Genomic DNA, 114249 nt, shown 5'->3' with positions numbered 1-114249 from the left:
GCCGACCCGCACGGGCGGACGGTCGGCAAAGCCGGACACATAGCGCAAGCCGCCCATGGATTCGCCAATGGCGCCGAAGCCGGGCAAGTCCTTCATCGGCCCCGTCTGGCCAAAGCCGGACAGGCGCACCATGATGATGGACGGTTTGATTTGCTTGAGCTGTTCGTAGCCGAGATCCCACTTTTCCAGCACGCCGGGACGATAGTTCTCGATGATGATGTCCGCTTCCAGGGCCAGCTGGCGGGCAATCGCCCGGCCCTCGGGCGACTTCAGGTTCAGCGTTAAACTTTTCTTGTTGCGCGCCTGCACCGACCACCACAGCGAGGTGCCGTCTTTCAGCACTCTCCAGGTACGGATGGGGTCGCCGCCATCGGGCGACTCGATCTTGATCACGTCGGCGCCGAATTCGGCCAGCATGCGGGCGCAGAACGGCCCCGCGATCAGGGTGCCCAGTTCCAGCACTTTAATGCCTTGCAATGGACCAGTGGTCGCGGAGGATTCTGTCATGTTGTGCTCAGGTTGCCCTGCGGTCGAGCATCGCGCGGGCAATCGTGCCCGCGTCGACGTATTCCAGTTCGCCACCCACGGGCACGCCGCGGGCCAGGCGGCTCACGCGCAAGCCCCGCGCCTTCAGCATTTCGCTGATGTAATGGGCCGTCGCTTCGCCTTCATTCGTGAAGTTGGTGGCCAGCACCACTTCACCGACCACGCCATCGTTGGCGCGGTTTAATAGTTTTTCGAGGTGGATATCTTTCGGGCCGATACCGTCCAGCGGAGAGAGCCGTCCCATGAGGACGAAATACAGGCCCTTGTAGGTGAGCGTCTGCTCGATCATCAGCTGGTCGGCGGGCGTTTCCACCACGCACAGCAAGCGCTTGTCGCGCTCTTCGTCGAGACAGGTCTCGCACACTTCATGTTCGGTAAAGGTGTTGCACAGGCCGCAGTGATGCACGGCATCGACGGCCTGGAACAAGGCGCGCGACAGCATGGCCGCGCCTTCCCTGTCGTGCTGCAACAAATGAAACGCCATCCGCTGCGCCGACTTGGGGCCGACGCCGGGCAGGCGCCGCAGCGCCTCGGTCAGGAATTCAAGCGACTTGGACATGGATCAACCTTGCCCTGTGCCACAGATCGAGCGCATGCGGCTGTGCATCAGAATGGCATTTTGAAGCCGGCTGGCAAGTTCATGCCGCCGGTCAAGCCTGCCATTTTTTCCGCGGACGTCGCTTCCGCCTTGCGCACGGCGTCGTTGAAGGCGGCAGCCACCAGGTCTTCCAGCATGTCCTTGTCGTCGGCCAGCAAGGACGGGTCGATGGAGACGCGCTTGACGTCGTTCTTGCACGTCATGACGATTTTCACGAGGCCGGCGCCGGACTGGCCTTCCACTTCCACCAGCGCCAGTTGTTCCTGGGCCTTTTTCATGTTGTCTTGCATTGCTTGCGCCTGCTTCATCAGGCCAGCCAGTTGATTTTTCATCATAAGAATGCTCCGTTAATTCAGTTTGTGAGTGTGTTAATCATCAATGCAGGGTCGGCGCGGCGGAGCCGGCCGGTGCAGGGGTAATCGTTCCCGGCACGACAAAAGCGTCGAATGCACGCTTCATGTCGAGCACAAAGGGATCGCTGGCGATGGTTGCTTCCGCGGCAAGCTGACACGCCTCGCGGTGGGCCTGCGCTTCCGCGCTGGCCGTGTACCAGACGGCGCCCAGTTCCGTGTCGACATTGACCTTGCGGCCGAAGCGCTCGCTCAGCGCGGCCGCCAGTTTTTCCACGTTGGCCGGGCTGCGCCACGTGTCGATCGGCACGCGCAGGCGGAAAGTCGTGCTGTGGCCGTCGTGCAGGCATTCGATCAGCTCGGCCTGCACGGCCAGCTGCTGGGCCACGCCGCGCAAGGGCAGCACGGCGGCCACGGCCGGCCAGTTGCCGTCCCAGTCCAGGCCGGGAACGGGCGTGATCACATACGGCCCGCTGGGCGCGGCTTGCTTGGCGGCACGCTGCGGCATGACGACGGCGGGCTGCTCGCCGCCCTGCGCGGCGGGCGCGGACACGGCGGCCGAGGCGCTGTCGTCGGAAAATTCGGTGACCCACGGCGGCAAGTCGTCATCGGCTTGCTGCTGTGGCGGCGGGGCGGCGGGACGCGCAGGCGGCACCGGCGCGGGCGCTTCCATCACGGCCACTGGCGGCGCATCGTCCCACGGCGCCGGCGCTTGCGCGGCGGCCGGCGGCGGTGCTGCCTGGACGGGCGCGGCCGGGGCTGGCGCGGCGACTACGGCGGCCGGTGCCGGAGCGGCCGGCTTGGGCGCCGACGTTGGCGCCGACGGCGCGCTGCCAGGACGGCCTTTCGAGGCGGCGCGGGCCGCTTCCAGCGCCGCATTGATGGCGGCGCGGGCGGAACTGATCGGGGCGCCCGATGCTGCCGGGGCAGCCGCAGGAACAGGAGCGGCGGGCGGCGGCGCCGCTGGTGCGGGTGCCGGGGTTGCTGCAGGTGCGGGTGCGGGTGCCGGTGCGGGCGCAGCTGCGCGTGGCGGCGGCGCTTCGCTGCGGGCCATGCTCGCGGCGGCTGCGGCCACAACGGCGGGCGGTGTCACGGCGGCATGGCTGGCCACGCTGTTCGTGGCGGCGCGGGCGGCCGGTGCGGATGCGCCAGCCGCGGCGCGCGCGGCGGCCACGGCGGCGGGACGATTGCCAGGAGCCGACGCAGGTGCGGCAGCCGGCACGCCTTCGGCGCCGCCTATGCCGGGCCGAAAGGCCAGCATGCGCAGCAAGGTCATGGTAAAGCCTGCGTATTCATCGGGCGCCAGGCCCAGTTCATTGCGGCCATGCACGGCGATCTGGTAAAACAGCTGCACTTCTTCCGCGTCGAAGGCGGCAGCCAGACGCACGATGTCCGCGTACTCGGGCAAATCCTGCGGCAAGGCGGCGGGCACGGTTTGCGCCAGCGCAATGCGGTGCAGCAAGGTGCCCAGGTCTTGCAGGGCGCCGTTATACGACAGGCTGCGCGAGGCCATCTCATCGGCCACGGCCAGGAGATCGGCACCATCCTGCTGCGCCAGCGCGTCGAGCAGACGCACCAGGTACGACTGGTCGAGCGCGCCCAGCATGCCTTGCACGGCATCGAGCGTGACTGCGCCGGCCGCATACGCGATGGCCTGGTCCGTCAGCGACAGCGCATCGCGCATGGAACCGTGGGCGCCCTGGGCCAGCAGGCGCAAGGCCGGCTGTTCGAAGGCGATGCCTTCCTGCCCCAGGATATTGTCCAAATGGCTGATGATGTGGCCGGGCGGCATCTGCTTGAGGTTGAACTGCAGGCAGCGCGACAGCACGGTCACGGGAATCTTTTGCGGGTCCGTCGTGGCCAGGATGAACTTGACGTGCTCGGGCGGCTCTTCCAGCGTCTTCAGCATGGAATTGAAGGCGTGATTGGTCAGCATGTGCACCTCATCGATCATATAGACCTTGAAGCGCGCATTGCTGGGCGCGTAGACCGCCTGTTCCAGCAGTTGCGCCATTTCATCGACGCCGCGGTTCGACGCCGCATCCATCTCTATATAGTCGACAAAGCGTCCCGCATCGATCGCCGTGCACGCTTCGCAGACGCCGCAAGGCTGGGCCGTGATGCCGCCCGTGCCGTCGGGGCCGATGCAATTGAGCGATTTGGCCAGGATGCGCGACAGGGTCGTCTTGCCGACGCCGCGCGTGCCCGTGAACAGGTAGGCGTGATGCAATCGGCCGCTGTGCAAGGCATGCGTGAGCGCGCGCACGACGTGCTCCTGGCCGACGAGCGTCTCGAAATTCTTGGGGCGGTATTTACGGGCGAGGACTTGATAGGACATGCTGAGATTTTACCATGCGATTTTGCGGGTGATCCTGCGCGGCGGGCGCAAGCCTCATGGCCGGGCCAGGCAAACCTGGCAAACGCGGCAAAGCAGCAATTGTATAACATGGCCAGCTGGAAATATGGAAAACACGGCAAGCCCGGCAATGTCGCGACCCAGCAAGAAAATGGCGCCGCAAAAGCAAAAAAGCTGCCCATGGCAGCTTGATTGTTGATCCTGATAAAACATTCCCGAAGGAGGCGAGCCTGATCTGCGGCACTCATGGTTAATAGCCGTGGCTGCTTCGTTCCCGACCTGACCAGGTTAGCCATGCCACGATGCGCAGGGGCCCGCCGGGGACAATTATAACCGGTCTGCGCAAGATTGGGAAATTGCCGTCTCAATGCTGTGTGCGTCGGCGCAGGTCGGCGTAGGTCGGCGTAGGTCGGCTTAGGCCGCAGGCCGTAAGCCGACACTGCTAAGTACGCGGCCGGCACTGCCGAGCCGCAACGTCGGGTTACGCGCCAGCGCTAACCCGACCTACCCCGACCTACCCAATACCTACAAACCCAGCTCTTGCCATATCCCATCCACCTTGGCCTTCACTTCCGGCGTCATGGCGATCGTCGTACCCCACTCGCGCGTCGTTTCGCCCGGCCATTTATTTGTCGCATCGATACCCATTTTGCTGCCCAGGCCACTGACGGGCGAGGCGAAGTCCAGGTAATCGATGGGCGTATTGTCGACCAGGGTGGTGTCGCGAATGGGGTCGACCCGCGTGGTGATGGCCCAGATGACTTCTTTCCAGTCGCGGATATTCACGTCTTCGTCGACGACGACGATGAACTTGGTATACATGAACTGGCGCAAAAAGCTCCATACACCAAACATCACGCGCTTGGCGTGGCCCGCGTACTGTTTCTTGATCTGCACCACGGCCATGCGGTAGCTGCAGCCTTCGGGCGGCAGATAGAAATCGGTGATTTCGCTGAACTGCTTTTGCAGCAGGGGCACGAACACTTCGTTCAGGGCCAGGCCCAGCACGGCCGGCTCGTCCGGCGGTTTGCCTGTATACGTGGAGTGGTAGATCGGGTCGCGGCGCATGGTGATGCGGTCGATGGTAAACACGGGGAAACTGTCCTGCTCATTATAGTAGCCCGTATGGTCGCCATACGGCCCTTCCAGCGCGTGCTCGTAGCCGCTCGGATGGTTTTCGTCCGGGTAGATATGGCCTTCGAGCACGATTTCGGCCGAGGCGGGCACGCGCAGCTCGCTGCCGATGGCTTTCACCAGCTCCGTGCGGCTGCCGCGCAGCAAGCCGGCGAACTGGTATTCGGACAGGCTGTCCGGCACCGGCGTGACGGCCCCTAATATAGTAGCGGGATCGGCACCGAGGGCGACGGCGATCGGATACGGCTTGCCCTTGCTCTGGATCGCATGCTCGCGGAAGTCCAGCGCCCCGCCCCGGTGCGCCAGCCAGCGCATGATGACCTTGTTGCGTCCCAGCACTTGCTGGCGGTAGATGCCCAGGTTTTGCCGTTTCTTGTTCGGCCCCTTGGTGATCACCAGGCCCCAGGTGATCAGGGGAGCGACGTCGCCGGGCCAGCAATGCTGGATCGGCAGGCGCGCCAGGTCGACGTCATTGCCCTCCCAGACGATTTCCTGGCATTTGGCGCCGCGCAACTCTTTCGGCGACATGTCCCACACGGATTTCACCAAGGAACCCAGGCCCAGCAGATCCTTGAAATCCTTCGGCGGCTCCGGTTCCTTCAGGCGCGCCAGCACATGGCCGATCTTGCGCAATTCGCTGACGTCTTCCGCGCCCATGCCCAGCGCCACGCGGCGCGTGGTGCCGAACAGATTGCCCAGCACCGGCATGTCGTATCCCGTCGGATTGTTGAACAGCAAGGCCGGTCCGCCCGCGCGCAGGGTGCGGTCGCACACTTCCGTCATCTCTAAAATCGGTGAAATGGGGGTCGAAATGGGCTTAAGTTCACCCATTTGTTGCAGTTGAGAAATAAAATCTCGTAAATCTGAATATTTCATGTGTTTTTAATTTTTTTTGACGTCGGACGCCGTTGCTGAAGGATCTATGCCAAGTAATTGATTTTATTGGCTTTTGGCACAATGCAAGTCAAAAAGTAAGACATAAAAGTAATAAAGAAACGATTCGTTAGTATTGACTTGATATAAAACGGCTTCTACAATTCGCCCAACTTGAAAGAGCACGCCGGCCCAGAGCTTGATTTTAGCGTTTCTCTTTCATTCACGGAGTCGGGGCTCCACATGACATTTTAAGGAGTGTTTTCAAAAGGCGTCTGCCTTACCCCCGGTAAAAGTTGTATTGCGACTGATCCAATACCAGCATGGGACCGATCAGCTCAAGCAAGCAATGACGGCGTTTCTCGCACGCATCCATACGCGGCGGAAACGATGATATTTCTGATGCACGGCATTGGCAGTACCCACAACACCGCGACACCGCGGAGGGACCGCCTGTTGACGCGACATTTCGGGGAACTCTATGACTCATCGTAGCACTGAAGCAGCATTGCCTGCTTCAACCGTGGCTGGCCAGCCAGCGTTGGCGCGTTTGCGCGCCCGCGCACAAGCCATTTCGGCACGTGGTGTTTTGACCACCGCGCAACACACACTGACAGTCTTCGGCATTTCCGCCCTGGCACTGATCGCCCTGCTGATGTTCCGCCCAGACCTGGGCAAGCAACTGACGCACAGCCTGTTCCCGCTGCCGATGGCAGAGGCGCAAGCCGTTGAAGCGCCGGCCCTGTCGGCCCTGATGGAAGCGCCGGCATCCGTGCAAACGGCCGCCGCCAGCGAAGCACCTTTGACCAAGGAAGAAAAAGCCTTGCTGGGCACGCAAAAGCAGCAGCAATGGGTCACCAACTGGCTCTCCAAGCGCTACCGCGTGGCCAACGATGCGACCAATATGCTCGTCTCGACGGCATACCTGACGGCCCGCGAAATCAAGCTGGACCCGCTGCTGATCCTGGCCGTGATGGCCATCGAATCGGGCTTGAACCCGTTTGCGGAAAGCCCCGTCGGCGCGCAAGGCTTGATGCAAGTCATGTCGAAAGTGCACCATGAGCGCTTCCAGGAAATGGGCGGCGTGCAGGCAGCCCTGAATCCCGTCGCCAACATCCGCGTCGGCTCCCTGATCCTGAAAGACTACGTCACGCGTGGCGGTTCCGTCGAAGCGGGTTTGAAAACCTATGTGGGCGCCGCCAACTTCGCCACCGACTCGGGCTACGGCTCGCGCGTGCTGGCCGAATACCGCCGCCTGAAACAAGTATCGGCCGGCCAGCGCGTGCCGACCACGACACCGGTGATGGCATCGAACACGCCGGCGCCAGCCAAGGCGCCTGCAGCGGAAAGCGGCAACATTACCATCAAGATTGCACCGCACAACGAGATCGCCGGCCTGTGACCCTTTAAAAGCCCTCACAGGGGCATCCGAAAAGCAGCATCCAATGAAAAAGCCACCGCACGCAAGTGCCGGTGGCTTTTTTATTGCCCTGCGGCATCAGCCGCAGGATCTCCTACGCTATTACTTGCGCTTGTTGGCGTTGACTTCTTCCTCGCGGAATTTCACTGCCAATTTATCCAGCACGCCGTTCACATACTTGTGGCCGTCGATGCCGCCAAACGACTTGGCCAGCTCGACCGCTTCGTTGATGACGACGCGGTACGGAATTTCCATGTTGTTCTTCAGCTCGAACGCGCCGATCAGCAGGATGCCGTGTTCGATGGGCGACAGTTCCGCGATATTGCGGTCGATCAAGGGTGCCATGCTGTCGCGCAGCGCCAGCGAATCCTTGATGGCGCCGTACAGCAGCACCGTGAAATGATCGCCATCGGCCTTGTCGAAGCCGTGGGCCGCGCGAATATTGTTCACGACGGTGGTCGCGTCTTCATTGTTCAGCAGCCACTGGTACAAGCCCTGCAGCGCGAACTCGCGCGCGCGGTGACGCGGCGTGCGGTTCTTGCTGGGGTTGGCGAGCAAATTTTTCTCAGTCATGATTGTTACCTGTTCTTAAGTACGTGTTCACTACAAATTCCGGCGAGACAGCACGGCGCGCTTTTCAACGCGCCGCAGCCAACCGCGTGTCAGAACGTTCGAGAAAATGCTCAGAGCAAGGCGCGAGCCCGAAGACAGTACGAATGTACGGCGAGGGCTTGCAACGCAGCTATGGGCGTTTTATCGGACGTTCACTACACGGCTAGTCCTCCTCGGATTCTTGCAACTCTTCTAGCGCTTGCGCTAAATTAGCCATTTCCACTGCCACGCGTGCCGCTTCAGCCCCTTTGACCAGCATGCGCACTTCCGCCTGCTCGTCGTTTTCCGTCGTCAACACTGCGTTGGCGATGGGGATGCCGTAATCGAGACCGACGCGCGTGATGCCCGCGCCCGATTCGTTCGATACCAGCTCGAAGTGGTAGGTTTCACCGCGAATCACGGCGCCCAATGCGATCAGGGCGTCGAATTGCTCGGTTTCTGCCATTTTTTGCAGAATCAGCGGGATTTCCAGGGCGCCCGGCACGGTCACGTGCAGGATATCTTCATCGGCCACGCCCAGCTTGCTCAACTCTTCCAGGCATGCCGACAGCAAGCCACCGCCGACGATTTCATTGAATCGTGCCTGGACGATACCGACGCGCAAACCTTCGCCGGCAAAATTGGTTTCATAGGTTCCTACGGTCATCATATGCCTCTTTAATCTGGTGGTTCAGGGCGGCATGCACATGCCGCCATCGTTTACTCTCACATCGACGTCTGGCCAGGATGGCACTGAAAACCCGTGACTTCCAGGTCGAAACCGACCATCGACGGCATCTTGCGGGGGCTGGCCAGCAATTGCATCTTGCTCACGCCCAGGTCGCGCAGGATTTGCGCGCCGATACCGTAGCTGCGCAAGTCCATGCTGGCGGCGCGGCCTTTCGGCTTGGCTTGCGGCGTATCGAGCGCGGCGAACTGGGCAAACAGCTCGCTCGAGGTCTCGCCGCAGTTCAGCAAGACCATCACGCCCCGCTCGGACTGCTTGATGGCGGCCATCGAGGCAGCCACCGTCCACGAGTGGGTAGTCGCTTCGCTTTCCAGCACGTCCAGCAGGGAAACGGGCTGGTGCACGCGCACCAGCGCTTCCAGGCCGGGCGCCAGGTCGCCATGCACGAGGGCCAGGTGGGCCGAGGCGCTGGGCTTGTCGCGGAAGGCGATCAAACGGAATTCGCCATGCGCCGTGTGCAGGGTGCGCTCCGCAACGCGCTCGACCAGGGACTCCGTCTGGCTGCGGTAATGGATCAGGTCGGCAATCGTGCCGATCTTCAGGCCATGCTGCTCGGCAAACACCAGCAAGTCCGGCAGGCGCGCCATGGTGCCGTCGTCCTTCATGATTTCGCAAATCACGGACGCGGGCGTCAGGCCGGCCATGGCCGTCAGGTCGCAACCGGCTTCCGTATGGCCTGCGCGCATCAGCACGCCGCCTTTTTGCGCTTTCAGGGGGAAGATATGGCCAGGCTGAACGATATCGCTGGGCTGCGTGCCCTTGGCCACGGCTACCTGGATGGTCTTGGCGCGGTCGGCAGCGGAAATGCCCGTCGTCACGCCTTCGGCCGCTTCGATCGACACGGTGAAGTTGGTGCCATACGCGGTGCCGTTGCGCGACGTCATCATCGACAGGTTCAGCTCGTCGCAACGCTCTTCCGTCAGGGTCAGGCAGACCAGGCCACGCGCATGCGTGATCATGAAATTGATGGCTTCAGGCGTCACGAAATCGGCGGCAAGCACCAGATCGCCCTCATTTTCCCGGTCTTCTTCATCGACCAGTATCACCATGCGGCCGGCGCGCAATTCAGCGACGATCTCTTCGGTGCTCGATATAGACATCATTGATCCTCTTAGTGAGACTAAAAACTGAAACATCGCGTGCGAATATTCCTCGGATTTCCGGGAATTTTCTTATAACCCGCTATTTTAAAGGATTTAGCGCTTGCAGACCTGAAATAAGACAGGTTTGCGGCATGGGTGCCGCAGCCTGCCCCGCAAAGCGCCGATTCCGCGATCCAGCGCACATGGCGGCGGCAAGGCGCGCGCCGCCGGCCTTGCAAAGAGCATAAGATCAGCCAGTCACCGCCACGGCGCTGACACCATTCGCAGCGACACCCCACACAGGAGCGGCAATATGAAAACCAACGGATCGGCCATCTGGTCAGGCGGCATCAAGGACGGCAAGGGCGCCATCAGCACGCGCAGCGGCGCCTTGCAGGAATATCCCTACGGCTTTGCCAGCCGCTTCGAGGGCAAGCCCGGCACGAATCCCGAAGAACTGATCGGCGCCGCCCACGCGGGCTGCTTCACCATGGCCCTGTCGCTGATCCTCGGCGAAGCGGGCCTGACGGCGGAAAAGATGGAAACGACGGCCGAAGTGACCCTAGACAAGGTGGACGACGGCTTTGCCATCACGGCCGTCCACCTGATCCTGAAAGCGAAAATTCCCGGCGCCGACCAGGCGAAATTCGAGGAATTGACGGGCAAGGCCAAGGCCGGCTGTCCCGTGTCGAAGCTGCTTAAAGCCAACATCACCCTCGACGCCACCCTGCTGCCCTAGATTTTCGTCACGGGCTTGACGGGTTCCACGGGGGCCACCGGCGCCACCAGCGGCAGGCGCGAGTCGCTGGCCGGCAATGGCCGGTTCATCAAGCCGGGATTCAGGGCCGCATTGTTCAGGTTATACGCGGCGATGGCGGCCGCCACGGACGGGTCTTGCGATGACGGTGGCGGCACGGCCTGGCCCGCCGCTTGCGCCGCCATCTCTTGCGCATGCGCATTTTGCTGGGCCAGCTGGGCTTGCGCCGTCGCCAGGCCCGCATCGGCTTGTCCCTGAGCGGCGCGCGCCAGCAATCGCGCCCGGTCGCTGGCCGCCTGGGCCGCCATTTGCGCATCGCTGGCGGCCAGCTGCGCCCGCGCCGCATCGTCCGCCGCCGCTTGCGCCTGCTGCTGCAAGCCCTGCTGCTGTACTTGCCCCTGGCGCAGCTCGTCCAACCGCGCGGTTTCCTGCTGCTGTGTCTGCTGACTGGTATTAATACGTTCGCTGTCGAGGCGTTCGTCGTCAACACGCTGGGCATCCACGCGCTGGCTGTCCGTGCGCTGCACCTGCAGCAAGTCCGCGGTATTGTCGGCTTGTTGCGCCGTCGACGGGGGCCGCAATTCCTGCAAATCCACGTTCAGCTCTTGCGCTTCCAGTTGCTGCTGCAATTCCAGCTGTCGCTGTGCAATCGCGGCCGTTTGCGGCGGCGCCTCGTCGATGGCTTGCGGCTGCGCGGCCTGCGAGTCCTGCGCGGCGCTGGCCGGCAGTGCGTCGCCCGTCAAATCCGCCTCGACAGCGGCAGCCAGCGGCACGCCCTGCTGCTGGGCCAGCACGGCACCCACCTGCGCCAGCACGTCCGTTCCCTGTTGCAGGGCATCCAGGGTGGCGTTGCTGTCGGCCGCATACGCGGCCTGCAAAGTGATTGGATCGACATCTTCATTGCGCAAGTCGATGCCGATGCGGGCCAGTTGCGCTTGGGTGAGCAGGCTGCCGTCCTGCGCCAGTGCGGCCGCCGCATCCGTCGTACCGTCGCCCGACAGCAAATCGTAACGCTGCGCCAGGCTGCCCGGGGTGTCGCCGGCCGTCGCCAGCTGGCTCGCGTCGATGCCGCTCGTTTGCAGCTGGGCGAACGATTCCGTCAACTGCCGCGCCAGCGCCAGCAAGTCGTCATTGACATTCACGGGGGTATTGGCCGCCCTGGCCTCGTCCGTGGCGCCCTGCAAGGCCAGCAGTTGCCGGCGCGACAAGGCCACGCCGGACAGGAACTGGCCCAGCGGAGAGATGTCGACCTGGGTCGATGACAAAGCGGCAAGGGCCGCCGCCGCGCTGGACGGCGGCACGGGCAGCGCGGGCGCCAGCGGCGCCGTCTGATCCACGCGGGACGTGGCCGGAATGGTGTTGGGCACGGTTGCGCGCGAAATCGGGTCCATGGCTAGCCTCCACTGCGGAAAGCTTCATAGTATGCGCGTCTGAAAGAAAAGCAACACACGCTTGGCAAGGCGAGAATGTGTTGCGGTGTTCTTGTATCAGGCGGCAGCCTTGTCCAGCGACAACATGCGCTCGACATAGCGGGCGATCAGGTCGATTTCCAGGTTGACCTTGCCATCGACCGTCAAGTGTTTCAGGGTCGTCATGGCGATGGTGTGGGGAATCAAATTGATCGAGAAACGGCAGCCGTTGACGGCGCCCGCGCCCAGGTCTTCCACTCTGTTGACGGTCAGCGACACGCCATTGACGACGACGGAACCTTTGAAAGCCAGGTATTTCGCCAGTTCGTGCGGCGCTTCGATCACCAGTTCCCACGATTCGCCCACGGCTTCGAACTTGCGCACGATGCCCAGGCCATCGACGTGGCCGGACACCAGGTGGCCGCCCAGGCGCTCGGCCAGGGTCAGGGCTTTTTCCAGGTTCACTTCCGTCGTCGTATCGAGGCCCACGGTGCAATTGAGGCTTTCGCGCGAGACATCGACGGCAAAACCCGTGTCCGACTTTTCCACCACCGTCATGCAGGCGCCATTGATGGCGATCGAATCGCCGAGGGCCACATCGGCCAGCGGCAAGCCGCCCGCGTGGATGGTCAGGCGCACGCCTGCGTCGAGGCCGCCTTCGAGTGCTTGCACGGTTTCAATCTTGCCGATGGCGGCAACAATTCCTGTAAACATGAACTAACCCTATAAAATGTGAGTATTAATTATTGCGCTGGGCGAATCTTGCAAGGATACGCAAATCTTCGCCCACTTGCTGAACCTGGTGAAATTGCAAGGTGCGCTGCTGTTTAATATCCGTCAATGCGGGCAAGGCAAACATCCCTTGCGCGTCGCCCAGCAAGGTGGGCGCCAGGTAGACCAGCAACTCGTCGACGCAGCCTTCGCGGATCAGCGAGCCGTTCAGCTTGGAGCCGGCCTCGACGTGGACTTCATTGATTTGCCGGCGCCCCAGTTCCAGCATCAGCGCGGCCAGGTCGACCTTGCCGGCCGCGTTCGGCAACATGATGACTTCCGCGCCCAGGGCGCGCAGCTGCGCTTCCTTTTCCGGGTTGGCCACGGCCGCCACGATCCACGTGCCGCCGCCCTGCAAGATGCGCGCGTCGAGGCTGATGTCGAGCCGGCTGTCGACGACGATGCGGCGCGGCTGGCGCGGCGTCTCGACGGCGCGCACGTTCAATTGCGGGTCGTCCGCCTTGACGGTGCCGATACCCGTCAGGATGGCGCAGGCGCGCGCACGCCACGCATGGCCGTCGGCGCGCGCCTGCGGCCCCGTGATCCACTGGCTTTGCCCGTTGTGCAAGGCCGTCATGCCATCCAGGCTGGCCGCCGTTTTCATGCGCACCCAAGGCTTGCCGCGCTGCATGCGCGAAAAGAAGCCGATATTCATTTCATATGCCTCGTCCGCCAGCACGCCCGTCGTGACGGCGATGCCGGCCGCTTCGAGCTTGGCCAGCCCCTGCCCCGCCACCAGCGGGTTTGGGTCCGTCATGGCGGCCACGACGCGCCCCAGTCCCGCGCGCACGAGCGCATCGGAGCACGGCGGCGTGCGGCCATGGTGGTTGCACGGCTCCAGCGTGACATAGGCCGTGGCACCGCGCACGTCGTTGCCGCGCGCCGCCGCATTGGCCAGCGCTTGCACTTCGGCATGATCCTGCCCGGCCGCCTGCGTCACGCCGGCACCGATCACCTGGCCATCCCGGACAATCACGCAGCCGATGCGGGGATTGGGCGAGGTCGTGTATAAACCGCGCGCCGCCCATTCCAGCGCCAGGCGCATGCCATCAATATCGTTGAGTATTTCCACGGGCTTCTTTGAGAGTGAGTAATAGATAAGTCGGGTTACGAACTGTCAGCCACGCCGCTGCAGTTGGCCGCCTGCTGCTGCGGGTCGCACACGCGCACCCTGCCCAGCATATTGATTTTAATATGGCGCACCTGCTTTCCCAAAGCCAGGGACAAGGTCCCCCAGCGCGCCGCCAGGCTATTGGTCGCGCTGCAACTGCGTCCTGCGCCATTGTAGGCGATATAAAACGGCGCCGTGGCAGACGAAAACGCAAACTGGGCCGTGATGCCCGGTGGCAGCGGCCCCTGGCGGAACAGCAATTCGTCGCCGTCGTCAAACGCCAGGTTGGCATTACGGTCGATAAACACCAGCCAGCCCGTGCGCCAATCCGTGCCGCCAGGCCCGGCCGGCATCAACAGCACGCGCTGTCCGCGCGCCATCGCCTGCGCCCGCGTCAATTCGATGGCCGAGAACAAGTCCATGGCCGCCGCGCGCACCTGCTGGCGCGCCAGCACCTGCTGCAAGCTGGGCATGGCGGCGGCCGCCAGCAGCGCGGCAATCGTCAGCACGGCCAGCAATTCGAGCATGGTGTGCCCGAAGGCCCGCCCAAAGGTACGCCCGGTCCGCGGTGGCCGCTTGCGCGTGGCCATGGCCTAAGTAATCCTCAGGAAATTATTGTGAATTTATGACGAACAGAACCGGATGCTATGCAAGGCGCCCGCTGCGACGCAGTGCGAGCACTGCTAGCAGCGGACAACGCCGCAGAGGGCCGGTTATGGAAGTCAGAAATCACAATAATTTATTGGGGGTTACTTAGCGCCAGCAATGGCTGGCGGGGCCGCTGCTGCCGCGCTGGCCCGTGCTGCTCAAGGACAGCACGCCGCAATCGGCATCCTGGAACTGCGCATCAACCTTGGACGTGCCCGGCGTGGCGCGCAACAGCACGCATTGCCCGATCGCCAGGCCGGGACAGGCCAGCGCCTCGATTTCATACGCACTGCCGGCCGCGCCCCCTTCGCCCGACCACCATGGAAACGCTTGCGCCTGCGGCGCCGGCGAGGCCGAGGAAAACGCCAGATAATGATTGTTTTGCGAGTAATAGCGCTCCTGCTGCTGCATCAGCCGCAGCAGGGCCGCCTGCCCCTGCACCCGCTTGGCGCGCACGACATGGCCGTGATAAGCGGGCACGGCCAGCGCCAGCAGCAGGCTCATGATCGCCAGCGCGGCCAGCAGTTCGATCAGGCTGAAGCCCGGGATGGCGGCAGGGGCGCGACCGTTTGCAGCGGCCCAGTTCCGGCTTGCCAGCATTTCCATCTGACCTCCCTTCTTCTCAAAAACCGCCAGCCGATGCGCGGCGCCGGTCTGCACGCCGGTCACTTGCGACACGCCAGCCATGCCCCTCTCTTATTTCTTCTTGGCCGCCTCGTGCAATTCGCGCCAGTTCGCCACTTCGCGCCAGCTGAGGCGCCGTGCGGGCAGCGGCGCGCTGACGACCTTGAGTCCCGCCACGCTGGCCGCGCCGGGCAAGCCCGGCTGCAGCACGGCCAGCTCCTTGCGCCCCTCGGCCCGCCCTGCCGCCGTCACGGCGCCCACCGTGCTGTGCAATTCCAGCGCCAGCGGCGGCGCGCGCGCCAGGCCGTCGAACAAGCGTCCCGTCTGCTCGCCCGCCTGCACCACACCGGCGCCATCGGCGGCAAAGCCGCTGAGCACGTCGAGCACGTACAGGCGCGTGACCGGCTTGGCGCAAGCGTCGCGCCCCGGCAGGACGGTATTGAACAGCACCTTGCCGGCGGCCAGTACGGGAATGCTGATGCTGCGCTCGCCCGTCTGCGCGGTATCGAGAAAGTCGAGATACCAGCCGCGCATGGCGTCGCTACCCGTGTAGCGCAGTTCGGCGCCGTCGACGCGCACGCCGCCCGTCGTCTCGCCCAGACTGCGCTGTTCCAGGTCGGCCCGGCTGCGCGTAGGGGATGTTTCCCGCACATCGTCGTGCACGGCATAAAACGACTGCGACAGAAAGGCGGATGGCCAGGTATCGCCCGCTTCGACCAGCTTGCCCGTGCCGAACAGCAGCAGATAGCCGCCACCGGGCGCATACGCCACGCTCAGCTGCTGCGTCACGGGCTGGCGCCGGCCCTGTGCATCGCGCGCGACAAACACGAGCTTGCGCCCCTGGCCCTCCTTCCACGGCGGCCCGCCGGCCATGTCGAGGCGCCAGATATTGCCCTGCAAATCGCCTGCATAGATATACGCGAGCGCGCCGTCGCCGCCCGGCACCACGGCGGGCGGGCCCAGCGCGTGGGACATGGCGCCAATGACCGCATCAGCGTCATGGCCGCCATCGCCACCACCGTTGGCGTCGGCCACAGGCACCTTGAACCGGAAGTAATTACTTCCTATCACCCATGGCGTGCCAGGCGCCTTGTCCAGGGCCAGCAGGAAGATGGCGGCGGCCGATGCGGGCGCCGTCGTGTCCTTGCCGTCATTCACATGGTTGTTGTAGCCGCTGGCGACGATGGCAAAATCACGGTAGGCCGGCGCGCCCTCCTTGCCGCCCATATTGACGCGGGCAAAGGCGGGCGGCGCGCGCACATTGCCCATGAGCCTGTCGTCGCGGTCCGTGAATTCCCACAACGCACCGTCTTGCGCAAAACGCATCGGGTCGGTGATGTCGAGCGCAAACACGCCTTGCGCCCCGCCGCCCATGCCCGACACCAGCACCGTCTTCCAATGTCCCAGCGCCAGCACTTCCGCCGTGGCCGCCGCGCCATCGAGCAGCGGGCCGGCGCTGTAGTGAGTGCTCGCAGCGGCTGGCGCCGCGCGCAGCAGCGCCTGCGGCAGATAGGCAAACAATTCGCTGCCCGTGCGCGCATCGAACGCATGCAGCAAGCCATCGTTGGCGCCCAGGTACAGCATTTTCCGCCGCTGCAGCAGCGCCTGGCGATGCACGCCATAGCCGGCCCCCGGCATGCCCAGACCCGGCGCGCCCACGTACAGCAGGTTGCCGTGCGGCGCCGCGCCCAGGCTGCCGGACCTGCGCCGCAGGAAGCCGCCGGGCTGGCCCACCTCGTGCGTACGCTGGCCCAGCAAATATGCCAGACGCGCCTCGCCTCTGCCATCGCCGCCGTCGAATGCGCCGCGCTGTGCTGCATCGAGCGCCTTCCAGGCCAGCGGCATCAGGGCGCCCTTGGCGTCAAGCGTGTAGACGGGACGCAAGGACGTGGATGGTCCATCCGGCATGGTCTTGGACTGTCCGCCAGCAGTCCACAATGGCTTGCCGGGAAGCAGTGCGCCATCGGCGCCCACGGCAAACGCGCTGCGCGACAAGATCATGCCGCCATCGGCCAGGCGCATCCGCGTGTGAAACCAGTAAGCCTCTTCCGTACCGCTGGCCAGCGCCATCAGGGCCGGCCCCGGCAGCGTCGCCGCCAGCGTGCCCTTGTCGGCGGAGACAAAGGCCGCGCGCAGTCCCGCGATCAGGGCGGCCGGATCGCTGCCGGGCAAGTAATGGGTGGGCCAGCGGCCGTCCAGGCTCCATTCATCGAACGCGCTGCCCGTTGCGCTCTTGAATGGGTTGGCGTCGCCGTTCGCATCAAGAAAACCGCCATACTTGGCCGCCAGCAGCAAAGGAGTAGCAGCGGGAGTGGCGGCAGATTCGCCGGCCGGGTCGCCCTGGCGCAAGTCGCCCGCGTAGTGCTCGACCTTGGCAAGGCCGTCGTTCTTGCCGCCAGGACGCAGCGCCTGCACATGCGACCAGTAGGCCAGCCCTGCCGCATGGTAGCTGGCGCCGCCCGCGCCGTCGGCCAGCAATTCCAGTCCCGCCAGGTCGGGCCGTGGCGCGGGATTGCCCTGCGCGCCGCCGCTTTCCAGGCTGCCCACCGCATGCGTCCAGGCCATCGCATCGAACGGCGGCGGCGCAAAGCCATCGGCGGCGCGTGCGCGGTCACCGGCCGAGGCAGGCACAACAGGGACGTTGCCGGGCACGTAGCGGTCCCCCGCCATGCCCGCATCGCCGAGGCTGACGACGACGTGGCGCTGGCAATTGGCCGTTTGCGGGTCGCTCCATGGGGTCACGACCGGCAAGCCGTCGTCGATGGCAGGCGGAGCCGTGGCGGGCGGCACGGCGGCGCTCGCTTGCCGCCCCTGCAGGTAGCGCAGCGATTCGTACAGCAATTCAGCCAGCGGCGCGGCCCTCGCGTACGCGCCGGGATGCCCGGCATTGCTGCGGCCCAGGCCGTTGATGTAAGCGGTCACCCCGCCGCCAGGGCCTGCGCCCTGGTCAGCGCCTTGGACGGCAAACACGCCATTGACGGGATTCCACTCAGCGCCGGTATTGTCTTGCGGCAAAAAGTCGGGCGCCGTCCAGCGTTGCCTGCCCACGTGGGCCAGCGGCGCGCGCAGCACGCCGCCATACACGGGGCCGGCACTGGCAGAGACGCCGTTCAAATGGCCAAACACGCCCACGCGTACCCTGCCGCCAAGGCGCTGCACGGCGCCCACCGGTTTGTAGTTCTTGCCGTACGCGAGGCACAGGTCGTCGCGCAGCGGCCCCTCATCGGCATCGCAAACGCGCACGCGCGCGAGGAACACGCCGTGCGTGGCGGCGATGCCGGGCGCGTCGCAACTGCCGCCCGGAGGCACGCTGGCGTCGCCGAACAGCAGGCGATTACGGCAGGAAACGATGGCCAGTTGCGCCAGCGCAAACGGCGTCGCCGCCGCCACGCCGGTGTGCAAGACCTTGCGCGGGAAAAAGACGGGGTGGGCATAGAAATCGACGGGACCGTCGGCATCGGGCAGGTAGGCGCGCTGCAGCACCGTCTTGCGCACTTCGTCGATGACGCGGTCGCCGCCCGTCAGGGCATAGCGGACGATGTCGAGCATGCTGGCGCTGGCCCAGTTCAGAAAGTTGCCGCTAAAACTATCGCCGCCGCAGCCGTGCAGCGCATCCGCCGGTTTCAGTACGGAGAAGTAAGCGGTCGCTACGCGCAAGTCCGGCAGCATGACGCCGTCCTTGCTGCGGTACGGATAGCTGTAGCACATGCGCGCATGGAAGTACCCCAGGTACTCGCGCTGCGGCGCATACTCGCCGCCATGCGCGGCGGCGGCCGCCGCATGCGTGAGCGACAGATTGAGCAGCAGGTTCGGCGGCACTCTGGCGCCGTGCAAGCCAGCGTCGGCCCGCGCCAGCGCCACGGGAGGTGCGGCCGCAACAGCGGCGCCGCAAGCCAGGCAAACCAGGCTGATCAGCAGCAGCCATGCAGACCACCAAGCCGATGGCAAAGCAAACGACCAAGCCCTCATGGTCCCGCTCCCGCCGCCTGCTTGCGGTAATAACTTTGCAACACGACTTGCGTGCTTTCCTGCGCGCCAAAACCGATGGCCGTGATGCGGTACACATAACTTTCCGTGGCCAGGCCGCCGGCCACTGCCGCCGCCTGCGCGCCGGGCGGGTGAAACGCCAGCAATTCGATCAGGTAACGGGGCCGGCGCGACGGCAGGAAACCCTGCCCCGTGTGCATGACGGCGCCCGTAAACTGACCATACGGCACGGTGTGACTGCTGCCTTCAGGACCGTCGAGGTCCATGCTCAGCCAGAGCGCCGGCGCCTCCGGGGCTGCGGGCAGGCACAGGCCCAGTGCGCCTCCTTCGCCGCAGCCGTCCGCGAACCCGGCCGCACTGCCTGGTGCGAAGAGGCTGCTGCGTCCCGGCGCGCCGGGCAAGCCTTCGATATCGTTCTGCGCATCCATCAATGCTTCCTCCGCCGTCTGAAACGCGATCTGCCGGTCGCGTTCGCCGCGCGCCGCCTTTTCGCCCTGCAAGGCTATCTGCGCCGCCGATATGCCCAGCAGTAAGATGATCACCAGCAGGCACAGCACATACGCGAGGGTGGCGCCACCGTGGCGCGCACGAGGTGAGCGACAAGGCAAGCAACGAGGCTCGCACCAGCGGACGCCCGCGCCAGCCATCGTGCCGCCCGCCTAGGCCGGCCCGTTGCGCAGCATGATGCTCGTCTGCAGCAGTTGCCGCAGCCGGGAGCGCGTCGCGGCGGGCAAGGACGCGCGCGCGACGCGCACGCCCGTGTCGCCGGCGCCGTGCGCCTCCGCATATGCCTTGCCGAACAGGTCGAACTGCGCCGGCCCCAGCTCCGCCATCTTGTCCGCCTGGTCCGCCTCGCCATGCAGCAGCAAGGCCACGCGCACGCTGGCCACGCGCTTCCAGTGCGTGCGGCGCCGCAAATCGCGCTGGCGCGCGGCCGCATCCGCGCCCTGCAGCACCAGCGCCGCATCGTAGGCGTCGAGCGCACTGGCGTTGACATAGCGGTTCGCCACGCCGTCGGGCGGCGTATCCGTGTCGAGGCCATACAGCACCTGGAAACCGTCGACGCCACGAATGACGGCATCCGCGCCCCAGCCGTTCGCGCCACGGTATTTGCAGCGCAGTTCGCCTTCGCCATCGGCGCCGTGCGCCACATAAAAAATGCTCCAGCCGCGCTGCGCCTCCGTTTGCGCGGCGCCCACGCCAAAGCCGGCGCAATTGAGCACGGACCCGTCGCCGCCCTCTTCCTTGCCGGCCCCGTAATAGCGCAGGGCCAGCACGTCGCTGCCATGCAGGGCGCCGGGCAGCGCGCCGCTGATGCCTTCGCTGTTCTTGCCCAGGCTGCGCGCGTCGAGCCCGGCGACATTGGCGCTGTCGTCATCGGCATGGGCGACGGGCGCGGCGCTGCTATCCCAGTTCACGTACGCCGTCTGGCGCACGGCGCGGGCGATGGTGTCGAGCACATAGCGGCCATTGTCGTCCAGCCGCGCGCTGGCGGACTGGTCGCCATAGCTGCCGCTAGCCGCCACCAGCACGCCACTGGCGGCCAGCATCAGCAGCGCGCCCAGCGACAGCGCCACCAGCAATTCGACGAGGCTCATGCCGCGCCGCCAGCGCCACGCGGCATGCACGCCGTTCATGCGCCGCCTCCGCCCAGCTGGAATACCAGCCTGGGCAGCGACTCGCCTGCCGCATTCACGGCGGGCGAGCCATCGGGCAAGCGGCCGCGCCAGCCCAGCTTGATGACGATGGGCGCGCCCTTGCCGCCGCTGCACGCCCAGTGCAAGCCTTGCGCGGCGGCATCCCAAACAGAGGCATCGCGGCAGATATGCAGGCGCGCGCCGGGCAAGGCCGCATGCAACGATTGCTTCCATTCAGCGATGTCGAATTGCGCCAGTTCGGCCGCGCTGCAGGCGCTAGCGCCAAAGCAGTCCGGCGCAGTGCCGCCTGCTTCGGCGTCGTCCGCCGCCGCGTAGGCCACGTTCAGGTAGGGATTGCCCGCATCGGGTCCATTCATGAGCACGCCGTTTGCGCGCATGCGCTCGGCCATGCCGGCCGCCAGCTGCGCGCCCGCCGACAACAGCGCCGACTCATGGCGCGCGCGCAGGGAGTGCAGTTGCAAAATGCTGGCACCGAGCAGGCCCAGCGCCAACAGCAGCAGCGACACGAGCACCTCGACGAGGCTGCTGCCACCCGCTGGAAACATAGTGCGACCGCTCATGTGCATGCCTTGCTCCCTTCCGCAGAAAGAGTCGCAAGAACAGGCGGCCCAGCTACACGATAGACGCGCGCAAAAAACGGGATCTGCGCAAGCGCAAACAGCGCAGCGATAAGGGGAGAAGAACGGCGTAGTTATTGATCAGGCCGCTTGCCAGGCGAGCGCTGGCGTGGTGAACACGGGGCGCAAAACGGGGCACATGAGCAGCCCCGTCGTCGAACAAGAGGCTTCGAGCAGGCGTCAGGGCTTGCGCGCCTGCCCCACTTCGGCGATCGCATCCTGGAACTCGGCCAGGTCTTCGAAATTCTTGTAGACGGAAGCGAAGCGGATGTAGGCGATCTTGTCGAGGCGCTTGAGTTCCTGCATGACGAGTTCGCCGATATAGCCGGAATCGACTTCGCGCAAGCCGCTGGTCAGCAGTTTTTCCTGGATGGACGCGATGGCCGTATCCACCGAGGCGGCCGCGACGGGACGCTTGCGCAAGGCCAGCATCAAACTGCCGCGCAACTTATCCGCAGCGAACTCCGTCCGGCTGCCATTCTTTTTGACGACGGCCGGCATGATAAGTTCAATGCGCTCGTACGTGGTAAACCGCTTGTCGCATTTGCCGCAGCGGCGGCGGCGCCGAATGGCATCCCCTTCCTCCGATACGCGCGTATCGAGAACCTGGGTGTCGCCGTGCTGGCAAAATGGACATTTCATGGGCTGGTTACAACTTTATAGTAATAATTACGGGAAATCGCCGCCCTTGTACAAAGGGCGCCCGAATCACTCCGGGCGCCCTTGGGCACGAAGGAATGTGTCATACGGAATCTTACTCCGTATGACACATTCTGGACAAATAATTATGCTGCGTACACAGGGTGCGCGTCGGCCAGCACTTTCACGGCCGCTTTGACGCGCTCGATGGTGGCGGCGTCATGCGGATTGTCCAGCACGTCGGCGATCAGGTTGCCCACTTCTTCCGCTTGCGCTTCCTTGAAACCACGCGTCGTCATCGCCGGGCTGCCCAGGCGGATGCCCGAGGTGACGAAGGGTTTTTGCGGGTCGTTCGGGATGCCGTTCTTGTTGCAGGTGATGTGCGCGGAACCGAGGATGGCTTCGGCTTCCTTGCCCGTCAGGTTCTTGGCGCGCAGGTCAACCAGCATGACGTGCGATTCGGTGCCGCCGGACACGATGCGCAGGCCGCGCTTGATCAGGGTTTTCGCCAGCACGTCGGCGTTCTTGATCACTTGCTTCTGGTATTCGACGAATTCAGGGCTCAGCGCTTCCTTGAAGGCGACGGCCTTGCCGGCGATCACGTGCATCAGCGGACCGCCCTGGATACCAGGGAAGATGGCCGAGTTGATGGCTTTTTCGTGCTCGGCCTTCATCAGGATGATGCCGCCGCGCGGACCGCGCAGCGATTTGTGCGTGGTCGAGGTGACGAAGTCGGCGAACGGCACCGGATTCGGGTACAGGCCGGCGGCGATCAGGCCCGCGTAGTGGGCCATGTCCACCATGAAGTAGGCGCCCACTTCCTTGGCGATCTTGCCGAAGCGTTCGAAGTCGATTTTTTTCGAGAAAGCGGACGCGCCGGCGATGATCAGTTTTGGCTTGCGTTCGCGGGCCAGGCGTTCCATCGCCTCGTAGTCGATGTCTTCTTCCGCCGTCAAGCCATACGACACGACGTCAAACCATTTGCCGGACATGTTCAGCGGCATGCCGTGGGTCAGGTGACCGCCTTCGGCCAGCGACATGCCCATGATCAGGTCGCCTGGTTTCAACATGGCGAAGAACACGCCCTGGTTCGCCTGCGAGCCGGAATTCGGCTGCACGTTCGCGCATTCGGCGCCGAACAGTTTCTTGACGCGGTCGATGGCCAGTTGCTCGGCCACGTCGACGTATTCGCAGCCGCCGTAGTAGCGCTTGCCCGGGTAGCCTTCGGCGTACTTGTTCGTCAGCTGCGAGCCTTGCGCTTCCATTACGGCTGGCGACGTGTAGTTCTCCGAGGCGATCAGTTCGATGTGATCGTGCTGGCGCGTGTTTTCTTTTTGAATGACGGCGAACAATTCAGGATCGACGTTGGCGAGGGTGTGATCTTTTGCAAACATGTAAAAACTCCAAGTATGAGGGTGCTTGTACTGGCAGGTTGGATCGAATGAGGGGAGCCGGCGTTAAGTGAATAACAACATTGGACGGGCAGCCTCTTCGTGCTTTTCCATAGTGGCTACCCAGGCGAACGGCTGATGAAAAATCTCACGTTTCCCGGTGGGTGCCCACCTTTCGCCGGTTTGCCGATCGCCACTCAGGGAGATCGCCCGACTTTTCGCCAGTCACGTGAGACGTAATGGAAGTCAAATTGTAAGTTAAGTGCCCAAATTGAGCAAGGAATGCAACCGTGCAGCTATAATCGCCGCGCGCCGCCGCAGCCAGGACAAGGCCGCGGCGCTTAAGCTGGACTTAAACCTGGCCATGGCATGTAAGCGTATGTTACGAAGCTTGCCATTGCCCGCCCCGGATTTACAATGCTGCGGTGCAACTTATATGCAGCTTTTGCATGGCTTTCCAGCAAGCGCCCACAGTCACAAGAAGAAAAATCGCGTAAAATGTTGCTCAATCTCACTACTGGCGCAATAAACATGCCTTCAGTCTTTACCTGGAACGTACGTGTCTACTATGAAGACACCGACGCCGGCGGCATCGTCTATTACGCTAACTACCTCAAATTCTTCGAGCGCGCACGCACGGAATGGCTGCGCGCCATCGACGTGGGCCAGCAGGAACTGCTGGAACAGCACGACGCGATGTTCGTTGTCAAAAGCGTCAACGCCGACTATCATGCGCCAGCCAGGCTCGATGACACGGTAAGATTAACCTTAAGCATAGAAAAAATGGGGCGCGCCTCCATCGTTTTCCTGCAACAAGCCTGGTGCGGCGACCGCCTGCTCAACACGGCCCGCGTCAAGATCGGCTGCGTCGACTCAAGCATGCGCCCGCGCGCCGTGCCTGATGCAGTCGCGGCCCGCATGCGCGCCACCTGAGCCCTACCGCCACCCCCGGATAATTCACCCAACAGACTGCCTGCCAATGAACGTTACACAAGATCTTTCTTTCCTCGCGCTCATCACCAATGCCCACCTGATCGTGCAACTGATCATGGCCCTGCTGCTGCTGATTTCCCTGACCAGCTGGACCTACATTTTCCGCAAGATGTTTGCCGTGCGCCAGGCGCGCAAGCAAACCATCGAATTCGAACGCAGCTTCTGGGCTGGCGGCAACCTGCATGCGCTGCACCAGAACGCCAGCGGCAACCGCGACCAGAGCGGCGCGCTGGCCCGCATCTTCGACGCCGGCATGGGCGAATTCATCAAGGGCAAGGCTTCCTACGGTTCGCGCGAAGCGCTGGACGTGGGCGCCGTGCTCGACGGCGCACGCCGCGCCATGCGCGCCGCTTTCCAGCGTGAAATGGACGTGCTCGAATCGCACCTGGCCTTCCTCGCTTCCGTCGGCTCCGTCTCGCCGTACATCGGCCTGCTCGGTACCGTCTGGGGCATCATGAACGCCTTCCGCGGCCTGGCCAACGTGCAGCAAGCAACCCTGGCCGCCGTCGCGCCCGGCATTGCCGAAGCGCTGATCGCCACCGCCATCGGCCTGTTCGCGGCCATTCCCGCCGTCGTCGCCTACAACCGTTTTTCGCATGACATCGACCGCCTGGCGATCCGCTTCGAGAGCTTCGTCGAGGAATTCTCCAACATCTTGCAGCGCCAGTCGCGCTAAGAGGGAGCAGCGTCCATGGGTTCCTCATTCAATAGCGGCGGCATGCGCGGCGGCCGCGGCCGCAAGTTCAAGTCCGAGATCAACGTCGTGCCGTATATCGACGTGATGCTGGTGCTGCTGATCATTTTCATGGTGATGCCGTCGTCGAACAATCCCAGCGTGGTGAACCTGCCCAACGCGGAAAAGTCGGCGAAACCGCCCGATGACTATATTCAGATCGTGCTGAAACCGAATGGTTCGCTGTCGATCGGCGTCATCGGCAAGGAACAGCTGTCGCCGGAAACGGAACCGAACCGCGACGCCCTGCTGCGCAAGCTGCGCGGTTTACATGAAAGCAATCCCGACTATCCCGTGATGATCGCGGGCGACAAGGAAAGCAAGTACGACGATGTGATCCAGCTCATTTCGGAAGCGAAAAAGATGGGCATTACCCGTGTCGGCCTGGCCACCAAGTAAGCGCAGCATCCTGTTTCCAGACTTGACCGTTTTTAGATAGACTAGACTTTGCAGAACAAACAAATCGACCATGTACTCGGCAAGCCCTACAGCGTGCCGCGCGAACGCAGCCGCTGGCCCTCGCTGGGCCTGGCGCTGGCGATGCACCTTGGCCTGCTGTTTTTCCTGTGGGTGGGCGTACACTGGCAAAATACGGAACCTGTCGCCGTCGAAGCGGAAGTGTGGGACATGAAAGTGCAGACGGCCGCGCCGCCGCCCGAAGTGGCGACGGAACCGGAGCCGACACCCGCCCCGCCGCCGGAACCGCAAGTGGAACAGCCGGCGCCGCCGCCGCCACCGCCCGTGGCCGCGCCCGAGCCGAAGGTCGACCTGCGCGAGGCGGAGATCGCCCTGGAACGCAAGAAGGCCAAGCTGAAGGAAGAAAAAGAGAAAGCGGCAGAGCAAGAACGCCGCAAGCAGGAACAGAAGGAACGCGAGGAAGAAAAGCGCGAACTGGAAAAACAGAAGCAGAAAGAAAAAGACAAGGCTGAAAAGCTGGAAAAAGAAAAGGCCGACAAGCTGGAGAAAGCCAAGCTGGCCAAAGAGAAAGAAAAAGCGGCGGAAGAAAAAGCCGAGAAAGAACTGTCCGAGAAAAAAGCGGCGGCGGAAAAAGCCGCCAAGGCAAAAAAAGCAGCTGCGGAAAAAGCGGCGGCAGACAAATTGCGTGCCGATGATATGAAGCGCCTGATGGCGCAGGCAGGCAACGGCACGACGGGCACGGCCGCGAAAGCGACCGCGCCACGCAAGGACAGCGGCTATGTCGCTGCCCTGACGAGCAAGATCAAGAGCAATATCGCGTACAGCGGTAGCACGGAGGTGCCGGGCAACCCGCGCGCCGTGTTCAAGATCGAGCAACTGCCAACTGGGGAAATTATTTCGGTCCGAAAGATTAAAAGCAGCGGCCTGCCGGCGTATGACAGCTCGGTGGAAAACGCCATTAATAAATCGTCGCCACTGCCGAAGAAAAAAGACGGCACCGTGGAACGCGAGATTGAACTCATATTCGAGATGAAGGATTTGCCTAAATGATGACCATGAAAAAAATGAGCTATGTCGTGCTCTGCGCCAGCCTGATGCTGGGAGCGTCAAGCGCCCAGGCGCAGCTGCGCGTGGAGATTACGGGGATCGGCAGCAACCAGATCCCGGTGGCTGTGGCCAGCTTCGTCAATGAATCGGCGGCGCCGCAATCGCTGTCGGGCATTATCAAGGCCGACCTGGCGCGCAGCGGCGTGTTCAAGCTGATCGACGCCGATGCGCCCGTGGCGGAAACGGCGCCCGTCAGCTACGAGCAGTGGAAATCGCGCGGCGCCGACGCGCTGGCGGCCGGCAGCGTGCAAAGCATGGCCGATGGCCGCCTGGACGTGCGCTACAAACTGTTCGACACCATCAAGGGCGCGCAGATTTCCAGCATGAACAATGCGGCCGCGCCGCAGTTCAACCGCCTGCTGGCGCACAAGATCGCCGACGACATCTATGAAAAGCTGACGGGCGTCAAGGGCGCGTTCGCCACCCGTATCGCCTACGTCACGCAATCGGGCCGCGAATACCGCCTGGAAATCGCCGACGCCGATGGCGAAGGCATCCAGGTCGCCCTGCGCTCGAACGAGCCGATCATTTCGCCATCATGGTCGCCGGACGGCACCAAGGTCGCATACGTGTCGTTTGAAAAGAAAAAGCCCATCGTCTACGTGCAAAACCTGGTGACGCGCCAGCGCACCATCGTGTCGAATGAAAAAGGCAGCAATTCCGCGCCGAGCTGGAGCCCGGACGGCTCGCGCCTGGCCGTGGCCCTGTCGCGCGACGGCCATACCCAGGTCTACACCGTCAATGCCGACGGCAGCGGCTTGCGCCGCGTCAGCACCAGCAGCGGCATCGATACGGAACCCCAATTCTCGGCCGATGGCCAAAGTATTTACTTCACCAGCGATCGCAGCGGCGGACCACAAATCTACCGCATGTCGACCAGCGGTGGCGAAGCCAAGCGCGTGACGTTTGGCGGCTCCTACAACATCAGCCCGCGGATTTCGTCCGACGGGAAGACACTCGCTTATATTTCCCGTCGCGACGGCAATTTCCAGCTCTACGCGCTCGACCTGGCTAGTGGCCAGGAACTGCGCCTGTCGGACACCGCCAACGACGAATCACCGAGCTTTTCGCCCAACGGGAAATATATCATGTACGCGACCGAATCCGGACGACGCAAGTCGCTGGCAGTGGTATCGGTGGATGGCCGCGTCAAACAGCGTTTGACTACGCAAGCTGGCAATATCAAGGAGCCCACCTGGGGTCCTTTTATGAAGTAAATGCTGTACAGTTTCACCTTTAACCATGACCCGGAGAATAAAAATGAGTAACTTTAAAAGTTTGGCTTTCATCGCCGCTACCGCAGCTCTGCTGTCCGCCTGCAGCACCCCAGTCAAAGTTGCAGAGACCCCAGTGGTTGAGCGCGCTCCTGAAAAAGTCGCAGCTCCAGTTGACACCCGTCAAGTTCAGCCAGTAACGACCGCATCGGTCGATCCACTGGACGATCCAAAAGGCGTGCTGGCTAACCGCAGCATCTACTTCGACTTCGACAAATACGTCGTACGCGAAGCGGACACCCCAGTCGTGCAAAACCACGCTGCTTACCTGGTGAAAACCCCATCGCGCAAGATCCTGATCCAAGGTAACACCGATGAACGCGGTGGCGCTGAGTACAACCTGGCCCTGGGCCAGAAACGTGCTGAAGCCGTGCGCAAGTCGATGGCTGCCCTGGGCGTGCCGGAAGGCCAAATGGAAGCCGTGTCGCTGGGCAAAGAAAAGCCTAAAGCACAAGGCAGCAACGAAGCAGCATGGGCTGAAAACCGCCGCGCTGACATCGTTTATTGATGTTGACGGGTGAGCGCGGCAGCATTGGCGCTTACCTAACTGGCCAGTCATAGGCATAATAATGGGGCGCAGCGCGGTGATTCACCGCCCGGCGCCCCGTTTGCATGTTTTGCGTAACCTTAGAAAGCCCGACCCATGATGACATTCTCGAAAGCCGGCGTCGCCGCCGCCTTGATGGCCGCGTTTGCCTACCTGCCCCTGCACGCCAACGCCGCCCTGTTCGACGACGACGAAGCACGCAAAGCCATCCTCGAGCTGCGCGCCAAGGTCGACGCGATGGCGCGCGACCTGAACGGCCGCATCGACGCCAAGGCGGACAAGACCAGCACCCTGAGCCTGCTCAACCAGCACGACCAGACCATGCAAGAGATCGCCCGCCTGCGCGGCCAGATCGAAGTGCTGGGCAACGACCTGGCGAATGTGCAAAAGCGCCAGAAGGATTTCTACACCGACATCGACGCGCGCCTGCGCAAGCTCGAACCGCGCCAGGTCACCATCGACGGCCAGGAAGCGGCCGTCGGCGTGTCCGAACAAAGCGCGTACGAGTCCGCGTTCGGCCTGTTCAAGTCGGGCGACTACAAGGGCGCCGTCACGGCCCTGGACGCCTTCGTCAAGCGCTATCCGGAATCGGCGTACGCAGCCAACGCGCAATACTGGCTGGGCAACGCCTATTACGCCCAGCGCGACTGCAAAAACGCCATCACGGCCCAGCAGGCAGTGCTGAAACACTACGCGGACAGCCCGAAGGCGCCCGACGCCATGCTCAACATCGCCAGCTGCTACACGGAGCTGAAAGACAAGCCGAACGCGACCAAGACGCTGAACGCCCTGATCTCGCGCTACCCGGACTCCAGCGCGGCGCAAGCGGCCAAGGAACGGGCCGGCAAAAAGTAAAAGCGGGGAAAAAGTTGCCCGTTAGGTTTGACAGAATCCCGGGCACCCCCTATAATCTTTCTTCTTCGGGTCGTTAGCTCAGCTGGTAGAGCAGCGGACTTTTAATCCGTTGGTCGCAGGTTCGAATCCCGCACGGCCTACCACGAATACGCAGTACTGATCTGCTTGCGAGTTGTTATAGCAAGCATTTTTTTACGGCACAGTGTTACCGAAGTTGTTGTAAAAAGTTTTTGGGTCGTTAGCTCAGCTGGTAGAGCAGCGGACTTTTAATCCGTTGGTCGCAGGTTCGAATCCCGCACGGCCTACCAAATACGTCAGAGAAGCCAACCGTTCGCGGTTGGCTTTTTTGTTTTGTGCCCGGTCAACTGCGAATAGATCGGAATACCTATGAGCTTTTCGCCTCGAATTTAGGTATAGTACAAGCTTGCCAGAACTCTAAGAATATATGATGATAGACGATAGAAAGCTCACCCAACAGGAACTTTCCAAACTTCTCGCCACTGAAGAGGATCATTTTTTTGATCTCAAAGGAAAACAAATACTTCCATCCAAACTTCAGGAGTCTTTCGTCGCATTTGCTAATGCCGATGGGGGAGACTTATTCATTGGAATCGAAGATAAGAAATGTAAGGGTAATCGACTGCAACCCTTTTCCCAAAAAGAAGAGGCAAACAACATCCTTACAGTATTACTAGAACAAACCACACCGTCAGTTGAAAATGTAGACATCGAATTCCTACAACCATCAACAGGCGGACACATCCTACATATATCTATACCCAAGAGTCCAAAAGTTCACTACACAGGCACAGGTGAATGCTTCATCCGATTAAATGGTGGGAAAGTCAAGATAAAAGGCGAACGCATCACAAGTCTCGCCTATTCAAAAGGCTCAGCCCCATACGAACGTGTTGGCGTTGATTCTGTAAATCTACAAGAAATCATTGAATCTCGTGTTCTGGCTTCGTATATCGAAAGAACGCCAACTGCACTTGGCATGGAAAAATTTCTTCGGAAGCAACGCCTACTCATAGAAAAAGAAAAAAAACATGTTCCAAATGTAGGTTGTGTATTGCTCTTTGACGAAGAGCCACAGGCTAGTATAGAAACCAGATGCGCCATTAAAGTATATCGTCTCAGAACCTCGGACGCGGAATACAAACGCGAGCACCTTGCCGAAATGCCAGCCACAATAAATGGCCCCATAGAAGAACTAATATTAAAGACCATCCTGAAAGTTTCTGAATTGCTAGATGGATCCTCTTATTACGAAGGAAAAAAACTTGTCTCCCTTCGCTATCCAGCTGAGGCAATTAAAGAGGTTCTAGTCAATGCTGTTATTCATCGAGACTACAGCTTAAATGATGATATTCACATTAGAATATTTGACAATCGCCTTGAAATTTCTAGTCCCGGCGTATTACCTGGCTACATGACGATTGAAAATCTCTATGATGAACGTTTTTCACGAAATCCGAACTTGGTTCGAATGCTGCACAATCTTCCAGACCCACTGAATCATGACATTGGAGAAGGCCTCGACACAGTTCGAAATGAGCTAGCTAAAGCTGGGTTAGTTGCGCCTTTTTTTGAGCAACGAGGCAATGCATTTGTGGTTATCATGCGACATCAACGAATCGCATCTATTGAAGACGTTGTATTGCAATATTTAAATAGCGCTCCAAACTCTATAGTAACCAACAAGCTAGCAAGACAGCTTAGCGGGGAAGATGATATTAACAAGGTAAAGAAAGCACTCCAAAAACTTCGCGCCGAAGAAAAAATTGAAGTTGTAGATCCGAATGCATCGGCCTTTAATTTCCAATATCGAAAACGCTAATTGAAATTTAAAGCTCTTGATCGCATTTCATGAAATTGAGTCATGCGATCAAGAAAAAACTCTCCATCATGGACGGCCGGGACTCCCTCCACGATTCGCACACGATTTCAATCAAGACTGGCGCAAAAAACACTACACCCGCCGCGCCCGCAACCACTCCTTCAGCGCATCATTCATGCGCGTTTGCCACCCATCACCCGTGGCCTTGAAGGCATCGAGGATCTCGGCGTCGAAGCGTATGGTCGTGCTTACTTTGCCACCAGTGCCGGCGGGCCTGCCGCGGCGGCGCGCCACTTCCTGTTGCGCCTCGGGACGGGAAACGGGCTTGTCGCCCACTTGCCAGACGCCCTGCTCGAAAAAACCGTCCGTCAATTCGGGCGCATCGTCGGGATCAACCCAGGCTTTGCCAGTATTTTGCGATTTCGCGTTCATTTGCTTTCCTCATGCTGATGATTCTGCGCGCCAGTCCACGCGGCGTCCAGACCAGTACTACCAGGCGCTCGTCGAGCCAGCCGGCAGTGATGAAGCGGGGTTCGCCATAGTCCTGGCGCTGGTCCGGCAGCGTCATGGTGAGTCCGCCAAACACTTCGCGCGCACGCGCAAAGTCGAGACCGCGCTCGCTGAGCGTCTTTTCACGCTTGACAGCATCAAAAGTGATTCTCATTATTTATTGTAGTAACAAATAATGGAAACAACCAGCCTATTTTCGAGCCAAGGGCAGTATCGGAACAGCTAGATCGCCGATTTTAACGCGACACCAACGCCTGCCTCCCGGCCAGATGCGCCACCACACTGCCTACCACCCGCCCCAGCGGCACCTCCACCCAGCGGTAAAACGCGGCGCCGGCCGCCAGGCTGGCGCCCCAAGCCGTCAGCATGCCCAGCGCCTGCCACTCCGGTTCGAGCGGGACATAGCTGATAAACAGCGCATTCACCAGCAGGCTGACGGGGAAGTGCACGAGGAAGACGGCATACGAGATGCGGCCCAGAGTGTTGACGATATTCCAGGCACGGCCCTGCGACGGGGTGCGGGCGCGGCCGAACAGGAACAGGGCGCAGGCGACGATCAGGGCCAGGGCGATCCGGCTGCGGTAGTCGACGGCCAGGGCCAGCAGGACGGGCACGGCGGCCATGGCCATGAGCGCGGTCATGGCGCCGGGCTTGCGGGCCGGGTCGCTGGCCCACCAGGCCATGAGCCCCAGGCCATAGCTGCCGAAGAAATACGGCGCCCAGTTATCCCAGCCCGCATCGAGGTTGAAATACAACAGGGAAAAAGTGATGCCCACAGTGATGGCCAGCGGCATCAGCCAGTGCCCGCGCCGCTGGCCGGCCAGGCGGCCGCCCAGCCACAGCAGCAATACCGTCAGCAGGTACAGCTGGAAATCGATGGCCACATACCAGGCGCCGGCCGACAGCGACTCATAGCCCAGCACGCCGTGCAGCAGCAAGGCATGGGCGCTCAGCTGGCCCAGGGTGACGGCGGCCGACATGGAGTCGTGCATCATCCAGATGCCGGCCACAGGGGTGATGATGGCCGCGAGCAAGGTGGCCGCCAGGAAAGGCGGCGCCAGCTTGGCATAGCGGCGCCAGACGGCCTGCAGCGGCCTGGCGATGCCGGGACGGCCGGCGGGAGAGAGGGACTTGGCGACGAGAAAGCCGCCGATGACGAGAAACACTTGCACGGCGATGCGCGCGCTGCCGCCCAGCCAGTCCAGCAACTCGGGCCACAGGGGCTGCACGTAGTCGGACATGGGCCCGTAAAACGCCAGATGGTGCAACACGATCAACTGCGCCGCGCCTGCCTTCAAACCATTGATCCAGCCAAACTGCGGACGATTTGCCAGGTCCGCCTGTAATACCACTGCTGCTGCCGTCATTCCCAATCCTTGCCGTGCCAGGTAGTGTCGCCAGCCCATCGCGCAACAGGCGCGCGGCTGAGGATTTACCGAAAGGCCGACATCATAGCCGAGCCTGGCACTTTGGTGACGCGCGGCAGATGAGCTGCATCAGTCCTTGCGCGACAAATCGGCGCGCAACAGGGTCTGGATCACGCTGCCGCCCTGCGCGTTCGCGCGCACCGCGACCACCATCGACGGCATGACGAACAGCACGCCATCCCGCTCGTCCCAGGTGTCGAGCAACTGCTCCAGCTCGCGCCCCAGCGATTCCGGCCGCTTGAGCTGCTGCGCCAGTTGCGCCGCGCACTTGCCGTCATTGCCAGTGCGGCGCGGACACTCATCGACGCGCACGAAAGGCGTCTTGCTCTCGCGCAAGCGCGCGGACAATTGCGCCGTCACCGCTGCCGGCGCGCCATCCAGATACAGATGGTAGGACGGCACACGGCAGCATTCCCTGGACAGCAACAGCACACCGACCGCGGAGCCAAAAGCGGCCGTTGGGGCTGATGGCACGTAGGCAAACGGCGGCGCGTCGCCGTCCCGCACAAAAGTCCTGGCCTGCTCGGCGGCGTTCGCGGCGCGCCAGCCCGGCAGACAGGCGGCATTGGCGGCGGCAAAACAGCGACGGTAGCCGGTTTGATCGCTGATAAACAATTCCTCGACTACACTGCGTGCGCCGGCAGCGCCAGGCGAAATACCGTCCGGACGGACCTCCCAGCTGCCCGCGCCGTTCTTGTGCCATGCGAACGCCGTGCGCGACCAGGCCCACAGCCGCTCGTAGGGGTTGAATTGATAGCTGGGCGCGTCCGCCAGGTAGATTCTCGGCAAGGGAATGGGATCGCGCCGCTTGCCGTCCGCATCGACCACCAGCATCACGGACGGCGCATATTCGCTGTCAACATAGGCAAACGATGCCCCGTCGGGCGAGATGGCCGCCAGAACATAGGCTTGCAGGTAGCCGTCCCCTTCGGGCGGACTGGGCAGCACGGTGGTTTTCAGCGGCAGGCCACGCAACAGGAAACCGGGACGCTGATCGACGGGGAAATAGCGCAAGCCCGGAGACAGGGGGAAGCCATGCATGTACGTCTCATTGCCACGGTAGCCGTATTCCGACGCCGCAATCTTCTCGACCACGGCCTTGCCCGCCTGCTCGTGGACCAGCGCCAGCATGCCGTCGTCTTCCTGCCGCTTGACGAAATACACGGGCTGGGCGAAATCGGTCCAGCGTTCGATGCCATCGGTGGTCTTGACGACGATTTTGTCGTTATATATCAGCCGCATGGAGTGATTCTCGGTGGACATCAGGGAGCCGCCGCCCTGGCGGTACTCGACCGACAAGGCGGCAAACCGCCCGTAGGTATCGGCCTTGGTCACCTTTTCGCCGCGCCGCAGCACGGCGGCGTATTCGCCCGTGGCCGGCTCCGTGTAAGGCCAGCAGCCAGTCAGCAGTACGAAAGCGGCGGCGCACCACCAGCGGTACCGTGCGAAATTTTTCATGCGTCGTCAGCCCTTCAAGTCAGGACTGCCCGCCCATGCTGCAAATTCGGCAATCTTGCAGGCATTCTACGGCAGATTCAGGACTGACTCAGGGCTGATTCGCTTGCGGCTGCTGCGCGAGGATGGCGTCGAGCAAGCCGGGGAAACGGCTGTCGATATCGGCGCGGCGCAGGGTGTTCATGTGCGTCGTGCCCGCGTTTTCCGTGTAGACGAGGCCCGCTTCGCGCAAGACCTTGAAATGGTGGGAGACGGTCGATTTCGGCCGCCCACCGTCGAGGTCGCCGCAAGCAGCCGCGTCGACTCTAGCCAGGTGGCGCACGATGTCGAGGCGGATCGAATCGCTCAAGGCGTAGAGCACGCGCTCGAGGACGAATTCGCTGGCGGGAGGATGTTTGTGTGGACGCATGAGCAGAATCATACAGCATGCGCTATACTAATTCCATTCTTCGAATATTTACGAACTACCGAATCAGCACTCCCCTACTTTTTCATCCACACACACAAAGGCCACCATGTCCGCCCTCTTCCAGCCCTACACCCTCAAAGACATCACCTTGCGCAACCGCATCGCCGTGCCGCCCATGTGCCAGTACATGGCCGTCGATGGCCAGGCCAACGACTGGCATCTGTCGCATTACGCGGGCATGGCCCGTGGCGGCGCCGGGCTAGTGATCGTCGAAGCGACGGCCGTGGCGCCCGAAGGCCGCATCACGCCAGGCTGCACGGGCATCTGGAACGATGATCTGGCGCAAGCCTTCATGCCCGTCGTGAAAGCCATCAAGGCGGCCGGCTCCGTGCCCGGCATCCAGATTGCCCACGCGGGCCGCAAGGCCAGCGCCAACCGCCCATGGGAAGGCGACGACCACATTGCTGAAGGCGACGCGCGCGGCTGGCAAACCATCGCCCCGTCCGCCATCGCCTTCGGCGGCGGCTTGGGCAAGGTGCCGCGCGCCATGGACCTCGACGATATCGCCCGCGTGAAACAGAACTTCGTCGACGCGGCCATTCGCGCCCGCGAAGTGGGCTTCGAGTGGCTGGAACTGCACTTCGCCCACGGCTACCTGGCACAAAGCTTCTTTTCCGCCCATTCGAACCAGCGCGACGACATCTATGGCGGCAGCGTGGAAAACCGCAGCCGCTTCCTGCTGGAAACCTTGAAAGCCGTGCGTGAAGTGTGGCCCGAGCACCTGCCGCTGACCATCCGTTTCGGCGTGCTGGAATTCGACGGCCGCGACGAGCAAACCCTGCTCGAATCGATCGGCCTCGTGCGCCAGTTCAAGGATGCGGGCATGGACATGATCAGCGTCAGCATGGGCTTTACCATTCCCGACGTGTCGATTCCGTGGGGCCCGGCCTTCATGGGCCCGATCGCCGAGCGCGTGCGCACGGAGGCGGGCGTACCTGTCTCGTCCGCCTGGGGCTTCGGCACGCCGGCCATCGCCGAGCGCGTCGTCAAGGAAGAACAGCTCGACGTGGTGATGGTCGGCAAAGCGCACCTGGCCAATCCGCACTGGGCATACTTTGCCGCCAAGGAGCTCGGCGTGGAGCGCGCCTCGTGGACCCTGCCGGCGCCGTACGCGCACTGGCTCGAACGCTACTGATCATCTTTCGCCTTCGCCGCCGCCGGATGCCCCTCCAGGGGCAGTTCCGGCAGGAACAGCAAGGCGACCAGTCCCAATAGCAGCAGCACGGCGCCGGCGCCAAACACGCTGGCGATCGCATGACGGTACACCTCGACCGTCTGCACCGCCGCATGCGCGCCCAGCGCCGACACGGCTTCCACGCCATGCTTGTGCAGCTGGTGCGCGAGGATGGCGCCGGACGCTGTCACGCCGAGCAAGCCGCCCAGCGAGCGGAAAAAGGCCAGCATGGCAGTGCCCACGCCGCGGCGCGCCAGGGGCAAGGCATTTTGCACGGCGATCGTCATGTTCGGCATCACCAATCCTAATCCCGTGCCGAGCAGGAAGATGGCCGGCTCGATGATCCAGTAACCGCGCGACGTTTCCATGGCCCAGGCCAGCACGGCAAACGCCAGCAGCGCCACGGCCAGTCCCGCCACCTGCACCATCTTGTACTTGCCCGAGCGCGACAGCACCCGGCCGTTGAACATCGACGACGCCACCAGCCCCACCATCATCGCCACCGTCATCACGCCCGATTCGGCGGGACTCGTACCCATCACCAGCTGGAAGAACAGGGGAAAGAAGACGCTGGCGCCCATCAGACCCATGAAAGTCATGGCCATCACCAGGCTGGCGATATTGAAAGTGCGGTTCTCGAACAGGTCGGGCGGCAGCACGGGTTCGTCCACCCTGCCCACGTGGAAGGCCAGCCAGGCGCCCAACAGCACGGCAATGCCGCCGCACACCTTGATAGCAAGAGAATCCCACGGCCACTCCGTGCCGCCCAGCGCCAGCACCAGCAGGGCCGCCGTGACGGCGCCCGTCAGCAAGGCGGAACCCAGGTAGTCGATCTTGTGCGCATGCGTGCGCGCCGGTTTGCGCATGGCGCGCGCGATGATGACAAAGGCGGCCGCGCCGATGGGCAGGTTGACATAGAAAATCCAGTGCCACGACAGGGCATCCGTGATGACGCCGCCCAGCACGGGGCCCAGCACGCTGGTGACGGCAAACACGATGGGCACCATGCCCTGCCGCTTGCCCCGCTCGGCCGGCGGCACGATGTCGCCGATGATGATTTGCGCCAGCGGCATGAAGCCGCCCGCGCCGAGGCCCTGGATGGCGCGGAAAATGATCAGCTCCGTCATGTTTTGCGCCAGCCCGCACAGCACGGAGCCGAGCAAAAAGGTCAGCAGCGCCGTGAAGATCATGGGGCGGCGGCCGTACTGGTCGGCCAGCTTGCCGTACAGGGGCATGGTGGCCGTCGACGCCAGCACATACGCCGTCACCACCCACGACAGATGCGCCATGCCGCCCAGGTCGTCGACGATGCGCGGCAAGGCCGTGGCGACGATGCTCTGGTCCAGCGCGCCCAGGCCCAGCACGGCCATCAGCCCCAGGTAGATGGCGCGCACTTCGCGCTCGGTGACGGGTTTTACAGCATCGGAGGCTTGATCGTGGCCGCTCATGCTTGGCCGATCTCAAGCAGCGGCTGCATGGCGGCTTCCAGCGCATCGACCTGCTGCGGCGTCAGGCGGGCGATGCGGCGCGCCAGCGCATCGCGGCGCCGCGCGCGCAGGGCTTCGAGCATGGCCAGGCCTTGCGCGGACACGTGCAGGCCCGAACGCCGGCGGTCCTGCGGATCGGGCGCGCTGCGCTCGACCAGCCCCGCCTCTTCGAGCGACTTGACCTGGGCGCTGACGGTGGGCCCGCGCACGTTCTGCAGCCGCGCCAGCGCGGCCACGCCGATTCCGGGCTGCTCGTGGATCAGCGCCAGCAGCATGTACTGCATCATCGATACGCCGCCCTCCAGCTCGCCCCCTTCGCGCTGCATGGAGCGCAACAGGCGCTTGAACGCCACGCGCAAGTCATCGGACAGCGCCAGCGCGCGTTCGGGGATAGGAAGGTCTTCGGTAGTGGGCATGGAATGAGTTAAATAGGTAGACTATCTACCTATATTAGACCGAGCATGAGGGCCACGCAAGGCTTTTTTCCACCCCGGCCCTTCCCAAAACCGCCGTTGGCCGTCATAATAGCCGCCCTTGGGTCGTTAGCTCAGCTGGTAGAGCAGCGGACTTTTAATCCGTTGGTCGCAGGTTCGAATCCCGCACGGCCTACCAAGATTCAGTCGTCATCATGGCAAGCATGTTGATACGGCACAGCGTTACCGCAGTGCAGTTGTAAAAGTTTTTGGGTCGTTAGCTCAGCTGGTAGAGCAGCGGACTTTTAATCCGTTGGTCGCAGGTTCGAATCCCGCACGGCCTACCAAATACTTCAGAGAAGCCAACCGTTCGCGGTTGGCTTTTTTGTTTCTGCTTTGTTTCCGCTCGCCTCGGAAACATGTGGTCCCGTCCGACCCACAGCTTCAGAGTCTTCTGCGATGACCATGCATGCAAAAAATAGGTCGCTTTGACGAGCTAAGCAGTTGCTCCGAACGATCCCCAGCGATCCGTTCGGCCCCCGCCTTCTCCGCTCTCCAATAGCCAAAACGCATTTGCCGCATGCTCTCATTTTCTGCTGAATTCCTACCGACTGGAGACACGTTGCACAGGGCGAATCACATGCCGCTAGTTGCATTAATCATTGCGGATAAGTAACATGACTGATTCACTTTTACTTGCTTTTAAGGCTAGTATCTCTTGGTGAACGGCATCTATGTATTAAAGGCAAAAAAATTCATGTCAATCCCCGATTATCAAACTGTTATGCTTCCCTTACTTCGTCTCGCGGCTGACGGGAAGGAGTATCGATCTCGTGACGCAATTGAATGCTTAACCCAAGACTTTGCCCTCACGGATGAGGAGCGAAGTGAGATGCTACCGAGCGGGACCGCACCACTTTTTGACAACCGTGTTGGATGGGCAAGAACATACCTGAAACAGGCTGGGTTGCTGACCTCGCCAAAACGTGGCGTTTTCCAAATAACCGAACGAGGTAAGGCATTTTTAGCAAAAGGGCCAGCACAAATTAATGTCGCGACTTTAGAGCAGTTCGATGAGTTTCGCGCTTTCCGTGCACGTCGACGCGACACTACGGCAGAGAATAATGCTGTAGTTCCGCGACAAGCAGAACAGGAATCGTCTGCCACCCAAACCCCTGAGGATCAACTCGCTTTTGCCTATGGTCGGCTACGATCCGAGCTCGAACTAGACTTGCTTGAGCAAGTGAAATCGGTTACACCGGTGTTTTTCGAGCGTCTGGTGATCGATCTTCTCGTTGGAATGGGCTATGGTGGCTCACGGCAAGACGCTGGCCGCGCAATAGGAAAAAGCGGTGATGGCGGGATAGATGGAATTATCAAAGAAGACAAGCTTGGCCTAGACGTTATTTATGTCCAAGCTAAGCGGTGGGAGGGGACCGTGGGCCGGCCAGAGATTCAGAAATTTGCTGGAGCGCTGCAGGGACAGCGAGCAAGTAAGGGAGTCTTCATTACTACGTCTACCTATTCCCGGGAAGCTGTGGAGTTTGCCAGCCTAATAAATACGAAGATTATTCTCATTGATGGCCAGCAACTGGCAGCAATGATGATTGATCATAATGTGGGTGTGTCAACCATCGGCATGTACGAGCTCAAGAAGATCGACTCAGACTACTTCGAAGGAGAATGATTACTCGGCCAAGCCTGACTAATCCACACGACAGTTATCTGGCTTTGCCGCTCATCAGCGTGAATGAATCGAATTTTATTTATTCCATTCGACATTTTATCGCAGACTCTTTCAGTCCATAACACCCAAGCTAGAGGTATTTAAATGCGTAATATCGTCAATACCATTAAGCTGCCAGAAGTTATCAATAAATTATGGATTGCACAACAGGCCCTCGTAGCGCACTATGCGGACACTGGGCTAAAGTTCACTCTGGATGGACGTCTTGTTGGAGATATTGCCGAAGCGCTGGCTCTGCATCATTTCGACCTGGTACTCCCTCAAAAGCGTACCGGAGGAGTTGACGCGTTAACCCGCACCGGCAAGACTGTTCAGGTAAAGGCAACAGGGAAATCCAGCTCCGGACCAGCATTTACACCGGGCAAAGGACGCGCTGACTATCTTATATTCTTCGCCATAGACTTCGAGACAAACACTGCCACAGTAGTGTACAACGGCCCTGAAGCCCCGATCCGAGCCCTGCTTCCCACTGAGGGATGGACAGGAACGAAAGTACTTCCGCTAGCCGATATGCATAGGCTGGCAAAGGACGTCGCCCCATCCGACAAGGTTGTTTGCCCCCAACACTTGACGGCACTCGCTTTCTAATTCAACAGAACGGGTATCCAGCGTTCATCATCTCAATCTGACGTGCAAAGCAGCGGTGCTCTTCCAGCATTGAAATGGGGTCAGGGTCAAGTCCGGCACCCATACATGATTTCAGCCTTGACCATCTCTATCTGCAGCAAGTTGCGCTTTATCAAATACCGATATTTCCCGATTCATTGCCATCCCCATACCTCCCCGGCGTCACGCCCATCACCCGCTTGAACATGGCAATAAAGGCGCTCACCGTGTCGTAGCCCAGGTCCAGCGCAATCGTCGTCACGGGCTGGCCGGCGGCCAATCGTTCCAGCGCGCGCAGGATGCGGGCGCGCTGGCGCCAGGCGGAGGGCGTAAAGCCCGTCTCGATCGTGAATCGGCGCGCCAGGGTGCGCGGCGAGACGCCGGCCCAGGCGGCCAGTGCTTCCACGCCACGCTCGTCGGCCAGGTCGTCAAGCACGGCGCGCGCCACGCGCAGCAGGCGCGGGTCCGTGGGCAGGGGCAAGCCGAAGGATTCGTGCGGCGCGGCGGCGATCTCGTCGAGGATCACGCCCGCCACCCGGGCCTGCCGCGCATCCAGTGCGTCCAGTGCGCCCTCGTCCCAGGTGCCGGCGCGGCCCACCGCCTCGCGCAGCAAGCCCGAGACGCGCATCACGCACGGCGCGGCGGGCAAGCCGGCGCAGCTGGCCTCGTCCACATATACGCTCCAGCCCGCAAACGGGCCGTGCGAACGCAGCGCGTGGACGTGATGGGGCGGCACCCACACGCAGTGGCTGGCCGGCACCACCCAATGTCCGCTGTCGGCCGTAACGGAGAGCAAGCCCCGCATGGCGCCGAACAGCTGGCCGCTGGCATGGCGGTGCGCCCCCGTCACCCTTTCCTGCGGCTGGACAATGCGCATGGCGCGCAGCGGCGGTGCTGGCGGCAAGATTGGCGGATTTGACGTATCGAATGACATAAACAACGCAGGCAAGACAATCCGGCCATCATACAGTGTAGTCTTTCCAACCTTCAGGAGCTCAGCATGCGTGCAGAAGACGTCTTACCGGATCAACAAAACCAGGGCCAGTTCAATGGCGTCACCGTGCGCAAGGGAACGGTGGGCGCTTTTCTCGCCAATGCCAGGCTGTGGCTGGACGACGCCAGCAGCGTCGAGGACAAGGCCATCGCCGAGCGCGACATTGTCGACGCCCTGCCCGCCCTGCACGCGCTGGGACTGTTCGAGATCCTGCAGGTGCGCGATGCGGCGCTGCGCGAACTGGTGTCCGTCGCAACGGAGTAAGCGGCCAACGGCTCGTCCCCGGCGCGCATTTCCTCTATCATGCTGCTTTGCCCGCCTTCGCACCCGCCATGCCGTTTACCATTGCCGCCCCCGTCCACAGCGAACTGATCATCAAGAAAAGCCGTTTCATCGGTTGCGTGCAGCCGATGACGGACCGCGCCAGCGCGCAGCAGGTGGTCAATGACTTGAAGGCGCAGCATCCGGGCGCCTGCCATGTGTGCTGGGCGCTGCTGGCGGGCGGGCAGTCGGCGGCCGTCGACGATGGCGAACCGAGCGGCACGGCCGGGCGGCCCATGCTCGACGTGCTGCGCCACCAGGACCTGGAAGGCGTGCTGGCCACCGTCGTGCGCTACTTTGGCGGGATCAAGCTGGGCGCCGGCGGCCTGGTGCGCGCCTACACGGACAGCGTGGCGCAAGCGTTATTGCAGGCGGAAAAGACGGCCATCGTGCGCCAGCGCACCCTGCGCTGCACGGTACCGTATGCGATGGAAGGCATGCTGCGCCGCGAACTCGATGGCGCCGGCGCCACCCTGCTGAACGTGGCGCACGGGGAAGACGTGCTGTTCGACTTCAGCCTGCCTGAAACGGCGGCCACCGCCCTGCTCGCCCATCTGCATGAGGCGGGCCATGGGCGGATAGCCTGGCTAAAGGCAGAAGCCGAAGAGGAAGAATAAACCCTACAGGTCGCGCGGTCGCTTGATCTGCAACAAGATGAAATGCGTCCACGCCAGCGCCGGCAGCACCAGCAACAGCAGCATCAGTCCGGCCGGCATGTCCGGCACGAAACGCACGAAGCAGGCAAGGAAGCCGGCGATGGCCAGCCAGAAGCGCCAGTTGAATGCATAGGCCTTGCGCGCCACTGTCGCCAGCGCGATGCGCCAGAATTCCAGCAAGGCCCACAGGCCGCCCGTCAGCAGCAGCGCGGCCAGCGCATTGGCGCCGGGGGCGTCGGCCCAGGTGCGCACCAGGTTGTACAGCAGCAGGGGATAGCCGGCCGTGATGGCCAGGGTGGCGGGGCCGGCGGCGATGACAGCTTCAAACAGCTGCCCTTTGGAACGATGATCCACTAAACCGTGCTCCTCAAGCCACGACGCCCGAATGGGCGGCGATCACTTGCAGCGCGCCGGCCGCATCCTGCGCCCACACGCGCGTAAAACGGAAGTCGCCATGCGTTTCCACGTCGTGATACTTGCCCGTCAACTGCATGCGCACGGAGACCACGGCCACGTTGCCGTTGATGCGCACATGGCGCTCGGACGCGCGCAAGTCCGTGATGGCCAGCAGGCGCTGCTCGTGCGCAGCCAGGTCCGCATGCTTGCTCAGCAGATGACCCAGGTGATTGGTAAACAGTAGCTCGTCGGCCAGCAAGACATTCAGCGCGGCCACGTCGGAGGCCATCATGGCCAGGCGCAAGCGCTCTTCCGCATCCAGCACTTGTACTTCCGTTAAAGCATTCATTTTTTTCCTTATTAAAATCACGCGCGCATATTAACAAACGGGAAAACCATGCTGGCACGAAATAGCCAATTTCACAATCATCCTGAAGGCTTATGCCTGTGGAGCATATTTATATAGCGTAATATTCGCAGCAGTATCGCGTAAAACACCCCCATAGTACTGTACAGTGCTTGCCCTTTCGCCCCAGGCTGGGGCAGCAATGACTTGTAGTAAAGTGCTCTCCGCAGTCTCGAATAAAACCAAGATAAGGCCCCTTCATGGCAATTAACATCATTCTGAACCTGCTCGTTGCGCTGATCGTCTTCGCCTTCATGTTCCACCAGCAACGCAAACACGCGACGTTCACCGTACGCGTCTTCACGGGCCTGGGCCTGGGCGTGCTGCTGGGCGCGGCCGTGCAGTGGCTGTACGGCGCCGGCTCGCCCGTCATCGCGGGTACCAATGAATACATCGACATCGTGGGCAGCGGCTACGTCAAACTGCTGCAGATGATCATCATGCCGCTGATCATGGTCTCCATCATCTCCGCCATTTTAAAGCTCAAGGATGCGAGTTCCCTGGGCAAGATCAGCGCGCTGACCATCGGCACCCTGCTCATTACCACCACGATCGCCGCCGCGCTGGGCATTTTGATGGCCAAGCTGTTCGGCCTGACGGCAGTAGGCCTGACCTCGAGCGCGGCCGAAGTGGCGCGCGGCGTGCAGCTGCAAGGCTCGCTGGAAACGGCGAAAGCCCTGTCCTTGCCGAAACTGCTGGTCAGCTTCGTGCCGACCAACCCCTTCCTCGACATGACGGGCGCGCGCAAGACGTCGACCATCGCCGTGGTCGTGTTCTCGATCTTCATCGGCATCTCGGCCACGGGCATCGCGGCGAAAAAGCCGGAAATTTTCGCCTCCTTCGAGCACTTCATGAAAGTGGCGCACGCCATCGTCATGCGCATGGTTACCCTGGTGCTGCGCCTGACGCCGTACGGCGTGTTCGCGCTGATGTTTGAAGTGGTGGCGTCGTCGAGCTACACGGACATCTTGAAATTGATCAACTTCGTCGTCGCCTCGTACAGCGCGCTGATATTGATGTTCCTCGTGCATCTGGCCATCATCGCCGGCGTGGGCCTGAACCCGCTGCGCTTCGTGAAAAAAGTCTTCCCCGTGCTGGCCTTCGCCTTCACCTCGCGCACCAGCGCCGGCTCGATCCCGATGAGCGTGCAGACGCAAACCCAGCGCCTGGGCACGCCGGAAGGCATCGCCAACTTCGCCGCCTCGTTCGGCTCGACCATCGGCCAGAATGGCTGCGCCGGCATCTATCCGGCCATGCTCGCCGTCATGATCGCCCCCACCGTCGGCGTCGATCCGTTCACCATCAGCTTCCTGCTGCCCTTGCTGGCCATCATCACCATCGGTTCCGTCGGCGTGGCCGGCGTGGGCGGCGGCGCCACGTTTGCCGCCCTGATCGTGCTGTCGGCGATGGACTTGCCCGTCGCGCTGGCCGGCTTGCTGATCTCCGTCGAACCGCTGATCGACATGGGCCGCACGGCCCTGAACGTGAGCGGCTCGATCACGGCCGGCACCGTCACCAGCCGCGTCATGGGCGAAACCGACCTGGCCGTCTACAACAGCGACGACGCGCCTGACTTGGATGAGGCGGAACACGCCGCCTAAAAGCCCAACGAGTTGCGCGCCGCGCCTTGCCGCTTTCGTCTATATTGGATCGCAATCAATACGGAGGAAGGCGCAAGGCGATGGAACAGAAATGGCCGCAGCAAATCTGGATCGTGCGTCACGGCCAAAGTGCCGGCAACGTGGCGCGCGATGCCGCCGAAGCGGAAAAACAGTTATTAATCGCCATCGCCGAGCGCGATGTCGACGTCCCCCTCTCCGAGCTTGGCGCGCGCCAGGCGCAAGCCCTCGGCGACTGGTTCGCCACCCTCCCCCCTGAACAACAACCGACCGTCGTGCTGTACTCGCCCTACGTGCGGGCGCAGCAGACGGCGCAAGCCGTGCTGGCGCGCATCGATGCCGACAGCTTGGGCGCCGTGGTGGCCGACGAGCGCCTGCGCGAAAAGGAATTCGGCATCCTCGACCGCCTGACCGTGCACGGCATCGCCAGCAAGTACCCGGAATTGCACGAACAGCGCCAGCACGTCGGCAAGTTTTATTTCCGCCCGCCGGGCGGCGAAAGCTGGTGCGACGTCATCCTGCGCCTGCGCAGCGTGCTCGACACCATCACCCGCGAATACCGGGGAGAACGGGTGCTGATCGTCGGCCACCAGGTCATCGTCAACTGCTTCCGCTACCTGCTGGAACGCTGCGACGAGCACGCCATCCTGGCCATCGACAAGGCGGCCGACGTGCCCAACTGCGGCGTCACCTCGTATGCCTTCAATCCCGCCCTGGGCAGACACGGCAAGCTGCAGCTGGACCTGTGCAACTTCGTCGCGCCGCTGGAAGCGGCCGGCACACCCGTCACGGCGCAGCCCGACATGCCGGCTGCGCCGAAATCCTGATCCTTCGGAGCTCATCCATGGACGCCATCGACATCACGCCCTCCCTGCTGCGCTCCTGGCCCCTGCCCATGCCCCAGCCCGATGGCGACAAGGAAGTGCGCGGCCATCTGCTGATCGTCGCCGGCTCCGAAGAAATGCCGGGCGCCATCGTGCTGGCAGCCACGGCCGCCCTGCGCGCGGGCGCAGGCAAGCTGACCCTGGCGACGGGCGCGTCGGTGGCGGCGCAAGTGGCCGTCGCCATGCCCGAAGCGCGGGTCATCGGCCTGGACGAAACGGCGCAGGGCGGCTTCCGCTACGAGGCGCGCCACCAGCTGGCGCCGCTGGCCGGCAAGGTCGATGCCGTGCTCGTCGGGCCAGGCATGTGCGACACAGCCGCCAGTTGCGAGCTGATGCGCCACCTGCTGCCCCTGTTTGCCGGCAGCCGCCTGATCCTCGACGCCTGCGCCATGCAGGTCGTGCGCCAGCCGCCGCAGTTCCATTTTGAGCAGCCCGTGCTGCTGACGCCGCACGCGGGCGAGCTGGCCCAGCTGATGGGCCTGTCGAAGGATGCCGTGCTGGCCGACCCGCATGCCTGCGCCATGGACGCGGCGCGGCGCTGGCATGCCATCGTCGCGCTGAAAGGCGCGCTGACCGTCATCGCCATGCCCGATGGCAACACGTGGACGCATGCGGGCGGCAATATCGGCCTGGCCATTTCCGGTTCCGGCGACACCCTGGCCGGCATCATCACGGGCCTGGCCGCGCGCGGCGCACCGCTGGAGCAAGCGTGCGCCTGGGGCATCGCCCTGCATGCGCTGGCGGGTGAACAGCTGGCCTTGCGCTTCGGCATCCTCGGCTACCTGGCGCGCGAAATCCCGGCCGAGATTCCCGCCCTGCTGCGCAATCTGGCGGCATAAAAACAACAGCATAAGCATATCCAGAAAGAATCGTTAGCCTGGGCAACGGTCTCCCTTAAGCTCATTCAACTGTTTCCAGATGACTAAGTTTAAAGGACACCGCCTTGCATCCGCGCCATTCATACGCCTCTCCATCCATTCCCGCCACGCCGCTGCGTACCATCGTACTGGCCTGTGCCATGCTGGGCGCCGTGCCCGCGTGGGCCCAGACTGACGACACCGCCACCGGCGCCGCCACGCCAGCGAGCGCCAGCATCGACCAGGTCACCGTCGTCGGTTCGCGCGCGCGCAACCGCACCGTGTTCGACAGCAGCGTGCCCATCGACCGCTTCGGCGCGCGCGAAGTGAGCAATGCGCTGGCCTCGGGCGACGTGGGCGCGGCCCTGCAAAACCTGTCGCCGTCGATCAACTTCCCACGCATTGAATCGAGCGGCGCGTCGGACTCCGTGCGCGGCATCCAGTTGCGGGGACTCGCGCCCGACCAGGTGCTGGTGCTGATCAACGGCAAGCGCCGCCACACGAGCGCCGTGCTGGACACGGAAAGCAGCTTTGCCGGCACCGTGCCGGTCGACATCAACGCCATTCCACCGAACGCCATCGACCACATCGAAATCCTGCGCGACGGCGCCGGCGCCCAGTACGGCAGCGACGCCGTGGCGGGCGTCATCAACATCGTGCTGAAAAAGGCGCGCACGGGCGGCGCCGCCTCCGTCAGCTACGGCGCCAACCACACGCATTTCGCCCCCACCGATCAAACCCTGACAGATGGCCAGACCGTCATCGTCAACGCCGACTACGGCGTGCCGCTGGGCGAGGCGGGATTCTTCCGCTTCGGCGCGGAAACGCGGCGCCGCTCGCCCACGGAACGGGCCGGCCCCAGCGACGCGGGCTGGACGTCCTACAACTTCACGCCGGCCGACCAGGCGCTCGACGGCAAGGTGGTGTTCAAGTCGGGCGACTCGCGCCAGCGCAACAACTATCTGTTCTACAACACCCAGCTCACCCTGGCCAACGGCCTGGACCTGTACTCGTTTGCCACCCTCAACGAACGCACATCGGACGGCAGCGCCTACTTCCGCTATCCGGGCGACCCGTCGAACGTACCGGCCCTGTATCCGCACGGCTACCGCCCCGTCACCAACGGCGACAAGCGCGACCTCAGCATCGTTGCCGGCGTGCGCGGCAGCGCGGGCGCGTGGAACTGGGACGCCAGCGCGCGCCACGGCAGCGACCGCTTTGACTACGGCGTAAGCCACTCCGTCAATGCTTCGCTGGGCGCGGCCAGCCCCACGCGTTTCAATCTGGCCGGTTTCGACTTCCGCCAGAATGCCCTGAATATCGATGCCACGCGCAGCATCGACATCGGCTTGCCCGCTCCGCTCAGCGTGGCCGTGGGCACCGAGTGGATGCGCGAAACCTACACCAGCTCGGCCGGCGATGCTGCCTCGTATGCGGCCGGCAGCTTCACCGATGCGCCACCGGGCGCGCAGGCGGGACCGGGCCTGCGTCCATCGGACGCCTACGACGGCAGCCGGCAAATCCGCTCCGTGTATGCGGATGTGGAAAGCGACCTCACGCCGCGCCTGCTGGTGGGCGCCGCCGCCCGCTATTCCGACTACAGCGACTTCGGCAGCGCCAGCACGGGCAAGTTGTCCACGCGCTATAAAGTGACGGACAATTTTCTTGTGCGCGGCTCGCTGTCGAACAGCTTCCGCGCACCGGCCCTTGTGCAAACGGGTTTCCGCTTCGCCACCTTGAACTTCAACGCCGATGGCACGGCCCTGCAAACGGCGGCCCTGCTGCCTGCCAGCGACCCGCTGGCGCGCAACTTCGGCGCACAACAGCTGAAACCGGAAAAATCGACCAACGTCTCGCTGGGCCTGGCCTGGAAACCGGCGGCCGCCACCAGCGTGACGGTGGATGCCTACGTGATCCGCATCCGCGACCGCATCACGCGTTCGAGCGACTTGCAAAGCGACGCCGTCACGGCCTACCTGGCCGCGAATGGCCGCGGCGATATCCAGTCCGTGGCCTACCTGGCCAATTTGCTCGACACGCGTACCAAAGGACTGGACGTGGTGCTGAACCACGATCTGGCCTTCACGTCAGGCAAGCTGAACCTGAACGCGGCGCTGAATCTGAACAAGACCAGTCTCGACAAGGTGCGCCAAAGTTCCGCTGCATTGAGCAGCATCGATCCGAGTCTGACCCTGCTGACGGAGACGAGTTTGTTCCGTATCAAACATGCGTCGCCCACCAGCAAAGTGATCCTCGGTGCCGACTGGCAGGCGGCAGGCTGGGGCGTACAGGCGCGCGTCACGCGCTTTGGCGAACTGAAAGATTTTTCCTACGACAGCGATGCGCCCCTGATCGACGGCATTCCCGCGCAGCGCTTCGGCGCCGTGTGGTCGCTGGACCTGGAAGGGCAATTGAAACTGAGCAAGCAACTGACGGTGAGCGTGGGCGGCAACAACATCCTCGACCGCTATCCGCAGCGCGTGCGGGAAACGAACAACGCCACGTATGGCGGCGCCCTGCCCTACAATTTCATCAACCCCATCGGCGTGAACGGCGCGTACTTCTACGCCAAGCTGAGCTACACATTTTAAACGCCAACAAAACCTACTGCGCGTCGTGATTTGCGGCCTGCGATGCTCACCGTACTACAGTACGGTTGCGCTTCTTAGCCACAACTCACTGCTGCTCGCTACGGTTTTGTTATGCGTTTCCAAGCACTGTTATTTGTACTAAAAGCAAAGGATAAAACATGATTATCAAACGAATCTCCCATCTCGTCGCCGGTGCCTGCCTGAGCGCCCTCCTGTTATCCAGTGCCCAGGCTGCCGCGCCGCTGGTGCTGATGACGGACTTCGGCACGGCCGACGGCGCCGTGTCCGCCATGCATGGCGTCGCCTATGGCGTCGATCCCCAGCTCACCATTTCGGACCTGACGCACCAGATTCCCGACTACGACATCTGGCTGGGCGCCTACCGTTTGTACCAGACGGCCAATTACTGGCCGCAAGGCACGGTGTTTGTTTCCGTCATCGACCCGGGCGTGGGCACGGCGCGCAAGTCGGTGGTGCTGAAAACCAAGGGTGGCCGCTACTTCGTGGGGCCGGACAACGGCCTGTTCACCCTGATCGCCGAGCGCGACGGCGTGGCCGAACTGCGTGAAATCGATGAAAAGGTCAACCGCTTGGCGGGCTCCGCCGAGTCCTACACTTTCCATGGCCGCGACGTGTACGCGTACGTGGGCGCGCGTCTGGCCTCGGGCGCCATCACCTACGAACAGGTGGGCCCGTCATTGCCCAGCGCATCCGTGGTCAAGATCGCGTATCAAAAACCTGTGCGCGACGGCAATACCATCCGCGGTATCGTGCCCGTGCTCGATGTGAAATATGGCAATGTCTGGACGAATATCCCGAAATCGCTGCTCGACGAATTGCAGGTGAAGCTGCACGATCCGCTGCAAGTACGCATCCTGCACAAGGGCAAGCAAGTGGCCAAGGTAATCGCGCCGTTCGAGCACACGTTTGGCGGCGTCGCCAAAGGCAAGCCGCTGGTTTACCTGAACAGCCTGCTCGACGTGGCCGTGGCCATCAGCCAGGGCGACTTCGCCGCCAAACACCACGTCGCGTCAGGCGTGGATTGGGAAGTGGAAGTGAGCAAGGCCCCTGCCGTCAAATAAAGCCCTCGCCCGCGGCCGGGACGTCCTGTCCTGGCCCTTTCTTTCTCGTTCACGTGGCGCGTTTGCGCCATATCAAAACGGATCGCCGATCCTGCTGCCGATAGCCGTTGATTTGTAAATCCGGTGAACCTGTGCGCACCTGCCCACTCTAATTTTTTGCAAGCGATGCCAGCCTTGCTACGACGGCCTGCCCGCACCGTGGCAGGCAGTTGGCAAGGTATGACTACCCACGACAGCTTTCCAATGAGAAAGGAACAATCATGACGGCCCCACTCCCTAGCACCAGCAAGCTTGTCCTCGGCACCGCCATCGTCTGCGCGCTGCTGGGCGGCTGCAACAAGCATAACGAAACCACGACCGCCCCGGCCACGCCAGCTACGCCCGCCACCACGCCCGGCACAGGCGGCAGCGGCACCTCGGGCACCAGCGGCACCACCACGCCGGACACAACCACGCCCGCCACCCCATCCGTTGCACCGGGCACGACCACCAATCCCGACGGCACGACCACGCCGCCGACCACTCCGCCCAACACGACGCCGGGTACCGGCACCGGTACAGGGACCGGAACCGGCACTGGGACCGGAACTGGCACAGGGGGCGGGACGGGCACAGGGACCGGCACCACCCCACCACGCGGCAGCTAAATACCGCCTGCGCTCCGCCCCGACGGCCGGCCGGGCTGCAAGCCCGTAGCAGAATACGCAACAAAGAGCCTTCCGATGAAGGCTCTTTTTATTGCAGAGCGCAACAATCTCGCAGCCACCGCGCCTCAGTGGGCCGGAACCGCCTTGCCAGCCCCCCGTGCGCTCAGCGCCTGGTGGTCCGCCGCCAGGAACAGATACATGGCGGGCACCACGAACAGGGTAAACAAGGTGCCAATGGACAGGCCCGTGAAAATCACCAGCCCCATCGCGTGGCGCCCGGCCGCGCCCGCGCCCGAGGCGATCACCAGGGGCAGCACGCCAAACACCATGGCGGCCGTCGTCATCAGGATGGGGCGCAGGCGCACGGCGGCCGCCTCCTCGACGGCCTCGCGCTTGCTCTTGCCTGTCTTTTGCAGCTGATTGGCCACTTCCACGATCAGGATGCCATGCTTGCTGATCAGGCCCATCAGGGTCACCAGGCCCACCTCCGTGTAGATATTGATCGACGCAAAGCCGAGGAAGATGAACATGGTGGCGCCAAACAGGGCCAGCGGCACGGAAACGAGGATCACGACGGGGTCGCGGAAACTCTCGAACTGCGCCGCCAGCGCCAGGAAGACGATCACCACGGCAAACAGCATGGTGACGACAAAACCGCCCGATTCCTGCACGAACTGGCGCGACTGCCCCGCATAATCAGCCGTGTAGCCGCTGGGCGCCACCTGGGCCAGCGTGTCGCGCATGAAGCCCAGCACCTCGCCCTGCGAGGCGCCGGACACGCCGGCAAGCGTCACGGAATTGAGTTGCTGGAAGCGGTTGATCGACTCGGGAACGACGTCGTACTGGATATGCGCGACGGTACTGGCCGGTATCATCGTGCCGCTGGGCGTCTTGATGTGGAAATCCAGTACTGCCGACGGGTTCAGGCGGTCCACCTGCAGCACCTGCGGGATCACTTTATACGAACGCCCGGCGATGGAAAAGTAATTGACGTAGTTGCCGCCCAGAGCAGCGCCCAGTGCCTGCCCCACATCCTGCTGCGTCATGCCGAGCGCGGCGACACTGTCGCGGTCGATCACGACGGTCGCTTGCGGCTTGTCGATTTTCAAGTCCGTATCGATGAAATAGAACTTGCCCGATGAGCGCGCCTTCTCCAGCACCTGCTGCGCAATGGTGTCGAGATTTTCAAACGGCTCCGTGGTAGAGATAACGAACTGCACGGGCAAGCCCGAAGAGCCCGGCAAGGCGGGAAACTGGAAGGCGGCCACGCGGGCGCCGGCGATCTTGTTCCAGCCCGCCTGCAAGTCTTGCTGCACTTCCTTGGCGCTGCGCGTGCGCTCGTTCCAAGGCGTCATCAGCATGCCGCCAAAACCCGAGTTGACCGTCGGCACGCCCGTGATCTGGAACATCTGGCTGTATTCGGGCATGGCCTTGGCCACCTGGTAGATTTGCTCCGCATACACCTGCATCTGGTCCGAGGTGGCCGTCGGGTCGCCCACCACCTGCGACAGCACGACGCCCTGGTCTTCCTCGGGCGCCAGCTCGGACTGCGACATCTTGAACATCAGCCCCAGCACCACCATCAATAGCGCCGCCATGACGATGAGCACCACCCAGGTGTCGAGCAGCGCATGCAGCAAACGCTGGTACGTGTCGTGCACCTTGCCGAAGACGCGGTCGATGGCTTGCACGAAGCGGCCGCTATCCTGTTCCGGACGGAAAAAGCGCGAACACATCATGGGCGACAGGGTCAGGGCCACGATGCCCGACACGGCCACGGCGCCGGCCAGGGTGAAGGCGAATTCCGTAAACAGCGCACCCGTCAGGCCCCCCTGGAAACCGATGGGCACGTACACGGCGATGAGCACCACCGTCATGGCCAGAATCGGGCTGCCCAGTTCGCGCGCCGCCAGCAGGCTCGCCTCCAGCGGCGGCTGGCCCTGCTTCATGTGGCGGTCCACGTTTTCCACCACGATGATGGCGTCGTCGACCACCAGGCCGATGGCCAGCACGATGGCCAGCAAGGTCAGCAAGTTGATGGAATAGCCGAGCGCCAGCATGGCCGTAAACGTGCCGATCAGCGATAGCGGCATGGCGATCACGGGGACGATCACGGCCCGCAGGCTGCCCAGGAACAGATAGATGACGATGGTGACGATCAGCAGCGCCTCGACCAGGGTCTTGATGACCTCCCTGATGGAGGTATTGATGAAGAACGTCGAGTCGTACACGATCTCCCCCGTCAGCCCGGCCGGCAGCTGGGACTGGATATCGGGAAAGCTGGCGCGCACGCGCTTGGCCACGTCGAGGATATTGGCTTCCGGCGCCACCTTGATGCCGATGAAGACGGAGCGCACGCCGCTGAAGGCCACGTTGAAATCATAGTTTTCCGAACCCAGCACGACGGTGGCCAGGTCTTCCAGCCGCACGATGGAGTCGCCGCTGCGTTTGACGACGAGCTTCCTGAATTCCTCGACCGAATGCAGGTCCGTGCCCGCCGTCAGGGGAACGGTCACCATCTGCCCCTTGCTGGACCCGAGCGCGGCCAGATAATTGTTATTGCCCAGGGCAGTGCTGACCTCGGCCGCCGTCACGCCGAACGCGGCCATCTTGTCCGCATCGAGCCAGGCGCGCAGCGCGAACAGGCGCGCGCCCAGCAGTTCCGCCGTCTGCACGCCACTGATGGAATCGAGCTTGGGCTTGACCACGCGGCTCAGGTAATCCGTCACATTATTCGTCGGCAAGGTCTTGCTGTAAAAGCCCAGGTACATCGCGTCCGTCGTCTGCCCCATCTGCACCGTCAGCACGGGCGTCTGCGCTTGGGCGGGCAGCTGGTTCTTCACGGAACTGACCTGGGTGTTAATTTCCGTCAAAGCCCGGTTCGCGTCGTAATTGAGGCGCAGGGTGGCCGTGATGGTCGACACGCCGCTGCTGCTCGACGAAGACAGGTAATCGATGCCCTGCGCCTGGGCGATGGCCGATTCCAGCGGCTGCGTAATGAAACCGGCCACCGTCTGCGCGTCGGCGCCGTAATAGGTGGTCGAGATCGTCACGACGGCGTTCTGCGTCTTCGGATACTGGTTGATGGGCAAGCTGAACAGGGAGCGCAAGCCCAGCACCACCAGCAGCAGGCTCACCACCATCGCCAGCACGGGCCGGCGGATAAAGAGATCGGTGAAGTTCATGGCGGCGCCTCAGTGTTCCTGCGGTGTGGGCTGCGGATTATTGCGCGGCTCGACGACGTTGCTGATCACCACGGGACTACCGTTCTTGAGCTTGATCTGCCCGCTGGTGACGACTTGCTGCCCCTCGGTGAGCCCCGTCAGCACGGCCACCTGGTCGCCGCGCGTTTCGCCCGTCGTGACGAACACTTGCCGCACCACCAGCTCGCCCGCCTTCGGCGGTGGGGCGGCGGGAGCGGCGCTGCCCGGCGCGGCGGCCTTGTGCGCCTGCTGCGCCGGCTGCACGACGAAGACGGTGGAACCATACGGGTTGTAGGTGATCGCCGTCTGCGGCAAGGTCAGATACTGTTTCTTTTCTCCCACTTCCACCTTGACGTTGGCAAACATGCCCGGCAACAACTGCCGCTGGGGATTGGCCACCGTGGCCTCCACCTGCACATTGCGCGTGGCCGGGTCGACCTTGGAACTGATGGCGCTGACCTTGCCCGCAAACGCCGTGTTCGCATGCGCATCGCTGGACAGGTTCAGCACCTGTCCCACCTGCAGCCCGCCCAGCTGCTTTTGCGGAATATAAAAGTCCACATAGATGGGATCGATGGTTTGCAAGGTGACGATCTTGTCGCCGGGATTCAAATACTGGCCCGGGTTGACCGTGGTGATGCCGAGCTTGCCCGCGAACGGCGCGCGGATGGTTTTCTTGTCCACCAGCGCCGCCTGCTGGGCCGCCAGCGCCTTGCGGCTTTTCACGTCGGCCACGTCATTGTCGACCTGCGCCTGGCTGATCGCCTGCACGGCAAATTGCTGGCGGTCGCGCGCCAGCACGGACGCGGCCAGTTCGGCCGCCGCCTCCAAGGCGCGCAGCTGCGCCAGGTCGGCGTCCGCATTCAGCTGCAGCAACACTTGCCCCGCCTTCACTTCCTGGCCGGACTTGAAATGGATGGACCTGACGAGACCGGCGATTTCGCTCGTCACGTCGACGCCGCGCACGGCCACCAGGGTGCCCACGGACGCCAGGTGCGGCTGCCACTCGACCTTGCGGATGAGGGTCGCCGACACCGTTTCCGGCGCGGGCTTGGGCGAACTGGCCATGAGCTGGCGGATGTGCAGGAAAAATCCCAGCGCCAGCAGGGCAATCAACAGCACCACCGCCCCCAGCATGATGAGCATGCGTTTCGTGCGTTTCGTCATGGATACGCTCCTTGTTGTTGCTTGCGGCTGCCATTACGCGTGTCGTGTTGCAAGACCTTGCCTTGCCAGCCCGTCAGTCTGCCGCCATGGAAACGGCCTGCAGCGCAGGACGGTTCCACCAGCCGCCGCCCAGCGCCTGGAACAGCGCTGCGCTATCGGCATAGCGGGCCGCCTGCGCCTGTACCAGCCCCACCCTGGCCTGCTGGTAGGTGCGCTGGGCGTCCAGCAAGCTCAGGTAGCTGATGGCGCCCAGCTTGAATTGCTGCGTACTCAGCGCCAGCGATTCGCTGGCCAGCGCCTCCACCTCGGCTTGCTGCTGCAAGGCGGCGGCATCGGCCTCGAGGGCGCGCAAGCTGTCCGCCACATTCTGGAAGGCGGCCAGCACGGTGGCGCGGTAATCGGCCGCCGCGCCCTCGTAGGCGGCGATGGCGGCACGCCGCTGGGCGCGCAATGCGCCCCCATTGAAAATAGGCTGTGCCAGCCCGGCCGCCACGCCCCACACGGCAGAACTGGCGTGCAGCAGCGCGGGAACGCTGGTGGCCAGCGCGCCGGCATTGCCCGTCAGGGTGAACTGGGGATACATGGCTGCCGTGGCGACGCCGATCTGCGCGCTGGCTTGCTGCAGCAGCGCTTCGCTGGCGCGGATGTCGGGACGCTGACGCACCAGGGCCGACGGCAGGGAAACGGGCAAGTCCTGCGGCAGGCGCAGCGACGCCAGGTCGAATTCAGGCATGCCGGGCTCGCTGGGCAAGCGGCCCGCATACACGGACAGCTGGTGGCGCGTCAGGGCCAGCGCCTTTTCCAGCGGCGGCACGCTGGCCCGCGTCTGCGCCACCGTGTTGCGCTGGACCAGCACCGTAGCGCGGCCGATGGCGCCGAAGCGCAATTGCTGCTCGATCAGGTCCAGCTGCTTTTGCTGCGCGTCGAGTATTTCGCCGGTGGCCTGCAGCTGGGCGCGCAACGACGCTTCGCGGATGGCCGCCGTCACCAGGTTGGCCGTGAGGGCCAGGTACACGGCTTCGAGCTGATACTGCCGATAGTCGGCCAGCGCTTGCAAGCCCTCCAGCTGGCGCTTGTTGCCGCCGAATACATCCAGCGCATACGACACATTCACCGAGGCATTGTACAAATTGAGGACGCCGCCCGCCCCTTCCAGGCTGCTGTTTTTTTCGCGGCTGACGCCCAGCCGGGCGCCCACTTCGGGATACAGCAGGCGGCCGGACAGGGTGCGGTAGTTTTCATCGGCCTGGCGCAGGGCCGCCTGGGCCGACGCCAGGCCCGGACTGCGCGCGAGGGCGCCGCGCACCAGCTGGTCCAGCGCCGGCGACTGGAACAGCGACCACCATTGCGCGGGAATATCCTGGCCCGGCACGAAGCGCTGCGCCTGGCCGGCGGGACCAGGGGCGGCCACGGTGTGCGCCGGCAACGGTGCCGGCGTGTAGCGGTCGCCGCCAGGGGCGGCGGGAGGCCGGAAGTCCGGCCCGACGGCGCAAGCGGCCAGCAGGCATGCCATGAGGATGCCGAGTATGGGCTGCCGGATGCTGAAGAACATGGTGCTGGTCCGTTACGTTGCCGTGCCACATTGCCGTTGAAAAATATCGCAAAAGTATCGCGATACCAGGCTGGCGATCCTGCCCACCCGTCCTACGATTGTAGAGCACCAGACGTAAAAAGAGCCTTCCGAAGAAGGCTCTTTGACCTGGCACAAGGATTGCGCAGCCGAGGCTGCCTGACTTACTTTTGCAGGCTGACCGACGCCGCTTTCGGCGCGCGGCGTCCCATCAGGAACAGCACGGCCTTTTTCAGCATGCGGTAGACGAAGCGCACCATCAGCAGGGTCAGCACGCATTCGATCAGGGTCAATATCATGGCCACGACCACGGGCATGCGCGCGGCGCGGCGGTGGAACTTGGCCACGGCGCCATCGCGGGCGATCTCGATGCTGTCATAGAAGGTCGGCACGACCAGCAGGGTCAGAATCGTCGAAGTGATGGTGCCGCCGATGATGGCGATCGCCAATGGACGGTAGAACTCGCCACCCTCGCCCAGGCCCAGCGCGACGGGGAACATACCGGCGATCAGCGCGAACGTCGTCATCAGGATGGGGCGCAAACGCATGCGGCCCGCATACATGAGCGCATCTTCGCGGCCATGGCCCTCTTCCTCGCGCTTGCGCGCCGCGTCGAGCAGCAGGATGGCGTTCTTGGCGACCAGGCCCATCAGCATGATGATGCCGATAAAGCTCATCAGGTTGAGGGTGTTGTTCGTGATCACCAGCGCCACCACCACGCCGATCAGACTGAGCGGCAAGGACATCATCACGGCCACCGGCGCCGTGAAGGAACCGAACTGCATCACCAGGATCAAATACATCAGGCCGATACCCATCACCAGCGCGATCAGCATTTCCGTGAACAGCTCCTGCTGGTCCTGGCCAGCGCCGCCCAGCGCCAGGCCGTAGCCGGGCGGGAAGTCGATGGAGTTGGCCAGCTTCATGGCGTCGCTCGTCACTTCGCCATTCGAACGGCCCTGCGCATTGGCCGACACGGTGATCGTGCGCTTGCCATTCTTGTGCTCGATGCCGGACGGGCCCTTGCCCATGGTAATGGTGGCGATCTGGTCCAGCGGCACCATTTGCGAGGTGCCCGTCACGCTGATCGGCAGGCGCTCGATGTTTTCCGATGCCACGCGGTCGTCGGGATGCAGGCGCACGGCCACGTCGCGCGTTTCGCCCGTCGGATCGACCCAGTCGCCCACTTCCACGCCGGCAAAGGCCACGCGCAACGATTGCGCCGCATCGTTGACGGAAATGCCCATCGAGTTGGCCAGACCGCGGTTGAGCTCGATCTGCAGCTCGTTCTTCGGGTCCTGCTCCGACAAGCCCACGTCAACGGCGCCGGGAATGGCGCGCAGCTTGTCCATGTAGGCGTTGGTAATTTCCATGAGTTTACGCGAATCCGGGCCCGTGAATTCCACCTGGATCGGCTTTTGCGAACCGTTGCTCAAGTCATCCTGCACCACGTATTCGGCGCCCACCAGGCGCGACATCTTCTCGCGCAGCTCGACGGCGATTTCCTTGGCCGAACGCTTGCGCGTGTTGCGCTTGCCGATGTCGACATACACGCGGCCGCCGCCCGCATTGATGGAGCTGTTGGTATCCTTGGTTTCAGGCAAGGTGCGCGCCAGCACGGCCGCCGCTTCCAGTTTCAGACGCGAATACTCGATGCTGCTCGACGATGGCGTGCGCACATTGATCATCAGATTGCCCGAATCGGATGCCGGCAAGAAACTCGTGCCGCCATGCGTGATGTGCAGGGCGATGGCGCCCGCCAGGCTGATGACGGCGATGAAGGCCATCCAGCGGCGGTGGTGCAGGGCCCAGGCGATCACGCGGCCATAGCGGTCGGCCTGATGGTCGAACCAGTGGTTGAATTTATCGAGCACGCGGCCGATGCCCTTTTTCGGCGCCGAGTGCTCTTCCACCGGGTCGCCCCAGTAGGCCGACAGCATCGGGTCGAGCGTAAACGAAATGCCCAGGCTGACGAGCACCGAGCACGTCACCGTCAGGGCGAACGGACGGAACCATTCGCCCGAGATCCCCGGCATGAAGGCCACGGGAATGAAGACGGCGATGATCGAGAAGGTCGTGGCGGCCACGGCCATGCCGATCTCGGCCGTACCTTCCAGCGCGGCCGTGCGGCGGTCCTTGCCCATCTGCATGTGGCGCACGATGTTTTCACGCACGACGATGGCGTCATCGATCAGCACGCCGATGGCCAGCGACAGGCCCAGCAGGGTCATGAAGTTCAGGGTAAAGCCGCACAGCCACACGGCGATGAAGGCGGCAATCACGGACGTGGGCAGGCTCAGCGCCGTGATCAGGGTCGAACGCCACGAGTTCAGGAAGGCGTAGACGACGAAAATCGTCAGCACGGCGCCCAGGACCAGCGATTCGATCACATTGTTCAAGCTATGCTGGGCGTTTTCGCCGCCATCGCGCGTCACTTGCAACAAGGTGCCTTTCGGCAAAGTCTTGTTGATGTCCGCCACCATGTCGCGGATCTTGTTGGCCACGCTGACGGTGGACGCGTCGCGCACGCGGGTAATCGAAATGCCCACGTTGGGCTTGCCGCTGCGCATGCTCAGGCTGTTGACTTCGGCAAAGCCGTCCTCGATGGTGGCCACTTGGGCCAGGCGCACGATTTCCTCGCCGCGGCGCTTGATCACCACTTTCTCGAAGTCGCTTGGCGACTCGATGCGGCCCACGAGGCGGATGCTTTTCTCGTCCAGGGTGCCGCGCACCTTGCCGACGGGGGCATTCGTGTTCTGGTTGCGCAGGGCGGTGACGACGTCGCTGACGGACACATTGTATTCACGCAGTTTCTCCGCCCGCAGCAGCACGGACAGTTCGCGCTTGAGCGAGCCGCCCACGTTGACCAGCGCCACGCCATCGACAGTGCGGAAGCGGTCCGACAGCACGTCTTCGGCCAGGCGCGAAATTTCCGCATGGCTTTGCGAGTTCGACGACAGCGCCAGCTGCATGATCGGCTCGGCAGCCGGGTCGATGCGCTGCAGGATGGGCTCGCGCATTTCCGTCGGCAACTTGTAGCGCACGGCGGCAATCGCATTGCGGATATTGTCGGACGCCTCGATCAAATTCGTATTGAAGGAGAACTTCAGGAAGATGCTGGCCGCACCCTCATTCGAGTCGCTGTTGACCTCGGTCACGCCGGAAATGCTTTGCAGCGACTTTTCCAGGCGGTTCACCACTTCGCGCTCGACCGTGTCGGGCGATGCGCCAGGGTAAGGAATGCTGACGACGATGAACGGCACTTCGACGTCCGGATTCTGGTTGACGCGCAGTTTCTTGAGCGCCAGCAAGCCGACGCACATCATCGCCAGGATCAGGACGATGGTGGCGGTGGGCCGCTTGATACTGAAATCGGAAAGGAACATGGCTTAGTTTCCTTTACCGGCAACGGCGGCGCTGCTGCTGGCCATGGCGGCGGGCACGGCCTTGGCTGCCGTCAATTCCACTTTCTGCCCATCCTTGAAGGTCGAACCGGGCGTGCGCAGCACGGTGTCGCCGCTGGCCAGGCCGCTTTGCACTTCCCACTGGCCCGTGCGCACGTCGCGCGCGCCGATGCGCAAGTTAGTTTTATGCAAGGCCTTGTCCTTGACTTTCCACGTGTACGTGACGTCGCCCGCCTTCACCAGAGCCGAATCGGGGATCATCAGCGCGCTGACGGTTTCCGTCTCGATACGGCCTTCCGCGTACAGGCCGGCCACGCGCGGCTGTTGCTTGTCATTGAAATCGACGAGCACGGCCACCTGGCGCGTGACGGCGTTGGCGGCAGGATCGACGCGGCGCACCTTGCCCGCGAAATCCTGGCCGGGATAGCCATTGATGCGGAACAGCACAGGCTGGCCCACCTTGACGACGCCGATCTTGTCGGCCGACACCAGGCCCTCGAGGCGCATGCTGGTCGGATCGATGACCTTGATCAATTCCTTGCCGATTTGCGCCGTATCGCCATTCGATACCTTGCGCTCGCTCACGATGCCGTCGAACGGCGCGCGCACGAGGGTGCGCTGCAGCTGCTGGCGCGCCTGGGCGGCGCGGCTCTTCGCGGCGGACAAATCGCTTTGCGCATTGTTGCGGCGGATTTCCGCGTCTTCCAGCGCCTGCGTCGACGTCATGCCCGAGGCGCGCAGGGTTTTCATGCGCTGGAACATGCGTTCGGACTGCTCCAGCACCTGGCTCGAGGCGCGGCTGGCTTCCTCGGCCGAATTGAGGCTGTCGCGGATGGCCGTTTCGTCCAGGCGCACCAGCACGTCGCCCCGTTTGACGATTTCGCCGTTTTCCTTCATCACCTGGATCACCACGGCCGACACTTCGGCGCGCAAGTCCGCGTTGCGCTCGGGCTGCACGGAGCCGGTGATGACGGGGCCCGATGCCAGCGCATTGCTCTGGATGGTCAGCAAGTCTTCCGGGGACACCAGCAGATTGACGCTAGCGCCCGCCTGTTCCTTGCCATCCTTGCCGCCCTTGCCGGGATCTTTGGACTCTTTGCCACAGGCGGCCAAGGCAGAAGCAATTGCCAGAACAAACAGGGTTTTGCGCAACATGGGTATTTCTCCGGATAGATAGCGCCACGGCCGTCCCGGCGGCCCGGATAGGGCTGCAGGCGATGGCAGGCATATATTTTTATTAAAACCACAAGCGCCAAAGTATCCATGAGCGCATCCGGCCATGTCAATCGGCCGTTTCCTGTAATGCTTTAATCAGTGGATGAAACGTAGTTTTTGCGCCCTGAAACGCAAAACCCCGCCTTGAAGCGGGGTTTTGACTAGAGGAAACGAGTGCTTAGCGGGCAAACACGTAATTGATCAGGAAACCGATGGCCACGCCCGTGCACAGGCCGCCGGCGATCTCCACCAGGGTATGGCCCATGCGCTCGCGCAAGGTCTTGTGCGCGGGGCTGGCCGCTTCCCCCGCCAGGCGGTTGATGGCGGCCGCCTGCTTGCCCACGTGCTGGCGCAGGCTGTTGGCGTCGATGATGACGATGAAGGCCAGGGTCACGGCCACGCCGAAGGCGGGATGGCCTATGCCTTCGCGCAAGGCGATCAGGGTGGCCATGCTGGACACGACGGCGCTATGGTTGCTGGGAAAGCCGCCATTGCCGACCAGGCCGAACGCCCATTGCCGCGTGCGGACACTGTTGATCAGGAATTTGATCGGTCCGACCAGGATCCAGGTGATCAGGGGCGTGACGAGGTAAGCGATATCCACGGGGTATTCCTTCTTCTATATATGTCGAGAGTGTGCAAGAGACTGCGGCAGCCGGATGGGCGCGCCGCAATTATCGCAGATCGTCCGCGCCAGCAGAACTGTCTGTCGTCGCTCTATAAAACGCCGCCCCGGGCGGCAACTAATATAAAATCATGGCATATACAACAATTGACGTATATCAATACTGAGCGCGGCGCGCACAGCGGCGCGGATAATCAAACGTCTTTCACTTGCAACGGGGTACTCATGCGGCATTTCAGAATTTCCTTTTTAGTCACTTTTGTCCTGATGGCGGTGTCGGGCTGGTGGGGTTACAGCCATGGCGGCATGCCCGGCCTGATCAATGCGCTGTGGATCACGGGCGTGCTGGGCGTCATGGAAGTGTCGCTGTCGTTCGACAATGCCGTGGTGAATGCCTCCGTCTTGCGCCACTGGAATGAATTCTGGCAAAAACTGTTCCTCACGGTCGGTATCCTCGTGGCCGTTTTCGGCATGCGGCTGCTGTTCCCGCTCGTCATCGTTTCCGTCGCCACGGGCCTGGGCCTGGTCGACGTGTGGACCATGGCCACCACCACGCCGGACGTGTATGCCAAGCACCTGACGGACAACCATGCGCAAGTGGCGGCCTTCGGCGGCGCCTTCTTGCTGCTGGTGTTCCTGAACTTCCTGTTCGACGACGAGAAGGAATTGCACTGGCTGGGCTGGGCCGAGGAAAAAGTCAACGCGCTGGGCACGGAAAGCCTGGCCGTCCTGATCACCATGGGCGCCGTGGCCGCCTGCGTGGCCATGGGTCCTGCGCAAGCCAAATACAGCGTGCTCGCCTCGGGCATCGTCGGCATCGCCGTCTACATCGGCGTGAACTGGATCAGCGGCTTGCTGGAAGAAGGCGAGCCGGACTTGCAGGATGACGCAGAAGAAGGCGCCGCGCCCGCCAAAAGCGGCAATGGCGACCTGGTAAAGACGGTGGCGCGCGGCAGCATCGGCGGCTTCCTGTACCTGGAAGTGCTGGACGCCTCGTTCAGCTTTGACGGCGTGATCGGCGCGTTCGCCATCACCAACGACGTCGTCATCATCATGCTGGGCCTGGCCATCGGTGCCATGTTCGTGCGCTCGATGACAGTGTACCTGGTGCACAAGGGCACCCTGGACGAATTCGTCTACCTCGAGCACGGCGCCCACTATGCGATCGGCATCCTGGCCTTGATCATGCTGGCGTCCGTCAAGTACCATATTCCGGAGTGGTTCACGGGCCTGTCGGGCGTGGCCTTCATCCTGGTCTCGCTGTGGTCGTCCTTGCGTTACCGCAAACGGCACGCGGCACAAGCTTGAAATCGGGGGTTCCGCCCCCAATTGAGAGAGTGATGGCACGAGCGCCTTGCGCTCATCCCATGAAGGCATGATCAAGTTTAATTATTTAAGGAGCACCACATGGCAATCAGTTTGCAAAAAGGCGGCAACGTCAACCTGAGCAAGGAAGCACCGAACCTGAAGAAGATCATCGTCGGCCTCGGCTGGGATCCTCGTTCGACGGACGGCGCCACCTTCGACCTTGACGGCAGTGCTTTCCTCCTGAAAAACGACGGTAAAGTCCGTGGCGACTCTGACTTTATCTTCTACAACAACCTGAAGTCGACCGACGGTTCCGTCGTGCACACGGGCGACAACACGACCGGCGAAGGCGAAGGCGACGATGAGCGCATCGAAATCGACCTGACCCGCGTGCCTGCCGACATCGACCGCATCAGCATCACCGTCACCATCCACGACGCCGACGCGCGCCGCCAGAACTTCGGCATGGTCTCGAAAGCCTTCATCCGCTGCCTGAACGCGGAAGGCGAAAAAGAAATCGCCCGCTACGACCTGTCCGAAGACAGCTCGACGGAAACGGCGATGATCTTTGGCGAAATCTACCGCTACAACGGCGAATGGAAGTTCAAGGCCATCGGCCAGGGCTTCAACGGCGGCCTCGGTCCCCTCGCCCGCTCGTTCGGCGTCAACGCTTAAATTTACGCTCATTAAACCTGCTGCGCCGCGCATGGAACGTGCGCGCGACGGTTTTCCGGGGTGAATTGCACTTTTGTCATATCATTACTGCCGCCTGCACAGATCAGGCGGCTTTTTTTTGGAGATTTATCATGCCAGTATTTAGTGTCACGGGCGACGTCGATCCCTTCCTCCACGTCAGCATGAAGCAGGGCGAAACCATCTATTGCGAATCGGATGCGATGGTGATGATGGAAACGGCGCTCGATTTGAAGGGCAAGATGACGGGCGGCCTGGGCAGCGCCATCATGCGCCGCTTCGCCAACGGCGAATCATTCTTCCAGCAGCACATCGAAGCGGTGCGCGGCAGCGGCGACTGCCTGCTCTCGCCCACCCTGCCGGGCGCCATCGAAGTGGTCGACGTGGGCGCGCGCCAGTACCTGCTCAACGACGGCGCCTTTGTCGCCGCCACCTCGGGCACGGAAATGAAAGTGCGCACGCAAAGCATCGGCAACGCACTGTTCGCGCAGTCGGGCGGCTTCTTCGTCATGGAGACGGCCGGCACGGGACAAGTGGTGGTGTCGGGCTTCGGCTCCATGTTCCAGCTCGACGTCGAGCCGGGCAAGGACGTCGTGATCGACAATTCCCACGTCGTGTGCTGGGACAACAGCCTGAAATACGAAATTTCCGTGACCACGGGCGGCGGTGCCAGCGGCGGCGGCATCGGCGGCTTCCTCGGCAATATCGTCAACAGCGTGACCAGCGGTGAAGGCATCGTGCTGCGCTTTTCCGGCTCGGGCAAGGTGTTCATCTGCTCGCGCAACCGCGACGCCTTCCTGAAGTGGACGGCCAGCGGCAAGGCCGGCTGATTCCCAAACGCCCGCCAAAACCGTCGCGAGCGGATGGGGACGTGGCCGAGAAGCGCAACTGTGCGGAGGCACAGTGAGCATCGCAGGCCGCGTCCACGACGCGCAGCAGGTTTGGGCTGGCGTTTTTCTAAGGCCATGTTAAGTTTTTCTGGCTACACTGCCCGCGCGCGCACCTGCGCGCGGCTTCTCCTATTTCCACCCGGTCCCCGTACATGCAAAGAGTCTGGTTCAACAAAACATTTTCCTCGGTCGGCACGGCCATGCGCCTGATCCGCGAAGCCGATAGCGCCGCGACCAGTGGCGCGCCCCGCTATCACATCGTATGCAGCAATACGAACGCCCATGCGGCCGCCTTTTTGTCGGCGCACGAATACGCGGTCGAACCGTCGGGCCTGACGGGACACAACTATGTCGAGTGGTGCCTGGAATTTTGCCGCGACCGGGGCATCACGATTTTCTGGCCCGGCAAGGAAGCGGGCCTGATCGGCAGCGCCAGCGCGCGCTTCGCCGCCATCGGCACGCGCGTGCTCAGCGTGGCCAGCGAAGACACCCTGACCCTGATGCATGACAAGGCGCGCTTCTGCGAGGGCCTCGACCTGCCCATGGCGCGCCCGGCCGACTACCGCGCCGTCACCACCATTGAAGAATACGACGCCGCCTACGCCGAGCTGCGCCCGCTGCACCGCAAGCTGTGCATCAAGCCGTCCGAATCCGTGTATGCCCTGGGCTTTGCCATACTCGATGAAGAACGCACCAGCGCCCAGCTGCTGCTGGCCGGCGCCGCCTACCAGATCAATGCGCAGGAGCTGCGCGCCGGCCTGGCGCAGATGGGTACATTTAAAACCCTGCTGCTGATGGAATACCTCGACGGCCACGAATACAGCGCCGACTGCGTCGCCGACCAGGGCAAGCTCATTTGCGCCGTGCCGCGCAAGAAGCTGCATGGAGGCGGCAGCGGCCAGCTGATCGAACTGCGCGACGACCTGCTGGCGGCCTGCGACAAACTGGCGCGCGACTACCGGCTCAATGGCGTGTTCAACATCCAGTTCCGCGAAGGGGCGAACGGCCTGGCGCTGCTGGAAATCAACCCGCGCATGTCGGGCGGCATCGGCATGGCCTGCGCGGCCGGCCCCAACCTGCCCTACCTGGCGCTGGCCGGCTTCGACCAGGGTTTCGACAAGCTCACCGCGCCCGCCATCCGCGATGGCATGCGCGTGGGCGAAGCCGCCTATGCCGTGGAGCTGCCATGAACCTCGTCAAGCAGCAAATGCCCACGGGCGAGCTGACCCTGAAAGTGGACGAGGCGCGCTTTCCGCTGGACTGGCTGATCGGCTTTGCCGCGCGCGCCAACGCCAAGCGGGGCTTTTTGTTCCTCTCGAAGGTGCTGGGCAAGCACTGGCCCGTCACGCCGCGCGCCATGCAAGCCATCCACGACGACCTGGCCGCGCAGATTCCCCCCAGCCTGCCCGGCCCCGTCGTCTTCATCGCCATGGCGGAAACGGCCGTCGGCCTGGGCCAGGGCGTGTTCGAGGCCTGGCTGCGCGCCAACCCCAATGGCAAGGCCTTGTTCCTGCACAGTTCGCGCTACCGCGTGGGCACGGTGCCCTTCTTCGAATTCGAGGAATCGCACAGCCACGCGCCGCGCCAGTTTTTGCATTTGTCGGACGCGGCCAGCGCCCTGTTTTCCACGGCCCGCAGCCTGGTGCTGATCGACGATGAAGCGTCGACCGGCAACACCTTCGCCAACCTGGTGCAAGTGTGCCGCGCGCGCTATCCGCAACTGGAAAAGCTGCACCTGGGCGTGATCACCAACTTCATGGGCCAGGCCGCCAACGCGGGCTTGAGTGAGCGTTTTGGCCTGCCCACGACCATCGGCGCGGCGCTGTCCGGCCACTACGCCTTCCAGGCCGGCGCCGCGCCCGCTCCCGTGGCGGCCAGCGCGCAGCGCTTCGAGGCGAACGAAGAACGGGGTGCCAGCCCCGCGTTCGGGCGCATCGGCGTGGGACGCGCCTTGAATCCGCCGCAAGGCCTGGCCGTGCAGCTGGCGCAGGAAATCGGCGCCGGCGATTCCGTGCTGGTGCTGGGCACGGGCGAATTCATGCACCCGTCGTTTTTGCTGGCGCGCGAACTCGAAGCGCTGGGCAAGAACGTCGTGGTGCAGTCGACCACGCGCTCGCCCATTTTGTCGTGGGGCTCCGTCGGCCATATCGTCCACTGCGACGACAATTACGGCGAAGGCATCGCCAATTACCTGTACAACGTGGCGCCTGGCCAGTACCAGCACGTGTTCATCTGCCATGAAACCCCGGCCAGCCCCGCCCTCATGCAACTCGCCGGCCAATTGAACGGCCGGCTGTTCCACTTTCAGTCAGAGACCAAAATTGAAGAAATTCCTGTTTGTTGATCTGGACGACACACTGTTCCAGACCCCGAAAAAATGCCCTGGCGAGACCGATTTGCAAGCGGCCGCCTATCTGAAAAATGGCGACGCCTGCTCATTTACGACGGCGCGCCAGCGCGCCTTCTTTGAATTCGCGCAAGGCGGCATGACATTGATCCCCGCCACGGCGAGAAATGGCGACGCGTTCCGCCGCGTCGACCTGCCGTTTACCAGCTACAGCGTGCTCGATTACGGCGGCATCGTGCTGCAGCCGGGCGGCGCGCTCGATGCGGGCTGGCTGTCCCTGATGCAGGACGACATGCAGACGGCACTGCCCGGCCTGCGGGACGCCATGCGCATCATCGACGATTTCCAGGCCAGGACGGGCATGCCTTCGCGCGCGCGCCTGATCGAGGACTACAACACGCCGTTCTACATCGTCGTCAAGGACCATGAAGCGCGCGGCGAACGCCTGGCCGACATCGAAGAGCAGGTGCTGCAGCAGTGGATCGCCGGCGAAGGCGCCGACTACTTCATCCACCGCAACGGCAACAACCTGGCCGTGCTGCCGAAAACCTTGAACAAGGCGCGCGCCGTGGCCTACCTGCGCGCGGAACTCGAAGCCGAACACGGCCCCATCGTCAGCTTCGGCATGGGCGACAGCCGTTCGGACGCCCGCTTCATGGCCGCCTGCGACTACGCCATCATCCCCAACGGCACCCAGCTGGCGGCACTCACGGTGGCGGCGCTATGACCGACAGCACGCAGCATTTCAGCGGCAGCTACCGCCAGGAAGACGTGGAGTTTCTGTTGACGCCGATGGCGCTCGAACCCATCCTCGACCTGGCCGAAAAAGAGCGCTTGATCCAGTCGGGCCAGCGCCACTACAGCGAGATGCTGTCGCCGGAGTCCCTGCCCTCGCCCGCCTACCTGGCCCTGTTCCAGAGCGCATTTGCCGCCAACCGCCTGCAGATGGCGCGCGACTGCCTGCGCCTGGCCGCCCTGATCGCGGCGCGCCGCACGGGGCCCATCACGCTCGTGTCGCTGGCGCGCGCCGGCACGCCCGTGGGCGTCATCCTCGGGCACTTGCTGCGCCAGGTCTTCCAGCGCAAGTGCAGCCATTATTCCGTCTCCATCATCCGCGACCGCGGCATCGACGCGAACGCCCTGCAGCACATCCTGGCGCAGGGCCATGCGGCCGACTCCATCGTCTTCGTCGACGGCTGGACGGGCAAGGGCGTGATTTCGCGCGAGCTGCGCCAGACGGTCCACGATTTCAACGCGGCCAATGGCACGGCCATCGACGGCGGCCTGTTCGTGTTGTCCGACCTGGCCGGCACGGCCGCCTGCGCCGCCTCGTCGGGCGACTACCTGATCCCGTCGAGCATCTTGAATGCCACCGTCTCGGGCCTGGTGAGCCGCTCCGTATTGAATGATGCCATCGGCCCGGACGACTTCCACGGCTGCGTGTATTACGCGCAGTTCGAACAGCACGACCAGTCGCGCGCTTTCGCCGACGGCCTGGTGGCCGACGCCATGGCGATTGCCGCCAGCAGCGGCATTCCGCTGGCCGAAGCGAGCGATGCGCCAGCCATGGCGGCCCGCTCGCAAGCCTACATGGCCGCCGCGCAGCAGCAATACGGCATCAGCGACATCAACCTGATCAAGCCAGGCATCGGCGAAGCGACGCGCGTGCTGCTGCGCCGCGTGCCCGAGCGCCTGATCGTGCGCGACACGAATGCGCCGGACGTGGCACATTTGCTGCTTCTGGCGCAGGAAAAAGCCATACCCGTCATAGTAGAACCGGCGCTGCCTTACCAGGCGGTCGCCCTTATCAGGAGCGCAGTCGATGGATAACAACTCCCTACACCCGAAAAGCGAACATAAAGCGGCGCTGGGCGCCTCCATGTATGTGCCGACCACGCACAAGGACTTGCTGGCGATCGCCAATGGCGACAAATTCAGCCATTTGCGTTCGGTCATCCTGTGCACCGAAGACGCCATCGCGGAACGCGACCTCAGTTACGCGCTGTTCAACCTGTCGCTGGCGCTGCAAAACATGGCCGACGAATCGGACACCTTGCGCTTCGTGCGCGTGCGTAATCTCGAGGTGCTGGCGCGCGTGCTGGCCATGCCGGGCGCCGACAAATTGAGCGGCTTCGTGCTGCCGAAATCCACGCGCCACAATTTCGCCACGTATTTCGAGCTGGTGCGCCACACGCATCATTTGCTGATGCCGACCCTGGAAACGGCGGAAGTGTTCGACGACGAGGAAATGAAGCAGTTCCGCATCCTCCTGTCGGCGCCGGAAGTGCGGCGCCGCATCCTGGCCCTGCGCATCGGCGGCAACGATTTATTAGCCCTGCTGGGCCTGCGCCGCCCCACCAGCGGCACCATCTATCAAACGCCGCTGGGGCAGGTCATCGGCCGCCTGGTGACGATCTTCAAGCCGCACGGCTTCCAGCTGACGGCGCCCGTCTTCGAGCACCTGTCGCAGGGCAGCTGGCTCGATGCCGAAGTGGCGCAGGACATGGCGCACGGCATGATCGCCAAGACGGCCATCCACCCGGACCAGGTGCCGCAGATCGAGCGCCACTACCAAGTGGCGCAGTCGGACATCGAACTGGCGCTGCGCATCATCGACCCGGACAGCCCGGCCGTGTTCCGCATGCAGGAATCGATGTGCGAAGTGGCCACGCACAGCAGCTGGGCGCTGCGCATCATCGAGCAGGCGCGCCTGTTCGGCATCCGCCATGCGGCCGACAACGCCGCCGCGCACGTGCCGACTATCTCATTGACTCAACTCTCAAGCGACGAAGGGATTGCACGACCATGACCAATTTCACACGCGGACAAAAAGGCAAACTGGCTGACCTGGGCTTGAACGGCCCGTTTGCCGTCACGCTCGATATCGTTTCGGGCTCGATGGAAGTGGACGTCAGCTGCTTCGGCGTCGATGCGGCCGGCAAGCTGTCGGACGACCGCTACATGGTGTTCTACAACCAGAAAAGCGCGCCGGACAACGCCGTCACAGTGGAACTGAACGGCCCGCGCTCCGTGTTCCAGGTCGACCTTTCCCGCCTGCCCGCCGCCATCGACAAGCTGGTATTCACGGCCGCGACGGAACAGGGCAGCATGCGCGCGCTGGGCAACTCCAGCATGGCGCTGGGCCAGGCGGCCACGTTTGCCTTCACGGGCAATGACTTCCAGGACGAAAAAGCCGTCATCATCGGCGAACTGTATCGCCGCGACGGCAGCTGGCGCTTCGGCGCCGTGGGCCAGGGTTTCGCGGGCGGCCTGGCGGCGCTGCTGAAGCACTTCGGCGGCAGCGAGGCAGCGCAATCTTCTCCGTCGCCGGCTCCCGTGCCTGCGCCGGCGCCAGCGGCCCCGCCAGCGGCGAATAAAATCTCGCTCTCAAAAATTCGCCTGGAAAAGCGCGGCGACAAGATTTCGCTCGACAAGCGCGACAGCGGCGGCTATGGCCGCATCCGGGTCAATCTGAACTGGAACCAGAACGCGTCGCAAGGCCAGGCGCCCGCCTCAAAACTGGACACGGGCTTCCTGGGCAAGCTGTTCAACAAGCCGGCCGGCCGTTCGGGCGGCATCGACCTCGATATCGGCTGCCTGTTCGAGATGAGCAATGGCAGCAAGAGCGCCGTGCAGGCGCTGGGCAACAGCTGGGGCGCGTATGACAGGCCACCGTACATCCACCTGGAAGGCGACGACCGCACGGGCAGCGTCAGCAGCGGCGAAAACATCTTCATCAACGGCACCCATTTCGACCAGATCAAGCGCGTGCTCGTGTACGCGTTCATCTACGAAGGCGTGCCGAACTGGGCCGCAACGGATGGCGTCGTGACGATCGAGATTCCCGGCCAGCCGACCGTGGAAGTGCGCCTCGACACAGACAGCCCGCACGCCATGTGCGCCATCGCCATGCTGGAAAACCACGGCGGCAACCTGCAGGTGACAAAATTGGTGGAATACTTCGGCGGCCAAGGTAAAATCACGGCGCACCAGGCCATGGACGAGCGATACAATTTTGGCCTCAACTGGAAAGCCGGACGGAAAGACTAACTCTTTCTCCAACTAAACAATTCACCCCTTAACATGACCCCTACGACCAAAAAAGTCACCTTCGCCTTCGTCATCTTCCTCGTAGCCGGCTTCCTGCTGCTGGCCGCCTACACGTGGATGGCCCTCAGCTTCTCGTACTCGGAAGGCGAACGGGCGGGTTACCTGCAAAAGTTTTCCAAGCGGGGCTGGATTTGCAAGACCTGGGAGGGTGAATTGCTGCTGACGGCGCTGCCGGGCACCATCCCGGAAAAATTCCAGTTCAGCGTGCGCGACGAGGAAGTGGCGAAGCAACTGTCGGCCGCCGCCGGCAAGCGCATCCTCGTCACCTACAGCCAGCACAAGGGCGTGCCCACGCAATGCTTCGGCGAGACGGAATATTTTGCCGATAAAGTCGTCCTGAGTCAGTAATACAGACAGCAATACCACCGCAAGTCCAGCAACTTCAGCAGCATCGCGCCGGCCAGCCATACTCGCGCCGGCGCCCCCTTCCTCCGCTCCCGCCGCCGGCCCGCTCCAGCAAGCAATGCATGGCGCGCCTCACACATTCTCACTTTCTTATACACTCGCAATTAGTTCTGACTGGAACTGTTCATTGCTGTAGTAAAAACACACAATGCTTGCGCTAGCGCAACACGTTCAGCCAGCCCACCATTAGCGTGTATCACCACTATCGGAAATACCATGCGCATATGCCCCGCCGCCCTGGCCTTGCTGGCCGCCTCGCTCGCCCTGTCCGCCCAGGCACAGGATATCTCCGGCATGGCCGGCGCCCTGAAAGTCAACACGACCAACGAGCGTACCTTTGTCGCGGCCATCAGCTACACCCAGCCGGTGGGCGACTACAATGCCGTCAGCCTGTCGTACATCAATGAAGGCCACCCGCAAGACCATCACCGCGACGGCATGGCGGGCCAGGTCTGGCTGCGCACGAAAAAAGTGGAGCAGGGCCTGATGCTGGGCGCCGGCGCGGGCCGCTACTTTTTCTTCGACACGGCCAAGACCGACGACGGCCTGCACAACTTCGACAATGACCACGGCTGGGGCTCCATCGTCAGCCTGCAGGCGCGCTGGCAGTTCGACAACCGCTGGTATGCGCAAGCGCAGCTCAACCGCATCCGGCCCAGCGGCAAGGACAACACCACGCACCTGCTGATCGGCGCCGGCTACCGCTATGACGGCGTGCCGGGTGCCAAGCTGCACTTGCAGAACTGGGCGCACGACGACACCTTGACCTTATCGACCGGCCACACCATCGTCAACAGCTTGCGCTCGGAGTCCTCGCGCCCGTTCACCTTGGAATACCGGCGCGCGGCAGGAAAATACGTGGACTGGACGGTCACCGCCCTCGACGAAGGCAACACCGACCTGGCGCACCGCCGCGGCATCGCCGCCCAGCTGTGGCTGATCCGCTCACTGAATGAAAAGGTGGAATTCGGCATGGGCGGCGGACCCTACGTGGCGTGGGACGGCGGAGACACACAGGGCCACAGCACGCGCCTGACGGGCTTGCTGTCGGCCGTGGCCCGCTACCACGTCGACCGCCGCTGGGTGACGCACGTGGCGTGGAACCGGGTCATCACCGATTATCACCGCGATGCGGATGTCATTTTGGTGGGGGTAGGACGCAAGTTCTGATGGGAATACAGATGCAACCCAAACCTGGGACTGGGGTCGGACCCTGAGGGTCCGACCCCGGCTGTTATCGGGTTTTCAGGCTCTCAGCGTGAGCGCCAGACTGCACCGGCCGACTCGTTAGGCTGCGTCAGCCGCTCGATCACTTCGCGCGTCAGACTGGCCGAACTCACCTGTTCGGCTTTCGCGCGGGCGGCGGTCAATGAACTGGAAAACGCGCTTTGCGGCTGCTCCAGGCTGGCGCGCAGGGCCGCCAGTTCGCGCTCCTGCTGCTGCGCGCGGGCCGTATCGCGTTCCAACAACTGCTGTTTGGCAGCCGCCATCGCGCGCGTCGTCTCGGCCGCCTTGCGCTGCAGGGCGGCATGGGCCTGGGCGCTGGCCAGCAAGGCTTGCTGCGCGTCGAGTTTCTCGCTGGCCGCCTGCTGCGCCGCCAGTTCCAGCTGCTCGCGCTGGCGCACGGCTTCCAGCGCCTGCTGTTCCATGGCGGCGCGCGCTTCGGCTGCCGCCGTCGCCTGTTTTTCCGCTTCCAGGCGGCCGGCGATCGCTTGCGAGGCACGCTCTTCGGCGCTGCTGGTCTGGCGCTGCTGCACCAGTTTTTGCGCGATCAGCGCCAGCGACTCGCGTTCGGCCGCGACGAAATCGCGCTCGGACGCCAGCAGCGCTTCGGCAGCTTGCGCCTTGTCTTCCTCCACGCGGGCGCGCTCGCTATGCACTTGTCCCAGTTCCACGGCCAGGCGCGCCTGCGCCTGCACGGCTTGCGCTGCCGCCGCTTTCTGTTCGCCCTCGACCAGCGCCTGGTCCATCAGGATGCGGATGGCGTCCGCTTCCTTTTGCGCCGCCTCCCGCAAGACCTGTTCGGCCGCCTGCTGGCCGCGCAGCAGTTCCGCTTGCGCCGCTTCGACGGCCGTGCGTTCCTGCGCCGCTTGGCACGCCAGCGCTTCCGCTTCCAGTTTTTCTTTCAAGGCGGCGAGGGCGGCCTGTTCGGCGGCCAGGCGTTCCTGCTCGGCCTGCAGCAGCTGCTCTGCCTGGCGGGCTTTTTCCTGCGCCAGTTGCGCTGCCTGTTCCTGCGCAGCCAGTGTCGCCTTGCCGGCATCGACCTCGGCCTGCTCGGCGTCGTTCTGGCTGGCGGCCAGTTCCGCCGCCTGGCGCGCCAGTTCGGCGCGTTCCTGCGCCAGACTGGCGGCGCGCTGCTGCTCTTCCAGTTCGCGGGCCGCTGCCGCAGCGGCAGCCTGCTCGGCCGCTTCGCGGGCCTTGGTTTCTTCGAGGGCCGCCGTTTCCGCTTCCAGCTTGGCGTGGCCGGCGATTTCCGCATCCTGTTCGGCGGTCACGCGGGCCAGGGCCACGGCGCGCAGCTGGCGGTCCACCTCGATGCGCGCCTCGGTGGCGGCCAGGATGCGCACGTCGGCATCGCGGCGCGCCTGCGCGCTGGCCACGGCGACCATTTCCAGGCGCTCGCGGTGGATGGCCGCGTCGCGCAATTCCTTTTCCGTCTGCAGGCGCAAACGCAGCGACTGCGCCGCATGGCGTTCCGATTCGGCCTGCGCCAGCGCGATGGCTTCGCGTTCCTGCTCCAGGTGCGCCAGCGCGCGCGCTTCTTCCAGGGCGCGCACTTCGGCGGCGGCGCGGTTGAAGGCCGATTCCAGCGCGATCTGGTCGGCGCGCTCGCGCTGCACCGTCAGATCCAGCGCTTCGCTTTCCGCTTCGGCCAGCATCTGCGCCGTCTGGCGCGCGCCGTGCGCATGGCGCTCGCGTTCGCGGGCCAGCACGGCGACACGGGCGTCGGCCGAGGCGATGCCCACCATTTCCTCCTTGGCCGCGTGCACGGCGGCCACGCGCTCGACGGCCTGCAAGCGCGCCTGCTCCGTCTGCACCTGCAATTCTTCGGCGGCGCGGGCAGCCTGCTCGGCCAGTTCCGACTGCACGGCCACCTGCTCGCTGGCGCGCAAGCGGCTTTCCTGCTCGGCGCGGGCGCGCTGTTCGGCGGCCAGACGGATGGCATTATCCGATTCCACGCGGGCGCGCAGTTCGGCCGTCTCCTGCTTGACGGCTTCCAGGCGGGCCACGCTGGCCTGCGCGGCGGCGCGCATGGTGTCGAGACGTTCGCGGTTGGCGGCGATCGCTTCCTCGGCTGCCTGCGCATTTTGCTGCGCGGCGGCGGCGGCGGCCGCGTCGATGGCGGCGCGGTCCTCGGCCAGTGAGCGCACGCGCGCCTCGGCCAGGGCCCGGCTTTCGGCGGCGCAGGTGGCCTTCGCTTCCGCTTCCACGCGGGCAATCGCCTCGTGGATGGCCTTCAGTTCCATTTTCTGGCGTTCGGCGGCGGGCGCCTTGGTATCGGTTTCCGCTGCCGGCTCGGCTTGCGGCTCGGGCATAGGAGTGGCAGGAGCGGCTGGAACCGGCGCTGGCGCTTCCGCCTTGCGCTCCAGGTCCTTGAAATCATGCAGCGAAACGATGCTGTCCTGGTCGAACTCGTCGTCGGCGGAATACGCGACGGTGAGGGAGGCGGCCTGGCGCTGATTTTGCTGTGCTTGCATGATTTCTCGCTTATTCGGGTGAATTCCGTTGCTTATGGGAATTTATTACCACCATTATCGAACAGGCATGCACAAATCAGCGCGGCAAGAAGAGCCGCTTTTACCTTTCTTTTCGCTATTTAACTCAAATGGGCCACAAAGGCGCCTCGTCCATCAGCGCCACCTGCTCCCTGAGTTCAAGGATGCGGTCCTGCCAGTAGCGCTGCGTGTTGAACCACGGGAAGGCGACGGGGAAGGCGGGATCGTCCCAGCGGCGCGCCAGCCAGGCCGAATAATGGATCAGGCGCAGGGTGCGCAGCGCTTCGACCAGGTACAGCTGGCGCGGGTCGAAATCGCAGAAATCTTCGTAGCCGGCCAGGATGTCGCTCATCTGGCGCACCTGGTCGCCGCGTTCGCCCGACAGCATCATCCACAGGTCCTGGATGGCCGGACCCATGCGGCTATCGTCGAAATCGACGAAATGGGGGCCGGCGTCCGTCCACAGCACGTTGCCGCCATGGCAGTCGCCATGCGTGCGCAGCACGGCCACGTCGCCCGCGCGGTCATAGCAGCGCTTGACGCCATCGAGCGCCTGCTGCGCCACGCTGGAATACGCGGCCAGCAGCTCGGGCGGCAGGAAGTTACCCTCCAGCAAGAACTCGCGCGGTTCGACGCCAAACGTCTGGTGATCGAGCGCCGGGCGTTCCTTGTACGTGGACAGCGCGCCGACGGCGTGGATGCGGCCGATGAAGCGCCCTATCCATTCCAGGGTCGCCGGGTCGTCCAGCTCGGGCGCGCGGCCGCCGTGGCGGGGGAAGACGGCAAAGCGGAAGCCCTGGTACTGGTGCAGGGTGCTGCCGTTGATCTCCAGCGCGGGAACGACTTGAATTTCGCGCTCGACCAGCTCGGACACGAACGCGTGTTCTTCCAGGATGGCCGCATCGCTCCAGCGCGCTGGGCGGTAAAACTTGGCCACCAGGGGCGCGCTGTCTTCGATGCCCACCTGGTAGACGCGGTTTTCATAGCTGTTCAGCGCCAGCAGGCGGCCATCGCCGCGCAAGCCCACGCTGTCGAGGGCGTCGAGCACGCAATCGGGGCTCAGGGCGGAAAAGGGATGGACGGGCCGGTCGTCCTCGTGCGGCTGGTTTTCATTGTGCATGAGCGACATTGTAAGGCGCGTGCGGGCCGCCGGTGCAAACACTTCGGTGATGAAGCGCTGCAAGGCGTATACTGGCGCCTTACATTTCATCAAAGAGCAAGCCATGTCACTCGAACAGCCATTATCAGAAAAAGAATTTGACGAATTAGACCAATTCCTGTTGTCGGACCGGTGCTCCGAAGACGCCATGACCATGGATATGCTGCACGGCTATCTGACGGCCGTCGCCATCGGTCCGGAACCGATCATGCCGGCCGAGTGGTTGCCGCGCGTGTGGGGCGAAGATGCCGAGGATGCGCCGAAATTCAAGAACAGCAAGGAAGAAGAGCGCATCGTCAACCTGATTATGCGCTTCATGAACGAAGTGCTGGTGACGTTTGAAGTGGCACCCAAGGAATTCGAAGCCCTGTTCGTCGAACATGACTACGAAGGCCAGACCCTGATCGACGCCGAAGCGTGGTGCTGGGGCTTCTGGGACGGCATGGAACTGCGTCCCGGTTCGTGGAACGAAATCTGGGATTCCGAAGTGGCCGCGCTGATGCAGCCGATCTACCTGCTGGGCGCCGACGAAATCAAGGAAGAAGAGCTGAAACTGGTGGAAGACCCGGTCAAGGCGCACAAGCTGGCGCAGGAACTGGAAGCGAACCTGCCGGCCATCCACCGTTTCTGGGTCCCGCGCCGCAAGGCACCGGTGCAAACCATGAAGCGCGAAGAGCCGAAAGTGGGCCGCAACGACGACTGCCCTTGCGGCAGCGGCAAGAAGTACAAGAAATGCTGCGGCGCCGAGCCGGCAGCCGAGTAATACCTTCGCTTTACCCTGCGCCGGGCACTATCCCGGCGTAGTTCTCTTCCTCGCAGCCCTCTCCATTCGCTCGCCGCCGCTGTTGTTACTGGCACGCGATTGCACCGGCCTTTTCACTTGTCTATAATCAAGAATCATTCGGCATTCATTTGTGCTGCAGGACAGCGCATGCCAGACCGCTCCATGTCTTGGCCCGCCCTCTTCACATCATGTAAATTCCAGCCTGTTTTGCTATTACTACGGGGGACTCAGTAGAAAATGAGTACTACAAAACGGATAGAAAACAAGTGCATGGATTGCGAATATACGTGGTTCCCCAGAGGGAAAGACCTATCAATAAAGTGTCCCAACTGCGGGAACCGCAATATTGGCTTCTCAAGTATAGGTCGCTCCGGCATGGGCGACTCCATACGCAGGCTCCTCTACAAGAGCCTGATGATTCTCGGCGTCGTTATCATCGGCTTTGTAGCGTTCGGTCCACGAACGGAAAAGGAAGCCCCTTCGGCAAAGAGCCTGACTACAGAAACAGAGCCTGCCGCAAGCTTCACCGAGACATCCCCGCCGTCCGCCGCTCCCCGTTCAAAGAATTTCATCGAGACGAACGAGGAAATAGCGCCACCACAGGCAATCTCGGCTCAACCACTTCCCATGGCAGAAAATGAACGCGTTGTAACAGAGGATGAGCTAAAGCTAAACAAAAGAGTATTAGCCGAAAGTTTGCTGGCATTGCAGGCTTGTGACGACAGTATCGATGATGACAGCAAAAGCCATTGTATCGCCCTGCAATGCGCCAAGGCGGAGCTGGCACCGACACCGGCATGCATGAATAGGCAGGCAAAAGAGTAATTTTCCTGGCGTCTGTCCGCCCTTAAGATCGGCGTTGCCACCGCAGAAAGCTCCTTGCTTGACGCTATAATCGCCGCATGAAACTCCCCGACCTGAATCTGCTCGTCGCCCTCGACATCCTGCTCGAGGAAGGCAGCGCCGTGGCCGCCGCGCGGCGCATGAATCTGAGCGCGCCGGCCATGAGCCGCACCCTGGCGCGCATCCGCGACGCCATCGGCGACCCCGTCTTCGTGCGCTCCGGGCGCGGCCTGGCGCCCACCCCGCGCGCGCTGGAATTGCGCGAGCAGGTGCGCGGCGTGGTGGAGCAGGCGCACGCCGTCTTCACGTCCGGCCGTGAAATCGACCTGCGCACCCTGGAACGCACCTTCAGCCTGTGCGCCAACGACGTGTTCGTCGGCGCCTACGGCGGCAAGCTGCGCGACCTGCTGGCCAGCCATGCGCCGAACACGGTGCTGCGCTTCGTGCCCGAAGGCGATGGCGCCACGGAAAACGACGCCCTGCACGCGGGCCGCATCGACCTGTACATCAGCGCGCGACGCGCCTTTGCGCCCGACATCAAGCTGCAGCAGCTGTTTAGCAGCGGCTTTGTCGGCATCGCCCGCAGCGACCATCCGATCTTCGACGGCCCCATGAACCTGGACAGCTTTACCGAGTACGAACATATCAGCGTGTCGCGGCGCGGCCTGGCGCGCGGCCCCTTCGACACGGCCCTGGCCGAGCGGGGCTACATGCGCCGCGTTTCGCTGATCACGCCCAATTTTCAGTCCGCCATCTTCGCCGTGGCCGATTCGCGCCTGCTGCTGCCGCTGATGCCCACGCCCCTGCTGCCCATCGTCGAGCGGCTGGGATTGAAGCTGCGCACCTTCGCGCTGCCCATTCCCGTTGACAACGTCGACGTATTCCAGGCCTGGCATCCGCGCCTCGACCACGACCACGCACACCGCTGGCTGCGCGCGACGATCAAGTCGCTGTGCGGCAGCGCGCCGGGCGCGTAGGCGCTGAACCCAATATCATTGCGCCAGACGCAATCGAGACTTCATCAATTATCAATTTTCACAAGATTAACGGCTACCTATACTGCGTGGACTGATTCTCATCCACGGAGTTCCCTGTGTCCGCTGTATTGCTTCCTGGCGCCATCCCGACGATGGCGCCGCCTCCCCCTTCACCGCCGGCGCCACCCGTCTTTGGTCCGCGCCTGGCCACCGGCCTGGCCGGCGTGCTGCTGGCCGTGCTGGTATCGGGCCTGAATGAAAACATCACCAAGGTCGCGCTGGCCGACATCCGCGGCGCCATGGGCATCGCGCGCGACGACGCCAGCTGGCTCGTGGCCCTGTATGCGGCCGCCTCGGTGTCGGCCATGGCGTTCGCGCCGTGGTGCTCCGTCACCTTCTCGCTGCGCCGCCTGACGGCCGCCGCCATCGTCGTCTGCATGGCCGCCGGCGTGCTTTGCCCGTTCGCGCCGAACCTGTCCGTGCTGATGTTCCTGCGCGTGGTGCAGGGCGCGGCCGGCGGCGCCTTGCCGCCCATGCTGATGACGGTGGCGCTGCGCTTCCTGCCGCCGAACATCAAGCTGTATGGCCTGGGCGGCTACGCGCTGAGCGCCACCTTCGGTCCCAGCCTGGGCACGCCGCTGGCCGCCTTCTGGACCGAGTACCTGGGCTGGCAATGGGCGTTCTGGCAAGTCATCCCGGGCAGTATCGTCGCCCTCTTGATGGTGTCGTGGGGCTTGCCGCAAGACCCGCTGCGCCTCGAGCGTTTCCGTCAATTCGACTGGCGCGGCCTGCTGCTGGGTCTGCCCGCTATCAGCATGCTGGTGGTGGGCTTGCTGCAGGGCGAGCGCCTGGCCTGGTTCGCCTCGCCGCTGATCTGCGTGCTGCTGGGTGGCGGTCTATTGCTGCTGGTGCTGTTCTTTGTCAATGAATGGTCGCATCCGCTGCCGTTCTTCAAGCTGCAGCTGCTGTCGCGGCGTAACCTCAGCCACGCCCTGCTGACCCTGGGCGGCGTGCTGTTCTTGCTGCTGGCCGTGATCCTGATCCCTTCGTCCTACCTGGCGCAGGTGCACGCCTACCGCCCGCTGCAAACGGCGCCCGTGATGCTGATGGTGGCGCTGCCGCAGCTGGTCGCCCTGCCGCTGGTGGCCGCCCTGTGCAATATCCGCGCCGTCGACTGCCGCTGGGTGCTGGCCATCGGCCTGACCCTGCTGGCCCTGTCCTGCGTGCTGGGCGCGCGCATGTCGCCGGACTGGATACGCACGCACTTCTACCTGCTGCAGGCGGTGCAGATCTTCGCGCAACCGATGGCCGTGATTCCCTTGCTGCTGCTGGCCACCACGGGCCTGGCGCCGCAGGATGGCCCTTTCGCCTCGGCCTGGTTCAACACCATCAAGGGCATGTCGGCCGTCGTCGCCACCGGCGTGCTCGACGCGCTGATCACGCGCCGCAACCATTTTCATTCGACGGTGCTCAGCGAACGCCTGGGCAACCTGCCCGGCGACCTGGACACGGCAGGCCTGGGTCTTGGCCTGAGTGCGCGCATGCATGCGCAAGTCGTCACCCTGACCTCGTCCGACCTGTACCTCATTGTCGCCGCCATCGCGCTGGCCATGATTGTGATCATTCCCATTCTGCCGACGCGCGTCTATCCGCCGCGCGCAGCCTGACTTTTATTTCAAGAAAGAGCATCCCCATGCAAACAACCATACTGCGCTCACGCGCCTTCCTCCTCGGCCTGGCCCTGCTGGCCTGCGCCCTGGCCTTTTGCGCCTGGCAACTGCTGTTCGCCCGCGGCGACGAACAAGGCACCGACGACGCCTTCGTCAGCGCCGACTACACCGTGCTCTCGCCCAAGGTGGGCGGCATCGTGCGGGAAGTGCTGGTGGAAGACAACCAGACTGTCAAGGCGGGTCAGCTGCTGGCGCGCATCGACGACCGCGACTATCAGGCCGCCGCCGCCTCGGCCCGCGCCGAGGTCGCCGGCGCCGAGGCGCAGCTGGCCAATGCCCGCGCCACCTTGCAGCGCCAGCAATCGGTGATCGAGCAAGCCACGACCCTGGTCGACGCCAACCAGGCGGAAGACAAGCTGGCGCAGCAGGAACTGGCCCGCTCAACGCACCTGGCAGGCCAGGGCGCGGGCAGCGTGCAGAACGCGCAGCAGGCGCAATCGCGCTTCGACGTGAGCCGCGCGCGCCTGGCGCAAAACCGCGCCGCCCTCGTCGCCACCCGCAAGCAGACGGACATTTTGCAGGCGCAGCAAGGCGCGGCCGAAGCGGCCCTGCTGCGCGCCCGCGCCAGCCTGCAGCGGGCCGAACTTGATTTGTCGCATACGCAGCTGCGCGCCCCCATCGACGGCATCGTGGGACGCCGCGCCGTGCGCGTGGGCGCCCTGGTGGCGCCCGGCGCCAGCCTGATGGCCGTGGTGCCCCTGAACCGCAGCTTCGTCATCGCCAACCTGCAGGAAACCCAGCTCACGCACGTGCGCCAGGGACAGCCCGCCAGCATCGCCGTCGACGCCTATCCGGGCATGCTCCTGCGCGGCACGGTGCACAGCATCGCGCCCGCCACGGGCGTGACCTTTGCCGCCATCGCGCCGGAAAACGCCACCGGCAACTTCACCAAGGTGGTGCAGCGCATCCCCGTCAGGATCGCGCTCGATCCCGGCCAGGATGACGGCAGCCGTCTGCGCGTGGGCATGTCGGCCGAAGTGCGCATCGATACGGCCCCCCGCCGTCAACTGCTGCAACAGGTGAGCGCGCGATGAAAGCACTGATCATTTTCACGGCCCTGGGCCTGGCCGGCTGCGCCAGCGTGGGCAGCGACTTCCAGCCTCCGCACCACGAGCTGGGGCAGCAATGGCGCCAGGCGCAGGATGCCCGTTTCGCCGCCCAGCAGGACGCCGCCATCGAGCAACGCTGGTGGGACGGCTTCGGCGATGCCACCCTGTCTTCCCTGCTGCAGCGCGCCGCCGGCGCCAACCTCGACGTGCTGGCGGCTGGCAGCCGGCTGGAACAAAGCCGCGCCGCGCGCGGCGTGGCGGGTGCCGCGCAAGGCCCCTCGCTGGGCGCAAATGGCAGCTACGGCCGCGCGCGCAACAGCGAGCAGGGTTTGAGCGACCCGTCGCGCAACAACGGCCAGTCAGCCTACAACCTGTGGCAAGGCAACCTCGACGCCGCCTGGGAGCTGGACCTGTGGGGCCGCGTGCGCCGTGAAGTGGAAGCGGCTGACGCGCACGTCGACGTGGCGCTGGAAACGCAGCGCGGCGTGCTGCTGGCCGTACTGGCCGAGACGGCGCGCGACTACATCGAGCTGCGCGGCGCGCAGCAGACGCTGGCCATCACGCAACAGCTGCTCGATATCGCCCGCCATACCCTGGACCTGACCCGCATCCGCATGCGCGAAGGCGTGGCGACGCAACTCGACGAAGCCGAGGCGGCGGCCCACGTGGCCACCATCGAAGCACGCCTGCCGCCGCTGCAGCAGCGCGAAGCGCGCCTGGGCAACGCCCTCGCCCTCTTGCTGGCGCTGCCGCCGCAAGCCTTGCAGGCGGAACTGGCGGCGGGCAAGGACATTCCGGCCATGGCCATGCAGGTGCAACTGGGCGTGCCGAGCGGCCTGGCCGAGCGCCGTCCCGACATCCGCCGTGCCGAAGCGCAGCTGCACGCGGCCACGGCCGCCATCGGCGTAGCGCAAGGCGATTTTTATCCGCGCATCACGCTGTCGGGCAGCATCGGCCTGCAAGCGATGCAGCCGTCCGACATCGGCTGGGACGCCAAACGCTTTGCCTTCGGCCCCGGTTTCAGCGTGCCCCTGTTCGATGGCGGCCGCCTGCGCGGCAAACTGCAATTGCGCGAGGCGCAGCAGCAGGAAGCGGCCATCGCCTACCGCCAAACGGTGCTGGCCGCCTGGCACGAAGTGGAAGACGCGCTCTCTGGCTACCAGGCCAACGCCCGCCGCCAGGCCAGCCTCGATGAAGCCGTCAGGCAGGGACGGCGGGCGCTGGGCAGCGCGGAACTGCGGTACCGCCAGGGCGGCACGGACTTGATCAACGTGCTGCACGTGCAAAACACCTTATTGAACAACGAAGCGGCGCTGGTCGACAGCCGCGCCACCGCCTCGCTGTCGCTGGTCCAGGTCTACAAGGCGCTGGGCGGCGGCTGGCAAGCATTTTCAACCACCTCGCAAGGAAGCGCTCCATGAAACCGAATCCCGCCCATTTCTCCATCCACGACGTCAGCGACTTTCCCATCGTGCGCTTTCGCCCTGAAACGGCCGTCAACGGCTATGCCCCGCTGTGGGAAAACGACATGGACGCCCTGCTGCGCCATGGCGAGCCGTTCGTCCTGCTGTTTGAAGCGGAACGCAGCGACGAAGCACACATCGACCGCAAGCGGCGCGGCCTGTGGCTCAAGCATAACAAGGTGACGCTGGCCGCCCTTTGCCGCGGCCTCGTATCGGTCGAGGCGGACGCGGAGCAGCGTGCGCGCCTGCAGGCGCTGGCGGCCGGCGCCATGAAAGCGTTCGGCATCGTGCAGGAAGTGGCGGCCACGCGCGAACAGGCCGATGCCCTGATGGTCTGGCTGCTGGGCAGCGGCCAGATGGCGCGGCCGCGCGCGGCGGACGTGTGGTGAACGAGTAAATAAATGTGCCGGTCAGGCGGCCCTGCGTATGGCGCTTCTGGCGGGGATGACGCACACGTCGCCCTCGCTGCTGGTCGCCGTCGTCAGGGCGATGCCGTACAGCGCGGCCAGGGCGGGCACGGCGCCGGCATCGCTGGCGATATCGCCCATCAGCTGGCCCGAACGCACCAGCAGCAGCCGCTCGAAGCCCAGCAAGGCGTGATTGATGTCGTGCAGGATGGCGACGACGGCGTGGCCGCGCGCGGCGCAAAACTGCCGCAGGCTGTCGAGCAAATCGAATTGCAGGCCGGGATCGAGCGCCGCCAGCGGTTCGTCGACGAGTATCAAGCCATCCTGCACATCCCACATCTGCGCGAAGATGCGCGCCAGCTGCACCCTGGCCTGCTCGCCGCCGGACAGGGTGTCCAGGCGCCGCCCCAGCAGATGCGCGGCGTGCGCCAGGGCGGCCGCGTCCTGCACGATCCGTCCCAGCTGCGGGTCGGCCAGGCGCGCCACCCGCCCCAGGCCGATCACCAGTTCGCACGGCAAGCCGAAAGCCACGGTCGAACCTTGCGGCAGGACGGCGCGGCGCAGCGCCAGTTCCGCCAGCGGCCACTGCGCCAGCGGCCGGCCGGCGAACGCCACCTGGCCCGACTGCGGATGCAGTTCACGCGCCATCAGTTTCAACAGGGTCGACTTGCCCGCGCCGCTGGGGCCGAGGATGGCGATGCGCTCGCCGGGCGCCACCTGCACATTGAATGGACCGAAATACTGCTGGCCCAGTTGCGTGGTGGCGAACGTCAATTCCAGTATCGGCGTCATGTTCACCTCTAGGCGGTGCCGTGGCGGAAGCGCCGCAACAGCATCAGGAAAAATGGCCCGCCCAGCAAGGCCGTGAAAATGCCGACGGGGACTTCCGCGGGAATGGCGACCGTGCGCGCCAGGGTGTCGGCCGACAGCAGCAGCAAGCCGCCCATCAGCATCGCCAGCGGCAGCACCTTGCGCTGGTCGGCGCCCAGCCAGGTGCGCACCAGGTGCGGCGCGATCAGGCCAATGAAGCCGATGCCGCCGCACCAGGCGACGGCAAACCCCGTCAGCACGGCCACCAGCACGATCACCTGCGTGCGCAAGCGGCCCACGTCGACGCCCACGTGCAGCGCCTGCGCCTCGCCCAGCGCCAGCGCGTTCAGGGAGCGCATCAGGAAGCGCGTGGCCCACAGCGCGCCCGCCAGCACCAGCAGCAAAGCGGCCACCTGGCGCCAGCTGCCGGCCGACAGCGAACCTAACGTCCAGAAAGTCAGGGTACGCAATTGATCGTCGCTGGCCAGGTAGATGCACAGGCCCATGACGGCCACCGTGATGGCGTTCAGCGCCACGCCCGTCAGCAGCAGGCCGACGATGGAACCGGGCGTGGCCCAGCGGGCGATCCGGTCGAGCAGCACGCAAATGAGCATGGCGCCCGTAAACGCGGCGGCCGGCAGCAGCCACACGCGCAGCTCGGGCGCCACGTGCAGGCTGGCCGTGAAAACGATGGTGGCCGCGCCCGCGCAGGCGGCGCCGCTGCTCACGCCCAGCAGGCCCGGATCGGCCAGCGGATTGCGGAACAGCCCTTGCGTCAGGCCGCCGGCCAGCGCCAGCGCGGCGCCGATCAGGGCAGCGAACAGCGCGCGCGGCAAACGGATATGCCACAGCACGTACGCGCCGCCGGACAGCGCCGCGTCGCCCGCTTGAAACGGCGCCAGCCAGTCGGCCAGGGTCACGGGCACGGCGCCCGCCTGCACGGCGACGAGCAAGCCGCCAGCCAGTGCGGCGGCCAGCAGCCCGCCCGCGCCCCAGCAAGGCCAGCGCCAGGGCGCGGCGGAGACCAGGGAGGCCACGTTCATGCGGCCATGGCTTTGGCGAAAGCGGCGTCGAGTTCCGCCAGCGCCTGCGGCATGCGCGGGCCAAAGCCCAGCAGCAGCATGGCTTCCTGCGAGACGATGCGGTGCTTGCGCCCGGCCGGCGTCTGCGCCAGGCCTGGCAGTTTCAAGATGCCGTCCACGCCGCCCGAAGCCTTCAAGCCCTGGTCGGTGACGAGCACGATGTCGGGCCGCGCGGCGATCACGGCTTCCGGCGTCAGCGGCTTGTAGCCGGCGAATCCACCCTGCCCGCCCATCACGTTGACGGCGCCCGCATACGCGAGCATGGCGTCGGCGCCCGTCTCGCGCCCGCCCACCATCACCTGGTTCGGCGCATGGGCGAGGATGAACAGCACGCGTACGGGCGCATGCTGGCGCTGCTGCACCTTGGCCAGGGCGCCGCTCCACTGCTGCTGCAGGCTTTGCGCCAGGCGCGCGGCGGGGTCGGCACGTCCCGTGATCCTGCCCACCTGCTTTACCCGTTCGAGCAAGCCTTCGAATTGGTTGTTCGCGCTGAGCACCGCCACCGGCACGCCCGCGTCGCGCACCTGGCGCAGCACCGCTTGCGGCCCCGCTTCCTCGGTGGCGATCAGCTGCGTGGGCGCCAGCGACAGCACGCCCTCGGCCGACAGGGTGCGCGCATAGCCCACCTGCGGCAGCTGCTGCGCCACGGCCGGATACAGCGAGGTCGTATCGACGCCCACCAGTTCGCCCTGCGCCTCGAGCGCGTAGACGATTTCCGTCAGCGCGCCGCCCACGCTGACGATGCGCCGCGCTTTAACCACAGGCTTGGCCGCGTCGGTCACTGCCGCCAGCACCTGCATCGGCGCGGCCAGCGCCAATGCTCCCGCCCCCATTTTTTTCAGCGCGATGCGGCGCGCCACGCTGGCGGCGATCATGCGGCGCATAGTTCGCCCTCCCGCGCCACCCTGTCGACGATATGGCGCCATTCGCACAATTCATGCACGCCCGGCTTGCGTTCGCCGAAGAACATGACGATGGTGTCGCCCTTCGCGTCGAACAGTTCCACGGACGTCACCAGACCGTCGACGGTCGGCTTTTTCACCACCCAGGCGCTGGCGATATGGTCTTCGCGCAAATGCAGGTTGAAGCGCTGGTCGAGCACATTGATCCACGGCCCCATCACGGCGATTTTGTGCACGGGACCCGAGTGGATCTGGATCATGCCCGCATTGCCGACGAAGGCCATGATGGACACCTTTTCCAGCGCGGCATCGTTGAGCAGGTCGAGCACGCAGGATTTGTCGATCTGCTGCACGAAGCGCGCTTCGGCCAGGCGCAGGCCCTGCAGGCGCGAGACCGCATATTTTTTCAGCAAGGTGAAAAATTCATGCGTGTCGCGCAAGTCGGCCCAGGCGGCGCGAAAACCGGCCACGTCGATCTGCGTATCGGGCAATTCCGCCGGCGGCGGCGCCGGCACCGTCACGGCGATGCCTGCCGCCTGGTCCGCATCGGCAAACTGCGTCACCAGCGCGTCGTAGGCGGCCAGGTCGCTTTGCGGCTTGAGGAAAATCTTGTGCACGGCGTGGCCGGCCGCATCGAAAAATTGCAGGCTGCGCTGCACCTCGTGCTCGCCCATCTCGCGAACGGCAAAGCCATGCGCCCACTGGCGGTAAAACACGCGCAGGTCGATGTCGCCACCGAGCACCAGGCCCACGTGGTTGGTGTGGCTGGCCTTGCGGTAGACGCCCGTCTTTTCATGCACGCACGAGGCGTTGCGCGTCAGCGCCATGACTTCGCCCAGCGGCTCCAGCGCGGCGACGATGGCGGGCCAGTCGGCCTGCAGGCGCTCGGCGCCCAGCAAGGCGCCATCTGCCAGCGACAGGCCCGCATGCGCGGCGATCAGCTCGCCTTCGGCTATGCCCAGTTCCTCGGCGATGTCGCGGTGGCGGGCCTTCTTTTCGCGGCGCAGGCGGGCAAATTCACTGGTGACCAGCTCGATATTGCAAATGGGGAACGTGCTCGACACGGTGTCTCCTTTCAAGGCGAACACTGGCTGGCATGGGCTGGCTGGTGGTGGGGAAATTGACGTTAATTATAAATGAGAATCATTCGCAATCAAGTCTTATTTGTGTGCGCATAAAAAAAGCGCCACGACAGGAAACCCGTCGCGGCGCCAAAGGAGACCGATCGAGGCAACCGATCAGTTCGGGAAAAACAGGATCAGGCGCTGGCCTGCACGGCCGGCATGGCCGCCGCCTTGGGCGCGGGCCGCTGCGCCAGCAAGACCACGGCGGCCAGCACCATGGCGCCGCCCAGCAATTGCGTGCCGCTGACGGATTCCTTCAGCAAGGTCACGCCGAACGCCATTGTGATGACGGGTTCAAACGTGGAAATGATCGACGCCTTCGCCGCGCCGATCTGCGCCACGCCGGCAAAGAAGGCGGCGATCGCGATGGCCGTCGAGAACAGGGCAATGGCGCTGACGGCCAGCCAGCCCGTCGCCGTGCCTGGCAAGGACACACCTTGCCACAAGGCAATCGCGCTGTTCGACAGGCCCGCCGTGCCCAGAATCACGACGCAAGCGGCCAATGGGTGAATATTCTCGCGGCTTTTCGACAGGCTGTTGCCAAACAGGATGTACACGGCGTACACGCCGGCCGCCATCAGGGCCAGGGCGATGCCGATGGGCTGGCCCTGCAGCTTGCCGCCCAGGGTGATGGCCATGCCGGCAATGGCCAGCGCCATCAGCACCAGCATGCGCCGGTCCAGCTTTTCCCAGCCCAGGGCCAGCGCGAGGATGGTGACCAGAACGGGATACACGTACAGCAGCATGCCGCACAGGCCGCTGCTGGCATACATGAGGGCATTGAAATAGCCTTGCGACTGGGCCGTGTACATCAGGCCCATCAGCATGTAGCCGGCCAGCAGGCGGCCGCGCGGCAAGCGCCAGCCACCCAGCCACACGAGCGGCAGCAACAGCATGGCGGCGATGACGAAACGCAAGGCCAGCATGGTCGACGGGTTGACCCCGGACGCATAGGCCGCCTTGGCAAACACTGCGGAACTGCCGAAACCGGCGGCCGACAGCAACACCAGCGCAACGGCGCGGCGATCAGACATGACTAAACCTCTTTGAGTACGCCAGGGTAAACCTGCTGCGCGTCGCGCTTTGCGGCCGGCGATGCTCACCGTACTGAAGTACGGTTGCGCTTCTCAGCCACAAATCACTGCCGCTCGCGACGGTTTTCCCAGGCGTTGTAAATATTAATGCCAAGCAGGCTGGAAGATGATGCATGCGTGAATCCTGTTGCGGGTCACTTCACGCAATGACGGCATCATATTCGCTTGCGCAAAATGAAACAAACCAATATTCTTCACGGATAGGCCGAATATTACTGAGGCTCAATTCTATTAAGAATGCCATGTCACGTCCCCTGCCCCCACTCGCCGCCCTGCACGCCTTCGAGGCGGCCGCCCGCCATGAAGGCTTCCAGCGCGCGGGCGAAGAATTGCACGTCTCGGCCGGCGCCATCGGCCACCACGTGAAACAGCTGGAAGCGTGGCTCGGCATCGTGCTGTTCCAGCGCCTGCCGCGCGGCGTGGTGCTCACCAGCGCGGGCCAGCGCTATGCGGCCTCGCTGGGACCGATCCTCAACCAGCTGGCAGACGTGTCCGAGCAGGCGCGGCGCCAGGGCGACGACAAGGTGGTGACGGTGACGGCCACCAGCTCGCTCGTCTCGCGCTGGCTGATGCCACGCCTGGGCCGGCTGCGCGACCGCTACCCGCAGATCGAACTGCGCGTGCTGGCGTCCATGCACCCGGTCGACCTGGCGCGCGATGGCGTGGACGTGGCCATCCGTCTGGGACCAGGCCGCTATCCGGGCCTCAAAGTGGATTTATTGATGGAAGAATGGTTTTCCGCCGTCTGCAGCCCCGGTTTCCGCGCCAACGCGGCCAGCCTGCGCCAGCCGGCCGACCTGCTGCGCTATCCGCTGCTGCACGACGAGCCGGAAGTGCACCTGCCCGGCGAAATCGACTGGACGCGCTGGCTGCACAGCTGCGGCGTGCATTACAGCGGCAATAGCGGCAACAGCGGCGCGCGCTTTTCACACACGTATTTATGCCTGGACGCAGCCGCCAGCGGCCAGGGCGTGGCCATTGCCGCCAGTCCTTTGATCGGCGACGACCTGCGCTCGGGCCGCCTGGTGCGCGTGTTCGAACACGCGGTGCGCGGCCCCCACTGCTATTATCTGCTGCGTTCGCCCCAGGCGGAAACGCGGCCCCTCGTGCACGCGTTTTGCGAATGGCTGATCGCCGAAGCGCGCGCCGACCAGGAAACCGTCTGGCCTACCGTGGAGACAGCATGACGACACACGAACTGGCGCGCAGCGCCGACTATATTGTCCAGCACGAATACGAACAGGCCAGGGTAACGGCCGCCGATGGGCGTCACGCCAGCCTGGGCGAATTCTATGGCGACCCGGCCGTGGCCTTGATCGATGACCATGAGCAATGGTGCGCCGTGGCGGGCGAAGGATTGGTGATTTGCCGGCTGGAACAGGGGTTCGGCCAGTGTGCGGAATACTACCGCCAGCCTGGCGAAGTGCGCTGGATTACGGACTTGCGGCAAACGGGAGCGTTTGCGCTGGAGTGGCGGGGTGAGGATGGGGTTTGGCACAGCCTTGCCTTTGAGGCGGCTGTGTCGGGTTACGCGCCAAGGCGCTAACCCGACCTACGCCAGAGGTTGCAATGCCCCGTAGGTCGGCTTAGCGCACAGCGCGTAAGCCGACAACACCCGGAAAGCAACCGGAGAAACCGATCAGAGCAGGTAGGTCGGCTTAGCGCGCAGCGCCTAAGCCGACAACCCCATTACAATTTAATGAAATGCTCGCGGTAGTACTTCAATTCTTCGATCGACTCGAGGATATCGGCCAGCGCCGTGTGCTTCTGGTGTTTCTTGAAACCGGTGGCGATTTCCGGCTTCCAGCGCTTGCACAGCTCTTTCAATGTCGATACGTCAACATTGCGATAGTGGAAGAATGCTTCCAGCTTCGGCATGCCGCGCACCATGAAGCGGCGGTCCTGGCCGATGGTGTTGCCGCACATGGGCGACTTGCCAGCAGGCACGTATTTCTTCAGGAACGCGATCAGTTCCGCTTCCGCCTGCGCTTCCGTCACGGTCGACGCCTTGACCTTGTCGATCAGGCCCGAACGGCCGTGCGTGCCCTTGTTCCAGGCGTCCATCTTGTTCAGGGTTTCATCCGACTGGTGAATCACGAACACGGGGCCTTCGGCCAGCAGGTTCAAGTGCATGTCCGTCACCACCACCGCCACCTCGATGATGCGGTCGGTATCAGGCTCCAGGCCCGTCATTTCCATGTCGACCCAGACCAGGTTCATCTCGTTGGGACGTGCTGGCACGGCGGGTGCGGGGGTGGATGCGGTTAAGTCGGTCGCTTGTGACATAATTCTCTCTTGGCCTAATCAAACTAAATAATCAGCCATTTTCTCACAGGCACAGAATGTATTCACTCGCGTTTTCGATTTTGTTTGTATCCATCCTCGTTTTGACCCTGGCCGTGCGCTTCTGGCTCGCTTCGCGGCAGATCCGCCACGTGCTGGCGCACCGCGCGGCAGTCCCGCCCGAATTCGCGGAAAAAATCCCCTTGGCGGCGCACCAGAAGGCGGCCGACTATACGGTGGCCAAGACCAAGTTCGGCCTGCTGACCTTGCTGGTCAACTATGCCGTGCTGATCGGTTTTACCCTGCTGGGCGGCTTGCAATGGCTGGCGCTGCACCTGAATGAATGGATGGGAGCGGGTTCGCCCATGCTGTACCAGATCGGCCTGATCGCCGCCTTTGCCGTCATTTCCGGCCTGATCGACCTGCCCTTCGATTACTACCGCCAGTTTGTGCTGGAACAACGTTTTGGCTTCAATACCATGGCGCGCAAGCTGTTCTTCACGGACATGCTCAAGGGCGTGGGCCTGGGCGCTGCCATCGGCCTGCCGCTGATCTGGGTCGTGCTGACCCTGATGGCCAAGTCGGGCGGCCTGTGGTGGCTGTACGCGTGGTTCGTCTGGAGCGGCTTCCAGCTGCTGATGATGGTGCTGTTTCCCACCGTCATCGCGCCCCTGTTCAACAAATTCACGCCGCTGGCCGACGAAGCGCTGAAAAACCGCATCGAAGGCTTGATGCAGCGCGTCGGTTTCGCTTCGAAAGGCTTGTTCGTCATGGACGGCTCGAAGCGCAGCGCCCACGGCAATGCGTATTTCTCGGGCTTTGGCGCCAACAAGCGCATCGTCTTCTTCGACACCCTGCTGTCGCGCCTGGCGCCGCAGGAGATGGAAGCCGTGCTGGCGCATGAACTGGGCCACTTCAAGCTCAAGCACATCGTCAAGCGCATCGCCATGATGTTCGTCATCTCGCTGGGCTTTCTGGCGCTGCTGGGCTATTTGAAGACGCAGCCGTGGTTCTATGCGGGCCTGGGCGTCGATCCCGTGGCGCTGGCGCTCACCGGCCAGCCGACGGATGCGCTGGCCCTGCTGCTGTTCCTGCTGGTGTTGCCGGTATTCACTTTCCTGCTGGGACCGTTGACCTCGCTCAGCTCGCGCAAGCACGAATTCGAAGCCGACGCCTTTGCCGCCACGCACACGCAGGCGGACGACCTGGTCTCGGCCCTCGTGAAAATGTATGAAGACAATGCGTCGACCCTGACGCCTGACCCGCTGCACTCGGCCTTTTACGATAGCCACCCGCCGGCCAGCGTGCGCATCCGCCACCTGAAAGGGGCTACGACATGAATACGCCATCCACACTGCAAGAGCTGGCCCAACTGTCCTGCGCGCCGCGCCAGCACGCGCTGGGCGACACCGGCGTCGCCACCCTGCACGCGCTGCTGCCGCAATGGACAGTACAAAATGGCAAGCTGTGCCGCGACTTCGGCTTCAAGAATTACTACCAGACCCTGGCGTTCGTGAACGCCCTGGCCTATATGACCCATACGCAAGACCACCATCCGGAGCTCATCATTACTTACAAAACCTGCGCCGTGCGCTACGACACGCACTCGGTCAACCAGGGCGCCGGCGGCCTGTCCGAAAACGACTTCATCTGCGCCGCCAAGGCCGACCTCATCTTCCAGAGCAGCCAGGTGACCCCATGAGCGAAGGCAAGTTGACCGGCGTCATCATCGCCGCCCACGGCCGCCACTACTTGGCCGACGTGGACGGCGCCAAGCTGCAATGCGTGACGCGCGGCAAGAAAACCAATGTGGCCGTGGGCGACATCGTGCACCTGACGCGCACCTCGAACGACCAGGCCGTCATCGACCGCATCGAGGAACGCAAGACCCTGCTGTACCGCTCGGACCAGTACAAATCCAAGCTGCTGGCGGCCAACCTGACGCAGCTGTTCATCGTCGTGGCGACGGAGCCGGGTTTTGCCGACGACCTGATCTCGCGCTCGCTGGTGGCGGCCGACGCGGCCGGCATCGAGGCGCGCATCATCCTGAACAAAACGGACGTGACCGCTTCGCTGGAACGGGCCCGCGAGCGCCTGCTGCCGTATTCCTCGATGGGCTATCCCGTCGATGAAGTGTCGGCGCGCGCCGAGCCCGAGCACGCCGTGGCCACCCTGGCGCCGCTGCTGGCGGGCCAGTCGTCGATCCTGATCGGCCAGTCGGGCATGGGCAAGTCATCCTTGATCAACCTGCTGGTGCCGGACGCCGACATCGCCGTGCGCGAAATCTCGGCCGCGCTCGACACGGGCAAACACACGACGACCTTTACGCGGCTGTACAAGCTCGATGAACTGGGCGCCAACAGTTCCATCATCGACTCGCCCGGCTTCCAGGAATTCGGTCTGTATCACCTGTCCGAAGGCATGCTCGAGCGGGCTTTCCGCGAATTCCAGCCCTACCTGGGCGGCTGCAAGTTCTATAACTGCCGCCACCTGATCGAGCCGCAGTGCGCCATCCTGCAAGCCTTGTCGGAAGGCAAGATCGCCAAGATGCGCCATACCCTGTATGGCCAGCTGCTGCACGAATCGGCGCAGACACTGTATTAAGAAAATGCCGCAGCACGAATAAAGCCACAACAAAACCTCGGCCGGCAAAATTTAATTTTGCGGCCGAGCTTGCTTTTCGACTTTAATCCCAAAACCGTTCATCCGCCGTTTTAGGCATTTCAGCGCGTCAAACCTGCCGCCCGTCGCCTGCCGCTGGCGATGGCCAGGCGCGTTTGCTAACTTGACACCAGTCGCTGCCGGAAACCCGCCAGCGACCACACGATCTAACTACTCTCCATCCTGCCATCCTGATCGAAGGTGAATGTCATGCTGACCAAACGCTTACTCCCCCTCCTCGTCGCTATCTTTGCCCTTGCCGGCGGCACAGCCCAGGCCCAAACCGCGATGACGCCGCAAGCCGCAGACAGCGTGCGCGTCACCTCTGGCACCTACTATCACGTCACGGCACAGGAAGCCTTAGACATCGAGCAGCAATACCGCCTGTCGAATGGACAACGGCTGGAAGTCCAGCAGCAGGACACCCATTTCTTTGGCCGCCTGATCGACGACAGGGAATTGCATGCAAAGCCCAGCGTGGAAATCTATCCCACCGGGCCGGGCCAGTTTGTCAGCAAAAAGGGCTCGACCTTCGTTTTCAGCAATACGGGCGAGCGCGTGGTGATCGACGACGCCCAGTTCCTGCCCGGCTTGCGCATGCCTGCCGACATGCGCAGCGCCAGCACCATGGACGGCAGCGCCCGCATCCGCCTCGTGTCACGCTAGACGCCTGCGGCCGGCCGTAGCACGGCCGGGGAAACGCCCTGTCGTGGCGGCCGGGCGGGACGCACAATTCTGCCCTGCGGACTGAACAATTCCCCTGAATGCAGCTTACAATGCGATGACGCATGGCCTGTGCGGTCGCAGGCTGGCGCCACTGTTTGCGGGGAGAATGCTTGAATGGAAATGTTCGCGCTCGAACATGACGTAGCGCAGTGGGAAAGCGCATTGCTGCCGTTGCGCGGTGCCGGGCGCGTACCGCTGCTGCTGTTGCTGGCATGGCATTTGCGCCAGCGCAACTGCGCACAGGCTCTGCACCATGCAGCCGAAGCGGCAGCCTTGCTGCCCCACGCCCAACTGCCGCCCCCCGCCTTGGCCAGCGCCCAAGCGCGTCTGCAACTGGTGCAGGCGGAAGTGGCATGGCTGCAAGGCGCACTCGATGCGGCCGAAAGCCTGGCCATGGCGGCGCACGCCATCCTGTGCGCGCATGGCGACGGCGCCGGCTGCGCCGACGCCCACTGGCTGCTGTCCTCGATCGCCGTCGACCGGGGCGACCATGCCCGCTGCGACGCCGAACTGCTGGCCGCGGCGCAGCAAGCGCGTAGCGCCGGCGATGCGATGCGCGCCGGCCTGGCCGACGCGGCCACGGCGCGCTGGGCCGTCTTGCACGACGCGCCGGCCGCCCAGGTCCGATGGGGCGGCCACTTCCAGACCGACGGCGCCAGCGGCAAGCTGCCCGCGCCGCTGGCCGCCTGGGTGCACGACTTTCGCGGCTTGCTGGCGCACACCTCGCGCGACCTGGGCACGGCCGCCGGCCACTACATGCAAAGCTATGAGGCGGCCCTGGAAAGCGGCCAGCTGCGCGGCGCGATCACGGCCGCCATCAATATCGGCGACTGTTTCTCCAGCCTCAACGACAACGAATCGGCCCTCGAATGGATGCAGTGCGCGCTGGACCTGGCGCGCCCCACCGGCTGGCCGCGCAGCATCGGCGCCTGCCAGACGCATACGGCCGAAACCATGCGCAAGCTGGGGCGCCTGGCCGACGCCGAAACACTGCTGCGCGAAGCGCTGCACATCCTGGCCCCCGTGGCGGGCGCGCGCACCTATGCCAACGCCCTGTTCCACCTGGGCGAACTGAGCCTGGACAAGGGCGACTACGACACGGCGCTCGACGCCTTCAGCCGCCTGGCGCAGCGCGCCGAAGCGCTGGGCCAGGCCGATTTCCGCAGCATGGCGCAGCGCGGCAGCGCCCACGCGCTGTCCTACCTGGACCGTCCGGACGAAGCGCTGCAGGCGGCCGAACGGGCTTGCCAGCTTGCCACGGCGCAAGGCGACGCCATGCACCAGGTGGCGGCGCTGCGCGTTTTGTCCATGCTGCATGCGCGCCACGACTTGCCGCCGCCCGCAGGCATGCAGGAACGCAATCCCGCCCTGCATTTCCTGCACCAGGCACTGCAGGTGGCCGACTCCATCGAAGGCTATGTGCCGCCGGGCGAACTGCTCGATGCGCTGGCGCGCGAGTACGCGCATGCGGGCGACTATGCGCGCGCCTACGATATCGCCCTCGATGCGGGCGTGGCGCGCGAAAAAAGCCACACCCAGCAGGCGAGCAACCGCGCCACCGCCATGCAGGTTTACCACCAGACGGAACATGCGCGCTCGGAAGGCTATCACCACCGCGAACTGGCCGCCTCCGAAGCGCGCCGCGCCGAAGTATTGCAGCAGACCAGCGAGACCCTGGAGCGGCTGTCGGCCATCGGCCAGGAAATCACCACCCACCTCGACGCCAGCGCCGTGTTCCAGGTACTGGACCGCCACGTGCATGCCTTGCTGCCAGTCAACACCTTCGCCGTCTACATGCTCGATGCGGCGGGCACGGCGCTGCGCCGCGCGCACGGCGTGGAAGCCGGCCGGCCCCTGTCCGACAACGCCATTCCACTGAGTAACCCACGCGCCTACTCCGTGCGCTGCCTGCTTGGCCGGCGCGAAGTGTATATCGACCAGGTACCGCCCAAGCGCCACGCCTACACCGTGCCCGGCACGCTGCATAACCAGAGCGTGCTGTACGTGCCCTTGACGGTGGGCGAACGCGTGCTGGGCGTGATGACGGTGCAGGCTTGCCATGCCCATGCCTACGGCGAACGCGAACGCCTGATCTTCCGCACCCTGTGCGCGTATGGCGCCATCGCGCTCGACAATGCCAGCGCCTACCGGCAACTGCAAGACGCCCAGGCGCAACTGGTATCGCAGGAAAAACTGGCCGCCCTCGGTTCGCTGATGGCGGGCGTGGCGCATGAACTCAACACCCCGATCGGCAACAGCCTGCTGATCGCCAGCACCATGCTGCAAAAGACGGAAGACGTGGAACGCCTGATGAACGGTCCCGGCCTGCGCCGCTCGGACCTGGCCGCCTACATCGACGATGCGGGCAAGGCATCGGCGCTGGTCATGCGCGGCCTGCACAGCGCGGCCGACCTGGTCAACAGCTTCAAGCAGGTGGCCGTCGACCGCACCACCGAACAACGGCGCCAGTTCGACCTGCAGCAGGTGAGCAATGAAATCATCGCCACCGTCATGAACCGCATCCGCAGCTCGGGCCACCGCATCGAGACGGATATCGCGTTCGGCATCTCACTGGACAGCTATCCGGGCCCGTTCGGCCAGGTGATCACCAATCTGATCAACAACGCCCTGCTGCACGCCTTCGCTCCCGCGCCCAATGACGGCGCCGCCGGCAAGGGCTGCATGCGTTTGTCCGCCACGCCCGATGGCGCGCGCGTGCGGATCGTCTTCGCCGACAATGGCGGCGGCATCGCCGAACAGCATTTGTCGCGCATCTTCGACCCGTTCTTTACCACCAAGCTGGGCCAGGGCGGCAGCGGCCTCGGTTTGTCGATCAGCTACAACATCGTCACGGCCCTGCTGGGCGGCACCATCCAGGTGGCCAGCAGCCCCGCCGGCACGCATTTCACGCTGGACTTGCCCCTGGTGGCGCCGCAGATCGATGCGGCCAGCCCGGCCAGCATCTATTGATGCCGGCCAGACCGTGGCTGAACGCGGATACTTGTCTACACAAGTACCCGTCCGGCCAGTCTTTCCAATCTAAAAGCAAAACCCTTATAATTGAATGGCTGAAGTCCCTGCCATTGCATGATTTACAACTTGGCAAACCGCATCGACCCGCGCGACAAACAGGCGCGGGCACCGATCAACACAGCAGCGCGCCGGGCGAGGCAGTCATCAGACGAGATGTTGTACGCTGATGCAACCCGGCGGGAAAGGCACGCCGCCGGCGGCCTGCGCATCTTCAAGTGGTCATTATGTCGACAAAAAAACCGATCAAGCACTACCTCCAGTTCTCCGATTTCACGTTGGAAGAGTATGAATATGTGATCGAACGCGCCCATCTGATCAAGCGCAAGTTCAAGAATTACGAAATCTACCATCCACTGATCGACCGCACCCTGGTGATGGTCTTTGAAAAGAACTCCACCCGCACGCGATTGTCGTTCGAAGCCGGCATGCACCAGCTGGGCGGCGCCGCCATCTACCTGAACACGCGCGACTCCCAGCTGGGCCGCGGCGAGCCGGTGGAAGACGCGGGCCAGGTCATGTCGCGCATGTGCGACATCATCATGGTGCGTACCTTCGGCCAGGAAATCATCGAGCGTTTCGCCGCCAATTCGCGCGTGCCGGTGATCAATGGCCTGACCAATGAACACCACCCGTGCCAGGTCTTTGCCGACATCTTTACCTACATCGAACACCGCGGCTCGATCGCCGGCAAGGTCGTCGCCTGGATCGGCGACGCCAACAACATGCTGTACTCGTGGCTGCAGGCGGCCGAAGTGTTCGGCTTCCACGTCAACGTATCGACGCCGAAGGGCTACGACATCGACCTGTCGCAAGTCAAGACGGAGCGCTACACCTTCTTCGCCAACCCGTCCGACGCTTGCGAAGGCGCGCACCTGGTCAACACGGACGTGTGGACCAGCATGGGTTACGAAGCGGAAAACGCGGCCCGTATCGCCGCCTTCGACGGCTGGATCGTCGATGGCGCGAAGATGGCCCGCGCCGCGCCCGACGCGCTGTTCATGCACTGCCTGCCCGCCCACCGCGGTGAGGAAGTGGCCGCCGAAGTGATCGACGGCCCGCAATCGGTGGTGTGGGACGAGGCGGAAAACCGCTTGCACGTGCAAAAAGCGCTGATCGAATACCTGTTACTCGGTAAAATCCAATAATTCGCCCGGCACTGCATAAAAAAAACCTGGCAGCATCGCAATACATACATCGACAACGACAACTGGAAGCAATATGAGCGACATTAAAAAAGTAGTCCTGGCCTATTCCGGCGGACTCGACACCTCCGTCATCCTGAAATGGCTGCAAGATAACTACCAGTGCGAAATCGTCACCTTCACGGCCGACCTGGGCCAGGGCGAAGAACTGGAGCCGGCGCGTGCCAAGGCCATCAAATTCGGCATCAAGCCGGAAAACATCCATATCGAAGACGTGCGCGAAGAATTCGTGCGCGATTTCGTCTTCCCGATGTTCCGCGCCAACACCGTGTATGAAGGCGAATACCTGCTGGGCACCTCGATCGCCCGTCCGCTGATCGCCAAGCGCCTGATCGAAATCGCCAACGCCACGGGCGCCGACGCCATCTCGCACGGCGCGACCGGCAAGGGCAACGACCAGGTGCGTTTCGAACTGGGCGCCTACGCCCTGAAGCCAGGCGTGAAGATCATCGCCCCGTGGCGCGAGTGGGATCTGCTGTCGCGCGAAAAACTGCTGAAGTACGCGGAAGACGCCGGCATCGAAATCGACATGAAGCACAAGAACGGCGGCGCGCCGTACTCGATGGACGCCAACTTGCTGCACATCAGCTTTGAAGGCCGCCACCTGGAAAACCCGAGCGCCGAAGCGGAAGAAACCATGTGGCGCTGGACCGTCAGCCCTGAAAAGGCGCCGGACGAAGCGGAATACCTGGACATCGAATACGAAAAAGGCGATATCGTCGCCATCAACGGCGTGCGCATGTCGCCGGCGACCGTGCTGGCCGAACTGAACAAGGTTGGCGGCAAGCATGGCGTCGGACGCCTGGACCTGGTGGAAAACCGCTACGTCGGCATGAAGTCGCGCGGCTGCTATGAAACCCCGGGCGGCACCATCATGCTCAAGGCCCACCGCGCCATCGAATCGATCACCCTGGACCGCGAAGTGGCCCACCTGAAAGATGACCTGATGCCGCGCTACGCATCGATGATCTACAACGGCTACTGGTGGGCGCCCGAGCGCGTGGCCCTGCAAACCCTGATCGACCACACGCAGGAAACCGTGAACGGCTGGGTACGCATCAAGCTGTACAAGGGCAATGTCATCGTTGTGTCCCGCGATTCGAAGACCGATTCGCTGTTCGACATGAACATCGCCACCTTCGACGAAGACGGCGGCGCCTACAACCAGGCCGATGCCGGCGGCTTCATCAAGCTGAACGCCTTGCGCATGCGCATCGCCGCCATCGCCCGCGAAAAACGGGGCCAGAAGTAATTAGTTAGCCAGGGGGCACCTGCTCCCGCGCCAGCTCAAGCCGCCCACGGGCGGCTTTTTTGCGTTTGAAACGCACTCGTCCGCGATTTACGGCCCTGCGCGCACCCGGATCACCCCCATTTTGCTGTCCCCGTGGCAAAATGCTACAGTGCAATTTAGAGCACCTAACATAACCTACTGCGCGGCGCGATTTGCGGCCTGCGATGCTCACTGTGCATGCGCACAGTTGCGCTTCTCAGCCGCAACTCGCTGCCGCTCGCTACGGTTCTGTTAGGCGACTCTTAGTCGAAAACTTCCCGCTTCCGGAGCCACCATGTTCAAAGACCTGAGTATCAAGAATAAACTGTACCTGGGCTTCGGCTCCATCGTGGCCATCATCCTGATCCTGCTGGGCGTGGCCTACAACAGCTTTTCGCGGCTGTCCGAGGCTAATGCATGGGACCGCCATACGATGGAAGTGCTGGTCGAGATCGACAAGATCCACAATTCCATCCTGCAAATCCAGGTGGAAGCGCGCGGTTTCATCCTGACCGGCAACGAAGCCTCGCTGACGCCGGAAACCGATGAAACGGCAATGCTGAGCCAACACACGCAAAAAGCCATCGCCATGACGGTCGACAACAAGCTGCAGTCGGAACGCTTCCGCAAGATCGACCAGCTGACCACCACCTGGGTCAAGGAGTGGATCCATCCCCTGATCGAGAAGCGCCGCGCGCTGGGCAATGCGCCGGGCGCCACGGAAGCGGTGGCGCGCACCATGCCGCCAGGCGGCTACCCGGCCGTCGCGCAAGCGAACAAGCTGCTCGACGAGGTGGCGGCGGAAGAATCGCGCCTGCTGGCCGAACGCACGGCCACCACGGCAAAATTGCAGGAAACCATGATGTTGACCCTGGCCCTGGGCGGCCTGCTGTGCGTGGTGCTGGCGCTGGGCATTTCCTACCTGCTGGGCCGTTCCATCCTCGGCCCGCTGAACAGTCTGACGGACGCCGTCGGGCGCATCGCCGGCGGCGAGCAAGGCGCGCGCGCCGCCATCCTCTCGCGCGACGAACTGGGCAAGGTAACGGAAGAGTTCAACCGCATGGCGCAAACCATCCAGGACAACCAGGCCAACGAATTGGCCGCCACCAACACCTTGCGGGCCAAGGTCGATTCCCTGCTGGAAGTGGTGTCCAAGGCAGCCTCGGGCGACCTGACGGGCAAGGTCGGCATCACGGGCAGCGATGCCATCGGCCAGCTGGGCAATGGCCTGGCGAAGATGTTCGAAAACCTGCGCAGCCTGCTCAACAATGTGCAAAAGGCCGGCATCCAGGTGACGACGTCCGCCACGGAAATCGCCGCCTCGGCACGCCAGCAGGAAGCCACGGGCATTGAGCAAGCGCAAACGAGCGTGGAAATTCTCAGCACCACCAAGGAAATCTCGGCCAACACGAGCCAGTTGCTCAAAACCATGGAAGACGCCACCGCCGTGGCCGACTACACGACGAATGCGACGGCCGAAGCGCAGAACAACCTCAAGCGCATGGATTCGACCATGCAGCACATGGTTTCGGCCACCGATTCCATCAACGCCAAGCTGGCCGCCCTGTCGGAAAAGGCCAGCAATATCAATAGCGTGCTGATCACCATCACGAAGGTGGCGGACCAGACCAACATCCTGTCGCTGAACGCCGCCATCGAGGCGGAAAAGGCGGGCGAGGCGGGCCGCGGCTTTTCCGTGGTGGCGACGGAAATCCGCCGCCTGGCCGACCAGACCTCCGTCTCCACCTGGGATATCGAGCAAATGCTCAAGGAAATGCAGTCGGCCGTTTCCGCCAGCGTGATGGGCATGGATAAATTCTCGGAAGAAATTCGCCGCAGCGTGGGCGAAGTGCGGCAAGTGGCCGAGCAGCTGTCGTCCGTCATGGACCAGGTGCAGAAACTCACGCCGCAGTTCGACGCCGTGCTGCAAGGCATGCAGTCGCAGGCGATCGGCGCGTCGCAGATTTCCGACACCATGATGCAGCTCAACGACGCCACCCAGCAAACGGTGGAGTCATTAAAAGCCACCAGCGAGGCGGTGCACCAGTTGCAATATGCGGCGGGCGACCTGCAGTCGAGCGTATCGACCTTCGCCGTCACCATCTGATACCATGAAAGTGCTGCTCTTTCACATCGGACGCGACCGCTATGGCCTGCCCCTGGCCGGCATCGTGCGCGTGCTGCCGCTGCTGGAGCTGAAACAGTTGCCGCTCACGCCAGACTACGTGGCCGGCCTGATGGACTTGCACGGCACGCCCGTGCCCGTGATCGACCTGTCGCGCCTGGCCGGGCTGCCGCCCGCCGCCGCGCAATTCGACACGCGCATCGTCATCGTCGACTACCGCGCACCGGGCGGCGGGACGACGCACGCGCTGGGCCTGCTGGCCTCGCAGGTGCGCGGCATCGCCGATATCGACCCGCAAGGGCTTGAGGACAGCGGCGTGGCGACGGCGCCCTTCCTGGGCCAGGTGGCCAGCGACGCCGACGGCATCGTGCAGCTGGTCGAGCTGGATCACCTGCTGCCGCCGGACGTGCGCGCGCTGCTGTTTCAGGAAGCGAGCGCGGCATGACGGCGCAAGCCCTGCTGCGCCGCGCGACCGGCCTGTCGGTGTCCAAATCCGTGGCCGAGCGGGCCGTCAATCAGCGCATGGAGCGGACGGGCTTTGCCGATAGCCAGGCTTACCTGCAGGCGCTCACGCCGGCCGAAATGACGCAATTGATCGAACTGGTGGTGGTGCCCGAATCGTGGCTGTTCCGCGATCCGCAAGCGTTCTACGCCACCGTCGAACTGGTGCAGGAGCGCTGGGCGCGCGGACGCGCCACGCGCATCCTGTCGATCCCGTGCGCGGGCGGCGAGGAACCGTATTCGATGGCCATGGCGCTGCGCGACGGCGGTGTGCCGAAACAGGCGTTCAGCATCGACGCGTATGACCTGAGCCCCGGCTGCATCGAGCGGGCGCAGGCCGGCGTATATGGCCGCAACGCCTTCCGCGCGCAGGACGTGGCCTTCCGCGAACGCTATTTCACGCACGTGGCCGACGACGCCTACCGCATCATCGACTCCCTGCGCGACCAGGTGACCTTCAGGCAGGGCAATCTGCTGCAGTTCGATACCGCCAGCTGCAACAAACATTACGACGTCATCTTCTGCCGCAACCTGCTGATTTACTTCGACAAACCGACCACGCGCGCCGCCATCGCCAACCTGTCCGCCCTGCTGGCCGACGACGGCATGCTGCTGGCCGGTTATGCGGAAGTGCCGTCGTTCTGCCAGAACGGCTTTGCGCCGCTGCAGTTCCGCCAGGCTTTCGCCCTGAAGAAGGAAACAGCGGCGCCGGCCAGCCCCGTGCTAGTGGCGCCGCTGCCTGTCGCGCGTCCCCTGCGCAGCGTGCCGCCCGCGCCAGGGCGCGCTGCAGTAGCAGCCCCCTCTTCCGCCGCGTCGGCGGTGCCGCGCACGCGCCCCGTGTCCGTGCCATCGCCCGCGCCGGCAGCGCAAGCCGATTTGCTGGCAGAGGCGCGCCTGCTGGCCGACCGCGGCCAGTTGCGCGAGGCCGGCGACAAATGCCACGCGCACCTGGCGAAAGTGCCCGAGGCGGCGGAAGCGTATTTCATGCTGGGCATCATCAACGAACTGGCCGGCAAGATGGACCTGGCCGACGACTACTGGCGCCGCTGCATCTACCTGCAGCCCGACCATTACGAGGCGCTGTGCCATCTGGCCCTGCTGGCCGAACGCAATGGCAACCAAACGGCCGCCGCCACCCTGAAGGCGCGCGCGGCACGCATTTACGAGCGCCGCCAGGCGTCCAACTAAGGGGCAAGCATGACAAATCTCATCGCCACCGAGTCCCCCGCCACCATCGACGACTGCTGGAACCATATCGGCGTGGTCGGCGACCAGAGCTGCCCCAAGCTGCCAGCCAACGTGCATTGCCGCAACTGCGACGTGTACGCGGGCGCCGCCCGGCGCAACCTGCAGCGGCCCGTGGACGAACACTACCGGCGCGACTGGGCCGGCCACTTCCGCCAGCTCGATGCGGGCGGTGAAGTGCGCGACAGCTCGGCGCTGGTGTTTCGCATCGGCCGCGAATGGCTGGCACTGCCCACGCGCGTGTTCGACGCCGTGGCGCCGCAGGCCAGGCCGCACGTGCTGCCGCACCGCAGCGGGCGCGGCCTGGCCGGCATCGTCAATATCGGCGGCAAGCTGTATCCATGCATGTCGCTGGCACACCTGCTGGGCATCGACGAACAGGGCGCGCCCGCGGCCCGCGGCCGCCACACGTTTGCGCGCCTGCTGCTGCTGCGCTGGGAAGACCAGGCTTACGCCCTGCCCGTGGCCGACCTGCACGGCATCGTGCGCTATGCGTCGGGCGCCGTGCAGGCGCCCGCGGCAACCATCAACAAGGGCCTGTCGCGCTATCTGTCCGGTGTCATCACCGAGGGCGACATGCGCATCGGCTGCCTCGACACGGCGCTGATCGGCTTTCAACTTGCGAGACTATTACGATGAGCCAGGACCAGCACGGCGACCTGAGTGCCTTTTCCATGCTGGACCTGTTCCGCATGGAGGCGGACAGCCAGACCCAGATTCTCACCGACGGCTTGCTGGCCATGGAGCGCCATGCGGGCGATGCGGCCGCCGTCGAGGCGATGATGCGCGCGGCGCATTCGATCAAGGGCGCCGCCGCCATCGTCGGCCTGCAAGTGGTGGTGCAGCTGGCGCACGGCATGGAAGATAGCTTTGTTGCCGCCCAGCACGGCCGCCTGAAACTCACGCCGGAACGGGTCGACGTGCTGCTGTCGGGCGTCGACCTGATCGTGCAGCTGTCGCGCCTGGACGACGCGGGCGCCGAAGCGTGGCTGGCCGCCAATGCGGCGCAGATCGACCAGACCCTGAACGCCATCGCCGGCATCGCCGACCTGCCCGAATTGCCGGCCCTGCCCTCGTTGCCTGCCTCCGCTCCCGCCCCCTTGCCGCAGGAAACGCCCAATCCGACCGAACTGCAGGCTCCCGTGGCCAGCGGCCTGGCAGGCGAAGAGCCTGAATCGGCGGCCGCGCCTGCCCCGCGTGCGGGTGCCGCACCGGCCAAGGCTGTGGCGCAAAACTTCGACAAGCTGCTGTCGCTGGCCAGCGAATCGCGCATCAATGCGCATCAGATGCACCCGTTCGTCGGTGCCCTGCAGCGTTTCAAGCGCAACCAGAGCAGCCTGTTTTCCGCCATCGAGCACCTGCACGAAGCCATTGCCCGCTCGGCCGACCCGGGCCTGATGGAAAAGTCCCTGCTGGCGCTGCAAAAGACGCAACCGCTGAAGCAGTTCATGCTCGAGCACATCGCCGACATCGAAACCTATGAGCGGCGCCTGCTGGCCGTCTCGCAAGGCATGGTCGACGAAGTGCTGGCCCTGCGCATGCGCCCTTTCCGCGACGGCATGCATGCGTTTCCGCGCATGGTGCGCGACCTGGCGCGCAGCCTGGGCAAGGAAGTGCAGCTGGAGATCGAAGGGGAAGACACCCTGGTCGACCGCGACATCCTGGCGAAGATCGAAAGCCCGCTGAACCACATGCTGAGGAATGCCATCGACCATGGCATGGAAGGCCCGTACGAACGCATCGACGCGGGCAAGGAAGCGATGGGCACGATACGCATGGAAGCGCGCCACCGCGCCGGCATGCTGAGCATCGAGATCAGCGACGACGGGCGCGGCGTCGACCTGGAAAAAATCCGCCAGTCCGTCATCGAACGCAAGATGGCCAGTCCCGCCATGGCCGCCGCGCTGTCGCCGGGCGAGCTGCTGGAGTTTTTGTTCCTGCCCGCCTTCAGCCTGAAGGCCACGGCCAATCAATTGTCCGGGCGCGGCGTGGGCCTCGACATCGTGCACGAGACGATACGCCAGCAAAACGGCACGGTGCGCCTGGAATCGGAGCCGGGCCGCGGTTTTCGCGCCCTGATTACCCTGCCGCTGACGCAGTCGATCGTGCGCGCGCTGGTGGTCGACGTGCACGGCGAAGCCTACGCCATCCCCATCGTCAAGGTGGAAAGCGTGGTGCGCGTGCCGCAAGCGGCCATCCATACCCTGGAAAACAAGCAGTTCTTTGAACTCAAGGGCGAGCATCTGGGCCTGGTGTCGGCGGCGCAGGTGCTGGAGCTGGGTGAAGCCGCCAGCCAGGCCGAGGACTTGCCGGTGGTGGTGATCGGCCGCGGCAAGCAAAGCTATGCGCTGGTGGTCGACGCCATCCGCGGCGAACAAAGCCTGGCGGTGCAGGCCATCGACCCGATCTTCGGCAAGATGCGCGACATTTCCGCCGCCGCCCTGCTCGACGACGGCGAGCCGGTGCTGATCCTCGACGTGCCCGATCTGCTGCTGTCGATCGACAAGCTGCTGCACGAAGGCGGCCTGCACCAGCTGGCGCAGGCCGGCCACGCGCAGCAGCGCCGCGCCAAGCGCATCCTCGTCGTCGACGATTCGCTGACGGTGCGCGAGATGGAGCGCAAGCTGCTGCTGGCGCGCGGTTTCGAGGTCGACGTGGCCATCGACGGCATCGACGGCTGGAACGTCGTACGCAGCGGCGAATACGACCTGGTGATCACCGACGTCGACATGCCGCGCATGGATGGCATCGAACTGGTCTCGCTGATCAAGAAGGACCTGCACCTGCACAAGCTGCCGGTGATGATCGTCTCGTACAAGGACCGCCCGGAAGACCGCGCGCGCGGCCTGTCCGCCGGCGCCGATTATTATCTGACCAAAGGCAGCTTCCACGACGAGACCTTGCTCGACGCGGTGGCCGACCTGATAGGAGATGCCCGCTTATGAGCCGTCATTCATGAAAATTGCCATTGCCAACGATGTCGCCATGGCTGCCGAGGCCCTGCGCCGGGTGGTCGCCAGCACGCAGGAACACCAGGTGCTGTGGATCGCCCGCACGGGACTCGAAGCCGTGCGCATGTGCGAGGGCAACCGCCCCGACCTGATCCTGATGGACCTGAACATGCCGGAGATGGATGGCGTGGAAGCGACGCGCCTGATCATGGAGCAGAGCCCGTGCGCCATCCTGGTGGTCACGGGCCGCCCGCAGGACAATGTCAACCAGGTCTTCCGCGCGCTGGGCGCGGGCGCGCTCGACGTCACGGCCACGCCGGTGCTGCAGGGGGAAGTGGGCGGCGACAGCGAACTGCTGGCCAAGATCAAGACCATCGGCAAGCTGATACGCCACAGCGCCGAGGCACCGCCGCCGCGCCAGGCAAACGGCAATGGCGGCGAACGGAGCGACGGCCAGGTATCGACCTTGGTGGCCATCGGCGCCTCGACGGGCGGGCCGTCAGCGGTAGCCAAGGTGCTGGCCGGCTGGACGGCGCCGCCCGGCTGCGCCATCGTCGTGGTGCAGCATATCGATGAAACCTTCGCCTCGCACTTCGCCAAATGGCTGGACGACCAGCTCAGCATGCCCGTGCGCGTGATCGCCGAAGGTGACGAGCTGGTGTCCGGCACGGTACTGATCGCCAAGACCAATGATCACCTGCTGCTAGATCAAAATTATCGTTTGGGTTACGATGCAGCACCGCGCGACTATGTTTATCGCCCGTCCGTCGATGTCTTCTTCAACTGCGTGGCCCAGCACTGGCGCGGCGACGCCATCGGCGTATTGCTCACAGGCATGGGACGCGACGGCGGCGACGGCTTGCTGGCCATGCGCCGCGCGGGCAAGACGACGATTGCGCAAGACCAGGCCAGCAGTGCCGTGTATGGCATGCCGCGTGCGGCGGCTGAACTCGATGCGGCGCAGCAAATCCTGCCCCTCGATAGAATAGGCGCCAGCCTGCGCAGCCGGCTGGGTGCCAAGCTCAACAATGGGTGGGAGCCCTCCCCTAACATTTGAAAAGAATGCAATGCCAGAATTCTCCTCCAGCTTCACCCAGCATGAGCCCGCATTGACCGAATTCAAGGTCAGCGTGCTGCTGGTGGACGACCAGTTGATCATTGCCGAGGCAGTCCGGCGCATGCTCAGCGACCAGCAGGATATCGAATTTCATTATGTCACCGACGCCAGCCAGGCGCTGGACACGGCGCAGCGTTTGCAACCGACCGTCATCCTGCAAGACCTGGTGATGCCGGGCATCGACGGCTTCGCCTTGATCCAGCAGTACCGCGAAAACGAGGCGCTCGCGCACGTGCCGGTGATCGTGATGTCAGCCAAGGACGACCCGAAACTGAAGGCCCACAGCTTTGCCGTCGGCGCCAACGATTATGTGGTGAAACTGCCGGACCGCCTGGAGCTGCTGGCGCGCATACGCTACCATTCCAACGCGCACATCAGCCGCCTGCAGCGCGACCAGGCTTTTCGTTTCCTACGCGAAAGCCAAAAGAACCTGGCGGACGCGAACATTGAATTACAGAAACTGGCCGCCCTCGATGGCTTGACGGGCATCGCCAACCGCCGCCGTTTCGATGAAACCCTGCATTTCGAATGGCAGCGGGGCCAGCGCGACAAGGCGCCGCTGAGCCTGCTGTTCTGCGATATCGACCATTTCAAGAGCTATAACGACCATTTCGGCCACCTGGCGGGCGACCTGTGCCTGAAAAAAGTTGCCGCCGTGCTCACGGAACATTTGAAACGCCCGGCCGACCTGGCCGCTCGCTACGGGGGCGAGGAGTTCGCCCTGATCCTGCCGGAAACGGAAGCGGCCGGCGCGCTGCTGATCGCCGAAGCATGCCGGCGCCATCTGGAAGGCTTGCAGATCGAAAACCCTGCGGCAGGCACGGGAATCGTCACCATATCGATCGGCGTGGCCACCGTCGTGCCGTCGCCCGACTCGACGGTCGAGCAACTGATCAACCGCGCCGACCAGGCCCTGTACGCGGCCAAGCGCGGCGGACGCAACAGCGTGCTGAGCGCCGATGACGTCCGGGACTGATTTTTAACAGCAAGGAAAGTGAAGCATGAGCACACAACTGGACAATGTCAGCGTCGTCAAGAAGTCGAATATCTACTTTGACGGCAAATGCGTCTCGCACAACGTCATCCTCGCCGATGGCACGAAGAAAAGCGTGGGCGTGATTTTCCCGTCATCGCTGCGCTTCAACACGGGCGCGCCGGAAACGATGGAAATCGTCGGCGGCCTGTGCAAGGTGCGCCTGGCCGATGCGACGGAGTGGCACAGCTATGGCGCGGGCACGGAATTCAAAATCCCGGGCAATAGCTATTTTGACATCGAAACAACGGAAACCGTGGATTACGTCTGCCACTTCGCTTGATTAAACAAACACAGGCTCGGGCGACAGGCGCACGCCATATTTCGCCTCTACATCATCCTGTATGGCTTCCGCCAGCCGGGTAATGTCCGCGCCACGAGCGCCGCCATTATTCACCAGAACCAGCGCCTGCTTGGGATACACTCCCGCGGGCCCCAGGTTTTTCCCCTTCCAGCCACACTGATCGATCAGCCAGCCGGCCGCCAGCTTTTCCGTGCCATCAGGCTGCGCATGATGCACCAGCGCAGGAAAACGTTCCAGCAAGGCAAGACATTGCTCGCGTGACACCACCGGATTCTTGAAGAAGCTGCCCGCATTGCCAATCACGGCCGGGTCCGGCAATTTTCTCCGGCGGATCGCCATCACCGTGTCGGCCACCTGTTGCGGCGTCGGCTCGGCAAGATGGCGCTCGGCCACGGCCTGCGCCAGTTCCGCATAGCGCAAGTTCGGCTGCCACTCGGCGGGCAAGGCAAACGTCACTTCCAGCACGATCAGCTCGCGTCCGCCCGCCTGCTTGAAGATGCTGTCGCGGTAGGCGAAGCGGCAGGCATCGCGGTCCATGTCGAAGACGATGCCGCTGGCGCTGTGCATGACGCTCACCTTATGCAGATAATCCTTGATTTCCACGCCATACGCGCCGATATTCTGGATAGGCGCCGCGCCCACCGTGCCGGGGATCAAGGACAGGTTTTCCAGTCCGCCCACGCCTTGTGCCAAGGTCCACTGCACGAAATCGTGCCAGTTTTCGCCGGCCGCGGCCGTGACGAGTATCGTCTCGAAATCCGCCTGCGCCAGGCGCATGCCGCGCGTGGCCATGTGCAGCACGGCGCCGGGAAAATCGCCCGTCAGCACGATGTTGCTGCCGCCGCCCAATATCAGGCGCGGCATGGTGGACAGGGCGGGATCTTGCAGTGCGGCCTGCAGCTGGGCCTGCGAAGTGATGCGTACGTAGGCGGCCGCATGGGCCGCGATGCCGAAGGTATTCAGGCGCTGGAGGTTGTAATTGTGTTCGATGGTGAGCTCTGGATGCATGGGATAGGGAAATTTTGCTCGATTATAGAGCGAAAGCGACAAAAAACCACCTCAGGACAAGGGCGACTTGCCCGTTGTCCGTTAAAATGTCGCATCTTTAACAGGGCCGTCCCATGGCGCAGAATCAGCCGCCGAGGCCCAGCGCGCCGAGCGCGCGCTCGCTTTAACAAGAAAAGGAACAGACCATGCCGTCATTTGATGTAGTCTCCGAAGCCGATATGATCGAAGTCAAGAATGCCGTCGAGCAATCCAACAAGGAAATCACGACCCGCTTCGACTTCAAGGGCAGCGATGCCCGCGTCGAACACAAGGAAAACGAATTGACCGCATTCGCGGATTCGGAATTCCAGCTCAGCCAGGTGCGCGACGTGCTGACCAATAAATTGACCAAACGCAAGGTCGATGTGCGCTTCCTCGACGAAGGCGACATCAAGAAGATCGGCGGCGACAAGGTCAAGCAGATCATCAAGATCAAGAATGGCATCGAATCGGATGATGCCAAGAAAATCGTGCGCGTCATCAAGGACAGCAAAATGAAAGTGCAAGCGAGCATCCAGGGTGAAGCCGTGCGCGTCACGGGCGCCAAGCGCGACGACCTGCAAGCGGCCATGGCCATGCTGCGCAAGGACGTGCCCGACATGCCGTTGGAATTTAACAATTTCCGCGATTAATTTCGATGATGCGCACGCTCCGGCCTGCGCTTGCACCGGCATGGCGGCAAGCTGCCTCGGAGCACCTGCCCGCTTGGGGTAGAATTGAAGCTGCGCACAGCTACATGCGCCCGCGCGCCTGACCGGCAGCGGGCTTGACCGTACATCTGGCTCAGTGATAACCACGGTAGTCTAAGGATAGCAATGAAACGTGTTGATGATTTCCGCCTGCGATTTGGCAAAAAAGAATATGTGCCCATCATGATAGGCGGAATGGGTGTGGATATTTCCACGTCGGAGCTGGCCCTGGAAGCGGCACGGCTGAACGGTATCGGGCATATCTCCGATGCCATGGTGGAAGACGTGTCGGATCGCCGTTTCGACACCACCTTCGTCAAAGACAAGACGAAACTGTACAAATTCAACATCAATAACAGCGACAAGGCCGTGGTGCAGTTCGACCTGGGCCGCCTGGCGGAAGCGCAGCGCCTGCATATCGGCCGCACCATGGAAGCGAAAAAAGGCGATGGCTTGATTTTCGTCAATTGCATGGAAAAGCTGACCATGAACGGCCCCCGCGAAACCTTGCGCGTGCGCCTGAACGCGGCACTGGACGCCGGCATCGACGGTATCACCCTGTCGGCCGGTCTGCACTTCGGTTCGTTCGCCCTGATGGCCGACCATCCACGTTTCCGTGACGCCAAGCTGGGCATCATCGTCTCGTCCGTGCGCGCCTTGCAGATTTTCCTGCGCAAGAACGCCAAGCTGGACCGTTTGCCCGACTTCATCATCGTCGAAGGACCATTGGCCGGCGGCCACCTGGGTTTCGGCATGGACTGGGCCAATTACGACCTGCACACGATCACGGCTGAACTGCTGGCCTACCTGAAAGCGGAACAGCTGGACATCCCGCTGATCGCCGCCGGCGGCATCTTCACGGGCAGCGACGCCGTTTCCTTCCTGGAAGCGGGCGCGGCTGGCGTGCAAGTGGCGACGCGCTTTACCGTCACCGAGGAATGCGGCTTGCCGAACAAGGTCAAGCAGGAATACTACAAGGCCTCGGAAGAAGACATCATCGTCAACGGCGTCTCGCCGACCGGTTACCCGATGCGCATGCTGAAGAACACGCCCGCCATCGGCGCCGGTATCCGCCCAGGCTGCGAATCGTATGGCTACCTGCTCGACGCGACGGGCAACTGCGCGTACATCAACTCGTACAACCGCGAAGTGGCGGCCCATCCGGAACAAAAAACCGTCGTCGTGATGGACAAGACTTGCCTGTGCACGCACATGCGCAACTTCAACTGCTGGACCTGCGGCCATTACACGTATCGCCTGAAGGACACCACGCATAAGCTCGACAACGGCGAATACCAGATCCTGACGGCAGAACACGTCTTCAAGGATTACCAGTTCAGCGTCGACAACCAGATCGCCCTGCCGGAAAAAGAAATCCAGGTACCTGGCTGAATATTGCCAGCCTGACATGAAAATGGCGCAGCCTGCGAAGGCTGCGCCATTTTTTTATGCGGGGAGCATCTGCCGCAATACCCGTTCGATCACGTCAAACTTGGGCCGTCGCGATATTTCATCCTGCATGCACGTTTCCCGCAAGGCCTGCAGGGCCGGCAAGGGCGCGGCACAGTGGGCGACCAGCTCGCCCAGCAGCACGCCAAAAGCCCTCGCTTCTATGCCCTGCAACACCTCCCCTTGCGCTGAGCCGGGCGCAAACATCGACGCCGCGCCAAAATCACCGAGCAGGCAGGCGCCACCGTCCGCATGCAGGATATTGTGTGCATACAAGTCGCCATGCACGATCCCGTGCGCATGCAGCTGGCACACGGCCGAGGCGATGCCCTGGGCAATGGCCAGGGCTTGCGGTGCATCAAAGCGCACGCCCTCGGCATACACATCACGCGTGCATGATGACAGGCTGGGCGGCCCGGCGAGGTTGCGGTAGGCAACATCGATCAGCGGCATGACCAGTCCCAGTGCCCCTTGCGGATGCGCATCGAGCGTCCCGAGGATGGGGATCAGCCCCGGATGGGCGCCGGCGCCGACACAGGCAGCCATTTCGCTGCGCGGCAAGCCGTCGCTGGTCATCGCCCCCTTGAACACTTTTACGGCGACATCCTCGATACCATCGAGGCGGGCGCGGTAAATCACGCCCGATGCCCCCTCGCCCAGCTGCTGCGCCAGTTGCAGGCGCGGCCAGGCCAGGCCCGCCGTCCCGGCGCTGCTCAGGGCCGCCAGTTCACGCGCTTCCGTAAAGGGATTGCCCGCATACGCGAGCCAGCTCAGGCGTGGCAAGGCCAGCAGGCAATCGGGGAGCGCCGTGAAGCGGTTGGCGGCGATGCGCACCAGTTCCAGCTTGCGGCAGTTCACCAGCGATGCCGGCAAACTGCTCAGACAATTTCCCGCCAGCATGAGTTTCTGCAATTGCCCGCACTTGCCGAGTTCATCAGGCAAGACTTCGATGGCATTGTCGGTCAGCGTCAGCCAGCGCAGAGCCAATGGCAAGGCTGCGGCCGGCACGTGGCCGATCCGGTTCGCCTTAAAACCGATCATTTCCAGCCCAGGACAGGAACCGAGCACGGCTGGCAAGGTGGTGAACAGATTATCCGAGCAAAATATGATGCGCAGCTTGTGCAGGCGCGGCAGATCGTCGGGCAGCGAGGACAGCGCATTGCCGGACAGGTCGAGGATTTCCAGGCTGTCGGCCAGGTCGAAGATCTCGCGTGGGAAGTCCGTCAAGCCGCAGGACAGCTTCAGGCGGCGCAGGCCGACTAGTTGGCCGGCGCGTAATTGCTCCAGTGTATGCATAGCAGACAAGATATCCCTTTCAAAAATCCGGCAATCGCTGGCGTACACAAAACCAGCGGACGTAAAAAAACCCCCACCGGGTCACCGATGGGGGTTTTTTCGAATAACAAGCCTGACGATAACCTACTTTCACACTGGTTGCAGCACTATCATCGGCGCAAAGTTGTTTCACGGTCCTGTTCGGGATGGGAAGGGGTGGGACCAACTTGCTATGGTCATCAGGCATAACTTGTACTGACGGTTGCTCCCGGTTGGGCAGCAGCGTCATGAATCTGGAAGAAGCAAAGATTGGGGTAATGAATGGTATCAACACACACGCAACGTTGTACCGTCTTATCCTCTGCACCTGCTAAGGTTATAGGGACAAGCCGTACGGGCAATTAGTACTGGTTAGCTTAATGCATTACTGCACTTCCACACCCA

General features: G+C 63.4%; 102 protein-coding genes, 4 tRNA genes, 1 rRNA gene, 1 other RNA gene and 1 riboswitch (1 of these 109 only partly in view). Of the genes, 61 read left to right on the top strand and 47 right to left on the bottom strand.

Annotated features, from left to right (window positions below):
* The 6 genes from IGS60_RS19225 to ubiD all read right to left on the bottom strand — a co-directional run.
* Positions 1 to 507: the beginning of a CaiB/BaiF CoA-transferase family protein gene (locus IGS60_RS19225; protein WP_230505862.1), read on the bottom strand. The gene continues 714 nt to the left of window position 1, outside the view; 507 of the gene's 1221 nt are visible here — the first part of the coding sequence; its start codon is at positions 505 to 507; its stop codon lies beyond the left edge, outside the window.
* A 7-nt stretch (positions 508 to 514) separates the two neighbouring features.
* Positions 515 to 1105, bottom strand: a complete 591-nt coding sequence (gene recR, locus IGS60_RS19220) for a recombination mediator RecR (RefSeq protein WP_034786598.1) — start codon at positions 1103 to 1105, stop codon at positions 515 to 517.
* Between the two features lie 47 nt (positions 1106 to 1152).
* The gene (locus IGS60_RS19215; protein ID WP_034759121.1) at positions 1153 to 1479 is read right to left on the bottom strand and encodes a YbaB/EbfC family nucleoid-associated protein; all 327 of its coding nucleotides are present in this window, start codon (positions 1477 to 1479) and stop codon (positions 1153 to 1155) included.
* Between the two features lie 40 nt (positions 1480 to 1519).
* Positions 1520 to 3832 carry a DNA polymerase III subunit gamma/tau gene (gene dnaX, locus IGS60_RS19210; protein WP_230505861.1) on the bottom strand — a complete coding sequence of 771 codons (2313 nt, stop codon included), beginning with the start codon at positions 3830 to 3832 and terminating at the stop codon, positions 1520 to 1522.
* A 238-nt stretch (positions 3833 to 4070) separates the two neighbouring features.
* Positions 4071 to 4169, bottom strand: an RNA gene (gene ffs, locus IGS60_RS19205) — signal recognition particle sRNA small type.
* A 206-nt stretch (positions 4170 to 4375) separates the two neighbouring features.
* Positions 4376 to 5860: a 4-hydroxy-3-polyprenylbenzoate decarboxylase gene (ubiD, locus tag IGS60_RS19200; protein WP_071650179.1), complete on the bottom strand. Its 1485-nt coding sequence runs from the start codon at positions 5858 to 5860 to the stop codon at positions 4376 to 4378.
* A 586-nt stretch (positions 5861 to 6446) separates the two neighbouring features.
* Between ubiD and IGS60_RS19195 the strand changes: the two genes are divergently transcribed.
* Positions 6447 to 7259 carry a lytic transglycosylase domain-containing protein gene (locus IGS60_RS19195; RefSeq protein ID WP_070219583.1) on the top strand — a complete coding sequence of 271 codons (813 nt, stop codon included), beginning with the start codon at positions 6447 to 6449 and terminating at the stop codon, positions 7257 to 7259.
* Between the two features lie 120 nt (positions 7260 to 7379).
* Here IGS60_RS19195 and nusB read toward each other — a convergent pair whose 3' ends face one another.
* The 3 genes from nusB to ribBA all read right to left on the bottom strand — a co-directional run bounded on the left by nusB (position 7380) and on the right by ribBA (position 9716).
* A complete protein-coding gene (nusB, locus tag IGS60_RS19190; protein WP_070219581.1) occupies positions 7380 to 7850 on the bottom strand; it encodes a transcription antitermination factor NusB in 471 nt (156 codons plus the stop codon).
* A gap of 202 nt (positions 7851 to 8052) precedes the next feature.
* Entirely contained in the window at positions 8053 to 8535 is a 483-nt protein-coding gene (gene ribH / locus IGS60_RS19185) for a 6,7-dimethyl-8-ribityllumazine synthase (RefSeq protein WP_070219579.1), read from the bottom strand.
* A gap of 59 nt (positions 8536 to 8594) precedes the next feature.
* Positions 8595 to 9716: a bifunctional 3,4-dihydroxy-2-butanone-4-phosphate synthase/GTP cyclohydrolase II gene (ribBA, locus tag IGS60_RS19180; protein ID WP_070219577.1), complete on the bottom strand. Its 1122-nt coding sequence runs from the start codon at positions 9714 to 9716 to the stop codon at positions 8595 to 8597.
* A gap of 295 nt (positions 9717 to 10011) precedes the next feature.
* Between ribBA and IGS60_RS19175 the strand changes: the two genes are divergently transcribed.
* Complete coding sequence (locus IGS60_RS19175) at positions 10012 to 10437, top strand: OsmC family protein (protein ID WP_034759136.1); 426 nt, start codon at positions 10012 to 10014, stop codon at positions 10435 to 10437.
* Here IGS60_RS19175 and IGS60_RS19170 read toward each other — a convergent pair.
* The 11 genes from IGS60_RS19170 to glyA form a co-directional block, all read right to left on the bottom strand.
* Entirely contained in the window at positions 10434 to 11846 is a 1413-nt protein-coding gene (locus IGS60_RS19170) for a hypothetical protein (protein WP_230505860.1), read from the bottom strand. The two genes, IGS60_RS19175 and IGS60_RS19170, sit on opposite strands and share 4 nt — an antisense overlap.
* A 96-nt stretch (positions 11847 to 11942) precedes the next feature.
* Positions 11943 to 12578, bottom strand: a complete 636-nt coding sequence (locus tag IGS60_RS19165; RefSeq protein ID WP_070219574.1) for a riboflavin synthase — start codon at positions 12576 to 12578, stop codon at positions 11943 to 11945.
* 25 nt (positions 12579 to 12603) lie between these two features.
* Positions 12604 to 13707: a bifunctional diaminohydroxyphosphoribosylaminopyrimidine deaminase/5-amino-6-(5-phosphoribosylamino)uracil reductase RibD gene (gene ribD / locus IGS60_RS19160; RefSeq protein WP_230505859.1), complete on the bottom strand. Its 1104-nt coding sequence runs from the start codon at positions 13705 to 13707 to the stop codon at positions 12604 to 12606.
* Positions 13708 to 13742: 35 nt separating this feature from the next.
* Positions 13743 to 14273, bottom strand: a complete 531-nt coding sequence (locus tag IGS60_RS19155; protein WP_230505858.1) for a GspH/FimT family pseudopilin — start codon at positions 14271 to 14273, stop codon at positions 13743 to 13745.
* Positions 14274 to 14499: 226 nt separating this feature from the next.
* Entirely contained in the window at positions 14500 to 15000 is a 501-nt protein-coding gene (locus tag IGS60_RS19150; protein WP_306798502.1) for a type IV pilin protein, read from the bottom strand.
* Positions 15001 to 15090: 90 nt separating this feature from the next.
* Positions 15091 to 18987 carry a PilC/PilY family type IV pilus protein gene (locus IGS60_RS19145; protein ID WP_230505857.1) on the bottom strand — a complete coding sequence of 1299 codons (3897 nt, stop codon included), beginning with the start codon at positions 18985 to 18987 and terminating at the stop codon, positions 15091 to 15093.
* Complete coding sequence (locus IGS60_RS19140) at positions 18984 to 19613, bottom strand: PilX N-terminal domain-containing pilus assembly protein (protein ID WP_230505856.1); 630 nt, start codon at positions 19611 to 19613, stop codon at positions 18984 to 18986. The genes IGS60_RS19145 and IGS60_RS19140 overlap by 4 nt, the downstream gene beginning before the upstream one ends.
* Positions 19614 to 19664: 51 nt before the next feature.
* Complete coding sequence (locus IGS60_RS19135) at positions 19665 to 20642, bottom strand: PilW family protein (protein ID WP_230505855.1); 978 nt, start codon at positions 20640 to 20642, stop codon at positions 19665 to 19667.
* Positions 20639 to 21223, bottom strand: coding sequence for a type IV pilus modification protein PilV (pilV, locus tag IGS60_RS19130; protein ID WP_227742134.1), 585 nt, complete (start codon positions 21221 to 21223; stop codon positions 20639 to 20641). The genes IGS60_RS19135 and pilV overlap by 4 nt, the downstream gene beginning before the upstream one ends.
* Before the next feature lie 237 nt (positions 21224 to 21460).
* Entirely contained in the window at positions 21461 to 21922 is a 462-nt protein-coding gene (gene nrdR / locus IGS60_RS19125; protein WP_034759169.1) for a transcriptional regulator NrdR, read from the bottom strand.
* Positions 21923 to 22065: 143 nt separating this feature from the next.
* Positions 22066 to 23313, bottom strand: coding sequence for a serine hydroxymethyltransferase (glyA, locus tag IGS60_RS19120; RefSeq protein ID WP_099409960.1), 1248 nt, complete (start codon positions 23311 to 23313; stop codon positions 22066 to 22068).
* A gap of 111 nt (positions 23314 to 23424) precedes the next feature.
* Positions 23425 to 23549, bottom strand: a riboswitch (ZMP/ZTP riboswitch).
* 292 nt (positions 23550 to 23841) lie between these two features.
* Here glyA and ybgC point away from each other — a divergent pair.
* The 10 genes from ybgC to IGS60_RS19070 all read left to right on the top strand — a co-directional run bounded on the left by ybgC (position 23842) and on the right by IGS60_RS19070 (position 31076).
* Complete coding sequence (ybgC, locus tag IGS60_RS19115; RefSeq protein WP_070219560.1) at positions 23842 to 24243, top strand: tol-pal system-associated acyl-CoA thioesterase; 402 nt, start codon at positions 23842 to 23844, stop codon at positions 24241 to 24243.
* A gap of 46 nt (positions 24244 to 24289) precedes the next feature.
* Positions 24290 to 24979 carry a protein TolQ gene (tolQ, locus tag IGS60_RS19110; protein ID WP_046682323.1) on the top strand — a complete coding sequence of 230 codons (690 nt, stop codon included), beginning with the start codon at positions 24290 to 24292 and terminating at the stop codon, positions 24977 to 24979.
* Between the two features lie 15 nt (positions 24980 to 24994).
* Positions 24995 to 25435, top strand: coding sequence for an ExbD/TolR family protein (locus IGS60_RS19105; protein ID WP_223278896.1), 441 nt, complete (start codon positions 24995 to 24997; stop codon positions 25433 to 25435).
* A 48-nt stretch (positions 25436 to 25483) separates the two neighbouring features.
* Complete coding sequence (gene tolA / locus IGS60_RS19100; RefSeq protein ID WP_083287381.1) at positions 25484 to 26503, top strand: cell envelope integrity protein TolA; 1020 nt, start codon at positions 25484 to 25486, stop codon at positions 26501 to 26503.
* Positions 26500 to 27777 carry a Tol-Pal system beta propeller repeat protein TolB gene (tolB, locus tag IGS60_RS19095; protein WP_083287380.1) on the top strand — a complete coding sequence of 426 codons (1278 nt, stop codon included), beginning with the start codon at positions 26500 to 26502 and terminating at the stop codon, positions 27775 to 27777. The genes tolA and tolB overlap by 4 nt, the downstream gene beginning before the upstream one ends.
* Before the next feature lie 43 nt (positions 27778 to 27820).
* Entirely contained in the window at positions 27821 to 28342 is a 522-nt protein-coding gene (pal, locus tag IGS60_RS19090; RefSeq protein WP_034759187.1) for a peptidoglycan-associated lipoprotein Pal, read from the top strand.
* Positions 28343 to 28477: 135 nt separating this feature from the next.
* Positions 28478 to 29236 (top strand): tol-pal system protein YbgF, encoded by a 759-nt coding sequence (ybgF, locus tag IGS60_RS19085; protein ID WP_070219558.1) that lies wholly within the window; start codon positions 28478 to 28480, stop codon positions 29234 to 29236.
* A gap of 67 nt (positions 29237 to 29303) precedes the next feature.
* Positions 29304 to 29379 (top strand) — tRNA-Lys (locus IGS60_RS19080).
* 89 nt (positions 29380 to 29468) lie between these two features.
* A tRNA-Lys gene (locus IGS60_RS19075) sits at positions 29469 to 29544 on the top strand.
* A gap of 137 nt (positions 29545 to 29681) precedes the next feature.
* Complete coding sequence (locus tag IGS60_RS19070) at positions 29682 to 31076, top strand: ATP-binding protein (RefSeq protein ID WP_230505854.1); 1395 nt, start codon at positions 29682 to 29684, stop codon at positions 31074 to 31076.
* Positions 31077 to 31208: 132 nt separating this feature from the next.
* Here the strand turns inward: IGS60_RS19070 and IGS60_RS19065 are convergent, their stop codons facing one another.
* The 5 genes from IGS60_RS19065 to IGS60_RS19045 form a co-directional block, all read right to left on the bottom strand.
* Positions 31209 to 31508 (bottom strand): BrnA antitoxin family protein, encoded by a 300-nt coding sequence (locus IGS60_RS19065; RefSeq protein WP_230505853.1) that lies wholly within the window; start codon positions 31506 to 31508, stop codon positions 31209 to 31211.
* Positions 31468 to 31740, bottom strand: coding sequence for a BrnT family toxin (locus IGS60_RS19060; RefSeq protein ID WP_230505852.1), 273 nt, complete (start codon positions 31738 to 31740; stop codon positions 31468 to 31470). Before IGS60_RS19060 ends, IGS60_RS19065 begins: the two co-directional genes overlap by 41 nt.
* A gap of 82 nt (positions 31741 to 31822) precedes the next feature.
* Positions 31823 to 32953: an acyltransferase gene (locus IGS60_RS19055; RefSeq protein WP_230505851.1), complete on the bottom strand. Its 1131-nt coding sequence runs from the start codon at positions 32951 to 32953 to the stop codon at positions 31823 to 31825.
* Positions 32954 to 33082: 129 nt separating this feature from the next.
* Positions 33083 to 34471, bottom strand: coding sequence for a hypothetical protein (locus tag IGS60_RS19050; RefSeq protein ID WP_230505850.1), 1389 nt, complete (start codon positions 34469 to 34471; stop codon positions 33083 to 33085).
* 88 nt (positions 34472 to 34559) lie between these two features.
* Complete coding sequence (locus IGS60_RS19045; RefSeq protein WP_070290678.1) at positions 34560 to 34877, bottom strand: helix-turn-helix transcriptional regulator; 318 nt, start codon at positions 34875 to 34877, stop codon at positions 34560 to 34562.
* A gap of 106 nt (positions 34878 to 34983) precedes the next feature.
* Here IGS60_RS19045 and IGS60_RS19040 point away from each other — a divergent pair, with 106 nt between their 5' ends.
* Positions 34984 to 36072 carry an NADH:flavin oxidoreductase/NADH oxidase gene (locus IGS60_RS19040; RefSeq protein WP_230505849.1) on the top strand — a complete coding sequence of 363 codons (1089 nt, stop codon included), beginning with the start codon at positions 34984 to 34986 and terminating at the stop codon, positions 36070 to 36072.
* Here IGS60_RS19040 and IGS60_RS19035 read toward each other — a convergent pair.
* Both IGS60_RS19035 and IGS60_RS19030 read right to left on the bottom strand, forming a co-directional pair.
* On the bottom strand, positions 36066 to 37559 hold the full coding sequence (locus IGS60_RS19035) for an MDR family MFS transporter (RefSeq protein WP_230505848.1): 1494 nt from the start codon (positions 37557 to 37559) through the stop codon (positions 36066 to 36068). The genes IGS60_RS19040 and IGS60_RS19035 overlap by 7 nt on opposite strands.
* A complete protein-coding gene (locus IGS60_RS19030; RefSeq protein ID WP_230505847.1) occupies positions 37556 to 38014 on the bottom strand; it encodes a MarR family winged helix-turn-helix transcriptional regulator in 459 nt (152 codons plus the stop codon). Before IGS60_RS19030 ends, IGS60_RS19035 begins: the two co-directional genes overlap by 4 nt.
* A 120-nt stretch (positions 38015 to 38134) precedes the next feature.
* On the opposite strand from IGS60_RS19030, the gene IGS60_RS19025 reads away from it, so the two are divergent.
* The 4 genes from IGS60_RS19025 to IGS60_RS19010 all read left to right on the top strand — a co-directional run bounded on the left by IGS60_RS19025 (position 38135) and on the right by IGS60_RS19010 (position 40346).
* Positions 38135 to 38210 (top strand) — tRNA-Lys (locus tag IGS60_RS19025).
* Positions 38211 to 38282: 72 nt separating this feature from the next.
* Positions 38283 to 38358: transfer RNA gene (locus IGS60_RS19020), tRNA-Lys, on the top strand.
* 374 nt (positions 38359 to 38732) lie between these two features.
* The gene (locus tag IGS60_RS19015) at positions 38733 to 39698 is read left to right on the top strand and encodes a restriction endonuclease (protein ID WP_230505960.1); all 966 of its coding nucleotides are present in this window, start codon (positions 38733 to 38735) and stop codon (positions 39696 to 39698) included.
* Between the two features lie 144 nt (positions 39699 to 39842).
* Entirely contained in the window at positions 39843 to 40346 is a 504-nt protein-coding gene (locus IGS60_RS19010) for a hypothetical protein (RefSeq protein ID WP_070308536.1), read from the top strand.
* A gap of 151 nt (positions 40347 to 40497) precedes the next feature.
* Here IGS60_RS19010 and IGS60_RS19005 read toward each other — a convergent pair whose 3' ends face one another.
* Entirely contained in the window at positions 40498 to 41241 is a 744-nt protein-coding gene (locus IGS60_RS19005; RefSeq protein WP_230505959.1) for a helix-turn-helix domain-containing protein, read from the bottom strand.
* 123 nt (positions 41242 to 41364) lie between these two features.
* Here IGS60_RS19005 and IGS60_RS19000 point away from each other — a divergent pair, with 123 nt between their 5' ends.
* The gene (locus IGS60_RS19000) at positions 41365 to 41622 is read left to right on the top strand and encodes a hypothetical protein (protein ID WP_230505846.1); all 258 of its coding nucleotides are present in this window, start codon (positions 41365 to 41367) and stop codon (positions 41620 to 41622) included.
* Between the two features lie 68 nt (positions 41623 to 41690).
* Positions 41691 to 42296, top strand: a complete 606-nt coding sequence (locus IGS60_RS18995) for a YigZ family protein (RefSeq protein WP_230505845.1) — start codon at positions 41691 to 41693, stop codon at positions 42294 to 42296.
* Positions 42297 to 42299: 3 nt separating this feature from the next.
* On the opposite strand, the gene IGS60_RS18990 is transcribed toward IGS60_RS18995, so the two are convergent.
* Complete coding sequence (locus IGS60_RS18990) at positions 42300 to 42689, bottom strand: hypothetical protein (RefSeq protein ID WP_070224691.1); 390 nt, start codon at positions 42687 to 42689, stop codon at positions 42300 to 42302.
* 13 nt (positions 42690 to 42702) lie between these two features.
* Positions 42703 to 43080, bottom strand: coding sequence for a nuclear transport factor 2 family protein (locus tag IGS60_RS18985; protein ID WP_070290666.1), 378 nt, complete (start codon positions 43078 to 43080; stop codon positions 42703 to 42705).
* A gap of 257 nt (positions 43081 to 43337) precedes the next feature.
* On the opposite strand from IGS60_RS18985, the gene IGS60_RS18980 reads away from it, so the two are divergent.
* From IGS60_RS18980 to IGS60_RS18960, 5 genes are all read left to right on the top strand, one after another.
* On the top strand, positions 43338 to 44738 hold the full coding sequence (locus IGS60_RS18980; protein ID WP_070224693.1) for an L-cystine transporter: 1401 nt from the start codon (positions 43338 to 43340) through the stop codon (positions 44736 to 44738).
* Between the two features lie 80 nt (positions 44739 to 44818).
* Positions 44819 to 45583 (top strand): histidine phosphatase family protein, encoded by a 765-nt coding sequence (locus tag IGS60_RS18975; protein WP_070224694.1) that lies wholly within the window; start codon positions 44819 to 44821, stop codon positions 45581 to 45583.
* 17 nt (positions 45584 to 45600) lie between these two features.
* Positions 45601 to 46479 (top strand): NAD(P)H-hydrate dehydratase, encoded by an 879-nt coding sequence (locus IGS60_RS18970; RefSeq protein WP_230505844.1) that lies wholly within the window; start codon positions 45601 to 45603, stop codon positions 46477 to 46479.
* A gap of 104 nt (positions 46480 to 46583) precedes the next feature.
* Positions 46584 to 49088: a TonB-dependent siderophore receptor gene (locus tag IGS60_RS18965; protein ID WP_230505843.1), complete on the top strand. Its 2505-nt coding sequence runs from the start codon at positions 46584 to 46586 to the stop codon at positions 49086 to 49088.
* Between the two features lie 158 nt (positions 49089 to 49246).
* A complete protein-coding gene (locus tag IGS60_RS18960; protein ID WP_230505842.1) occupies positions 49247 to 50170 on the top strand; it encodes an S-adenosyl-l-methionine hydroxide adenosyltransferase family protein in 924 nt (307 codons plus the stop codon).
* 772 nt (positions 50171 to 50942) lie between these two features.
* On the opposite strand, the gene IGS60_RS18955 is transcribed toward IGS60_RS18960, so the two are convergent.
* From IGS60_RS18955 to IGS60_RS18930, 6 genes are all read right to left on the bottom strand, one after another.
* Positions 50943 to 54002 (bottom strand): efflux RND transporter permease subunit, encoded by a 3060-nt coding sequence (locus tag IGS60_RS18955; RefSeq protein WP_070312448.1) that lies wholly within the window; start codon positions 54000 to 54002, stop codon positions 50943 to 50945.
* Positions 54003 to 54011: 9 nt separating this feature from the next.
* Positions 54012 to 55187, bottom strand: a complete 1176-nt coding sequence (locus tag IGS60_RS18950; protein WP_230505841.1) for an efflux RND transporter periplasmic adaptor subunit — start codon at positions 55185 to 55187, stop codon at positions 54012 to 54014.
* A 73-nt stretch (positions 55188 to 55260) separates the two neighbouring features.
* Positions 55261 to 56739, bottom strand: a complete 1479-nt coding sequence (locus IGS60_RS18945) for an efflux transporter outer membrane subunit (protein ID WP_070312446.1) — start codon at positions 56737 to 56739, stop codon at positions 55261 to 55263.
* Positions 56740 to 56921: 182 nt separating this feature from the next.
* On the bottom strand, positions 56922 to 60143 hold the full coding sequence (locus tag IGS60_RS18940) for an efflux RND transporter permease subunit (protein ID WP_070224700.1): 3222 nt from the start codon (positions 60141 to 60143) through the stop codon (positions 56922 to 56924).
* 3 nt (positions 60144 to 60146) lie between these two features.
* On the bottom strand, positions 60147 to 61316 hold the full coding sequence (locus IGS60_RS18935) for an efflux RND transporter periplasmic adaptor subunit (protein WP_070312444.1): 1170 nt from the start codon (positions 61314 to 61316) through the stop codon (positions 60147 to 60149).
* Between the two features lie 238 nt (positions 61317 to 61554).
* A complete protein-coding gene (locus IGS60_RS18930; protein ID WP_070224702.1) occupies positions 61555 to 61980 on the bottom strand; it encodes a divergent PAP2 family protein in 426 nt (141 codons plus the stop codon).
* A 246-nt stretch (positions 61981 to 62226) separates the two neighbouring features.
* Between IGS60_RS18930 and IGS60_RS18925 the strand changes: the two genes are divergently transcribed.
* The 11 genes from IGS60_RS18925 (at position 62227) to IGS60_RS18875 (ending at position 72924) form a co-directional block, all read left to right on the top strand.
* Complete coding sequence (locus IGS60_RS18925) at positions 62227 to 63309, top strand: DUF475 domain-containing protein (protein WP_230505840.1); 1083 nt, start codon at positions 62227 to 62229, stop codon at positions 63307 to 63309.
* Between the two features lie 99 nt (positions 63310 to 63408).
* A complete protein-coding gene (locus IGS60_RS18920) occupies positions 63409 to 63984 on the top strand; it encodes a TerD family protein (RefSeq protein WP_070290657.1) in 576 nt (191 codons plus the stop codon).
* Positions 63985 to 64115: 131 nt separating this feature from the next.
* The gene (locus IGS60_RS18915; RefSeq protein ID WP_035826041.1) at positions 64116 to 64832 is read left to right on the top strand and encodes a TIGR00266 family protein; all 717 of its coding nucleotides are present in this window, start codon (positions 64116 to 64118) and stop codon (positions 64830 to 64832) included.
* Between the two features lie 212 nt (positions 64833 to 65044).
* Positions 65045 to 66082: an ATP-grasp domain-containing protein gene (locus IGS60_RS18910; RefSeq protein ID WP_230505839.1), complete on the top strand. Its 1038-nt coding sequence runs from the start codon at positions 65045 to 65047 to the stop codon at positions 66080 to 66082.
* Entirely contained in the window at positions 66079 to 67236 is a 1158-nt protein-coding gene (locus IGS60_RS18905; RefSeq protein WP_230505838.1) for a phosphoribosyltransferase domain-containing protein, read from the top strand. Before IGS60_RS18910 ends, IGS60_RS18905 begins: the two co-directional genes overlap by 4 nt.
* Positions 67214 to 67966 carry an HAD family hydrolase gene (locus IGS60_RS18900; RefSeq protein ID WP_230505837.1) on the top strand — a complete coding sequence of 251 codons (753 nt, stop codon included), beginning with the start codon at positions 67214 to 67216 and terminating at the stop codon, positions 67964 to 67966. The genes IGS60_RS18905 and IGS60_RS18900 overlap by 23 nt, the downstream gene beginning before the upstream one ends.
* The gene (locus tag IGS60_RS18895; protein WP_230505836.1) at positions 67963 to 69069 is read left to right on the top strand and encodes a cysteine protease StiP family protein; all 1107 of its coding nucleotides are present in this window, start codon (positions 67963 to 67965) and stop codon (positions 69067 to 69069) included. The genes IGS60_RS18900 and IGS60_RS18895 overlap by 4 nt, the downstream gene beginning before the upstream one ends.
* Positions 69062 to 70048 (top strand): HpcH/HpaI aldolase/citrate lyase family protein, encoded by a 987-nt coding sequence (locus tag IGS60_RS18890; RefSeq protein ID WP_230505835.1) that lies wholly within the window; start codon positions 69062 to 69064, stop codon positions 70046 to 70048. The genes IGS60_RS18895 and IGS60_RS18890 overlap by 8 nt, the downstream gene beginning before the upstream one ends.
* Entirely contained in the window at positions 70045 to 71289 is a 1245-nt protein-coding gene (locus tag IGS60_RS18885) for a TerD family protein (RefSeq protein WP_230505834.1), read from the top strand. The genes IGS60_RS18890 and IGS60_RS18885 overlap by 4 nt, the downstream gene beginning before the upstream one ends.
* Positions 71290 to 71322: 33 nt before the next feature.
* A complete protein-coding gene (locus tag IGS60_RS18880; RefSeq protein ID WP_096234439.1) occupies positions 71323 to 71697 on the top strand; it encodes a hypothetical protein in 375 nt (124 codons plus the stop codon).
* Positions 71698 to 71970: 273 nt separating this feature from the next.
* Positions 71971 to 72924: a hypothetical protein gene (locus IGS60_RS18875; protein ID WP_230505833.1), complete on the top strand. Its 954-nt coding sequence runs from the start codon at positions 71971 to 71973 to the stop codon at positions 72922 to 72924.
* Between the two features lie 83 nt (positions 72925 to 73007).
* Here the strand turns inward: IGS60_RS18875 and IGS60_RS18870 are convergent, their stop codons facing one another.
* Together IGS60_RS18870 and IGS60_RS18865 are read right to left on the bottom strand one after the other, a co-directional pair.
* On the bottom strand, positions 73008 to 75452 hold the full coding sequence (locus tag IGS60_RS18870; RefSeq protein WP_230505832.1) for a hypothetical protein: 2445 nt from the start codon (positions 75450 to 75452) through the stop codon (positions 73008 to 73010).
* 124 nt (positions 75453 to 75576) lie between these two features.
* Positions 75577 to 76590, bottom strand: coding sequence for a serine/threonine protein kinase (locus IGS60_RS18865; RefSeq protein ID WP_096238352.1), 1014 nt, complete (start codon positions 76588 to 76590; stop codon positions 75577 to 75579).
* Positions 76591 to 76693: 103 nt separating this feature from the next.
* Between IGS60_RS18865 and IGS60_RS18860 the strand changes: the two genes are divergently transcribed.
* The 7 genes from IGS60_RS18860 (at position 76694) to IGS60_RS18830 (ending at position 83864) form a co-directional block, all read left to right on the top strand.
* Entirely contained in the window at positions 76694 to 77392 is a 699-nt protein-coding gene (locus IGS60_RS18860; protein ID WP_230505831.1) for a UPF0149 family protein, read from the top strand.
* A gap of 435 nt (positions 77393 to 77827) precedes the next feature.
* Positions 77828 to 78238 (top strand): hypothetical protein, encoded by a 411-nt coding sequence (locus IGS60_RS18855; protein ID WP_230505830.1) that lies wholly within the window; start codon positions 77828 to 77830, stop codon positions 78236 to 78238.
* Between the two features lie 77 nt (positions 78239 to 78315).
* Complete coding sequence (locus IGS60_RS18850) at positions 78316 to 79233, top strand: LysR family transcriptional regulator (RefSeq protein ID WP_070290648.1); 918 nt, start codon at positions 78316 to 78318, stop codon at positions 79231 to 79233.
* 116 nt (positions 79234 to 79349) lie between these two features.
* Positions 79350 to 80900, top strand: a complete 1551-nt coding sequence (locus IGS60_RS18845) for an MFS transporter (protein ID WP_230505829.1) — start codon at positions 79350 to 79352, stop codon at positions 80898 to 80900.
* Positions 80901 to 80926: 26 nt separating this feature from the next.
* Complete coding sequence (locus IGS60_RS18840) at positions 80927 to 81997, top strand: HlyD family secretion protein (protein ID WP_230505828.1); 1071 nt, start codon at positions 80927 to 80929, stop codon at positions 81995 to 81997.
* A complete protein-coding gene (locus tag IGS60_RS18835) occupies positions 81994 to 83433 on the top strand; it encodes an efflux transporter outer membrane subunit (RefSeq protein ID WP_230505827.1) in 1440 nt (479 codons plus the stop codon). Before IGS60_RS18840 ends, IGS60_RS18835 begins: the two co-directional genes overlap by 4 nt.
* Positions 83430 to 83864, top strand: a complete 435-nt coding sequence (locus IGS60_RS18830) for a hypothetical protein (RefSeq protein ID WP_230505826.1) — start codon at positions 83430 to 83432, stop codon at positions 83862 to 83864. Before IGS60_RS18835 ends, IGS60_RS18830 begins: the two co-directional genes overlap by 4 nt.
* A 21-nt stretch (positions 83865 to 83885) precedes the next feature.
* Here the strand turns inward: IGS60_RS18830 and IGS60_RS18825 are convergent, their stop codons facing one another.
* The 5 genes from IGS60_RS18825 to IGS60_RS18805 form a co-directional block, all read right to left on the bottom strand.
* Complete coding sequence (locus IGS60_RS18825; RefSeq protein ID WP_230505825.1) at positions 83886 to 84674, bottom strand: ATP-binding cassette domain-containing protein; 789 nt, start codon at positions 84672 to 84674, stop codon at positions 83886 to 83888.
* An 8-nt stretch (positions 84675 to 84682) separates the two neighbouring features.
* Complete coding sequence (locus IGS60_RS18820) at positions 84683 to 85735, bottom strand: iron ABC transporter permease (RefSeq protein ID WP_230505824.1); 1053 nt, start codon at positions 85733 to 85735, stop codon at positions 84683 to 84685.
* Complete coding sequence (locus IGS60_RS18815) at positions 85732 to 86658, bottom strand: hemin ABC transporter substrate-binding protein (protein ID WP_230505823.1); 927 nt, start codon at positions 86656 to 86658, stop codon at positions 85732 to 85734. The genes IGS60_RS18820 and IGS60_RS18815 overlap by 4 nt, the downstream gene beginning before the upstream one ends.
* Positions 86646 to 87740, bottom strand: coding sequence for a ChuX/HutX family heme-like substrate-binding protein (locus tag IGS60_RS18810; protein ID WP_230505822.1), 1095 nt, complete (start codon positions 87738 to 87740; stop codon positions 86646 to 86648). Before IGS60_RS18810 ends, IGS60_RS18815 begins: the two co-directional genes overlap by 13 nt.
* A gap of 194 nt (positions 87741 to 87934) precedes the next feature.
* A complete protein-coding gene (locus IGS60_RS18805) occupies positions 87935 to 88834 on the bottom strand; it encodes a DMT family transporter (protein WP_230505821.1) in 900 nt (299 codons plus the stop codon).
* 302 nt (positions 88835 to 89136) lie between these two features.
* On the opposite strand from IGS60_RS18805, the gene gcvA reads away from it, so the two are divergent.
* Entirely contained in the window at positions 89137 to 90081 is a 945-nt protein-coding gene (gcvA, locus tag IGS60_RS18800) for a transcriptional regulator GcvA (protein WP_070220093.1), read from the top strand.
* Entirely contained in the window at positions 90078 to 90440 is a 363-nt protein-coding gene (locus tag IGS60_RS18795; RefSeq protein WP_070220091.1) for a hypothetical protein, read from the top strand. Before gcvA ends, IGS60_RS18795 begins: the two co-directional genes overlap by 4 nt.
* 143 nt (positions 90441 to 90583) lie before the next feature.
* Here the strand turns inward: IGS60_RS18795 and orn are convergent, their stop codons facing one another.
* Complete coding sequence (gene orn, locus IGS60_RS18790) at positions 90584 to 91180, bottom strand: oligoribonuclease (RefSeq protein ID WP_170846480.1); 597 nt, start codon at positions 91178 to 91180, stop codon at positions 90584 to 90586.
* A 56-nt stretch (positions 91181 to 91236) separates the two neighbouring features.
* On the opposite strand from orn, the gene IGS60_RS18785 reads away from it, so the two are divergent.
* From IGS60_RS18785 to IGS60_RS18715, 15 genes are all read left to right on the top strand, one after another.
* Positions 91237 to 92517 (top strand): M48 family metallopeptidase, encoded by a 1281-nt coding sequence (locus IGS60_RS18785; protein WP_230505820.1) that lies wholly within the window; start codon positions 91237 to 91239, stop codon positions 92515 to 92517.
* Positions 92514 to 92879, top strand: coding sequence for a 4a-hydroxytetrahydrobiopterin dehydratase (locus IGS60_RS18780; RefSeq protein WP_230505819.1), 366 nt, complete (start codon positions 92514 to 92516; stop codon positions 92877 to 92879). The genes IGS60_RS18785 and IGS60_RS18780 overlap by 4 nt, the downstream gene beginning before the upstream one ends.
* A complete protein-coding gene (rsgA, locus tag IGS60_RS18775; protein ID WP_034785059.1) occupies positions 92876 to 93781 on the top strand; it encodes a ribosome small subunit-dependent GTPase A in 906 nt (301 codons plus the stop codon). The genes IGS60_RS18780 and rsgA overlap by 4 nt, the downstream gene beginning before the upstream one ends.
* Positions 93782 to 94048: 267 nt before the next feature.
* Positions 94049 to 94504, top strand: coding sequence for a hypothetical protein (locus IGS60_RS18770; RefSeq protein ID WP_070220085.1), 456 nt, complete (start codon positions 94049 to 94051; stop codon positions 94502 to 94504).
* 180 nt (positions 94505 to 94684) lie between these two features.
* A complete protein-coding gene (locus IGS60_RS18765; RefSeq protein ID WP_230505818.1) occupies positions 94685 to 97534 on the top strand; it encodes an ATP-binding protein in 2850 nt (949 codons plus the stop codon).
* Between the two features lie 287 nt (positions 97535 to 97821).
* On the top strand, positions 97822 to 98742 hold the full coding sequence (gene argF, locus IGS60_RS18760) for an ornithine carbamoyltransferase (protein WP_070290636.1): 921 nt from the start codon (positions 97822 to 97824) through the stop codon (positions 98740 to 98742).
* Between the two features lie 73 nt (positions 98743 to 98815).
* Complete coding sequence (locus tag IGS60_RS18755) at positions 98816 to 100051, top strand: argininosuccinate synthase (protein WP_034759383.1); 1236 nt, start codon at positions 98816 to 98818, stop codon at positions 100049 to 100051.
* 313 nt (positions 100052 to 100364) lie between these two features.
* Entirely contained in the window at positions 100365 to 102176 is a 1812-nt protein-coding gene (locus IGS60_RS18750; RefSeq protein WP_230505817.1) for a methyl-accepting chemotaxis protein, read from the top strand.
* 4 nt (positions 102177 to 102180) lie between these two features.
* Positions 102181 to 102639, top strand: coding sequence for a chemotaxis protein CheW (locus IGS60_RS18745; RefSeq protein WP_230505816.1), 459 nt, complete (start codon positions 102181 to 102183; stop codon positions 102637 to 102639).
* Entirely contained in the window at positions 102636 to 103883 is a 1248-nt protein-coding gene (locus IGS60_RS18740; protein WP_070290633.1) for a protein-glutamate O-methyltransferase CheR, read from the top strand. Before IGS60_RS18745 ends, IGS60_RS18740 begins: the two co-directional genes overlap by 4 nt.
* A 9-nt stretch (positions 103884 to 103892) precedes the next feature.
* Positions 103893 to 104579 carry a chemotaxis protein CheW gene (locus IGS60_RS18735; RefSeq protein WP_230505815.1) on the top strand — a complete coding sequence of 229 codons (687 nt, stop codon included), beginning with the start codon at positions 103893 to 103895 and terminating at the stop codon, positions 104577 to 104579.
* The gene (locus IGS60_RS18730) at positions 104576 to 106885 is read left to right on the top strand and encodes a hybrid sensor histidine kinase/response regulator (RefSeq protein WP_230505814.1); all 2310 of its coding nucleotides are present in this window, start codon (positions 104576 to 104578) and stop codon (positions 106883 to 106885) included. Before IGS60_RS18735 ends, IGS60_RS18730 begins: the two co-directional genes overlap by 4 nt.
* 10 nt (positions 106886 to 106895) lie before the next feature.
* Positions 106896 to 107948: a chemotaxis-specific protein-glutamate methyltransferase CheB gene (gene cheB / locus IGS60_RS18725; RefSeq protein WP_230505813.1), complete on the top strand. Its 1053-nt coding sequence runs from the start codon at positions 106896 to 106898 to the stop codon at positions 107946 to 107948.
* 10 nt (positions 107949 to 107958) lie between these two features.
* The gene (locus tag IGS60_RS18720) at positions 107959 to 108984 is read left to right on the top strand and encodes a diguanylate cyclase (RefSeq protein WP_268994136.1); all 1026 of its coding nucleotides are present in this window, start codon (positions 107959 to 107961) and stop codon (positions 108982 to 108984) included.
* 25 nt (positions 108985 to 109009) lie between these two features.
* On the top strand, positions 109010 to 109324 hold the full coding sequence (locus tag IGS60_RS18715; RefSeq protein WP_230505812.1) for a pyrimidine/purine nucleoside phosphorylase: 315 nt from the start codon (positions 109010 to 109012) through the stop codon (positions 109322 to 109324).
* On the opposite strand, the gene murB is transcribed toward IGS60_RS18715, so the two are convergent.
* Positions 109325 to 110353 (bottom strand): UDP-N-acetylmuramate dehydrogenase, encoded by a 1029-nt coding sequence (gene murB, locus IGS60_RS18710; protein WP_230505811.1) that lies wholly within the window; start codon positions 110351 to 110353, stop codon positions 109325 to 109327. It abuts the gene before it with no gap.
* 185 nt (positions 110354 to 110538) lie between these two features.
* Between murB and IGS60_RS18705 the strand changes: the two genes are divergently transcribed.
* Both IGS60_RS18705 and IGS60_RS18700 read left to right on the top strand, forming a co-directional pair.
* A complete protein-coding gene (locus IGS60_RS18705; RefSeq protein ID WP_034759416.1) occupies positions 110539 to 111024 on the top strand; it encodes a YajQ family cyclic di-GMP-binding protein in 486 nt (161 codons plus the stop codon).
* Between the two features lie 183 nt (positions 111025 to 111207).
* A complete protein-coding gene (locus IGS60_RS18700) occupies positions 111208 to 112473 on the top strand; it encodes a nitronate monooxygenase (protein WP_230505810.1) in 1266 nt (421 codons plus the stop codon).
* Between the two features lie 54 nt (positions 112474 to 112527).
* Here the strand turns inward: IGS60_RS18700 and IGS60_RS18695 are convergent, their stop codons facing one another.
* Entirely contained in the window at positions 112528 to 113826 is a 1299-nt protein-coding gene (locus IGS60_RS18695) for a leucine-rich repeat-containing protein kinase family protein (protein WP_230505809.1), read from the bottom strand.
* Positions 113827 to 113936: 110 nt separating this feature from the next.
* Positions 113937 to 114049, bottom strand: a 5S ribosomal RNA gene (gene rrf / locus IGS60_RS18690).
* Positions 114050 to 114249 lie beyond the last annotated feature (200 nt).

Origin of the sequence: Janthinobacterium sp. FW305-128 (assembly GCF_020858135.1) — a bacterium.
In the GTDB taxonomy this organism is placed as follows: Bacteria; Pseudomonadota; Gammaproteobacteria; order Burkholderiales; family Burkholderiaceae_D; genus Janthinobacterium.
This window is presented reverse-complemented; position numbering and strand designations above follow the sequence as displayed.

Bases quoted from the DNA above. Each gene is read 5' to 3' on its own strand.
- IGS60_RS18785 (WP_230505820.1), top strand. From the start codon at position 91,237: ATGTATTCACTCGCGTTTTCGATTTTGTTTGTATCCATCCTCGTTTTG.
- IGS60_RS18745 (WP_230505816.1), top strand. From the start codon at position 102,181: ATGAAAGTGCTGCTCTTTCACATCGGACGCGACCGCTATGGCCTGCCC.
- IGS60_RS19215 (WP_034759121.1), bottom strand. From the start codon at position 1,479: ATGATGAAAAATCAACTGGCTGGCCTGATGAAGCAGGCGCAAGCAATG.
- IGS60_RS18740 (WP_070290633.1), top strand. From the start codon at position 102,636: ATGACGGCGCAAGCCCTGCTGCGCCGCGCGACCGGCCTGTCGGTGTCC.
- IGS60_RS19170 (WP_230505860.1), bottom strand. From the start codon at position 11,846: ATGGACCCGATTTCGCGCGCAACCGTGCCCAACACCATTCCGGCCACG.
- IGS60_RS19105 (WP_223278896.1), top strand. From the start codon at position 24,995: ATGGGTTCCTCATTCAATAGCGGCGGCATGCGCGGCGGCCGCGGCCGC.
- IGS60_RS18865 (WP_096238352.1), bottom strand. From the start codon at position 76,590: ATGCACAATGAAAACCAGCCGCACGAGGACGACCGGCCCGTCCATCCC.
- nusB (WP_070219581.1), bottom strand. From the start codon at position 7,850: ATGACTGAGAAAAATTTGCTCGCCAACCCCAGCAAGAACCGCACGCCG.
- IGS60_RS18730 (WP_230505814.1), top strand. From the start codon at position 104,576: ATGAGCCAGGACCAGCACGGCGACCTGAGTGCCTTTTCCATGCTGGAC.
- IGS60_RS19150 (WP_306798502.1), bottom strand. From the start codon at position 15,000: ATGGAAATGCTGGCAAGCCGGAACTGGGCCGCTGCAAACGGTCGCGCC.
- IGS60_RS18895 (WP_230505836.1), top strand. From the start codon at position 67,963: ATGACCGACAGCACGCAGCATTTCAGCGGCAGCTACCGCCAGGAAGAC.
- IGS60_RS19000 (WP_230505846.1), top strand. From the start codon at position 41,365: ATGCGTGCAGAAGACGTCTTACCGGATCAACAAAACCAGGGCCAGTTC.
- IGS60_RS19165 (WP_070219574.1), bottom strand. From the start codon at position 12,578: ATGTTTACAGGAATTGTTGCCGCCATCGGCAAGATTGAAACCGTGCAA.
- IGS60_RS18925 (WP_230505840.1), top strand. From the start codon at position 62,227: ATGCGGCATTTCAGAATTTCCTTTTTAGTCACTTTTGTCCTGATGGCG.
- argF (WP_070290636.1), top strand. From the start codon at position 97,822: ATGTCGACAAAAAAACCGATCAAGCACTACCTCCAGTTCTCCGATTTC.
- pal (WP_034759187.1), top strand. From the start codon at position 27,821: ATGAGTAACTTTAAAAGTTTGGCTTTCATCGCCGCTACCGCAGCTCTG.
- IGS60_RS18960 (WP_230505842.1), top strand. From the start codon at position 49,247: ATGATTATCAAACGAATCTCCCATCTCGTCGCCGGTGCCTGCCTGAGC.
- dnaX (WP_230505861.1), bottom strand. From the start codon at position 3,832: ATGTCCTATCAAGTCCTCGCCCGTAAATACCGCCCCAAGAATTTCGAG.
- murB (WP_230505811.1), bottom strand. From the start codon at position 110,353: ATGCATCCAGAGCTCACCATCGAACACAATTACAACCTCCAGCGCCTG.
- IGS60_RS18750 (WP_230505817.1), top strand. From the start codon at position 100,365: ATGTTCAAAGACCTGAGTATCAAGAATAAACTGTACCTGGGCTTCGGC.
- IGS60_RS19045 (WP_070290678.1), bottom strand. From the start codon at position 34,877: ATGCGTCCACACAAACATCCTCCCGCCAGCGAATTCGTCCTCGAGCGC.
- IGS60_RS18770 (WP_070220085.1), top strand. From the start codon at position 94,049: ATGCTGACCAAACGCTTACTCCCCCTCCTCGTCGCTATCTTTGCCCTT.
- orn (WP_170846480.1), bottom strand. From the start codon at position 91,180: ATGTCACAAGCGACCGACTTAACCGCATCCACCCCCGCACCCGCCGTG.
- IGS60_RS18695 (WP_230505809.1), bottom strand. From the start codon at position 113,826: ATGCATACACTGGAGCAATTACGCGCCGGCCAACTAGTCGGCCTGCGC.
- IGS60_RS18820 (WP_230505824.1), bottom strand. From the start codon at position 85,735: ATGAACGTGGCCTCCCTGGTCTCCGCCGCGCCCTGGCGCTGGCCTTGC.
- recR (WP_034786598.1), bottom strand. From the start codon at position 1,105: ATGTCCAAGTCGCTTGAATTCCTGACCGAGGCGCTGCGGCGCCTGCCC.
- IGS60_RS18945 (WP_070312446.1), bottom strand. From the start codon at position 56,739: ATGTTCTTCAGCATCCGGCAGCCCATACTCGGCATCCTCATGGCATGC.
- IGS60_RS18985 (WP_070290666.1), bottom strand. From the start codon at position 43,080: ATGAATGCTTTAACGGAAGTACAAGTGCTGGATGCGGAAGAGCGCTTG.
- IGS60_RS18840 (WP_230505828.1), top strand. From the start codon at position 80,927: ATGCAAACAACCATACTGCGCTCACGCGCCTTCCTCCTCGGCCTGGCC.
- rsgA (WP_034785059.1), top strand. From the start codon at position 92,876: ATGAGCGAAGGCAAGTTGACCGGCGTCATCATCGCCGCCCACGGCCGC.
- IGS60_RS18950 (WP_230505841.1), bottom strand. From the start codon at position 55,187: ATGACGAAACGCACGAAACGCATGCTCATCATGCTGGGGGCGGTGGTG.
- IGS60_RS19175 (WP_034759136.1), top strand. From the start codon at position 10,012: ATGAAAACCAACGGATCGGCCATCTGGTCAGGCGGCATCAAGGACGGC.
- IGS60_RS18825 (WP_230505825.1), bottom strand. From the start codon at position 84,674: ATGACGCCGATACTGGAATTGACGTTCGCCACCACGCAACTGGGCCAG.
- IGS60_RS19065 (WP_230505853.1), bottom strand. From the start codon at position 31,508: ATGAACGCGAAATCGCAAAATACTGGCAAAGCCTGGGTTGATCCCGAC.
- IGS60_RS18805 (WP_230505821.1), bottom strand. From the start codon at position 88,834: ATGTCTGATCGCCGCGCCGTTGCGCTGGTGTTGCTGTCGGCCGCCGGT.
- tolB (WP_083287380.1), top strand. From the start codon at position 26,500: ATGATGACCATGAAAAAAATGAGCTATGTCGTGCTCTGCGCCAGCCTG.
- IGS60_RS19155 (WP_230505858.1), bottom strand. From the start codon at position 14,273: ATGCTCGAATTGCTGGCCGTGCTGACGATTGCCGCGCTGCTGGCGGCC.
- cheB (WP_230505813.1), top strand. From the start codon at position 106,896: ATGAAAATTGCCATTGCCAACGATGTCGCCATGGCTGCCGAGGCCCTG.
- ribBA (WP_070219577.1), bottom strand. From the start codon at position 9,716: ATGTCTATATCGAGCACCGAAGAGATCGTCGCTGAATTGCGCGCCGGC.
- IGS60_RS18920 (WP_070290657.1), top strand. From the start codon at position 63,409: ATGGCAATCAGTTTGCAAAAAGGCGGCAACGTCAACCTGAGCAAGGAA.
- IGS60_RS19135 (WP_230505855.1), bottom strand. From the start codon at position 20,642: ATGAACGGCGTGCATGCCGCGTGGCGCTGGCGGCGCGGCATGAGCCTC.
- IGS60_RS18705 (WP_034759416.1), top strand. From the start codon at position 110,539: ATGCCGTCATTTGATGTAGTCTCCGAAGCCGATATGATCGAAGTCAAG.
- IGS60_RS18715 (WP_230505812.1), top strand. From the start codon at position 109,010: ATGAGCACACAACTGGACAATGTCAGCGTCGTCAAGAAGTCGAATATC.
- IGS60_RS18780 (WP_230505819.1), top strand. From the start codon at position 92,514: ATGAATACGCCATCCACACTGCAAGAGCTGGCCCAACTGTCCTGCGCG.
- IGS60_RS18835 (WP_230505827.1), top strand. From the start codon at position 81,994: ATGAAAGCACTGATCATTTTCACGGCCCTGGGCCTGGCCGGCTGCGCC.
- ubiD (WP_071650179.1), bottom strand. From the start codon at position 5,860: ATGAAATATTCAGATTTACGAGATTTTATTTCTCAACTGCAACAAATG.
- IGS60_RS18880 (WP_096234439.1), top strand. From the start codon at position 71,323: ATGACCCCTACGACCAAAAAAGTCACCTTCGCCTTCGTCATCTTCCTC.
- IGS60_RS18860 (WP_230505831.1), top strand. From the start codon at position 76,694: ATGTCACTCGAACAGCCATTATCAGAAAAAGAATTTGACGAATTAGAC.
- IGS60_RS19060 (WP_230505852.1), bottom strand. From the start codon at position 31,740: ATGAGAATCACTTTTGATGCTGTCAAGCGTGAAAAGACGCTCAGCGAG.
- IGS60_RS18870 (WP_230505832.1), bottom strand. From the start codon at position 75,452: ATGCAAGCACAGCAAAATCAGCGCCAGGCCGCCTCCCTCACCGTCGCG.
- IGS60_RS19145 (WP_230505857.1), bottom strand. From the start codon at position 18,987: ATGAGGGCTTGGTCGTTTGCTTTGCCATCGGCTTGGTGGTCTGCATGG.
- IGS60_RS18830 (WP_230505826.1), top strand. From the start codon at position 83,430: ATGAAACCGAATCCCGCCCATTTCTCCATCCACGACGTCAGCGACTTT.
- IGS60_RS18795 (WP_070220091.1), top strand. From the start codon at position 90,078: ATGACGACACACGAACTGGCGCGCAGCGCCGACTATATTGTCCAGCAC.
- IGS60_RS18735 (WP_230505815.1), top strand. From the start codon at position 103,893: ATGACAAATCTCATCGCCACCGAGTCCCCCGCCACCATCGACGACTGC.
- IGS60_RS19055 (WP_230505851.1), bottom strand. From the start codon at position 32,953: ATGACGGCAGCAGCAGTGGTATTACAGGCGGACCTGGCAAATCGTCCG.
- IGS60_RS18885 (WP_230505834.1), top strand. From the start codon at position 70,045: ATGACCAATTTCACACGCGGACAAAAAGGCAAACTGGCTGACCTGGGC.
- IGS60_RS18910 (WP_230505839.1), top strand. From the start codon at position 65,045: ATGCAAAGAGTCTGGTTCAACAAAACATTTTCCTCGGTCGGCACGGCC.
- IGS60_RS18940 (WP_070224700.1), bottom strand. From the start codon at position 60,143: ATGTTCCTTTCCGATTTCAGTATCAAGCGGCCCACCGCCACCATCGTC.
- nrdR (WP_034759169.1), bottom strand. From the start codon at position 21,922: ATGAAATGTCCATTTTGCCAGCACGGCGACACCCAGGTTCTCGATACG.
- ybgF (WP_070219558.1), top strand. From the start codon at position 28,478: ATGATGACATTCTCGAAAGCCGGCGTCGCCGCCGCCTTGATGGCCGCG.
- IGS60_RS19010 (WP_070308536.1), top strand. From the start codon at position 39,843: ATGCGTAATATCGTCAATACCATTAAGCTGCCAGAAGTTATCAATAAA.
- glyA (WP_099409960.1), bottom strand. From the start codon at position 23,313: ATGTTTGCAAAAGATCACACCCTCGCCAACGTCGATCCTGAATTGTTC.
- IGS60_RS18980 (WP_070224693.1), top strand. From the start codon at position 43,338: ATGGCAATTAACATCATTCTGAACCTGCTCGTTGCGCTGATCGTCTTC.
- IGS60_RS18975 (WP_070224694.1), top strand. From the start codon at position 44,819: ATGGAACAGAAATGGCCGCAGCAAATCTGGATCGTGCGTCACGGCCAA.
- IGS60_RS18875 (WP_230505833.1), top strand. From the start codon at position 71,971: ATGCGCATATGCCCCGCCGCCCTGGCCTTGCTGGCCGCCTCGCTCGCC.
- IGS60_RS18720 (WP_268994136.1), top strand. From the start codon at position 107,959: ATGCCAGAATTCTCCTCCAGCTTCACCCAGCATGAGCCCGCATTGACC.
- IGS60_RS18765 (WP_230505818.1), top strand. From the start codon at position 94,685: ATGTTCGCGCTCGAACATGACGTAGCGCAGTGGGAAAGCGCATTGCTG.
- gcvA (WP_070220093.1), top strand. From the start codon at position 89,137: ATGTCACGTCCCCTGCCCCCACTCGCCGCCCTGCACGCCTTCGAGGCG.
- IGS60_RS18700 (WP_230505810.1), top strand. From the start codon at position 111,208: ATGAAACGTGTTGATGATTTCCGCCTGCGATTTGGCAAAAAAGAATAT.
- IGS60_RS18995 (WP_230505845.1), top strand. From the start codon at position 41,691: ATGCCGTTTACCATTGCCGCCCCCGTCCACAGCGAACTGATCATCAAG.
- IGS60_RS18955 (WP_070312448.1), bottom strand. From the start codon at position 54,002: ATGAACTTCACCGATCTCTTTATCCGCCGGCCCGTGCTGGCGATGGTG.
- ribH (WP_070219579.1), bottom strand. From the start codon at position 8,535: ATGACCGTAGGAACCTATGAAACCAATTTTGCCGGCGAAGGTTTGCGC.
- IGS60_RS18815 (WP_230505823.1), bottom strand. From the start codon at position 86,658: ATGCGCCGCATGATCGCCGCCAGCGTGGCGCGCCGCATCGCGCTGAAA.
- IGS60_RS19050 (WP_230505850.1), bottom strand. From the start codon at position 34,471: ATGAAAAATTTCGCACGGTACCGCTGGTGGTGCGCCGCCGCTTTCGTA.
- tolQ (WP_046682323.1), top strand. From the start codon at position 24,290: ATGAACGTTACACAAGATCTTTCTTTCCTCGCGCTCATCACCAATGCC.
- pilV (WP_227742134.1), bottom strand. From the start codon at position 21,223: ATGAGCGGTCGCACTATGTTTCCAGCGGGTGGCAGCAGCCTCGTCGAG.
- IGS60_RS18970 (WP_230505844.1), top strand. From the start codon at position 45,601: ATGGACGCCATCGACATCACGCCCTCCCTGCTGCGCTCCTGGCCCCTG.
- IGS60_RS19070 (WP_230505854.1), top strand. From the start codon at position 29,682: ATGATGATAGACGATAGAAAGCTCACCCAACAGGAACTTTCCAAACTT.
- IGS60_RS18850 (WP_070290648.1), top strand. From the start codon at position 78,316: ATGAAACTCCCCGACCTGAATCTGCTCGTCGCCCTCGACATCCTGCTC.
- IGS60_RS19030 (WP_230505847.1), bottom strand. From the start codon at position 38,014: ATGCCCACTACCGAAGACCTTCCTATCCCCGAACGCGCGCTGGCGCTG.
- IGS60_RS18935 (WP_070312444.1), bottom strand. From the start codon at position 61,316: ATGTTGCGCAAAACCCTGTTTGTTCTGGCAATTGCTTCTGCCTTGGCC.
- IGS60_RS19040 (WP_230505849.1), top strand. From the start codon at position 34,984: ATGTCCGCCCTCTTCCAGCCCTACACCCTCAAAGACATCACCTTGCGC.
- IGS60_RS18855 (WP_230505830.1), top strand. From the start codon at position 77,828: ATGATTCTCGGCGTCGTTATCATCGGCTTTGTAGCGTTCGGTCCACGA.
- ybgC (WP_070219560.1), top strand. From the start codon at position 23,842: ATGCCTTCAGTCTTTACCTGGAACGTACGTGTCTACTATGAAGACACC.
- IGS60_RS18755 (WP_034759383.1), top strand. From the start codon at position 98,816: ATGAGCGACATTAAAAAAGTAGTCCTGGCCTATTCCGGCGGACTCGAC.
- IGS60_RS18890 (WP_230505835.1), top strand. From the start codon at position 69,062: ATGGATAACAACTCCCTACACCCGAAAAGCGAACATAAAGCGGCGCTG.
- IGS60_RS18905 (WP_230505838.1), top strand. From the start codon at position 66,079: ATGAACCTCGTCAAGCAGCAAATGCCCACGGGCGAGCTGACCCTGAAA.
- IGS60_RS19035 (WP_230505848.1), bottom strand. From the start codon at position 37,559: ATGAGCGGCCACGATCAAGCCTCCGATGCTGTAAAACCCGTCACCGAG.
- IGS60_RS18915 (WP_035826041.1), top strand. From the start codon at position 64,116: ATGCCAGTATTTAGTGTCACGGGCGACGTCGATCCCTTCCTCCACGTC.
- IGS60_RS19005 (WP_230505959.1), bottom strand. From the start codon at position 41,241: ATGCGCATTGTCCAGCCGCAGGAAAGGGTGACGGGGGCGCACCGCCAT.